Origin of the sequence: Saccharopolyspora phatthalungensis (assembly GCF_014203395.1) — a bacterium.
Classification (GTDB): domain Bacteria; phylum Actinomycetota; class Actinomycetes; order Mycobacteriales; family Pseudonocardiaceae; genus Saccharopolyspora; species Saccharopolyspora phatthalungensis.
Genome location: NZ_JACHIW010000001.1, coordinates 1,895,943 through 2,011,285, shown reverse-complemented (window position 1 = coordinate 2,011,285; position 115,343 = coordinate 1,895,943). Strand labels below are relative to the sequence as shown.

At 67.9% G+C, this 115,343-nt stretch carries 99 protein-coding genes, 2 tRNA genes and 2 pseudogenes (1 of these 103 only partly in view); 56 read left to right on the top strand and 47 right to left on the bottom strand.

Annotated features, from left to right (window positions below; translation table 11 throughout):
- The 7 genes in view from pknB to BJ970_RS08905 are tightly spaced (at most 46 nt apart) and all read right to left on the bottom strand, a layout consistent with a single transcriptional unit that may run on beyond the window.
- Positions 1–53, bottom strand: the beginning of a protein-coding gene (gene pknB / locus BJ970_RS08935; RefSeq protein WP_184725815.1) for a Stk1 family PASTA domain-containing Ser/Thr kinase. The gene continues 1,903 nt to the left of window position 1, outside the view; 53 of the gene's 1,956 nt are visible here — the first part of the coding sequence; the start codon lies at positions 51–53; the stop codon falls past the left edge of the window.
- 37 nt (positions 54–90) lie between these two features.
- Complete coding sequence (locus tag BJ970_RS08930; RefSeq protein ID WP_184725813.1) at positions 91–1,398, bottom strand: serine/threonine-protein kinase; 1,308 nt, start codon at positions 1,396–1,398, stop codon at positions 91–93.
- Between the two features lie 3 nt (positions 1,399–1,401).
- Entirely contained in the window at positions 1,402–2,856 is a 1,455-nt protein-coding gene (locus tag BJ970_RS08925) for a peptidoglycan D,D-transpeptidase FtsI family protein (RefSeq protein ID WP_184725811.1), read from the bottom strand.
- Positions 2,853–4,262: an FtsW/RodA/SpoVE family cell cycle protein gene (locus BJ970_RS08920; protein ID WP_184725808.1), complete on the bottom strand. Its 1,410-nt coding sequence runs from the start codon at positions 4,260–4,262 to the stop codon at positions 2,853–2,855. The genes BJ970_RS08925 and BJ970_RS08920 overlap by 4 nt, the downstream gene beginning before the upstream one ends.
- On the bottom strand, positions 4,262–5,644 hold the full coding sequence (locus BJ970_RS08915; protein ID WP_184725807.1) for a PP2C family protein-serine/threonine phosphatase: 1,383 nt from the start codon (positions 5,642–5,644) through the stop codon (positions 4,262–4,264). Before BJ970_RS08915 ends, BJ970_RS08920 begins: the two co-directional genes overlap by 1 nt.
- Positions 5,641–6,105 (bottom strand): FHA domain-containing protein FhaB/FipA, encoded by a 465-nt coding sequence (locus tag BJ970_RS08910; protein WP_184725805.1) that lies wholly within the window; start codon positions 6,103–6,105, stop codon positions 5,641–5,643. The genes BJ970_RS08915 and BJ970_RS08910 overlap by 4 nt, the downstream gene beginning before the upstream one ends.
- Positions 6,106–6,151: 46 nt before the next feature.
- Complete coding sequence (locus tag BJ970_RS08905) at positions 6,152–7,480, bottom strand: FhaA domain-containing protein (RefSeq protein WP_184725803.1); 1,329 nt, start codon at positions 7,478–7,480, stop codon at positions 6,152–6,154.
- A gap of 209 nt (positions 7,481–7,689) precedes the next feature.
- On the opposite strand from BJ970_RS08905, the gene BJ970_RS08900 reads away from it, so the two are divergent.
- Positions 7,690–7,772, top strand: a tRNA-Leu gene (locus BJ970_RS08900).
- A 794-nt stretch (positions 7,773–8,566) separates the two neighbouring features.
- On the opposite strand, the gene BJ970_RS39410 is transcribed toward BJ970_RS08900, so the two are convergent.
- Positions 8,567–8,746 carry an ATP-binding protein gene (locus BJ970_RS39410; RefSeq protein WP_221467093.1) on the bottom strand — a complete coding sequence of 60 codons (180 nt, stop codon included), beginning with the start codon at positions 8,744–8,746 and terminating at the stop codon, positions 8,567–8,569.
- A 46-nt stretch (positions 8,747–8,792) separates the two neighbouring features.
- Positions 8,793–10,184: an IS21 family transposase gene (istA, locus tag BJ970_RS08890; RefSeq protein WP_184725801.1), complete on the bottom strand. Its 1,392-nt coding sequence runs from the start codon at positions 10,182–10,184 to the stop codon at positions 8,793–8,795.
- 273 nt (positions 10,185–10,457) lie between these two features.
- Between istA and BJ970_RS08885 the strand changes: the two genes are divergently transcribed.
- From BJ970_RS08885 to BJ970_RS08860, 6 genes are all read left to right on the top strand, one after another.
- A complete protein-coding gene (locus tag BJ970_RS08885; RefSeq protein ID WP_184725800.1) occupies positions 10,458–11,297 on the top strand; it encodes a methyltransferase domain-containing protein in 840 nt (279 codons plus the stop codon).
- A 121-nt stretch (positions 11,298–11,418) separates the two neighbouring features.
- Positions 11,419–11,865, top strand: a complete 447-nt coding sequence (locus tag BJ970_RS08880) for an HD domain-containing protein (RefSeq protein ID WP_312864165.1) — start codon at positions 11,419–11,421, stop codon at positions 11,863–11,865.
- Positions 11,866–11,872: 7 nt separating this feature from the next.
- Positions 11,873–12,640, top strand: a complete 768-nt coding sequence (locus BJ970_RS08875; RefSeq protein ID WP_246470791.1) for an alpha/beta fold hydrolase — start codon at positions 11,873–11,875, stop codon at positions 12,638–12,640.
- A 168-nt stretch (positions 12,641–12,808) separates the two neighbouring features.
- Entirely contained in the window at positions 12,809–13,597 is a 789-nt protein-coding gene (locus tag BJ970_RS08870) for an IclR family transcriptional regulator (RefSeq protein ID WP_184725798.1), read from the top strand.
- Positions 13,598–13,814: 217 nt separating this feature from the next.
- Positions 13,815–14,447: a hypothetical protein gene (locus tag BJ970_RS08865; RefSeq protein ID WP_184728970.1), complete on the top strand. Its 633-nt coding sequence runs from the start codon at positions 13,815–13,817 to the stop codon at positions 14,445–14,447.
- A gap of 163 nt (positions 14,448–14,610) precedes the next feature.
- The gene (locus BJ970_RS08860) at positions 14,611–15,267 is read left to right on the top strand and encodes an SDR family oxidoreductase (protein ID WP_184725797.1); all 657 of its coding nucleotides are present in this window, start codon (positions 14,611–14,613) and stop codon (positions 15,265–15,267) included.
- Positions 15,268–15,289: 22 nt separating this feature from the next.
- Here the strand turns inward: BJ970_RS08860 and BJ970_RS08855 are convergent, their stop codons facing one another.
- A complete protein-coding gene (locus BJ970_RS08855) occupies positions 15,290–16,633 on the bottom strand; it encodes a D-arabinono-1,4-lactone oxidase (RefSeq protein WP_184725796.1) in 1,344 nt (447 codons plus the stop codon).
- A 78-nt stretch (positions 16,634–16,711) separates the two neighbouring features.
- Here BJ970_RS08855 and BJ970_RS08850 point away from each other — a divergent pair, with 78 nt between their 5' ends.
- On the top strand, positions 16,712–17,911 hold the full coding sequence (locus BJ970_RS08850; RefSeq protein WP_184725795.1) for an amino acid deaminase/aldolase: 1,200 nt from the start codon (positions 16,712–16,714) through the stop codon (positions 17,909–17,911).
- Here BJ970_RS08850 and BJ970_RS08845 read toward each other — a convergent pair.
- Entirely contained in the window at positions 17,881–18,558 is a 678-nt protein-coding gene (locus tag BJ970_RS08845; RefSeq protein ID WP_221467692.1) for a TetR/AcrR family transcriptional regulator, read from the bottom strand. The genes BJ970_RS08850 and BJ970_RS08845 overlap by 31 nt on opposite strands.
- A 525-nt stretch (positions 18,559–19,083) precedes the next feature.
- Between BJ970_RS08845 and BJ970_RS08840 the strand changes: the two genes are divergently transcribed.
- Entirely contained in the window at positions 19,084–22,467 is a 3,384-nt protein-coding gene (locus tag BJ970_RS08840) for an L-tyrosine/L-tryptophan isonitrile synthase family protein (RefSeq protein WP_184725794.1), read from the top strand.
- Between the two features lie 492 nt (positions 22,468–22,959).
- On the opposite strand, the gene BJ970_RS08835 is transcribed toward BJ970_RS08840, so the two are convergent.
- Positions 22,960–23,298 (bottom strand): hypothetical protein, encoded by a 339-nt coding sequence (locus tag BJ970_RS08835; protein ID WP_184725792.1) that lies wholly within the window; start codon positions 23,296–23,298, stop codon positions 22,960–22,962.
- Positions 23,299–23,311: 13 nt separating this feature from the next.
- Positions 23,312–23,557: a hypothetical protein gene (locus tag BJ970_RS08830; RefSeq protein ID WP_184725790.1), complete on the bottom strand. Its 246-nt coding sequence runs from the start codon at positions 23,555–23,557 to the stop codon at positions 23,312–23,314.
- Positions 23,558–23,780: 223 nt separating this feature from the next.
- On the opposite strand from BJ970_RS08830, the gene BJ970_RS08825 reads away from it, so the two are divergent.
- From BJ970_RS08825 to BJ970_RS08815, 3 genes are all read left to right on the top strand, one after another.
- The gene (locus BJ970_RS08825) at positions 23,781–25,151 is read left to right on the top strand and encodes a helix-turn-helix domain-containing protein (protein WP_184725789.1); all 1,371 of its coding nucleotides are present in this window, start codon (positions 23,781–23,783) and stop codon (positions 25,149–25,151) included.
- 43 nt (positions 25,152–25,194) lie between these two features.
- Complete coding sequence (locus tag BJ970_RS08820) at positions 25,195–26,106, top strand: phosphotransferase enzyme family protein (protein ID WP_246470787.1); 912 nt, start codon at positions 25,195–25,197, stop codon at positions 26,104–26,106.
- A gap of 210 nt (positions 26,107–26,316) precedes the next feature.
- Positions 26,317–26,625: a hypothetical protein gene (locus tag BJ970_RS08815; RefSeq protein ID WP_184725787.1), complete on the top strand. Its 309-nt coding sequence runs from the start codon at positions 26,317–26,319 to the stop codon at positions 26,623–26,625.
- A 43-nt stretch (positions 26,626–26,668) separates the two neighbouring features.
- Here BJ970_RS08815 and BJ970_RS08810 read toward each other — a convergent pair whose 3' ends face one another.
- Positions 26,669–26,866, bottom strand: a complete 198-nt coding sequence (locus tag BJ970_RS08810; RefSeq protein ID WP_184725786.1) for a hypothetical protein — start codon at positions 26,864–26,866, stop codon at positions 26,669–26,671.
- A 93-nt stretch (positions 26,867–26,959) separates the two neighbouring features.
- Between BJ970_RS08810 and BJ970_RS08805 the strand changes: the two genes are divergently transcribed.
- Positions 26,960–29,566, top strand: coding sequence for an L-tyrosine/L-tryptophan isonitrile synthase family protein (locus BJ970_RS08805; protein WP_184725785.1), 2,607 nt, complete (start codon positions 26,960–26,962; stop codon positions 29,564–29,566).
- 124 nt (positions 29,567–29,690) lie between these two features.
- Here BJ970_RS08805 and BJ970_RS08800 read toward each other — a convergent pair whose 3' ends face one another.
- The 3 genes from BJ970_RS08800 to BJ970_RS08790 form a co-directional block, all read right to left on the bottom strand.
- Complete coding sequence (locus BJ970_RS08800) at positions 29,691–30,227, bottom strand: copper resistance CopC family protein (RefSeq protein ID WP_184725784.1); 537 nt, start codon at positions 30,225–30,227, stop codon at positions 29,691–29,693.
- Positions 30,224–30,907: a YcnI family copper-binding membrane protein gene (locus BJ970_RS08795; RefSeq protein WP_246470786.1), complete on the bottom strand. Its 684-nt coding sequence runs from the start codon at positions 30,905–30,907 to the stop codon at positions 30,224–30,226. The genes BJ970_RS08800 and BJ970_RS08795 overlap by 4 nt, the downstream gene beginning before the upstream one ends.
- 135 nt (positions 30,908–31,042) lie before the next feature.
- The gene (locus tag BJ970_RS08790; protein WP_184725782.1) at positions 31,043–31,627 is read right to left on the bottom strand and encodes a hypothetical protein; all 585 of its coding nucleotides are present in this window, start codon (positions 31,625–31,627) and stop codon (positions 31,043–31,045) included.
- Between the two features lie 254 nt (positions 31,628–31,881).
- Here BJ970_RS08790 and BJ970_RS08785 point away from each other — a divergent pair, with 254 nt between their 5' ends.
- From BJ970_RS08785 to BJ970_RS08765, 5 genes are read left to right on the top strand one after another with little or no spacing between them, the layout of a single operon-like run.
- Positions 31,882–33,570, top strand: a complete 1,689-nt coding sequence (locus BJ970_RS08785) for a BCCT family transporter (RefSeq protein ID WP_184728966.1) — start codon at positions 31,882–31,884, stop codon at positions 33,568–33,570.
- A gap of 3 nt (positions 33,571–33,573) precedes the next feature.
- The gene (locus BJ970_RS08780; protein ID WP_184725780.1) at positions 33,574–34,221 is read left to right on the top strand and encodes an ABC transporter permease; all 648 of its coding nucleotides are present in this window, start codon (positions 33,574–33,576) and stop codon (positions 34,219–34,221) included.
- Positions 34,214–35,398 carry an ABC transporter ATP-binding protein gene (locus BJ970_RS08775; RefSeq protein ID WP_184725778.1) on the top strand — a complete coding sequence of 395 codons (1,185 nt, stop codon included), beginning with the start codon at positions 34,214–34,216 and terminating at the stop codon, positions 35,396–35,398. The genes BJ970_RS08780 and BJ970_RS08775 overlap by 8 nt, the downstream gene beginning before the upstream one ends.
- Positions 35,395–36,162 (top strand): ABC transporter permease, encoded by a 768-nt coding sequence (locus BJ970_RS08770; protein WP_184725776.1) that lies wholly within the window; start codon positions 35,395–35,397, stop codon positions 36,160–36,162. Before BJ970_RS08775 ends, BJ970_RS08770 begins: the two co-directional genes overlap by 4 nt.
- Entirely contained in the window at positions 36,159–37,169 is a 1,011-nt protein-coding gene (locus tag BJ970_RS08765; protein WP_246470782.1) for a glycine betaine ABC transporter substrate-binding protein, read from the top strand. The genes BJ970_RS08770 and BJ970_RS08765 overlap by 4 nt, the downstream gene beginning before the upstream one ends.
- 266 nt (positions 37,170–37,435) lie before the next feature.
- Here the strand turns inward: BJ970_RS08765 and BJ970_RS08760 are convergent, their stop codons facing one another.
- Positions 37,436–38,026 (bottom strand): DUF6474 family protein, encoded by a 591-nt coding sequence (locus BJ970_RS08760; protein ID WP_312864163.1) that lies wholly within the window; start codon positions 38,024–38,026, stop codon positions 37,436–37,438.
- A gap of 170 nt (positions 38,027–38,196) precedes the next feature.
- Here BJ970_RS08760 and BJ970_RS08755 point away from each other — a divergent pair, with 170 nt between their 5' ends.
- Both BJ970_RS08755 and BJ970_RS40345 read left to right on the top strand, forming a co-directional pair.
- Positions 38,197–39,828 (top strand): TM0106 family RecB-like putative nuclease, encoded by a 1,632-nt coding sequence (locus tag BJ970_RS08755; RefSeq protein ID WP_184725774.1) that lies wholly within the window; start codon positions 38,197–38,199, stop codon positions 39,826–39,828.
- 544 nt (positions 39,829–40,372) lie between these two features.
- Positions 40,373–40,531 (top strand): annotated as a pseudogene (locus tag BJ970_RS40345) (FDXHR family putative zinc-binding protein); the annotation flags it as partial.
- Positions 40,532–40,640: 109 nt separating this feature from the next.
- Here the strand turns inward: BJ970_RS40345 and BJ970_RS08750 are convergent.
- The 4 genes from BJ970_RS08750 to BJ970_RS08740 form a co-directional block, all read right to left on the bottom strand.
- A complete protein-coding gene (locus BJ970_RS08750; protein ID WP_376775112.1) occupies positions 40,641–41,111 on the bottom strand; it encodes a DUF6879 family protein in 471 nt (156 codons plus the stop codon).
- A 30-nt stretch (positions 41,112–41,141) separates the two neighbouring features.
- Positions 41,142–41,903 (bottom strand): SDR family NAD(P)-dependent oxidoreductase, encoded by a 762-nt coding sequence (locus BJ970_RS08745; RefSeq protein WP_184725770.1) that lies wholly within the window; start codon positions 41,901–41,903, stop codon positions 41,142–41,144.
- 104 nt (positions 41,904–42,007) lie between these two features.
- Positions 42,008–42,130 (bottom strand): hypothetical protein, encoded by a 123-nt coding sequence (locus BJ970_RS38810; protein ID WP_281399428.1) that lies wholly within the window; start codon positions 42,128–42,130, stop codon positions 42,008–42,010.
- A 149-nt stretch (positions 42,131–42,279) separates the two neighbouring features.
- A complete protein-coding gene (locus BJ970_RS08740) occupies positions 42,280–43,242 on the bottom strand; it encodes an aldo/keto reductase (protein WP_184725767.1) in 963 nt (320 codons plus the stop codon).
- Between the two features lie 156 nt (positions 43,243–43,398).
- Here BJ970_RS08740 and BJ970_RS08735 point away from each other — a divergent pair, with 156 nt between their 5' ends.
- Positions 43,399–44,763 (top strand): UDP-glucose dehydrogenase family protein, encoded by a 1,365-nt coding sequence (locus BJ970_RS08735; RefSeq protein ID WP_312864439.1) that lies wholly within the window; start codon positions 43,399–43,401, stop codon positions 44,761–44,763.
- Between the two features lie 184 nt (positions 44,764–44,947).
- Here the strand turns inward: BJ970_RS08735 and BJ970_RS08730 are convergent, their stop codons facing one another.
- Positions 44,948–45,838 (bottom strand): DMT family transporter, encoded by an 891-nt coding sequence (locus tag BJ970_RS08730; RefSeq protein ID WP_184725763.1) that lies wholly within the window; start codon positions 45,836–45,838, stop codon positions 44,948–44,950.
- 373 nt (positions 45,839–46,211) lie between these two features.
- Between BJ970_RS08730 and BJ970_RS08725 the strand changes: the two genes are divergently transcribed.
- Positions 46,212–49,454, top strand: a complete 3,243-nt coding sequence (locus BJ970_RS08725; protein WP_184728963.1) for a glycosyltransferase — start codon at positions 46,212–46,214, stop codon at positions 49,452–49,454.
- A 59-nt stretch (positions 49,455–49,513) separates the two neighbouring features.
- Here the strand turns inward: BJ970_RS08725 and BJ970_RS08720 are convergent, their stop codons facing one another.
- A complete protein-coding gene (locus tag BJ970_RS08720; RefSeq protein WP_184725761.1) occupies positions 49,514–50,821 on the bottom strand; it encodes an IS701 family transposase in 1,308 nt (435 codons plus the stop codon).
- A 157-nt stretch (positions 50,822–50,978) separates the two neighbouring features.
- A complete protein-coding gene (locus BJ970_RS08715; RefSeq protein WP_184725759.1) occupies positions 50,979–52,187 on the bottom strand; it encodes a hypothetical protein in 1,209 nt (402 codons plus the stop codon).
- A 226-nt stretch (positions 52,188–52,413) separates the two neighbouring features.
- Between BJ970_RS08715 and BJ970_RS08710 the strand changes: the two genes are divergently transcribed.
- Entirely contained in the window at positions 52,414–54,336 is a 1,923-nt protein-coding gene (locus tag BJ970_RS08710; protein WP_312864162.1) for an acyltransferase family protein, read from the top strand.
- A 21-nt stretch (positions 54,337–54,357) separates the two neighbouring features.
- On the top strand, positions 54,358–55,053 hold the full coding sequence (gene msrA / locus BJ970_RS08705; protein WP_246470779.1) for a peptide-methionine (S)-S-oxide reductase MsrA: 696 nt from the start codon (positions 54,358–54,360) through the stop codon (positions 55,051–55,053).
- A 37-nt stretch (positions 55,054–55,090) separates the two neighbouring features.
- Here the strand turns inward: msrA and BJ970_RS08700 are convergent, their stop codons facing one another.
- Together BJ970_RS08700 and BJ970_RS08695 are read right to left on the bottom strand one after the other, a co-directional pair.
- Complete coding sequence (locus tag BJ970_RS08700; protein WP_184725755.1) at positions 55,091–55,351, bottom strand: Txe/YoeB family addiction module toxin; 261 nt, start codon at positions 55,349–55,351, stop codon at positions 55,091–55,093.
- Entirely contained in the window at positions 55,348–55,590 is a 243-nt protein-coding gene (locus BJ970_RS08695) for a type II toxin-antitoxin system Phd/YefM family antitoxin (RefSeq protein ID WP_221467683.1), read from the bottom strand. Before BJ970_RS08695 ends, BJ970_RS08700 begins: the two co-directional genes overlap by 4 nt.
- A gap of 292 nt (positions 55,591–55,882) precedes the next feature.
- Between BJ970_RS08695 and BJ970_RS08690 the strand changes: the two genes are divergently transcribed.
- Entirely contained in the window at positions 55,883–56,092 is a 210-nt protein-coding gene (locus BJ970_RS08690; RefSeq protein WP_184725751.1) for a dodecin, read from the top strand.
- Positions 56,093–56,318: 226 nt separating this feature from the next.
- On the opposite strand, the gene BJ970_RS08685 is transcribed toward BJ970_RS08690, so the two are convergent.
- Together BJ970_RS08685 and BJ970_RS08680 are read right to left on the bottom strand one after the other, a co-directional pair.
- Positions 56,319–56,391 (bottom strand) — tRNA-Gly (locus tag BJ970_RS08685).
- 71 nt (positions 56,392–56,462) lie between these two features.
- Positions 56,463–56,873 (bottom strand): PPOX class F420-dependent oxidoreductase, encoded by a 411-nt coding sequence (locus tag BJ970_RS08680; RefSeq protein WP_184725749.1) that lies wholly within the window; start codon positions 56,871–56,873, stop codon positions 56,463–56,465.
- A 105-nt stretch (positions 56,874–56,978) separates the two neighbouring features.
- Between BJ970_RS08680 and BJ970_RS08675 the strand changes: the two genes are divergently transcribed.
- From BJ970_RS08675 to BJ970_RS08630, 10 genes and pseudogenes are all read left to right on the top strand, one after another.
- On the top strand, positions 56,979–57,572 hold the full coding sequence (locus tag BJ970_RS08675) for an RNA polymerase sigma factor (protein ID WP_184725747.1): 594 nt from the start codon (positions 56,979–56,981) through the stop codon (positions 57,570–57,572).
- Positions 57,573–57,760: 188 nt separating this feature from the next.
- Positions 57,761–58,198 carry a DUF983 domain-containing protein gene (locus tag BJ970_RS08670; protein WP_184725745.1) on the top strand — a complete coding sequence of 146 codons (438 nt, stop codon included), beginning with the start codon at positions 57,761–57,763 and terminating at the stop codon, positions 58,196–58,198.
- Between the two features lie 72 nt (positions 58,199–58,270).
- The gene (locus tag BJ970_RS08665; RefSeq protein WP_184725743.1) at positions 58,271–59,122 is read left to right on the top strand and encodes an Fpg/Nei family DNA glycosylase; all 852 of its coding nucleotides are present in this window, start codon (positions 58,271–58,273) and stop codon (positions 59,120–59,122) included.
- 176 nt (positions 59,123–59,298) lie between these two features.
- Positions 59,299–60,543 (top strand): GAF domain-containing sensor histidine kinase, encoded by a 1,245-nt coding sequence (locus BJ970_RS08660; protein ID WP_221467681.1) that lies wholly within the window; start codon positions 59,299–59,301, stop codon positions 60,541–60,543.
- Between the two features lie 9 nt (positions 60,544–60,552).
- Entirely contained in the window at positions 60,553–61,458 is a 906-nt protein-coding gene (locus BJ970_RS08655) for a S49 family peptidase (RefSeq protein WP_184725739.1), read from the top strand.
- Positions 61,459–61,818: 360 nt separating this feature from the next.
- Positions 61,819–62,649: a LytR/AlgR family response regulator transcription factor gene (locus tag BJ970_RS08650; RefSeq protein WP_184725737.1), complete on the top strand. Its 831-nt coding sequence runs from the start codon at positions 61,819–61,821 to the stop codon at positions 62,647–62,649.
- Positions 62,650–62,665: 16 nt separating this feature from the next.
- Complete coding sequence (locus BJ970_RS08645; protein WP_184725735.1) at positions 62,666–63,073, top strand: hypothetical protein; 408 nt, start codon at positions 62,666–62,668, stop codon at positions 63,071–63,073.
- Between the two features lie 43 nt (positions 63,074–63,116).
- Positions 63,117–64,859 (top strand): sodium/solute symporter, encoded by a 1,743-nt coding sequence (locus BJ970_RS08640; protein ID WP_184728962.1) that lies wholly within the window; start codon positions 63,117–63,119, stop codon positions 64,857–64,859.
- Positions 64,860–65,188: 329 nt separating this feature from the next.
- Positions 65,189–65,494: pseudogene (locus tag BJ970_RS37690) on the top strand (DUF485 domain-containing protein); the annotation flags it as partial.
- 239 nt (positions 65,495–65,733) lie between these two features.
- Positions 65,734–67,299, top strand: a complete 1,566-nt coding sequence (locus tag BJ970_RS08630; protein ID WP_221467678.1) for a monocarboxylic acid transporter — start codon at positions 65,734–65,736, stop codon at positions 67,297–67,299.
- A gap of 166 nt (positions 67,300–67,465) precedes the next feature.
- On the opposite strand, the gene BJ970_RS08625 is transcribed toward BJ970_RS08630, so the two are convergent.
- Positions 67,466–67,684 carry a hypothetical protein gene (locus BJ970_RS08625; protein ID WP_184725729.1) on the bottom strand — a complete coding sequence of 73 codons (219 nt, stop codon included), beginning with the start codon at positions 67,682–67,684 and terminating at the stop codon, positions 67,466–67,468.
- Between the two features lie 234 nt (positions 67,685–67,918).
- Between BJ970_RS08625 and BJ970_RS08620 the strand changes: the two genes are divergently transcribed.
- The 8 genes from BJ970_RS08620 (at position 67,919) to BJ970_RS08585 (ending at position 80,192) form a co-directional block, all read left to right on the top strand.
- Complete coding sequence (locus BJ970_RS08620) at positions 67,919–68,242, top strand: rhodanese-like domain-containing protein (protein ID WP_184728961.1); 324 nt, start codon at positions 67,919–67,921, stop codon at positions 68,240–68,242.
- Positions 68,243–68,271: 29 nt separating this feature from the next.
- A complete protein-coding gene (locus tag BJ970_RS08615) occupies positions 68,272–69,156 on the top strand; it encodes a DUF4328 domain-containing protein (RefSeq protein ID WP_184725727.1) in 885 nt (294 codons plus the stop codon).
- Positions 69,157–69,394: 238 nt separating this feature from the next.
- The gene (locus BJ970_RS08610) at positions 69,395–70,246 is read left to right on the top strand and encodes a glycerophosphodiester phosphodiesterase (protein ID WP_184728960.1); all 852 of its coding nucleotides are present in this window, start codon (positions 69,395–69,397) and stop codon (positions 70,244–70,246) included.
- Between the two features lie 21 nt (positions 70,247–70,267).
- Positions 70,268–71,218 carry a DUF5926 family protein gene (locus tag BJ970_RS08605; protein ID WP_184725725.1) on the top strand — a complete coding sequence of 317 codons (951 nt, stop codon included), beginning with the start codon at positions 70,268–70,270 and terminating at the stop codon, positions 71,216–71,218.
- 265 nt (positions 71,219–71,483) lie between these two features.
- Positions 71,484–72,062: a SigE family RNA polymerase sigma factor gene (locus BJ970_RS08600; protein WP_184725723.1), complete on the top strand. Its 579-nt coding sequence runs from the start codon at positions 71,484–71,486 to the stop codon at positions 72,060–72,062.
- Positions 72,062–72,565, top strand: a complete 504-nt coding sequence (locus BJ970_RS08595) for a hypothetical protein (RefSeq protein ID WP_184725721.1) — start codon at positions 72,062–72,064, stop codon at positions 72,563–72,565. Before BJ970_RS08600 ends, BJ970_RS08595 begins: the two co-directional genes overlap by 1 nt.
- 149 nt (positions 72,566–72,714) lie before the next feature.
- A complete protein-coding gene (locus BJ970_RS08590) occupies positions 72,715–75,582 on the top strand; it encodes an SNF2-related protein (RefSeq protein WP_246470774.1) in 2,868 nt (955 codons plus the stop codon).
- Positions 75,579–80,192: an Eco57I restriction-modification methylase domain-containing protein gene (locus tag BJ970_RS08585; RefSeq protein ID WP_184725717.1), complete on the top strand. Its 4,614-nt coding sequence runs from the start codon at positions 75,579–75,581 to the stop codon at positions 80,190–80,192. Before BJ970_RS08590 ends, BJ970_RS08585 begins: the two co-directional genes overlap by 4 nt.
- A gap of 56 nt (positions 80,193–80,248) precedes the next feature.
- On the opposite strand, the gene BJ970_RS08580 is transcribed toward BJ970_RS08585, so the two are convergent.
- Both BJ970_RS08580 and BJ970_RS08575 read right to left on the bottom strand, forming a co-directional pair.
- Positions 80,249–80,452, bottom strand: a complete 204-nt coding sequence (locus BJ970_RS08580; protein ID WP_184725715.1) for a DUF397 domain-containing protein — start codon at positions 80,450–80,452, stop codon at positions 80,249–80,251.
- A gap of 13 nt (positions 80,453–80,465) precedes the next feature.
- Complete coding sequence (locus BJ970_RS08575) at positions 80,466–81,332, bottom strand: helix-turn-helix domain-containing protein (RefSeq protein WP_184725713.1); 867 nt, start codon at positions 81,330–81,332, stop codon at positions 80,466–80,468.
- Between the two features lie 185 nt (positions 81,333–81,517).
- Between BJ970_RS08575 and BJ970_RS08570 the strand changes: the two genes are divergently transcribed.
- The gene (locus tag BJ970_RS08570; protein WP_184725711.1) at positions 81,518–81,808 is read left to right on the top strand and encodes an HC3 family zinc finger protein; all 291 of its coding nucleotides are present in this window, start codon (positions 81,518–81,520) and stop codon (positions 81,806–81,808) included.
- Positions 81,809–82,068: 260 nt separating this feature from the next.
- Here the strand turns inward: BJ970_RS08570 and BJ970_RS08565 are convergent, their stop codons facing one another.
- The 4 genes from BJ970_RS08565 to BJ970_RS39925 form a co-directional block, all read right to left on the bottom strand.
- The gene (locus BJ970_RS08565) at positions 82,069–82,437 is read right to left on the bottom strand and encodes a hypothetical protein (protein WP_184725709.1); all 369 of its coding nucleotides are present in this window, start codon (positions 82,435–82,437) and stop codon (positions 82,069–82,071) included.
- Positions 82,434–84,872, bottom strand: coding sequence for a hypothetical protein (locus BJ970_RS08560; RefSeq protein ID WP_184725706.1), 2,439 nt, complete (start codon positions 84,870–84,872; stop codon positions 82,434–82,436). Before BJ970_RS08560 ends, BJ970_RS08565 begins: the two co-directional genes overlap by 4 nt.
- Before the next feature lie 159 nt (positions 84,873–85,031).
- Positions 85,032–85,559 (bottom strand): Imm1 family immunity protein, encoded by a 528-nt coding sequence (locus tag BJ970_RS08555; protein WP_184725698.1) that lies wholly within the window; start codon positions 85,557–85,559, stop codon positions 85,032–85,034.
- The gene (locus tag BJ970_RS39925; RefSeq protein ID WP_376775111.1) at positions 85,556–85,882 is read right to left on the bottom strand and encodes a DddA-like double-stranded DNA deaminase toxin; all 327 of its coding nucleotides are present in this window, start codon (positions 85,880–85,882) and stop codon (positions 85,556–85,558) included. The genes BJ970_RS08555 and BJ970_RS39925 overlap by 4 nt, the downstream gene beginning before the upstream one ends.
- 228 nt (positions 85,883–86,110) lie before the next feature.
- Between BJ970_RS39925 and BJ970_RS08545 the strand changes: the two genes are divergently transcribed.
- Complete coding sequence (locus BJ970_RS08545; RefSeq protein WP_184725696.1) at positions 86,111–86,299, top strand: hypothetical protein; 189 nt, start codon at positions 86,111–86,113, stop codon at positions 86,297–86,299.
- 17 nt (positions 86,300–86,316) lie between these two features.
- Here BJ970_RS08545 and BJ970_RS08540 read toward each other — a convergent pair whose 3' ends face one another.
- Positions 86,317–86,514 (bottom strand): hypothetical protein, encoded by a 198-nt coding sequence (locus tag BJ970_RS08540; protein ID WP_184725694.1) that lies wholly within the window; start codon positions 86,512–86,514, stop codon positions 86,317–86,319.
- 218 nt (positions 86,515–86,732) lie between these two features.
- Between BJ970_RS08540 and BJ970_RS08535 the strand changes: the two genes are divergently transcribed.
- Together BJ970_RS08535 and BJ970_RS08530 are read left to right on the top strand one after the other, a co-directional pair.
- Positions 86,733–92,972 (top strand): DEAD/DEAH box helicase, encoded by a 6,240-nt coding sequence (locus tag BJ970_RS08535; protein ID WP_184725692.1) that lies wholly within the window; start codon positions 86,733–86,735, stop codon positions 92,970–92,972.
- Positions 92,972–95,146: a UvrD-helicase domain-containing protein gene (locus tag BJ970_RS08530; RefSeq protein ID WP_184725691.1), complete on the top strand. Its 2,175-nt coding sequence runs from the start codon at positions 92,972–92,974 to the stop codon at positions 95,144–95,146. Before BJ970_RS08535 ends, BJ970_RS08530 begins: the two co-directional genes overlap by 1 nt.
- A 3-nt stretch (positions 95,147–95,149) precedes the next feature.
- On the opposite strand, the gene BJ970_RS08525 is transcribed toward BJ970_RS08530, so the two are convergent.
- The 4 genes from BJ970_RS08525 to BJ970_RS08510 form a co-directional block, all read right to left on the bottom strand.
- Positions 95,150–95,710: a ferritin gene (locus tag BJ970_RS08525; protein WP_184725690.1), complete on the bottom strand. Its 561-nt coding sequence runs from the start codon at positions 95,708–95,710 to the stop codon at positions 95,150–95,152.
- A 373-nt stretch (positions 95,711–96,083) separates the two neighbouring features.
- Positions 96,084–97,271 carry an arginine deiminase gene (locus BJ970_RS08520; protein WP_184728958.1) on the bottom strand — a complete coding sequence of 396 codons (1,188 nt, stop codon included), beginning with the start codon at positions 97,269–97,271 and terminating at the stop codon, positions 96,084–96,086.
- A 118-nt stretch (positions 97,272–97,389) separates the two neighbouring features.
- Positions 97,390–98,199, bottom strand: a complete 810-nt coding sequence (locus BJ970_RS08515) for a CPBP family intramembrane glutamic endopeptidase (RefSeq protein WP_312864161.1) — start codon at positions 98,197–98,199, stop codon at positions 97,390–97,392.
- 109 nt (positions 98,200–98,308) lie between these two features.
- Positions 98,309–99,088 (bottom strand): DUF2470 domain-containing protein, encoded by a 780-nt coding sequence (locus BJ970_RS08510; protein WP_184725688.1) that lies wholly within the window; start codon positions 99,086–99,088, stop codon positions 98,309–98,311.
- Between the two features lie 313 nt (positions 99,089–99,401).
- Between BJ970_RS08510 and BJ970_RS08505 the strand changes: the two genes are divergently transcribed.
- The 7 genes from BJ970_RS08505 (at position 99,402) to BJ970_RS08475 (ending at position 109,860) form a co-directional block, all read left to right on the top strand.
- Positions 99,402–100,268, top strand: a complete 867-nt coding sequence (locus BJ970_RS08505; protein ID WP_312864160.1) for a hypothetical protein — start codon at positions 99,402–99,404, stop codon at positions 100,266–100,268.
- Positions 100,265–101,470: a fumarylacetoacetate hydrolase family protein gene (locus BJ970_RS08500; RefSeq protein WP_184725687.1), complete on the top strand. Its 1,206-nt coding sequence runs from the start codon at positions 100,265–100,267 to the stop codon at positions 101,468–101,470. The genes BJ970_RS08505 and BJ970_RS08500 overlap by 4 nt, the downstream gene beginning before the upstream one ends.
- A gap of 40 nt (positions 101,471–101,510) precedes the next feature.
- Complete coding sequence (locus BJ970_RS08495) at positions 101,511–102,170, top strand: IclR family transcriptional regulator (protein ID WP_221467672.1); 660 nt, start codon at positions 101,511–101,513, stop codon at positions 102,168–102,170.
- Between the two features lie 214 nt (positions 102,171–102,384).
- A complete protein-coding gene (locus BJ970_RS08490) occupies positions 102,385–103,887 on the top strand; it encodes a cytochrome ubiquinol oxidase subunit I (protein ID WP_184725685.1) in 1,503 nt (500 codons plus the stop codon).
- A gap of 15 nt (positions 103,888–103,902) precedes the next feature.
- Entirely contained in the window at positions 103,903–104,922 is a 1,020-nt protein-coding gene (gene cydB / locus BJ970_RS08485; protein WP_184725683.1) for a cytochrome d ubiquinol oxidase subunit II, read from the top strand.
- Between the two features lie 76 nt (positions 104,923–104,998).
- Positions 104,999–108,343 carry a thiol reductant ABC exporter subunit CydD gene (cydD, locus tag BJ970_RS08480; protein WP_184725681.1) on the top strand — a complete coding sequence of 1,115 codons (3,345 nt, stop codon included), beginning with the start codon at positions 104,999–105,001 and terminating at the stop codon, positions 108,341–108,343.
- 356 nt (positions 108,344–108,699) lie between these two features.
- On the top strand, positions 108,700–109,860 hold the full coding sequence (locus BJ970_RS08475; RefSeq protein ID WP_184725679.1) for a GAF domain-containing sensor histidine kinase: 1,161 nt from the start codon (positions 108,700–108,702) through the stop codon (positions 109,858–109,860).
- 95 nt (positions 109,861–109,955) lie between these two features.
- Here BJ970_RS08475 and BJ970_RS08470 read toward each other — a convergent pair whose 3' ends face one another.
- From BJ970_RS08470 to BJ970_RS08455, 4 genes are all read right to left on the bottom strand, one after another.
- Positions 109,956–110,597, bottom strand: a complete 642-nt coding sequence (locus BJ970_RS08470) for a response regulator (RefSeq protein ID WP_184725677.1) — start codon at positions 110,595–110,597, stop codon at positions 109,956–109,958.
- A gap of 68 nt (positions 110,598–110,665) precedes the next feature.
- The gene (locus tag BJ970_RS08465) at positions 110,666–111,178 is read right to left on the bottom strand and encodes a DoxX family protein (protein ID WP_184725675.1); all 513 of its coding nucleotides are present in this window, start codon (positions 111,176–111,178) and stop codon (positions 110,666–110,668) included.
- Between the two features lie 65 nt (positions 111,179–111,243).
- A complete protein-coding gene (locus tag BJ970_RS08460; protein ID WP_184725673.1) occupies positions 111,244–111,384 on the bottom strand; it encodes a hypothetical protein in 141 nt (46 codons plus the stop codon).
- A gap of 37 nt (positions 111,385–111,421) precedes the next feature.
- Positions 111,422–112,033 carry a macro domain-containing protein gene (locus BJ970_RS08455; RefSeq protein WP_184725670.1) on the bottom strand — a complete coding sequence of 204 codons (612 nt, stop codon included), beginning with the start codon at positions 112,031–112,033 and terminating at the stop codon, positions 111,422–111,424.
- Positions 112,034–112,309: 276 nt separating this feature from the next.
- On the opposite strand from BJ970_RS08455, the gene pheA reads away from it, so the two are divergent.
- Together pheA and BJ970_RS08445 are read left to right on the top strand one after the other, a co-directional pair.
- Positions 112,310–113,233, top strand: a complete 924-nt coding sequence (pheA, locus tag BJ970_RS08450) for a prephenate dehydratase (protein WP_184725668.1) — start codon at positions 112,310–112,312, stop codon at positions 113,231–113,233.
- Positions 113,230–113,877: a histidine phosphatase family protein gene (locus tag BJ970_RS08445; RefSeq protein WP_312864159.1), complete on the top strand. Its 648-nt coding sequence runs from the start codon at positions 113,230–113,232 to the stop codon at positions 113,875–113,877. Before pheA ends, BJ970_RS08445 begins: the two co-directional genes overlap by 4 nt.
- Before the next feature lie 39 nt (positions 113,878–113,916).
- Here the strand turns inward: BJ970_RS08445 and BJ970_RS08440 are convergent, their stop codons facing one another.
- Both BJ970_RS08440 and BJ970_RS08435 read right to left on the bottom strand, forming a co-directional pair.
- Positions 113,917–114,267, bottom strand: coding sequence for a metallopeptidase family protein (locus BJ970_RS08440; RefSeq protein WP_184725665.1), 351 nt, complete (start codon positions 114,265–114,267; stop codon positions 113,917–113,919).
- Positions 114,268–114,291: 24 nt separating this feature from the next.
- A complete protein-coding gene (locus tag BJ970_RS08435) occupies positions 114,292–115,233 on the bottom strand; it encodes a septum formation family protein (protein WP_246471335.1) in 942 nt (313 codons plus the stop codon).
- Positions 115,234–115,343 lie beyond the last annotated feature (110 nt).

The window sequence follows — 115,343 nt, the reverse complement described above, 5'->3', positions numbered from 1 at the left end:
CCGAGAGTCTCACCGAGCTCGTAGCGGTTGGACAGAAGTCGAGGTGAACTCATCGAAGCGCCGTTCCGATCCTTGTCAACGATCGTCCCATCATGCTGTTTCGCCCCTTTCGGTCGGCGCCAGCAGGGCGACGTGCGGTGTTCCCCCGACTACGGTGTCCGGCCAACCCGCCAAGTCCGCCCCGATCACGGGCGCGCGCCGAAGCGAAGTCCGGCCTAAGGCCGCCGCCGGATCCAGGTGGTGCGTTGTCACATGGCCGGATCCGACCGACCCCTGGCCCCAATTGACCACCGAGTAGGCGGCCAATCCGACAGCGATCAGCAAGGCTACCGCGAGCACCGCCACGAGCACCCAGACGACGATCTTGTTGGTACGGGGTGCGGGTGTCGCAGGTGGCGGCAGCTGAGGGGCCGGCGCCTGCGGCGGGATCAGCCCCGGTGGAAACGTGTTGCCCATCGGCGGCAGCTGCGCGGGCATCTGGTGCACGCCGGTATTCGGCACGCTGACGTTCAGCTGATGCCGATGCTGCGGCACGACCAGCGAAGAGGGGGCGGGCAGCGGCTTGCCCGCGCGCACCGCACCGACGGCGTTGGCGAACTCGCCGCCGTCGGCGTAGCGACGCCGCGGGTCCTTCACCAGCGTCGCCTCGACCAGCGCCCGCACGCCGGGCGGCACGTCGGGCGGCAGTGGCGGCGCGATCTCCCGGATGTGCATCATCGCGACCGTCACCGCGTTCTCGGACAGGAACGGGCGATGCCCCATCAAGCACTCGTAGCCGACCACGGCGAGCGAGTACACGTCGCTGGATGGCGTCGCGTCGTTGCCTAACGCCTGCTCCGGCGCGATGTAGTGGGCCGTGCCCATCACCATTCCCGAGCGGGTCACCGGCGCGGCATCGGCGGCCTTCGCGATACCGAAGTCGGTCAGCTTCACCTTGCCCTCGGGGGTGATCAGGATGTTGCCGGGCTTGACGTCGCGGTGCACCAGGCCCCGCTCGTGCGCGGCCTGCAAAGCGCGACCGGCCTGCTCCAGCATGTCGAGCGTGTGGTCGGTGTTGATCCGGCCCTCGCGGGCCAGGATCGCGGCCAACGGCTCACCTTCGACCAGTTCCATCACCAGGTACGCGGTATCCTCCGGCCCATCCGGGATGGAGGCGGTCTCACCGTAGTCGTGCACCGCGGCGATCCCCGGGTGGTTCAGCGACGCGGTGGTCCGGGCCTCCGTGCGAAACCGGTGCAGGAACTCCGCGTCACCGCACAGCTCCGCCTTGAGCACCTTGATGGCCACGGTCCGGTCCAGCCGGACGTCCACCGCCTGCCACACCTCGCCCATCCCACCGACGGCAATGCGGTGGCCAAGCCGGTACCGGTCGGCGAGTAACTGGCCGGAGGTCAGCACGGATCAGCCACCTCCCTGCAGACCGGCCCGGATGACCGCCCGACCGATCGGCGCGGCGATCGAGCCGCCGGTGGCCTCCGCGCCCTCGTCGCCGCCGTTCTCGACGATCACGGCGACCGCGATGGTCGGGTGCTCCGCCGGGGCGAACGCGACGTACCAACCGTGCGGCTGGTCTTTCACGTCGCCGTGCTGGGCGGTACCCGTCTTGGAGGCGATCTCGACGCCGGAGATCTTGCCCTCACCCTTGGTGTTCTTCTCCGACTGGATCATCATGTCGCGGATCATCTGCGCGATCTCCGGGGAAACGGCCTGGTTCATCTCCTCCGGCCGGAAGGTGTCCAGCTCCGCCATGTCCGGGGCGCGGGTCGCCTTGACCAGCTGCGGCTTCATCAGCTTGCCGCCGTTGGCGATCGCCGCGGCCATCATCGCGTTCTGCATCGGGGTGACCCGCACGTCGCGCTGCCCGATGCCGCTCTGGTACAGCGACGCGGCGTCGGACATGGCACCCAGGTCCGACTTGGCGACGGTCATCGGGATCTGCAGATCCTGGCCGAAGCCGAACGCGGCGGCGGTCTGCCGCATCTTGTCCACGCCGAGCTTCCCGGCGATCTCGGCGAACGCCGTGTTGCACGAATGCGCCAGCGCATCGGTCAGGGTGTTGCCCGCGCACTGCTTGCCGCCGTAGTTCGGCAGCGGGGTTCTGCTGTTGGGCAACGTGATGAACGGGGCGTCCTGCACCTTGCTGCTCGGCGTGTAGCCGCTCTCCAGCGCTGCGGCTGCAGTGATCAACTTGAACGTCGAACCCGGTGGGTAGATCTCCGAAACCGCCCGGTTGGCCATGGGCTGGTGCGGGTCGTTGTTCAGCTTGTTCCACTGCTCGGCCACCGCGTTGTTATCGACGGCGGCCAGCGGGTTCGGGTCGTACGACGGCGCGTTGACCATGGACAGGATTTCGCCGGTCGACGGGTTCAGCGCCACCACCGAACCCTGGAACCCCTTGCTGGTCAGCTGGTCGTAGGCGACCTGCTGCATCGCCGGGTTGATGGTCAGCTCCACGCTGCCACCGCGCGGCGCCTTGCCGGTGATCATGTCGGACAGCCGGTCAAAGGCCATGCTGTCGTCGGTGCCGTTGAGGATCTTGTCCTGGGCGCGTTCGATCCCGTTGGAGCCGTAGAAGAACGAGTAGAACCCGGTCACCGGCGCGTACAACGGACCGTTCGGGTACGTGCGCAGATACTTGTACCGGTCGTGGTTGTTGGGGACCGAACTCGCCAGCGACTGCCCGCCCGCGATGATCTGCCCGCGCTCCCGGGCGAACTCCTCGTACATCGTCCGCTTGTTGAGCGGGTGCTCCCGGAGCTCGTCGGCCTGGATCACCTGGACGTAGGTCGCGTTGCCCATCAGCAGCACGACCATCACCATCATCGCCAGCGCCACCCGGCGCAGCGGCTTGTTCATCGGGGACGCTCCACCAACTCGGTATGTGCTTCCGCGATCGGAGCCTGCTTCGGCTTCGGCTTCGCGGGTGCCTGCGGACGACGTGCGGCATCCGAGATCCGCAGCAGCAGCGCGACCAGCACGTAGTTGGCCAGCATCGAGGAACCACCGGCGGCCAGGAACGGGGCCGTCAGACCGGTCATCGGGATCAACCCGGTGACACCGCCGGCGACCACGAACAACTGCAGCGCGATCGTGAACGACAAACCGCCCGCGAACAGCTTGCCGAACGAGTCGCGCACCGCCAGAGCGCTGCGCAGGCCGCGCATCATCAACAGCAGGTACACCATCAGCAGGGCCATCAGCCCGACCAGGCCGATTTCCTCACCGATCGCGGAGATGATGAAGTCGCTGACCGCCCACGAGGTCAGGTTCGGCATGCCCGAACCCAGCCCGGAGCCGCCGATCCCGCCGTTGGCCATGCCGAACAGGCCGGTGCGGAGCTGGTCGTTCTGCGCTCCCTCGGCCAACGGATCCAACCACGTGTTCACCCGCGCCTGGACGTGCGCGAACAGGTTGAACGCCACGACACAGCCGAGCCCGAACATGGCCATGCCCAGAAACACCCACACCGCCCGCTCGGTGGCGATGTAGATCATCACCAGCACGATGCCGAAGAACAGCAGCGAGGTGCCCAGGTCCTTCTCCAGCACGACGATGCCGATCGACAGGAACCAGGCGACGATCACCGGCATCAGGTCCCTCGGGCGCGGCCAGTCCACCCCGAGGAACCGCTTGCCCGCCGTGGTGAACAGCTCACGCTTGGACACCAGGAAGGAGGCGAAGAAGACCAGCAGCAAGATCTTGGCGAACTCGCCGGGCTGGATGGACAGGAAGCCCAGGTTGATCCACAGCTTCGCGCCGTTGGCCTCGGAGATGCTGGAGGGCAGCAGACCGGGCAGCGCCAGCAGCGCCAGCCCGACGAAGCCGCAGGTGTAGCCGTACTGCGCCAGCGTCCGGTGATCCTTGACTAACACCAGCACCAGGATGAACAGCACGACACCGGCCGTGGTGAAGATGATCTGCTTGCCGGTGAACGGGGCGCCGACCACCGGCGCCAAGTCGAGCCGGTGCAGCATCACCAGGCCCATCCCGTTGATCAGCGATACCAGCGGCAGGATCAACGGGTCGGCGTAAGGCGCCCACCGGCGCACGCCGAAGTGCGCCGCGCCGTAGAGCGCGAGGAACGCGAACCCGTAGTAGAAGAGCTCCCGGGTGACCGTCTGCTCCTGCGCGAGCTCCACCAAGACGAGCGCGAATGTGACGATGAACGCGGAACAGACCAGCATGAACAGTTCGGTGCCCCGCCGAGTGGCGACTCGGGGGGCCCCGCTGGTAGCTCCGGACGTAGCGACCGGCTGTGCCATCAACTCACCATCCGGCAGGTCACGCCCGGCTTCTGCTCCTCCGTCTGCAGCGGCGTGGCATCCGACGGCGACTCCGGCGGCGGCTGCTGCCCCGCGGACGGGGAAGGAGTCGGCGTGGTCACCGGCGGCAGCTGCGTCGGCTGGGGCTTCTGGCATTCCGGCAGCAGCGCAGTCATCCGGAGCCGCCGCATCGCATCGCGGGCATCCTGCAGCCCATTGACCTCGGTGATGCCGTTGCGGACGTCCGGCCGCTGCGCTTCCTGCAGATCGGACAACTTGATCGGGGTGCAGTCCGTAGCCGAATCCATCGGGCAGGACGTCTCGACCTGCCAGTTCAACGAGACACCCAGCACACTGCCCTGCACGCCCTGGAAGATCACCACCTCATCGGCGCTGTTCGCGCCGATGTAGTACTGGTTGAGCACCCACCAACGCCCAACCAGCGCAACTCCGGCCAACACGATGAGCACGCCGCACGTCACCAACAGCGAACGCAGCCAGCGGCGCTTGCGCGGCCTGTCCGGGGGAGGTGAGGTGGGCTCGAAACGCTGCGGCTGCGGCCGCGGCATGGTCACCGCGGAAGCGCGCGCCGCCGACGAATCAGGTTGCGGATGCTCATCGCCATTTCCCGCCGCGCCCCCGACAATCGGGGCGTCGTCGCCGAACTCGACGTCGACGACGTCGGCGATGATCACAGTCACATTGTCCGGACCGCCGCCCTTGAGAGCGAGCTCGATCATCCGGTCCGCGCACTGCTGCGGGTCCGGGATCCGCAACGCCTCGGCCATCGTCTCGGTGCTAACCGGTCCGGTCAGACCGTCCGAGCACAGCAGGTACCGGTCGCCGGCGCGGGCCTCGCGGATCGCCAGGCTCGGTTCCACCTCGTGGCCGGTCAACGCGTGCAGCAGCAGCGAGCGCTGCGGGTGGTTGGCGGCCTCCTCCTCGGTGATCCGGCCTTCGTCGATCAGCGACTGCACGAAGGTGTCGTCGTGGGTTATCTGGGTCAGCTCGCCGTCGCGGACCAGATAGGCCCGGGAGTCGCCGATGTGCACCAAGCCCAGCCTGCTGCCCGCGAACAGCACAGCGGTGAGCGTGGTGCCCATCCCCTCCAGGTCCGGATCGTTGGCCACCAGCTCGGCGATCGCACCGTTGCCGGTCAACACCGCGGCGCGGAGCTGACCCAGCAGGTCGTCGCTGGGCTCGTCGTCGTCCAGCGGCGCCAACGCCGCGATGACGACCTTGCTGGCGACCTCCCCGGCGGCATGGCCACCCATGCCGTCCGCGAGGGCGAGTAGTCGTGGGCCGGCATAGACCGAGTCCTGGTTGTTGGAGCGCACCAGGCCGCGGTCGCTGCGGGCTGCGTAATGAAGGACGAGGGTCATGAGCGCAGCTCGATCACCGTCTTGCCGATTCTGATCGGAACTCCGAGCGGGACCTTGGTCGGTCCCGTGACCTTCGCCCGATCGAGGTATGTGCCGTTAGTGGAGCCTAGATCCTCCACGTACCAATCGGAGCCTCGCAGCGACAATCTCGCGTGTCGTGTCGACGCGTAGTCGTCGTCGAGGACCAACGTGGAGTCGTCGGCACGGCCGATCATGATCGGCCGGCCGTCCAGGGAGATGCGCGTGCCGGCGAGAGCGCCATGCGTCACCACCATCTGGCGGGGCACCTTGCTCTTGCCCCGGGCCTTCTTGCCCGGGAGCCGACTCGCACCTGGCATCGGGACCCGCATCCCGGACGCCGAATAAAGATCCGAGCGAACCACGCGAAGCGCAGCCAGCACGAACAACCAGAGCAGGGCGAGAAACCCTGCTCTGGTCAGCTGAATCACCAGCTCTGGCACTTGTTGTGAACGCTCCTACTCTGTCCGGACGCGGTTTCCCGCCAGCTCAGGCCTGCTGAGCGCGGAAGATCAGCGAGGAGTGGCCCACCCTGATCACGTCGCCGTCTGCCAACTGCCAAGTCTGCACCGGCGTGCCATTCACCGTGGTGCCATTCGTCGAACCGAGATCGGCCAGCATCGCGCTCTGGCCATCCCACGTGATCTCGATGTGCTTGCGAGACACCCCGGTGTCGGGCAGCCGGAACTGCCCTTCCTGGCCGCGGCCGATGATGTTCGAGCCGTGCTGCAGCGTGTACGAGCGGTTCGAACCGTCGTCGAGGTGCAGCGTCGCGGTGAGTTGCGCACGCGGGCCGCCCGCCGGGTAACCGCCGGGCGCGCTCTGCGGGTAGGCGCCACCGGGCTGCTGGGGATAGCCCTGGTCCGGGAACCCACCGGACTGCGGGTAGGCCCCACCTGGCTGGCCGTAACCCTGGTCGTAGCCGGGCTGCGCATAGCCCTGGTCGTAGCCGGCGGGCTGGCCGTAACCCTGGTCGTAACCCTGCTGGGGCTGCCCGTAGCCGCCCTGGTCGTAACCGGGCTGCTGCGGCTGGCCGTAACCCTGGTCGTAACCCTGCTGGGGCTGGCCGTAACCCTGGTCGTAACCCTGCTGGGGCTGGCCGTAACCCTGGTCGTAACCGGCGGGCTGGCCATAGCCCTGGTCGTAGCCCTGCTGCGGCTGGCCATAGCCCTGCTGCTGCGGCTGGCCGTAACCCTGGTCGTAACCCTGCTGCTGCGGCGGCTGGCCATAACCCTGGTCGTAACCGGGTTGCGGCTGGCCGTAGCCGCCCTGGTCATAGCCGGGCTGCTGACCGTAGCCATAGTTGGGGTCTTGGCCTTGGCCGTAACCCTGGTCGTAGCCGTACTGCCCCTGCTGGTTGTACGGATCTCCCTGGGGGTAGTGGCCTGGTGGCTGGCTCATGGGTCGGTCTCCTGCGGTACGCGGTTGTGCCGGCCGTCGAGTCACGTCGGGGTCGACGGTCGAGCTGATTCGAAACTGTCCCGTGTGCAGCGTCTCAGAGCGCTCCAGGGAGACTACGACGTCACCATATGTGTCCCACCCCTGCTCGGTGAGATGCTCCTGAACGCAGTCGGCGAGGAGGTCGGTCACCCGGGCCTCATCTCCGGTAAGCCGATCGTGATCGGACGGGCTCAGTTGCACAATGTAATGGTTACAAGCGAGCAGCCGTCCCCCCGCAAGCTCCCGGACCTGCAGCTCGGCTTCCCGCTGCAGAGCCTGGGCCACCTCCTGGGGAATGACCTTTCCGCCGAAAACGCGCGCAAAGCCGTTACCGACGATGCCTTCGAGTCGGCGCTCAAAGCGCTGCACGAGGCCCACGGCAAAATCCCTCCACGCGTACGACTCCTGGCGCCCATCGTATCTGGGCCAACGGGTCAAGACACCGCCCAGTTCCGAACTAGCCCAACCCCCCCACGGAACCCCCTCGTCAGCCCGTGCTAATCTGCTTCCGCCAACAGGGCAGCGGACGCGAAAGCGCCCCGGTGCCGAGGGCCGGAAGTGAGCAGGATAGGCTTCCAGCCAGCCACGGGCGAGTGGCGGAATGGCAGACGCGCACGGTTCAGGTCCGTGTGTCCGAAAGGACGTGAGGGTTCAACTCCCTCCTCGCCCACTCGACGGTCCCCCGGCTCATGCTTCGCCGGGGGACCTTTCTCGTATTTCCTTTGCGGGGGCCGAGCCCCCGCAGGCCCCCACGGTGCGGTGGTTGCTTCTGGCGGAGCTCCTTGCTTTCTGGGGTGTTCCCGGCCTGGTCTTCGACCAGCCACCTCCTTCGGAGGGGGACCTTTCTCGTGTTTGCCTTGCGGCGACCCCCGCAGGTCCCAGGGTGCGGTGGTTGCTTCTGGCGGAGCTCCTTACTTTCTGGGGTGTTCCCGGCCTGGTCTTCGACCAGCCACCTCCTTCGTCTCGTGCGCGCTTCCCGGCTTTCCTTGTTCTTCGGGCCGACGAGCCGTGTCGGAGCGTGGCGTTTCTCGCGTTCTCCCACTTTTTCCGATCGTTCTTGGATTTGTGAGTTATCTCCTTGGTTCCGGTGGGCTTGATCGTTAGGGCTGCTGGCCGTGTGGGTGGTTCGGGTGTGGTGAAGGTCGCCTTCGGCGTGTGGTTTGGGGTTGGTCTGAGGGTTGGCGCCTTCGGCGTGTGGTTTGGGGTTGGTCTGGGGATTGGCGCCTTCGGCGTGTGGTTTGGGGTTGGTCTGGGGATTGGCGCCTTCGGCGTGTGGTTGTCGGTTCGCGGGTTTGTGGCCCTTGGGTTGTTGGGTCGTTGAGTTTGGGTTGTTGTTGCGTTTACTTCTGCGGATAGCGAACAGGTTGTTGCGGTTTGGGTGGTTCGCGCGGTTGTTCAGCGGTGATGCCGCTTATTGATCTTGGCCAGAGTTGCTCACTGAAATTCCCCACTTGGGGGTGGTGGTTAGCGTAGCGGTTGGCGGGTGCCGGTGGTGGTTTGTCGGAGTGTGTCGGCGCGGGCGTGGTGGTCGCGAAGCCGGTAGGAGTCGCCCTCGAGGCTGAGGACGACCGAGCGGTGTAGGAGCCGGTCGAGTAGGGCGGCGGCGACGGTGGTATCGCCGAGGACCTCGCCCCACGAGCCCACGCCCCTGTTGCTGTTGTTGTCACTGGGTTTCCTCTCCGGTTGGGTGTCACTGCTGGAGGGCCGGGCCGGCCGGGGGCAGGGTGCGGCGGGCGGCGGCTGCTTGGGCATAGCGGGCGAGGTCGATGACCACCTCACCGCCGGTGGTGGTACCGCTGGGCTGCTGTCCGCGCAGGGCCTGTGCGGCCGCTCGCGCGTGCGGGCCGGGTGGGATGCGTTGTTTGCCGCGGTGTGGCCGAGCGGTGGTGGCGGTTATCGCGGCGTGTTCGAGCGCGGTCACGTGGCCGTGGTCGCGGACCATCGCCCCGGCGCCCTCGGGTGCCAGGGTGTGGCGGGCGATCACCGTCGCGGACTCGGTAGCGATATCGAGGTGGCTGGTGCCCAGCCGATGGGAGACGGTGACGGTGGCGCCGGCGAGTTCAGGGGCCACGCTGTAGCGGTTGCCACGGAAGGACACCAGCGCCTGCGCCGAGGCGACCCGGGACACCGTCAGGGTGGCGGGGAACGGGGCCGCTGGAGGTGGTCGCAGCGGCTCGTCGTGCGCGAGGGCGGCCACTGTGGCTTTGCCGTCGGTGGTGGCGCGTAGCCGGGTGTCGCCCCGCGTGGCGCACCAGGCATCGAGCCGCTGCTGGGCCTGCTCGGGTGTGACATCGTCGGGCAGGGTGCGCCAGAACCGTTGCGCCGCAACGTGATTGGCCTTCTCCACCACACCCTTACGGTTCCCCCGCCGGGGCGGGCAGGCCCGGACCGCGACACCGTAGTGCTTGGCCACCGCCGCGAACGAGGCCTGTACCCGACCCGACTCGGGGTTGATCACGGTGGCCATCCGGTCGAACCGCCACGCGTGGGTGCACCCGCCCAGTGCCCGGGTGATGCGGTCCAGGCCGTCGATCAGGTGCGGCTGATCGGTGCTCGCGCACAACACCCCACGCCACCGGCCCGAGTGCGACAGCGCCCCGACCAGCAGATGCGCTGTCTTACCCCAGCCCCAGTGCGCGGGCGGGTCGGGCAGGTCGAGCCAGTCCCACTGGGTCTCATCCCCGGGCGGGTGCTCGATCACCGCCACCGCCCGGTCCTTGGCCGGTCGGCACGGCTCGCACGGCGGGCGCAGGCCACGCTCGCGCAACTGGCGTGTCAGCGTCGGATACGACGAGCCGTAGCCCAGTTCGAGCAGCTCGTCGTACAGGGTGGTGGCCCACAGATGAGGGGCCTCGGTCAGCCGCGCCGCACAGTAGGCGGCGAACGGCTCGAACAGATCAGGCGTGCTGCGGGCACGAGCGCCTGCCTGGCGAACGCCGGAGAGAGCGCCTGCCTGGCGAACGCCGGAGAGATAGGCGCGGATGGTCTTACGGTCCCTGCCCAGGTGGCGGGCGATCGCCGAGATCGTCCAACCCCGGGCGAACAGGGCGTGTGCGTCGATGTCTTCCTCCCGTGTGAGCATGGAGACGTGGGGTCCCTTCGAACTGGCGAGTGGTCAGAGACCGCCAGCGTCGAAGGGGCCCCGCCCGTCTCGGCGGAGCCACGCCGGGTGGGGAATTTCAATGAGCAGGTCTGGGGAGATTCACCTGAGCGCCATCAGCGGATCAGCTTGGCGGCCGGGCGGCCTATCGGCCTGGGCTCATCGGCCGTTCGACACACGTTTGCTTGCCCCTGTCGGGGGCGCTGTGATGATCTTTTGGCCGTGAGCCATTCCCGGGCGAGAGGCGATGTTGGCATGGGAAGTGTTGAGCAGCAGGTTCGGCGGTTCTACGACGTGGCGGGCCCGGCTTACGCCAGCTTGATGGAAGACGTCTGGCACCACGGGAAGAGTGACGCCGAGGAGCGGGGGCTCTCGCCGGTCGAGGCCGGGCTCGAGCTGGCCGAGGAGTTGGTTCGGGCCAGCGGGATCCAGCCCGGTGGCCGGGCGCTTGACTTCGGGTCCGGCGTTGGCGGGTCCACCATTCACATGGCCGCCGTTTCCCAGGCCACGTTCATTGGCATCTCCAACAACGAATGGCTATCGGGGCGCGCCCGGGCGCACGCGCACGAGCGCGGAATGGCCGACCAGGTGTTCTTCCACACCATTGGCGACGAGGAGTACCAGACCCTGGGGGCTTGGCCCGACGGGTCGTTCGACCTGGTCACCTTCTACGAGTCCGTCGTGCACCTCCCCGACAAGCAGCGGTTCTTCGACTCCGCGTACCGGCTGGTGAAGCCGGGTGGCCATCTGATCGGGATCGACTGGCTGCAGCGGCCTTTCGGAGAGAACCAGACCGACGAGCAGATCAAGCGGTGGATGGAGCCCGTGGAAAGGTTCATCTCGATCCCGTGGCACGGCACCGTCGAGAGCTACCGGAAGATGATCGAGAAGGCCGGATTCGAAGTGAAGGTCGCCGAAGACATGTGGGCCGGGGTCGAGTGCTGGGGCAGCACGCCCTCAAACGACGCCCAGGGCTGGCTGACCTACGAAGGCGAGGAGGGCGATCTGTTCCACGACGGCAAACGCGCCCTGGACGCCGCCCGCGGCGCGGGCGTCTTCACCGTCGGCCAGTTCGTGGCCGTTAAACCGAGCTGATCGCACCCAGCGACGGCCGTGAGCACTTCGGGCACCGCCCCGAAGTGCTCACGGGTGGTGGCGGCGGTTCGCGGACCTTTTCCCGGGACGGACTGTGGTGTTGGGTTGTTACGGTTCGGTCGTGACGGTGCGAGTGCTGGGGCTCGACGAGGTTGCGGCCGTTGCCGCTCGGGTCCACGGTGGGCAAGTCGACAAGGCTGGGCGACCTTACGTCGAGCACTTGGCCGCTGTTGCCGCTGGGGTAGTGGCTCGCGGCGGCAGCGAAGCTCAGGTCGCAGCTGCGTGGTTGCACGATGCCGTTGAGGACGGGGCGGTTTCGGAGGAGTGGCTGCAGACCGCGCCGCTGGCAGCCGAAACCAAAGACATCGTGCTGGCCGTGACCAAGCGGGCCGGCGAGACTCCGGCGGATTACGCGACTCGGATCCTGCGGACGCCCGGGGCTTTGCTGGTGAAAGAGGCAGACCTGGCGCACAATGCCGACCCGGCGCGGTTGGCCGTGCTGGACGAAGCGACGAGGGAGCGGCTCACTCGGAAGTACGCGCACCTGCGGGCGCTTCTCGGGCTGTGAGGGGCATTTGACTCGGTGGGAACAACTCGGTCTGGAGTGGCGGGAGTCCGGGCATCCCGACGCTCCGGTCTTGGTGCTGGGCAACGCGCTCGGATGCACCTGGGGGATGTGGGATCCGCAGCTCGACGTGCTCAACAGTGCGTATCGCGTGATCCGGTACAACCAGCGCGGACACGGCGAGTCGCCGGTTGAGCCCGGTCCCTACACCTTGGCAGGGCTCGCTGAGGACGTGCTCGCGCTGCTGGACCACCTGGAGGTTCCGCGGGCTTCGTTCATGGGTTCCTCGCTCGGCGGGATGATCGGGCTGTGGTTGGGTGCGCACGCGGGTGCGCGCATCGACGGACTCACGGTTTGCGGCACCTCCGCCTGGCTGGGGCAGGAGCAGCGGGAACTCGCCCGGGCCGCCATCGCCCGGGAGCACGGGACCAACGAGCTGGTTTCGCCGACCATCGAACGCTGGTTCACGCCCTATTTCCGCGAGTGGCACGCCGAAACGGCGGTTTACGCCGCCATGATCGCCAGCACCGATGACGAAGCGTACGCATGGTGCGAAGAGCTGATCGGGAGCGTTGATCTGCGAGCCGACCTGTCCGCCATCGCTGCCCCGACGCTGGTCGTTGCCGGTGCCGAGGATCCCGCGACGCCCCCGGAACACTCGGAAGCGATCGTTTCCGGCATCGGCGACAACGCCCGGTTGGTGGTGCTGCCGCACGCTGCCCACCTGGCCAACGTCGAGCAGGCCGAGGCGTTCAATGAGCTGCTCGGACTCGACTGACCCCCGATTCCGGCGTTTGGTGCCTTGGTCTTGGCGGCAGCCGCCGACTGTGCTGGGCTTGGACGTCGTTCGGGTGAACACTGGAGGCGGCATGGACGGATTCCAGCTCCCGTTCCTGCCGGGCGATCGGGATCCCGCGGTCTCGGGCCGCGTGCACGGGAGGAAACGATGGCGGGTAACAGCCGGGATCCTGGTCGGTCGGTCACGGCTCGGGCGCTCAGCGTCCTCACCGCCTTCGACATCGACCACGTCCGGCTCACCCTGACCGCCATCGCCCGCCGCGCCGAGATCCCGCTGGCCACCGCGCACCGGCTGGTCCGCGAGTTGGAGATGTGGGGCGCTCTCGAACGCGACGGCGAAGGCCGTTACGCGATCGGTTTGCGGTTGTGGGAGATCGGGCTGCTGGCCCCGGTGAACAGCCGGCTTCGCGAGATCGCTCTGCCGTTCATGCAGGAGTTGTGCTGCAGCACCCACGACAACGTCCACCTCGCGGTGCGTGACGGAATGTCCGTGGTGTACGTCGAGAAGCTCACCACGCCGCGCGCCGTGCCGGTCATCTCGCGCAGCGGCGGACGGCTGCCGCTGCACTCGACCGGCGTCGGGAAGGTGCTCTTAGCGCACGCGCCGACTGTGGTCGTGCACCAGTACTGCGAGCGCGGGCTCTGCCGGTACACGCCCTACACCATCACCGAACCCGGTCGGCTCGGCCGCGAACTGCAGGGCGTGCGCAACCGCGGCTTCGCTCAGGCCAATGAGGAGATGACGCTCGGGAACTGCTCGGTTGCGGTCCCGGTGCAAGACGCCAACGGCGTAGCCGTCGCGGCACTCGGAGTAGTGGCGCACAGTGTTCGCGACGAAGTTTCGAAGCTCGTCAAGCCGCTGCTGCCGGCCGCGGAGGGGATCCGCCAGCGGCTCGTCGAGCAAGATCGCATCAACCTCGACCTGTTATCCCGCTGAGTGCCGCACCGGCGTCACCTGAATGGCCGCATCGCTGGACTGAAGTCCTGATGTCATTCGTCGACCAGTCACCGACCGAAGCCCGCCGCCGGTCGCACCGACCCCTGTTGAGCAGCACAAAACCCACTCCGAGCTGTTTTAGTCGACAGTGGCCCCACTGTCGGTGGCCGCGGAGTGCAAGCGCAGCGCATGAGGGAGGCGGAACGCCGTGACCGGAATGCCGGGACGTGCCTGGACCGAAGAGGAGCTCCGAGCCTGCTCGACCACGCAGCTTCGGGCCCCGCTGGGGCTCGCCGCCTCCATGGGCCGGCTCGCCCAGCAGGCGGTGGACACGTTGAATTGGTCGGGCAGCGTGCTGCCGCCCGTGAAATTGCTCGGGCGGCAGATCATCGCGACCGCCGAGCTGCTCTCCGAGGCGCACGCCGAACGGTTGTGCTTCGGCAGCGGACCGGTGCTGGACCGGGCCGAGATCGCCACCTGGGTGTGGCCCGAGATGGACGGGCGGGTCCCGCCGCCCGCGGCCCGGGTCACCGGCGTGCTCGCCCCGGCTCGCCACTGGCGCAGCGCGCTGACCGCCGCGGTGCCGTTCTCCCGGTTCGCCAGCGCCGCGATCGTGGTGCCGCGCAACGTCGCGGTGGCCCCCGACTTCACCTCGACCTGCCTGATCCGCGCCCGCCAGTTCGGCATCGCGGTGCTCAGCGCGGACGGCGACGACGTGCAGGTGGAGCTGAGCGGGCGGTGTTTCGACGACGCCCCGCCGGTGGAGCACACCGCCGTGTCCCGCTGGGTGAACGAGGTCATCTACCAGCAGCTGCTCGCGACCGAGGCCCCCGCCCCGTCCCGCAGTTGATCACGAGCCGGCCCCTGGGGAACAGGTCGTGAGTGCGTGACCGGGCGCACCTGCCGGCTGCGCACTCACGACCATTGGGCGGGGTTATCCACAGGAAGCGGGCAGTTGTCCACAGGTTCTGCGCGACCGGCCGGGCGTCGCCGGGTGTCCTACGTTGGAGGGCATGCGAATCGTGATTGCGGGTGCCCACGGCAAGATCGCGCGACACCTGGGGAGGATGCTCGTCGAGCGCGGCGATACCGTGCTCGGCCTGATCCGCAAACCGGAACACGCCGCGGACCTCCGTGCCGACGGGGTCGAGCCGCAACTGGCCGACCTGGAGCAGATCGATGCCGACTCGCTCGCCCTCCAGCTGTCCGATGTGGATGCCGCGGTGTTCGCCGCCGGGGCCGGGCCCGGCAGCGGCGCGTCGCGGAAGGACACTGTGGACCGAGGTGCCTCGGTGTTGTTGGCGGATGCGTGCGAGCGGGCCGGAATTCGTCGGATCCTGCAGGTGAGTTCGATGGGGACGACGCGGCCGAATCCGCCCGATGTGGACCCGGTGTTCGGCGCGTACCTCAATGCCAAGCGGGAGGCGGAGCAAGACCTGCGGCGGCGTGCGATGGACTGGACGATCCTGCGCCCCGGGCTGCTGACCGACGACCCACCCACCGGTCGCGTCAAGCTCGCCGAGTCGGTTCCCCGGGCAGAGGTCACCCGCGCCGACGTCGCGGCGGTGCTGCTGGCCCTGCTGCCGGAGCTCGGTGCCGCCCGGCGTGCCTTGGAGGTCGTCAACGGCGAGACCCCGCTCCCCGAAGCCGTCCGCACGGCGCTCCGTTGACCGGCGTCGATTTCAAGGGAATTCAGCGCGTCGATTTCCACTTGAAATCGACCGAGTTATCCACAGGGCCGAGGACGCGGTCGAGGTACGGGTTGCGGAAGACCCCGCCGGGGTCGACCTCGGCGCGCACCCGGCGGAAGTCGTCGAAGCGCGGGTAGAGCTCGTGCAGGGCTGAGGCGTCGAGCCGGTGCACTTTGCCCCAGTGCGGTCGCCCGCCGACCGCGCCGACGATGTCCTCGAAGGTGTCGAACCAGCGCCGGTACGGCATCCGCTGGAACTGGTGAACCGCGATGTAGGCCGACGGGCGGCGGTAGGCGGTGGACAGCCACACATCGTCGGCCGCCGCCACCCGCACCTCCACCGGGAACATCACCGGGTCGGCGAGGCGTCCGACCGCGATCCGCAGCTCGTCGAGCACGTCGCGCAGCGCTTCCCGCGGCACGGCGTACTCGCATTCGACGAACCGGACGTCGCGCCGCGTCGTGAAGACCCGGTAAGAGCGGTCGCTGTAGGAACGCGTTGACCAGGTCGAGGCGCAGAACCGGTTAAGCGGTCGCACCGACGCCGGGACCGCGCGTCCGAGTCGGCATACCGCGCCGAACAGCCGGTTCTCCAGCACCGTGTACTCGAGGAAGTGCCGGAGCGGGTGCAGCGGGCGCGGTGATTCCCCGGCCGGGAGCCGGTTGTTCCGCTTGACCAGCGTTTTCGAGGCATGCGGAAACCAGTAGAACTCGATGTGGTCGTTGTCGGCGGCGAGCTCGTCGAAGCCGTCCAGCACGTCATCAAGCCGGGCTGGCCGCTCGTCGGCGGCCAAGGCGAACGCCGGAACGCAACGCAGCGTCACGGTCGTGATCACCCCGAGCGCGCCGAGGCCGACCCGGGCGGCAGCGAACAGCTCCGGATTCTCCGTGGCGGAGCAGCGCTTCTCGGTGCCGTCCGCGAGCAGCAGTTCCAGCTCCTCGATCTGGGTCGCGAGGCCGCCGAGCCCGGCTCCGGTGCCGTGAGTGCCGGTGGCGATCGCCCCGGCGATGGTCTGCCGGTCGATGTCACCCAGGTTCGCCAACGCCAGGCCGAGGCCGTCGAGTTCGGCGTTGAGCTGGTGCAGGGGCGTGCCGGCGCGCACCTTGACCAGGCCATCGTCCGGGGTGGCCTGCACGATCCCGGACCAGTGCGAGAGGTCCAGCGCGCAGCCGGTGTTCGGCGAGCCGATGCCAGAAAACGAGTGTCCGGCGCCCAGCGGCCGGACGGTACCGCCACGGCGTGCTGCGGCGCGGATCGCCTCCGCCGCTTCTGTGGTGTCGCGCGGTGCCACCACGGAGCCGGGGGCAGCGGTAACGGTGCGTGCCCAGTTGGTCCAACGCTGCATCGTTGGCACTCCTTCGGGTGTCACGAGGAGAACCTATTAAGTGAATCTTATTCACATAATAAGGGTCTTCGGCCTACGGTGAACGGCGTGCGCAGGTACGACGAGATCACCAGCGAGCTCGACCCGCCGTTCGCGGTGGTCGATCTCGACGCGTTCGACCACAACGCGGCCGATCTCGCGCGTCGGGCCGGCGGGCGACCGATTCGAGTCGCCACCAAATCGGTGCGTTGCCGCTACCTGCTGGAACGGGTGCTGCGCACCCCCGGTTTCGCCGGGCTGATGTGCTACAGCCTGGCCGAAGCGCTCTGGCTGCACCGTGCGGGCCTGAGCGACGACGTCCTGGTCGCCTACCCCACCGCCGATCGCGCGGCGCTGCGCGAACTCGCGGCCAACCCGGCCGCGGCGGCATCGATCGCGGTGATGGTCGACTCCGTCGAACACCTCGATCTGATCGACGCCGCACTCGGCGCCACCGCCGGCTCCGCCCGGCACGACATCCGGCTTTGCATCGAGGTCGACGCGTCCTGGCGGCCGCTGCCCGGCCTGCACGTCGGCCCCCGCCGGTCGCCGGTGCACACCGTCACGCAGGCGCGTCGGCTGACCCAATTGGTGCTGCGCCGCAAGGGCTTTCACCTCGTCGGGCTGATGGCCTACGAAGGCCAGATCGCCGGGCTGGGCGACGCGCCGGGCGGACAGCCGCTGAAGGCCGCCGCGCTGCGTTGGATGCAGCAGCGGTCGGCAGCGGAACTGGCCGAGCGCCGGGCCGCCGTGGTGCGGGCGGTGCGGGCGCTGGCTCCGCTGGAGTACGTCAACGGCGGAGGCACCGGCAGCCTGGAGCGCACCGCCGCTGAACCAGCCGTCACCGAGGTCGCCGCCGGTTCCGGGCTGATCGGCCCGACGCTGTTCGACTGCTACCAAGCCTTTCGGCCACGACCGGCAGTTCTGTTCGCACTACCGGTCGTGCACCGCCCCGCCGCGCGCATCGCGACGGTGTTCAGCGGTGGGTACCCCGCCTCCGGGCCGATCGGCGCCGACCGGGTGCCCGCGCCTTGCTCGCCGAGCGGAATCCGGCTGCTCGCGACCGAGGGTGCCGGCGAGGTTCAGACACCCGTCGTCGGGGAGGCGGCCCGGCGGCTCCGGCTCGGCGACCGGGTTTGGTTCCGGCACGCCAAGGCTGGCGAGCTGGCCGAGCGGTTCGCCCACTACCACCTGGTGGCGGCCGATCGGCTGGCCGCCACCGTGCCCACCTACCGGGGTGAGGGCAGATCCTTCGGCTGACCGCCGGGCATCCGGTTGGACAGGTAGCCGCGCACCAGTTCCTTGGCTTCCGCGACGAGCGTCGGCTCGCCGGCGGGGTCGCGTCGGAACGCCAAGTGCAGCACCGCGTCCGCCGCCTCGACCGCGACCGCCAGCGGCAGCAGCAGTTCCGTCGGGTCGAGCTCGAACTCCTCGGCGATCAGGCCGGTGAGCTTCTCCGCGATCACCGCATTGTTGTCCTTGCTCGGATCCAGCAGCCGCAGGTCGACCACGTCGCCGAAGTGCAGTCGGCTGAATGCCGGGACTTCCCGGTGCATCGTCAGGTAGACGTCGAAGACGGCGTCCACCGCATCCCACCAGTGCTCCAGCTCCAGCTGGTCGAACCGGACGGACACGGTGCGCACGAAGCGGTCCAGGTTGCGCAGCGTTAGTTCCTGCACCACGGCGCGCTTGTCCGGAAAGAACTGGTACAGCGAACCGACCGCGACACCGGCTCGTTCGGCGATGAGGGTGGTTGTTAAACCGTCATAGCCCACCTCGTCGATCAGCTCGGCGCAGGCCGAGAGCATCTTCTCCACACGTTGTGCGCTGCGCTGCTGGACCGGCTTTCGCCGCAGCGGGGCTACTTCGGCAGGCAAGGCGACTCCTTGATCATGTTCGCTGACCATCTTGCCGACCACGACCGTGATCCTCTTTCAGGGGAGCCCTGGGGGAGATGGTGCCGAGCGTTCGACTCGGCGGTCTGGTTCACCGGCGGGTTGTGAGGATTGCCCTCGATTTCGGTGATGTCCATAGTTTCCCGGCCCGTGGGCGGTCGTGCGCTACGGACATGCCGTGGACGGTATCAGTCGATCGGGTGAATTACGGGGGCACGGCTTGACCGCGCGGGGATGTCCGCCCATCGACCCGTTCGGCGCGGTGGCTTTGACCTGCGGATCCACCCGCCGTTACACGCTGGTATATGCAGTGAGTCATGTTGTCAGCGCACAGGTCGCTATCTAGTGTGAGTTCGTTGTCATTCTCCGTGACAGAAGGGTCATCGTGGGTCACTGCCCGGCTGCACCTCGTTTTCCCGCCACGCCGCGTGCGGTGTTTTCCCGGCGGACACCGACCGGGCGCAGCGCCAGGTGCCGCGGTACCAGTGCCGCCGGTACCCATGTCTTTTCGGCTTCGCGCGCGACGCGCACCGCCGCGTGACCGCGCGGCTGACCTCGGCGCTCCCCGCCCCGTCGGGCCCGCTCCGCGAGGCCGCGGCGGATGAACCGGGCCCCGCGCCCGGGTGGTGGCAGCCGTTGACCATTCCGGCAGCGAACGCACTGCTCTCCGACGGCGGCTACGGGCTATGGGTGGAGCGGTCCGCGCACGGCACGCTGCGGCTCAGCGGCGCCGGTGCCGGTGCCGGACTACCGCTGGGCGGCGAGCCGAACTGGTCCGATCTCTACCGAGCCCTGATCCGGTTGCGGCGCACGCGCCGGGTGTTCGATCCTGCCTGGCTGCACCGCCTGACCCGGTCCCTGACCGCCGACCGCGGCGCCGGCGGATCGGTGCCGCTGCCCGCCGATCGTCTCGACCTGCTGACCTCGGCCCAGCGGCAACTTGCCGAGGACTGCCTCGCCGCAGTGACCGGCCCGAACCGAAGCGTGCCGTTCCCCGCGGAGCAGATCACCGTCAGCGGACCGGAGCGCACCGTACAGTTGCAGGCCACCGGTCCCCGCGAGCGCGCGCTGCGCCAGCTCCGCGGCTGGGAACGGCTGTCGTCCATTGTGGAGTCTGATCCGGACCTGCGGATGCACTGCGCAACCCTGCCGGTGCCGGCCGCCGTGGTCGACACCGCCACCGGTTCGGCCGCCCTGACCCGAATCACCGAGCCCGCGCCGGCGCACCCGACGCACCCCGGCGGCACCATCGCCGCCGACCTGTCCACGCTGCTGCACCCGGGCAACGATGGTGCACCAGGACTGCTGCGGGTGGTGCTCGACAACCGCTTCGAGCGGCGGGAGGATCAGCTCGAGTATTTCCTGGAGCGCTTCGTCCGCCCGCTGCTGCGGGCCTTCCGGCTGGCCCTCGACGCGCACCGGATCGGGCTGTTCGCCCTGGACGAGACCGGTGTCGCCTTCGAGCTCTCGCCGGAACTGCAGGCCACCGGCCGGATCGTGCTCACCGACTACCTGCGGGTGAGCCACGAGCCGACCCGCGCCGAGGTCGCGACCGGCGTGCGCGCCCTGGTCGCGACTCTCGACGAACTGAGCGCCGCCTTCAGCCAGCTCGATGCCGGGCAGCGGGAAAGCCGGGTGCGGCGAGCCGTCGACCGGGTGATTGCCGAGGAACTGCGCTACCTGGCGCCGCACACCGCCGAACTGCTCTCCGGTGAACAACCGCTGCGGTACTACGCCCACACCGTGCCGGAATCCCAGGACGCGGTGTTGAAATCGGTGCTGGACCGGGTGCAGCAACGAACCCGTCGGCGCCGCTGGGACGGCCGACTGCCACAGCCGGCCGTCATCATCGATCTCGGCCTGTGCGGACTCGTGCCGCTGCAACGGGTTTTAGACGCCGCGCGCGCGGTCTCGGGGCCGCGACCGGGTGCGCCGGAGGGCATCCTCGAACTGGCCGGGCCCGGCGCCCTGCCGGTGCTGCCGACCCACTCCACCGGTGCCTGGCGCAACTTCGTCGAGCTCAGCGGCCTCGGCAAGCGCTACCCCACGGTGGACTGGAACGAGGTGCACGCCGACTTCGTACGCGCTTTCCTGGCCCGCCCGAGGGAGAAACTTCGCACCGACAGCGTGAACGCCGGGCTGGCCCGGTTCGTCTGGGACGTGCGCGACGCCGGCGGGCGGGTGGTGTTTTGCAGCGGACACCGTGAGCGGTTCCGGGAGCCCACCGAGGAGGTACTCGCCGCCGCCGGGGTGCCGGACGCGACGCTGGTGTGCCTACCCGAAGACGGTGGCCGCCCGCGCTCCGAGCTGAAGGTGGCGAAACTCCGCGAGCTCGGCGAGCTCGACGTCGTCGCGGTCTTCGACGACGAGCCGGCCAACCGGATCGCGATGACCAAGGAGTTCGGCGAGGCGCTTGCGATCGCCGTCGAGGTCCCCGGCCTGGCCACCGAACGCCCCCCGGACCAACCAGTCGTCGATGCCGAGGCCGTGATCGCCACCTTCGAAACCACGCCGCGACCCGCGGCGCGCATCGGCCCGCGGCTGTCCAACACGCATTCGCTGGAGGAACTGCAGATCGGCGCGCTGCGCAAGAACCGCTTGGCACAGCACTGGGCCGTGCACCTGACCGAGCAGGAGTCGCGCGCCATCCTGCACTCCGTGCTGGCCGACGTGGACCGGGCGGCGGCCCGGACCGGGCGCGGCGCGGCCGCGAAGTTCGGTATCGACGACCGCAGCGCTCCGGAGCAGGTCTTGGCGGCAATGCACCACGTGTTCACCCGCAAGCAGTTCATCAAGGGTTCGCGGTCCCACTATCAACCGGCCGACCTGCGGCGGGACGCCGGACCTTTCGTGCGCCGGGGCGAGCCCGTCGAGGTGGTGTTGCTCGGCTTCCCGGTCAAGCAGTGTCTGAACCGGTTGAAGGCGGCCGGGCCGCTACCCGACTTCGCCGAATTCGGCGGGATGGCGCGACTGCGGGAACTCCAGCGGGCCGTCAGCGCGGTGTATCCGCCCGGCCTGCACTTCAACATCCTCACCGACGGCCGGCACTTCCGCAGTCGGCCGCACGCGATCACCGAGGCCTACCAGAAGAAGCTGCGCGAGTACGTCGACCTGGTCGGCATCGGCGACCGGACCACCGTGGCGGACATCGACACCGTCGCCGAGCAGCGGCTGGGGCCGGGCCTACCGAAGGAGCGCATCGCTCTGATCGGCCGCTATCGCCAAATGCTCGCCGAGTCGCTGTCGCGCTTCGACATCACCGACAACCCGCTGCGGACCTTGGAACGCGTGCACCTGCACACTGCCACCATGACCGGGTTCCGGCCCCAGATCATCGGGCTGTTCCGGGAAATCCTGATGTCGTTGGTGTATTCGGTGCCGGTCGTGGTGCCGCCCGGCACGGACCGGCTGGAATGGTCCACTGTGGTCTATGCCGACATCTACAACCTGGCCGACCGGAGCGTGTCGGCCAAGGTGCGGCAGGCGCGCTGCGCGGTGCTGCGTCGCGCCTGGCACGCGGTGGTCCGCTACCTGGCGACTATGCAGGTCGACGAGGAGTTCGGCTACGAGCGGATGTTCCCGAACCGGGTGCGGCTGACCCTCAGCGCGGTCCGCGAGGGCTGCCTCGGGTTCACCTACCTCGGCGGCTCCGGCCTGCTGCCCTGGCAGGGCACCGGGGTGCTCGACGCCCGCGGCAACGTGGCGGTGGATTTCGCCATCTCGCTGCTCGACCAGGGTTTCGTGCCGGTGTATTCGCCGCTGCTCGGCCCCCGCCAGCCGTGGTTGATGGTGCCCGCGCAACGCACCCACCTCACCGGACCGGCCGGCGCCGCCGTGCCGGCCCAGCGGGTTGCGAGCACTCCGCCGGGTATCCGGCTGGACCCGGACTTCGCCGCCCGGGCCCGCCTCCGCCGCAAGTAGCTCCAACCAGCGATTCGGAAAGCCTTGCCGCACAAGGCAGGAGTCGATACCAGCCGACGCTGGGCTTCGGCAAGCGACGCTTTCTCATTCCACCGCCCGGGAATTGGCGCGGCCGAGAAGGCAGCCGAGGGGCCGCTGCGCGGGAAATCATTGAGGAGCAAGTAAGAAAGGCCCTGGGCTCGGTCGAGGAAGCGAGCTCCAGGGCCTTTCCAGACTCCGGGGCCGTCCGGGGAAACGGCTGTACCGGAGTGGTTGGAGTCCGCGGACCGGTACCGGTCGGGGGAGGGGAGTGCGTCGGCACCGGCCCGCGGAAATCTGGTTGCCGCGCCGGAAGAACCGGGCGGTCCGCTGTGCAGTTCTGGGGCGGCGGCCGATGACCGTTGGTCGAGGTCGGGGAGTCACGACTGGTCGCTCATCGGCCGCCACCAGGCGGCTGCTCGGGAACCCGGGTCGGGGAGGAGGTCGTGCTGTCCGGGTCCGAGTCCGCCGGCTTTACGGCACCGGCGCGGCCGGGCGCAGTGCGTGCGCCGGGCGCAGGTGCCGTGCGGGACGGGGTGCCAGGGCCCCTGCCACCAGATGCTCATAGGCCGAGCGCCACACCGAGCACGGTGCTTTCTGCGGGCGCCAACGGCCGGAGCACTCCGGGCAGTTGCCCTTTTCGTCGGCGTCGTGCGCGGTGAGCAGCGTCCGCCACCCCTCGGTGAGTCGGGGGAGTTCGGAACGCGCCACGGAGAGCAGGGAAGGGGCGTCGGCGCGGTTCGCGAGCTCGCTCAACAAGTCGAGCCGCTCCCGTACCGCCTTGCGCAGCACCTGCCCCAGGATCTCATCCACCGAAACGTCACCGTCACTTTCTCGCCTGCACAGCGGCATCCCGCAGCGCGGCCGACAACTGGCCGAGGCCGTGGGCCGATAGCGCTGCGGAGTGGCCGGGCGGTCCGACGAGCACCACCCTGTCCCGGTTGACCAGCACGTCCAGGAAGCGTCGCGAGTTCGCTACGTCTCGGCAGTCCACTCGCCACCACCGGCGACGGTCCGCGGGTACGGGGGCGAATTCGGCCGAACGGCCGTCGCCATCCTGTGCTGCCCGCATCTCGCGTCACCGTTCCCGTTCGTGCTCGGTTTGCCTGTGCTGACTAGATTGGAACGAGTCGGGCCACTTCGCCTAGAGGTAGGCGATAACCGGGCCGACGGCAACGACGAGCGGTCGGCGGACTTCACCCCCGCCGATCACCTCTACCGATACGCACTTCACCGGGTTGCCGCAGTGCCCTTACTCTGCGACCAACGCCCGTGCAGAGCGTCAGGGGGTCTAGATGAACATCATCGGTTCTGGCGGCTCTCCCGTTACACCCGACGTTTGGAACGATCGGGAAATGCGGGATGCGCTGGCCCGACGGGACGTCAGCGAGATCTACCGGCAACTGCGCCGGCACGGCGTCTCGCAGCGCCAGATAGCGGCCTCGACGGGGCAGTCGCAGTCCGAGGTGTCCGAGATTCTCAAGGGGCGGCAGGTCATGGCCTATGACGTGCTGGCCCGGATCGCCGACGGGCTGGGAATTCCGCGGGGCTACATGGGCCTCGCATACGACGGGGCTACCGCCATGCGGGTCGCCAAGGCGGCCAACGCCCCCAATGCTGAGGAGGACGAGTCGGTGAAGCGTCGGAAGTTCTTGTCCCATGCCGCGGCCGTGACCATGGGTGCGGCCGTGTTCGGCGAGGGGGACAACAACTGGGTGCCGACCAGCGCCCAGACACCCGCCCCGGCGCGCATCGGCATGACCGATGTGCAGCAGATTCAGGCCGCCACCAAGGCGCTGCGCGACCTCGACTACCGCTACGGGGGCGGGACCTGCCGCGACGCCGTGGTCGCCCAGCTGTCCTGGGCGCAGCAACTGCTCGAGTCCAGCGCGGCGGATCCCGTGCGCAAGCAACTGTTCGTCGCCTTGGCGGACATGCACAGCCTGGCCGGTTGGACCTCCTTCGACATCGGTTTGCTCGACCCGGCGCGCGGTCACTTCGGCAAGGCGCTGGAGTTCGCCAAGCAGGCCAACGACGACGGCCTGGTGGCCAGCGTGCTCTACCGGATGGGCCGGGTCTACCTGCACTACCAGGAGCCCAACGAGGCGCTGAAGCTGTTCCAGCTGGGCCAGATCGCCGCGCAGGAGTCGGGTTCGGCGCTGACCGTCGCGGTGCTGTGCGCCAACGAAGCGTGGGCCTACGGCATGCTGAACAAGCCCGACCAGGTGCAGAAGATGGTGGGCCGGACCAAGGACGAGTTCGCCCGAGCCAAGGCCGACGAGGCGCCGGACTGGGTGCGGTTTTTCAACGAGAACGACCTGCACGGGATGATCGGTTCGGCACATGACGCGCTGGCCAACTTCGATCCGAAGCGGCACGCCTCGATCGCGGTCGCCGAGACCATCAAGTGCAACGAGGCATACGGCGCGGACATGCAGCGGACCCACGTGTTCGGGCTGAGTCTGCAGGCGACCAACCACTTCCGGGCCGGTGACCTGCAGGAAGGCATCAAGGTCGGCCGGCGGGCGCTGCAGTTCGGCGACCTGGTCAAATCCGCGCGAGTCGCCGACCGGCTCAAGCCGTTGGAAATCGAGGCGGGCAAACACCGGATGAATTCCGATGTTCGCGACCTGTTCGAGGAAGTCCGGCGGTTCCGCCAGGGCTGAGGCTCGCCAACCGGTTCGTCCGGTTCGCCCGCCGTTTGAGAACATGAGCATGAAGACATACCAGGTGGCAGAGGGCCCGTGCATCCCGCCGGAGCTGGAGTCCGCACTGACCGAAATCTGCGTGGCCGTCGGCCTGGATCCGCGAGGCGCGCGCCTGATCCGATTCGTCAACAACGGGGTTTTCTTGCTGCAAGAGCACCCTGTCGTGGTCCGCATCGTGCTTTCCCCGTCTTTCACCTACCGCGCTTTCAACGCCGTCGAAGCCGCGCGCTGGCTGGCCTGCCACGGCGTGCCCGCCGTGCGCCTGCTGCCCGGCCTGGAACAGCCGGTTCAGGTCGGTGAACACTTCGCGACGCTGTGGCAGCACGTGCCGGAGATCGGCCCCGTGCCCAGCGGCTGCGACCTCGGCGAACTGCTGCGCCGGATGCATTCCATGCCGGTGTCCCCGACGTTCCTGGACTGGCAGCCGATGGCCGACATCCGGCGCCGACTGGCCGACGCGGTGGACATCGATCCGGCCGACCACGACTTCCTTGAGCAGCGGTGCGACTACCTCGAAGAACGGCTGAAATCGCTGCGATTCCCGCTGCCGCAGAGCATCATCCACGCCGACGCGCACCTGGGCAACGTGATCGGCGGCGCCGATGGGCCGCTGCTGTGCGACCTCGATTCGCTGTGCATCGGCCCGCCGGAATGGGACCTGACGCCGATCGCGGTGGGGCGCCTGCGGATGGGGCACCCACCTGATTGGCACGACGATCTGGCCCGCGCTTACGGCTTCGACATCACCGCGTGGGAAGGCTTTCCGGTGCTGCGCCAGCTACGCGAACTCAAGATCACCACCGGTGTGCTGCCCATCCTGCGGAGCAATCCGGGGGTTCGCGACCAGCTGCATCGCCGGCTGCGAACGATCCGCGACGGAGATCTGGTGACCCAATGGGCCCCGTACAGCTGACGCCGTTGGCCAGCGGCGGCGCGGCGGGCCGCAATGATCGCGCCGTCGCGAAGATGAGAACCTGAATCGGCCAAGAGGGTGCGTCCATTCGGGCGGACTTGCGCCGGACACGACTTTTTTCGATTATGCCCAGTGACGGCCGCGGTCCGTCCGGGTAAACCAGATGTGCGCATTGGTGCATCGGTTGCATGGCTACTGGATGGGCTATCGATGAGGATCGCGAAGTGGACGCCGACGAAGCTGATCCCGGGCTGGCGGCGCGCGCGGGCGCTGCGTTGCGCGCAGGTGCTCGACGAGGTGGTGAATTCCCAGGTCGGTTTGCTGCCGCAGCTGCCGGTCGAACTGCGACGGCGCTGCGCCGATCAGCTGGCCGAGCTGGTGCTGCTCGCGCAGTCCTACCGTCATTTCGCTGCGGGCTGGATTTCTCGGCAGGAGTTGGAACTTCGCGGCGCAGTGACTTTGGGCCGGTTGGCGGACGCCGAATACGTCTCATCGGTGCAACTCGGCGACGGCGAATGACCTTTCGGCGACGGGACGGGTTTTTTCGCGTCACGGTAGCGATTCACTCGCGTTGCGGCTGATCGAGCCGGGACTTCGGGTGCCGGTGGCCGATGAGTTCGGCCCAGGTGAATTCATCGGCTCGCGCGACGATCGTCCACCACGGTGTTACCGGGCGGAGGGGCGCGTGCCGCGCTGGCACGTCGCCCACGTAGACGCCGGAAGCGATCGCCGCGGACCAGCAACTAAGCTCCGCTGTCAACGAAAAGCACTTCTCGGAGGACCGTTTCGCCGGTGGTGCGAGCAGGGACCGGTCGCGTCGGCAGGAGCGTCGATTTCCAGCAACGTACGAGGTTTGATCGCGCGGGACGATCTGCTTGCGCTGTACTGCGGAGCACCCGGGGACTCGCCGGGAAACCAGCGTTTGGCCGTGCCGTTGGGGGAGTTCACCGGCGGCAGGTTGCGGCGGCTGCTCGACGGTCGCCCGTCCGGCTGGCCGGAACTGGACTACCTGGTCGAATTCGTGGTCCGGCCGATCGTGGTCACCACGCGCGGGCTGCTCGTCGAAGGCTTCCGGCCGACCGATGGGTTCGCCGTCGAAGTGGCCCCCGAGTTCGCCGCGACCGGCAGGGTCGTGCCGACGGGGGTGGTGGCCGCGGACGCGGCGGGCGGCTCGGTGGCCGAGTCGATTTCCCGGCTGCACCGCCAGTTGGCGGTGTTGGCGGCGGCATTCGCGCAGGTTTCGGCGCTCGATCGGGTCAACGTGCTGACCGCGATCGAGAGGGTCGCCGCGCACGAACTCCGATACCTCGCGGCCGACACCGCTGCGCTGCTCGCCGGCGATCACCCGTGGCGGCACCACGTGCACAGCGTTCCGGCCGGCCAGCACGAAATCATCAGCGAGGTGTTGCGGCAAGTAAAGGAGCTGAGCGCGCGCCGTCGCCGTGATCGGAGCCTGCCGCGACCGGTGGTCGCGCTGGACCTGGACTACTGCGCACTGCTGCCCCGGCGACGGGTGCGCGCGGCGCTGGCCGAACTCGGCCGGGCGCACGGTATCGGGACGCTGATCGCGGCGGATCGGTTGGCCGTGCTCCCCGGCCTGTATCCGGCGGGATGGCCGCATTTCCTCGCCCGCAACCGATTGCGCGACGAGCATCCGGATCTGGACTGGGATGGTTTGCACGCGGAATTCCGCAAAACCCTGTCCTGGAGCCACGATGCGCTGCTGACTGATGAGCCGGCACCGGGCCTGGTCCGCTTCGTCCGCGCCATCGAGCATGCCGGCGGCAGCGTGGTCTGGGTGACCGGTCGCCGTCCGCGGATGCGGCAGGCCACCCGCGAGCTCCTCGTCCGGCACGGGCTCGGCCACCTGGACCTGCATGCCGCACCCGAGCATGCCGACGTGGGCAGACACAAGGTCACGGTGCTGTGCCGGGCAGACTGGCAGGTGGTCGCGGCCTTCGACGACCTGCGAAGCAATCGGGCCGCGCTGCGGGCGGCGTTCCCGGACGCGGCGGTGGTCGCGGTTCGGCCGACCGGCTTCAGCACCGAACCCCGCATCGGCCCCGGCATCGCCACGTTCGAGTTCCTGCCACATCCGACGCCGCTGGGGCGCGGCCACGCCACCCGGCAGCAACGGGCGAAACCCCGGCTCTCGCATGCGACGTCGATCGCGGAACTTCCGGTCGGAGAGTTCAGCACGCGACCGACGATCTGGGATCTCGGCGTGCAGCTGACCGCCGAGCAGCAGACCCGGATCATCGAAGCCCTGTGCACGGCGGCGGTTCAGGCCGGCCGGAGCTTGGGAAGCGGGGTGCGGGAACGGCTGTCTTGCCCGGCAGAACCGGTGGTTCTCGCGCGAGCGGTGTGGAAAGTGCTGATGGCCAAGCAGTTCGGCGCGGCGAGATCGGCTTATCCGCCGGAAGCCGCGGAAGCGGACATGGTCGCCGCGATCGCCGCCGGCGCGCGCATTCAGTTCGTGCTGTTGGGGCCGCCGGTGAAGCAGAACGGTTCGCGGCTCAAAGCGCTGGGCGGCGCGCCGGACCTCGCGGAGGTCGCGGTGCTGGCCCGGATCCGGCAGCTGGCGGCGGCCGTGGAACAGGTCTACCCGCCTGGGATCCAGGTGCTCGCGCTCGCCGATCCCGCCCACTTCCGGGTCCGGGATGAGCGCCGCTGCGCGGACTACCACCGGTTGTTCGGGCAGCTGCTGGAGCGGACCGGGGCGCATCGGGTGGTGACAGTCGTCGACATCGATGCCGCCGCCGATGCGCATCCGGACTGCGGTGATCGGGCGCAGCGGCCGGAGCTGCTGGCCAAGCATCGGGACCGGTACGCCGCCGCGTTCGCCGGGTTGGACGTGCGCCGCGATCCGTTGGCGGTCCTCGCGGAGGCGGCCGAGCGCGACCCGAGGGAGCCCGGCCAGCCGCGATTCGTCGAGATGTTCCGATCGGTTCTGCACTCGGTCGACGTGCCATACCAGGGCGGCGATCCGTTCGCCTGGTCACAGCAGCTGTACGCGGATCCGTACGAGCTCACCGACACCGCCGTGCCCGCCCCGGTCCGTACCGCCCGCGCCGACCTGCTCGCCGCGGCCTGGCGGGAAACGATCACCTACCTGGCCAACAAGCACGTCGACCACGAGCTGAACTACCAGGCCCTGTGGCAGCGGGACCGGGTGCGGATGAGCCTGTCGATCCGACCCGAGCACGGCCGCCTCCGCTTCATCCCGATCGGCGGCTCGGGGGTACTGCCCTGGCACGGCACGGCCGCGCTGAACGACCAGCACGAAGTCTCGGTCGACTACGCGATTTCCCTGGTCCACCAGGGTTTCCTGCCTGTCTACGCCCCGGACCTCCCGGCGCCCAACGGCGTACGACAACCCTGGTTCATGCTCCCCGCCGCGACCGCACGCGACGACCTCGACCGGTCCGTTCTGGATCGCATCCGAGTCCGGAACAAGTAATGGGGCGATTTCGCGCGAGAAATTGACGGTCCCCGCGGAGCTGGTGGCGTTTTCGCGCGAAATCGGCACCAACCCCGCGGGCAGTGGTGGTGGTCGGCACCGCGACCACCACCACTGCCGGACCTCAGCTCTTCGGCTTGCCCAGCCGGAGGGCCAGGACCAGACCTAGAACGACCAGGACCACCGCGCCCGCGATCCACGGCCAGACCGGCATGCCGCCCGGCTCCTCGGACTCGGCCTGCTGTCCCGCCTGGTCGGTGGTCTGCGGGGCCGGGGCCGGCGTGCCGTTGCCCGCCGTGGTCAGCGTGAAGGTGACCTTGCCCGGCACCGGGTGGCCGTCGTTGGACAGCACCCGGTAGCCGATCGTGTAGACCCCGGCCGGACCGAGTTCGCGGACCGGCGCGACGACCGAGTTGCCCTCGATCCGCACCTGCCCATCGGTCCAGTACGTCCCGCCCGGGCCCACCACGTTGACCGTGTTGTACCCCTCGCCGGACCGAACCGGCTGGTCGAAGGTCAACCTGACCTCACGGGGCCCGGCGGCCAGCTGCGCGCCGTCCGCGGGATCGCTGCCGACGAGCACGTTGTGCGCCAGCGCGGTGCCCGCGCCGCCGAACAACGCGGCCAGCGCCAGCAGTGAGATCGCCATCAGACGCTTCACGAGTCGCCCTTCCTGGCCCCGGATTGCGCCTTCCGGCTGCGCGCCAGGGCACCCGCTCCGACACCGAGGCCGAGCGCGCCGACCACGAGTCCGGCGCCACCCAGCCAGCGGGCCGTGTCGTCACCGGTCGCCGACGATGCGGCCTGCTCTTCGTGCTGCTGACCTTGCATGGCACCGCCATGCGAGTGCTCGCCCTCGGCCTCGTCGACCAGCTTCAACGATGGCGCGGGGTGTTCGGGCTCCGCCGCGCCCTCGGCCGGTGGCGGCGCGTCCCAGGACACGACCTCGCCGTTGTCATAGGTCTGCGTGGTGGGCATCACCAGCTGGTCGGTGTTGGTCGGCAGGGCACCGATGGTGGCCTCGAACTCGTTGAACTCGTTCGGGCCGAGCCGGGTGCCCGGTTGCGCGCTCCAGGTGATGCTGCGGACGGCCTCGGTGACCTGCGCACCGGCCACCTCGACCGGGGCGATCTGGACCTTCTCCACCTGGGCGGTCCAGCCGGGCATCGGCTTGGTGCGAACCGAGCTCAGCGGGTACTGCTCCGGGAAGGTCACCTTGATCTGGACGGTCCCGGCGTTGGGGCGCTCGTTCGGCACCCGGAAGGCGACCTTGGCGTAACCGCCCTTGGCGGCCTCACCGGGCTGTGCGGTTACGTGCGCCGAGGCCGTCGCCGTGCTCAACAACGCGACGATCCCGCAGGCGGCCGTGAGTGCCGCGGATCGAACCGCGAATCGTTTTGTTGACATGTTTACTCGAAATCTCCCGTGTTCTATTCTCGCGCGCGCGCATGCGCCGAAGGTACGAAAAGGCAACGTTCAGGTGGCGTAGTCCACTTGATCGGAGTTGGCGAGAAGAGATTTCGGCGGCCCGCGGCGGGCATGAATCCGTTGATAGATCAGTTGCGCGAGACTGCGCACCGTGACCGTGAGAATCCATACCGTCCGCGGCGTTGTTACTACGGGTAACGGCCTCGACCTGCGAGGAAGGAGCAACCCGAGCAGACGGGCGACTACGAAGAGTGCTCGCTCTGCGCGGCTCATTACCAGCCCGGTCAGCAGCACCACCGCTGCGTGCCCGAGGGTCATCGCCGACGAGGAGAACGGCATCCCGGGGTGCCCGGCCCCGTCCTGGTGAGAGGCAACAAGCTGGAGAAATACGTGAAGTGCCAGCTGGCTGATCGCCAGTGCCCCTAGAATGCTCCATGACCCGCGCTTGCGATCGGCGAGGGCCACGCCGGCACCGGACAGCAAGACGGTGATCACGACGGTCGTGCCCAGATCGGGTAACGACCCGCCCGCAGCCGCGTGCGCTGCTACGGACAGTGACGCCGACGTGGTGGCCAGACCGGCACCGCGCAGGACGCGTAGTGCGCCCTGCGTAGGTGCGAGTCTGGCCGTCATGGCAGCCAAGTCTAGGTGTCGGTTCGGCCACGCTGACTGCAGGTGAGCTTGCCTTGTTCACCCGATTGGGACACGGTTTACGGGTTGCAGACGGTCCGGAGCTGTCACCTGCACGCAAGCCGGGCTCTATTAGTTCCAGATCGTCGTAACTGACGACGGAGAGGAGGGGGCGTCGCCGAAAGTCGACGCCGAAACCTGTGTCGACCGAAACAGAACGAAGTGGTGACCCCATTGAGGGCCACCATTCAACAGAACTGCCAGGCAGTCCCGAGTTCCTCGGAAAGCCGCGAACGGATTGGGTAGTCTTTGGTGTCACCGCGGCCATCATGTTCGCCGTGGTGGTCTGGGGCGGACTGGCCACCGACTCGCTCAGCTCTGCCTCGTCGGCGGCGCTGACCTGGCTGCTCACGAACACTGGGTGGGGCTTCGTACTAGCGGCCACTGGTTTCGTCATCTTCGCCCTGTACCTGGCCTTCAGCAAGTACGGCCGGATCCCGCTCGGCAAGGACGGCGAGCAGCCGGAGTTCCGGACGGTGTCCTGGATCGCCATGATGTTCAGCGCCGGTATGGGCATCGGGCTGATGTTCTTCGGCGTCAGCGAGCCGCTGAGCCACTTCGTCTCGCCGCCGCCGGGCACCGTCCCCGGTGAGAGCGAAGAGGCCATCAAGACGGCGATGGCGACCTCGCTGTTCCACTGGACGCTGCACCCGTGGGCGATCTACGCCGTGGCGGGTCTGGCGATCGCCTACAGCAGCTTCCGCCGCGGCCGCCGCCAGACGATCAGCGGCGTATTCCTGCCGCTGATCGGCAAGCGCAATGCGGAGGGGCCGATCGGCAAGCTGATCGACATCCTCGCGCTGTTCGCGACGCTGTTCGGGTCCGCCGCCTCGCTGGGGATCGGCACCCTGCAGATCCGCAGCGGCATGCAGGCCGCCGGCTGGATCGGCGAGGCCGGCAGCACCATCCTGGTGGCGATCATCGCGGTGCTGACGGTGTGCTTCATCCTTTCCGCGGTGTCGGGAGTGGCCAAGGGCATCCAGTGGCTGTCCAACATCAACATGGTGCTGGCGGCCGTCCTGGCGGTCTTCGTGTTCGTCGTGGGCCCGACGGTGTTCATCCTCGACCTGCTGCCCACCGCGGTGGGGTCCTACCTCAGCGAGTTCGGCGAGATGTCCTCGCGCGCCGGAGCCACCGGCGGCCAGGAGATGCAGGACTGGCTGGCGAGCTGGACGGTTTTCTACTGGGCGTGGTGGATCTCGTGGACGCCGTTCGTCGGCATGTTCATCGCCCGCATCAGCCGCGGCCGCACGATCCGGCAGTTCGTGGCCGGCGTGCTGCTGGTGCCCAGCGTGGTCAGCCTGGTCTGGTTCGCGATCTTCGGCGGAGCCTCGATCGACAGCCAGAAGGCGGGCAACAACGTCTATGGCGACGGTTCCGCGGAGGCGCAGACCTTCTCGGTGCTGGAGCACATGCCGTTGACGCTGATCACCTCGGTGCTGGTGATGATCCTGGTGGCGATCTTCTTCGTCTCCGGGGCCGACGCCGCGTCCGTGGTGATGGGCACGCTGTCCCAGCGCGGTTCCATCGAACCGAGCAAGTGGGTGGTGATCTTCTGGGGTGCCGCGACCGGTGCGGTGGCCGCGATCATGCTGGTGATCGGCAGCGGTGGCGGCGATGAGGAGAAGGCGCTGGAGGGCATCCAGAACCTGACCTTCATCGGGGCGCTCCCGTTCGCCATCGTCATGGTGCTCATGTGCGTGGCCATGCTCAAGGACCTGCGCAGCGATCCGATGACGCTGCGCGACGCCAAGGGCGCCGAAGTCCTGGAGCAGGCCGTCATCCTCGGCACCGAGGAGCATGACGGCGACTTCCAGCTGGTGACCACGCCCGCGGAGGGCACCGAGGAAGTCACCGCCACCACAGCGGCCGGTGGAAGAGAGTAACGAGTGGGTTTCCTGGAATACGTCGCATCCAGGTGGCAATCGCTGCTGGTGAACTCCTTCCAGCACGTCAGCATGGTGGTGCAGTGCATCGTGCTGGCAACGATCGTCGGCGTCCTCGTCGGGGTTGCGGTCTACCGCAGCCCCGCCGGGGCGGCGATCGCCACGGCACTCTCCAGCGCAATCCTGACGGTCCCCTCGTTCGCCCTGTTTGGCCTGCTCATCCCGGTGCTGGGGCTTGGTGTGGCGCCGTCGGTGGTGACCCTGGTGCTCTATGCGCTGCTGCCGATCATCCGCAACACCATCGTCGGGCTGTCCACGGTCGACCAACCGATCTTGGACGCGGCCCGGGGCATCGGCATGAGCCGGTTCGGCGTGCTGACCCGCGTCGAGCTGCGGCTGGCCTGGCCCGCGATCCTCGCGGGCATGCGGGTGAGCACTCAGATGCTGATGGGCATCGCCGCCATCGCCGCTTACGCCAAGGGCCCCGGCCTGGGCAACCTGATCTTCAGCGGCCTGGGCCAGCTGGGCGGCGCCAACGCGCTGAACATGGCCGTCGCCGGCACCGTCGGCGTGATCATCCTGGCGCTGTTGCTGGACGCCGTCTTCGTGCTGTTCGGGCGGTTGACGACTTCGAGAGGTATTCGTGGCTGACGACAAGAACACCCCGACGGGCGGGCACGGCGTCGAGATCTGCCTGACGGAGGTCTCCAAGCGCTACCCCGGTCAGAAGCTGCCCGCAGTGGAATCGGTGTCCATGACCATTCCGGCCGGTGAGACGGTGGTGCTGGTCGGGCCCTCCGGCAGCGGCAAGACCACCACCATGCGGATGATCAACCGGTTGATCGAGCCCACCGCCGGCAAGATCACCATTGGCGGGCAGGACGTGCTCGGCCTCGACCCGGACAAGCTGCGGCGCGAGATCGGCTATTCGATCCAGCAGGCGGGCCTGTTCCCGCACATGACCGTCGGCGAGAACGTCGGCATGGTGCCCGGCCTGGTCGGCTGGGACAAGAAGCGGATCGGCGAACGGGTCGACGAAATGCTCGACCTGGTCAACCTGGACCCGGCCGAGTACCGCGACCGCTACCCGCGGCAGCTCTCCGGTGGTCAGCAGCAGCGCGTCGGCGTGGCGCGGGCGCTGGCCGCCAACCCGCCGGTGCTGCTGATGGACGAGCCTTTCGGCGCCGTGGACCCGATCACCCGCGGTGTGCTGCAGGACGAACTGATGCGCCTGCAAGCAGACCTGGGCAAAACGATCGTGTTCGTGACGCACGACTTCGACGAGGCGGTCAAGCTCGGCGACCGGATCGCGGTGCTCGGTGAGCGCTCCAAGATTCTGCAGTACGACACGCCGGAGGCCATCCTGGCCAACCCGGCCGACGACACCGTGGCCGGCTTCGTCGGCGCCGGTGCCGCGCTCAAGCAGCTCAACCTGCGGCGGGTCCGCGAGATCGAGGTGGGCCAGGTGCCCACCGCGACCGTTGACGAGTCGCCGACGGTGCTGAAGGAACGGTTGGGCTCCCGCCGGGGCGCGATCGGCTTGGTGCTCGACCGGCGAAACCGCCCGCTGCGCTGGGCGACCGCCCGCGAAGCCGGCGCGGTGTCCACATTGGAGCGGGCCGGGCGGCCGGTGGAGGACAGCGTCTCGCTGGCGTCAACGCTGCAGGACGCGCTGGAAGCGATCCTCACCGACGACGACGGCGTCGCGGCGGTCACCGGGTCGCGCGGCGAGTATGTCGGCGTGGTCGACATCGACACGGTGATGAACACCATCAAGGCGCTGCGCGAGGAGCACGCCGACGACGAGCCGACCGGGGACCGGTCATGAGCAGCCAGTTCGCATCGGACTCCGGGTCGCGCACGGCGGAGCGGCTGCGGTTGTTGGCGCAGCCGATCGCGGTCGTGGTGCTGGTCGCCGGGGTGCTGGGCTGGGCGTTCATCCAGGACACCGACGAGGTGACCGCGCGCAGCATCAACTCGACCAACATCCTGAGCCTGACCTGGACGCACTTCCTGCTCAGCTTCGCGGTGGCAGTGATCGTGATCGCGATAGCGGTGCCGCTGGGCGTGCTGCTCAGCCGCGGCTGGGCGCGCAAGGTCGTTCCGGTGGTCGTCGGCATCGCCAACGTCGGCCAGGCCGCGCCCTCGGTGGGACTGCTGGTGTTGTTCTTCCTGCTCACCGGGGGTTCGACCGGGTTCTGGATCGCGGTGCTGCCGATTGCCTTCTACGCGCTGCTCCCGGTGCTGCGCAACACCATCGTCGGGCTGCAACAGGTCGATCCGTCACTGATCGACGCGGGGCGCGGGATCGGCATGTCGGCGACAGGCGTGCTGGCGCGCATCGAGCTGCCGCTGGCGGTGCCCTACATCCTGGCCGGGTTGCGTACCGCCCTGGTGCTGGCCGTCGGAACCGCGACGCTGGCGCTGTTCGTCGGCGCGGGCGGGCTCGGCGAGATGATCGACACCGGATACAAGCTCAACGACTGGACCGTCATGATCGTCGGCGCGGTGCTGGCGATGGCGCTCGCTCTGCTGGTCGACTGGCTTGGCGCGCTGGCTGAGACGTACTTGTCGCCGAGGGGGTTGCGATGACTCTGCGAATGTCGCGCCGTGGCGCGTTCAAGCTGACCGCCCTGACGATGACCGGTGTGCTGCTGTCCGGGTGCGGGCTGAGCTCCGGCGGGTCGGTGCCGCTGGCCGTGGCGTCCGGCACCATCCAGCGGGTTCCCGAGCTGGAGGGCGTCACGATCACGGTCGGGTCCAAGGCCTTCACCGAGCAGCTGGTGCTGGGCTACATCGCCGAGTTCGCGCTGTCCGCGGCCGGGGCCAACGTCCGGGACCTCAGCAGCATCGTTGGTTCCTCCACCGCACGTCACGCGCTGAAGAGCGACCAGATCGACATCCTGTGGGACTACACCGGGACGTCCTGGATCAGCTACAACGGCAACACCGATCCGATCCCGAACGCCCAAGCGCAGTTCGAGGCCGTCCGGAAGCTGGACCTCGAACGCAACGGGATCGCCTGGACGGCGATCGACTACCACGTGGACAACACCTACGCGTTCGCGGTCAACCAGGACGCGGCGCGGCGGTTGGGCGTGCAGAAGCTCTCCGACATCCCGCGGATCGTCGCCGAGCACCCGGAGGACGCCAGCTTCTGCGTGGACACCGAATTCGCCAACCGCAACGACGGCCTGCCCGGGGTGGAGAAGGAATACGGCTTCACCGCGGACAAGTCGAAGGTGAAGACGCTGACCGAGGGCAGCATCTACCAGGCGACCGCGAGCGGCACCTGTACCTTCGGCGAGGTGTTCACCACCGACGGGCGGATCCAGGCGTTGAACCTGAAGCTGCTGGCCGATGACCACCAGTTCTTCCCGCGGTACAACATCGGCATCACCACCCGCGCCGAGCTGCTCAAGCGGTACCCGCAGATCACCAGCGTCTTCGAGCCGGTGTCGGCGAAGCTGACGAACGAGGAGCTGGTGAAGCTCAACGCCCAGGTGGACGTCGACGGTCGCGACCCGGCCGACGTGGCCCGCGACTGGATGGTCCGACAGGGCCTGGTAAAGCTCCCCGGGGGCCAAGCCGCCCGCTGACCTAGCCGGAGCAGCATAGGGGCACCCGTGACCCATGGCGTCACGGGTGCCCTCGAATCCCGTGCGAGTTGCGGCGGTGCATGGGCAGTGCTTTTTCGTCTGCCCGGATGAACCCAGCGCATAGGAAGTCGTTGCGGTATATGCCGCGGTTCTGGAGAAGAGTTGAACTAGCTTGGCGAAGCCGAGCTATGAATGGGGCGCCAGCGCTGATCTTGGCCAAGGCGCGATCTGGCGGACCTGCGCGAACGCCGCCGCTTGCTGGGCGATCACGGCTTGCGCTTGTGGGTCAGCCTGCCGGTCTTGGTAACGCCGAAGTGGGTGAGCAGGTCGTCTTCGATCTGGCCGAGTTCCGCGTTGACCGCTCGGTGCGTCGACTTTCGCCGCTGCGTTGGCATCCGCTCCGCGGCCCGTACCGCGCTGGTCAGCTGCTCAAGCCGGGCCCCGGTCCGCTCCGCGTACTGCTCCGCGGCGAGGCTCGACTCCTCGCTGGTCGCCGACTGCGCCCGCAGATCGTGCAAGGCGTCGGTGTCACCGGCGATCCGGGCGTGCAGCGCCGCGCCCCTGCCGGTGAACTTGCCCAGATCGTCCACGGGCACCCCGAGCCGCCGCGCGCGCATCCGCTCGTAGCGCTCGCGCGCGGCCGACGCCGCCCGCAGCGCGAAGGGCAGGAGCACCGGCCCGACGACCTTGGCCACCCCGATGATTTTCTTGGCGTTGCCGGGTGTGATGCGCCCGTGCTCGCCCTTCTCGATGGCCTTGGCGACCTTCTTGTCCGCCTTCTTTGCCCGCTTGACCGCCTTGCGGAAGTCCGCGGTGCCCTTCTCCGGGATCCTGCGCCCGGTAGTGCGTTTTTTCACCGAGGCCCACACCTCCGCTGTCCGGCGGTTTCGCTGCGATCACCTTAAGTCCGGATGCGGTGCGGCACGACATCGAGCGCGGCCCGGTCGTGCACGGTGCGTAGTCGGATCCGACGCGCGTCACCGGGGTGATGGGCGCGTCTGTCGGAGCGACGGCATACGCTTCACACGTGACGGAAAAGGTGCTACTCGACGCCGGCGTCGTGACTCGTTGTCGTCGACGCGTGCATCTTGAGCACGACCCTTCGATGCGAGATCAACCGCAGGCACCGCTGGACCTGGGTATCGAACAACGGATCGCCGACGCCGCGGAGCACCGCAGAACCGTCGCGAAGTGGCTGAACAGGGTGCTCGGCGAGGACTGGACGGAGATCCCGCGCGTCGCCGTGGACAGCCGCGAGGAGCTGACGCTGGCGGCGATGCGTGCCGGCACGCGCTACATCTCGTACGCTCAGCTGCCCGCCGACGAACCCGGCGGCCGGCGTGGCTCGGTCGACCTGCTGGTGCGAAGCGGGGACGGTTACGTACCGGTCCTGGTGGTGCGGCACAAGATCACTGATCCGGGTAGCGGCGCCCGCGTGTCGCCGATGGACCGGCCCGTGCCGGAGGCGGCCCGGAACGACCAGACCCGCAAGGTGCGGGCGCAACCACGCGACCAGCTCCGCCTGGCGCACGCGGTGCGGCAGCTGCAGGCGTGCGGGATGGGTGCGGCGACAAACGTCGGCGGCGTGATCGGCGTCGAGGCGGACGCGGTGCTCTGGCACGACCTGGACGTGCCGAACTGGCCCGGCGGCCGGACCGCGCTCGCCGAGTACGAGGCCCGGTTCGCCGACCGGTTGGCAGTGGCCTCGGCGGCGGCCGAGGGGGCCGAGCCGCTGGCGCTGCCTTCCCGGATCACCGAGTGCAAGGGCTGCCCGTGGTGGCCGACCTGCGAACTTCAGCTGCGGGAGAACCGCGACGTCAGCCTGGTGGTGCGCGGTGAGGACGCCGTGGCGCTACGCGGTATCGAAGTGTCGACAGTGGATGACTTGGCCGCAGTGCCGCTGGCGGAGGCGGAGTCACTGCCGCTGACCGGGGTCGGCAACACCGACGCGATCCTGCTCGCCAAGGCGTGGCTGCGGAACCTGCCCCTGGTGCGGCGGGTCCGCGACCTGGCGGTGCCGCGCGCGGACGTCGAAGTCGACGTGGACATGGAGAGCTACGCCGACGCCGGGGCCTACCTGTGGGGGTGCTGGCTCTCCGATGCCGACATCGACGAGGAGCCCGGTTACCGGGCGTTCGTGAGCTGGGAGCCGCTGCCGTCCGACGACGAGGCGCGGTCCTTCGCGGAGTTCTGGACGTGGTTCGGCTCGGTGCGCCGCCGCGCGTACGAGCGCGGTCTGAGCTTCCGCGCCTACTGCTACAACGAGCTCGCGGAGAACCGCTGGATGCTCGCTTCGGCCGAGCGGTTCGCCGGCAAGCCCGGGGTGCCTTCGGTGGCAGAGGTACGCGAGTTCATCAGGTCGGCGGAGTGGGTCGACCTGTTCGCCTCGGTGCGGGAGCAGTTCCTGTGCCCGAACGGCAAGGGCCTGAAGGTGATCGCGCCGAGCGCCGGGTTCGCCTGGCGGGATGCCGAGGCCAGCGGTGAGAACTCGATGCGCTGGTACCGCGACGCGGTGGGCCTGGGCGGCGGCGTGCCGGTGCTGTCCCAGCGCGACCGGATCCTGCGCTACAACGAGGACGACGTGCGCGCGACCTGGACGATTCGCCGCTGGATGACCTCCGGAGAGGCCAACGAGATTCCCTACGCCGCCGACCTTTGATGCCCGGGGGACGTTCCGCGTCGCCCGTGCCGGGACGGTGAGCCGGACAGGGGTGCTCGCCAGCGGTGGTAGCCGCGTGGACCCCGACCTCCTGCCGGACTCGAGTGGCGTCCGGGACTCCAAGGAGCGCGATGTCGGGTGGTTAACCGTCCTTCCCGCGCAAGGGCGTTATTTTCCGCTCGCGAACCATCGGGTCGATGGATGCCGGAAGGCCGCCAACCAGGCGCGGGCACCCGTCCGAATAACCGGGTTACGGGTGCCCCCACCCGGAAGTTCCTGTAGAACCACGGTTTCCGGGTTACCGCGGCGCCATTCGCAGGGCGCCATCCATCCGGAGGTTTTACCCTCGTAAACTGCCTGATCAGGGAGGGTGTAGCGGTGAGGGTGTTAGGACGTATCCGGCTCAGCCGGTTTCGGGGGCTTGAGGATGTCACGTCGTCGCCGGAGCGTCAGAAGCTCAACATCGAACGTTGGGCGGACGCCAACGGACACGAGATCATCGGGTGGGCCACTGATCTTGATCTAGGCCGATGGTTGCTCATCCCGTTGGACTGGCGTTAGCCGATGCCACTGCTCCGGGTGTCACCGAACGTTCGTAGGAGTGACCGCGTTCGACAAATACCGCAATCGGTCAAGGTGTAGCGAACCGAGCAAGCTTGGTTTCGTCATGGTCAACGGAATTTGGAACTTTCCCGAGAGCTAAATGCGTTGGGTTGCGGCCGGCAAACATCGAGTAATTTCCTGAATCTCGTAATGGAAAGGGCCGTCGAGTGAGCGGCTGGGAAAATTTCTCCCGGTCCAAACGCTCGCTGTCAGGTTCGAGCATTGAACTCATTGAATGGCACTGCGTGAGCAAGTGCCGTGTCTCGCCACTTTCGGTACATCAACAGATCAGGGTTCTCCCGCTGGTCTAGGTTGATCAGCGTACCGTCCGGGCTGAAGTTGAGATCAACTACGATTTCGTCATCGAAGAGCCAGAAGTCATGAGATGGTAGATCAAGCTCAAGCTCTGTCAGGTCGAGAATCCGGATGTCTTCCCCGGCTTCGATGTTGCCAGGAATTGACCAGGCGAACTGATGCCGCTGGTACTCGGTGAAGGGTCGCTGAACCACCCGGACACGACCGATCGACGTACCGCCCGCGATGTAGCCCCTGACAGGCTCATGCCAAGCAGAGTTGTACCCCTCCGGCATCGGTTTCCCGGCACGCCAGAGTTCTAGCTCTTCTTGCTCTTGCGGTGTGAAAAGCCTTGCTGCACAAGAAAAACCCCGGACCGATGCTATCCGGGGCTTTGCTCGTTCAGGGGTACTACTCTAGCGGGGGTAATTCATCCGCAGCGCGCCATCCATCCGGATGACCTCGCCGTTGAGGTAGTCGTGCTCGACGATGTTCAACGCCAGCTGCGCGAAGTCCTCCGGGGTGCCGAGCCGCTTCGGGAACGGCACGCCCTCGGCCAGGCCGGCGCGGAACTCCTCGCTGACCGTCGCCAGCATCGGGGTGTCCACGATGCCCGGCGCGATGGTCATCACCCGGATGCCGGTGGAGGATAGGTCGCGTGCGGCGGGCAGCGTCAGGCTGGCCACGCCACCCTTGGACGCCGCATACGCGGCTTGGCCGATCTGCCCGTCGAAGGCGGCGACGGAGGCGGTGTTGATCACCACGCCGCGCTGGCCCTGCTGGTCCGGCTCGGTCTGGCCGATCGCCGCCGCGGCCAGCCGGAGCACGTTGAAGGTGCCGATCAGGTTGATCTCGATGACCTTGCGGAACAGGTCGAAGTCGTGCGGACCCTGTCGCCCGACGATCCGCGCGGACGGGCCGATGCCCGCACAGTTCACCACGATCCGCAGCGGGGTGCCGGCGCCGGCGGCCTGCTCGACCGCGGTCTGCACTTGGTCGGCGTCGGTGACGTCGGCGGCGGTGAAAGTGACCCCGTCAACGATCGGTGCATTGGCCACCGCGTCCGATAGGTCTACCGCGAACACCTGCGCGCCGCGCGAGGCGAGTGCTCGCGCCGTGGCCGCGCCAAGGCCGGAAGCCCCGCCGGTGACGATCGCCGCGGTGTCGGTGATCAGCATCTGCTCTTTCCTTTGCGTCTGTTGCTGGTGTCACGGCATGTCTAACACCTGGCAACGGCCTTGCCCAGCATCGGACGCGGAAAGGACAGGTGGCGAACCGGCGGTCATTGATGGCGGTGCACCCGTCGTTGGGAGGCAATCTCAACGAGCGCCAGCAGCACCACCAGCGGCAGCGCGGCCAGCAGCGCGAGGCCGGCGAACAGTGCGGCGATCCCGATCAGCTCCATGCGAAAAGCGTGGTCCGCGCAACCGGTCTCGCGCTTCGGCCACCGGTGCCAATCTGTTGTGCGTCCGAGCGAAAGCGCCATCACCGACCGTGGTCACCCCCGGGCGGCCCTCAGCGGAAGTGCGATTTCGCGCGGAATCGCGCCAACGGCTAGCGCTGGAGGGGCGGGCAGATCGCGTCGATGGCGTCCAGGTTGGCCTGCGTCGGGCGCCATTCACCCGCCAAGGCGTTCGCCCGGACCTGCTCCGGCGTGGTGGCTCCGGTGATCACCGAGCCGACGACCTCCTGCGCCGCCAGCCAGCCGACAGCCACCGACGTCATCGGGATGCCGCCCTGCTCGGCGAAGGTGCGCAGTTGCTCGATGCGTTCCCACGGGGCGTCGGCCAGCATCTGGTTCCGGTTCGCCAATCGGCTGCCCGCGGGCGGTTCCTGGTCCTGCCGGTACTTGCCGGTGAGCAGTCCGTTGGCCAGCGGGAAGTACGGGATGATCCCGACGCCGAACCGCTTGCAGGCCGGGACGACCTCGCGTTCGGCCTCCCGTGCCAGCAGCGAATAGTGGTTCTGTGCGGACACGGGCGTGGTCAGCCCGGACGATGCCGCCGTCCAGGACGCGTCGGCGAGTTCCCAGCCCGCGAGGTTGCAGTGCCCGAGGTAGCGGATCTTGCCCTCGCGCACCAGGTCGTCGAGCACCGAGAGGGTTTCCTCCATCGGCGTCAACCGGTCCGGGCGGTGCAGCTGGTACAGGTCGATCCAGTCGGTGCCCAGCCGGCGCAGCGATGACTCGACGGCCCGCCGCACATAGCGGCGGGAGCCGCGCGCGGTGAAGTCCGGGCCGTTGTTGCCCTGCATGTCCATGCCGAATTTGGTGGCGATGATCGCGTGGTCGCGGCGGCCGGAAAGCGCCTGCCCTAGCAGTTCTTCGCTGCGCCCGCGCGGCGAGCCGTACACGTCGGCCACGTCGAAGAAGGTAATTCCGGCGTCGAGCGCGGCGTCCACCACTGCTTGCGCGCCGGACAGGGACTCGGTGGCCGTCCCGGGGCGGCCGAGGTTGTTGCAACCGAGGCCGACCGCGCTTACCACCAAACCAGATTCGCCTAGGCGTCGCTGTTCCACGTCTGGTGAGCCTAAACGGCAGGTCGCGGGCGCGTCACGCAGGACATACGGCACATGAACGTTTGGCGAAGCAGGTTCCACTGTGCGGGCGATGTGTCACGATGCCGGATGGGGGATGCGGCCGAGCGGTCGTGCGAATGAAGGGGTGTGGGGACTGTGTTCGCCCGTCGGATCGTCGTAGTTGGCACCGGATACGTTGGATTGACGACCGGGGCGTGCCTGGCGTCGTTGGGGCACCGGGTGGTGTGCAGCGACGTCAATGCCGCGAAGGTCGAGCAACTTTCCCAGGGTGAGGTGCGGATTCACGAACCCGGCCTAGGTGAGCTGGTGCAGGAGGGCATTGCGGCCGGTCGGCTGGAGTTCGTGGTCGGCTCGGCCGGCGCGGTCGCCGATGCCGAGGTCGTCTTCCTGTGCGTGCCGACGCCGATGGGCTCCGGTGGGAAGGCCGATCTGGCCGCGGTGGAGGCGGTGGCGCACGAGGTGCGCGAGCTGCTGCCCGCGGGGTGCGTGCTGGTCACGAAATCGACGGTGCCTGTGGGCACGTCGGCGCGATTACACGAGTTGGTCGGACGCGACGACGTCGCGGTGGTAAGCAACCCGGAGTTCCTGCGCGAGGGATCCGCGGTGCACGACTTCCTGAACCCGGACCGGATCGTGGTCGGCTCGGACAGCCAGGACGCCGCCGAGCGGGTGGCCGCCCTGTACGCGCGACTCGGTGCACCGACCGTGCTCACCGACGCGGCGAGCGCCGAGATGGTGAAGTACGCGGCGAACTGCTTCCTGGCGACCAAGCTTTCTTACGTCAACGCGATCGCCGAGCTCTGCGAGCGGCTGGGCGCGGACATCACCGACGTCACCGAGGGGATGGGCTACGACCGCCGGATCGGGCAGTCGTTCCTGCAGCCGGGGCCGGGCTGGGGCGGTTCGTGCCTGCCGAAGGATACTGCGGCGTTGCTGCAGGTCGCGGGGGCCGTAGAGTTCGACTTCCCGCTGTTGCAGGCCGCGATTTCGTCCAACGCGCGGCAGCGCGAGCGGATGGTGGCCAAGGTCGTCGAGGCATGCGGCGGTTCGCTCGACGGGGTGCGGCTCGGGCTACTGGGCCTGACGTTCAAGGCAGGCACCGATGACCTGCGCGATTCGCCCGCGCTGGAGGTGGCGCGGCTGCTGGCGGCGCGCGGCGCGGAACTGGTCGCCTACGACCCGGGCCTGCGCGGCGACGAGCCGGAGCTGCCGCCGGAGGTCGCCCTGGTGGACGACCCGTACCAAGCGGCGAAGGAAGCCGCGGCGCTGGTGCTGCTGACGGAATGGCAGGAGTTCCGGACGCTGGACTGGAACCGGCTGGCCGACGCGCTGCGCGGCCCGGTGGTCGTCGACACCCGCAACCACCTCGACCCGGACGTGTTGCGTCGCGCGGGCCTGTCCTGGCGTGGCGTCGGCCGAACCCCGGTTACCGGCAGCCTTTCCGCTGACAGGCGGCGTCCAGGCTGCGCCGCCGCTGAGGCGCCACCGGCAAATATTTGAAATCCGGACGAGCCGGTTTTGCCTGAAATCGGGAGCCCGCCACGGGGCGGCGCAGCCCCGCCTCCAGTTGTCCACACGCCTGTGTATAACTCCATCAACAGGCTTACGAACTGCTGAAACGTCTGTTGATAGACGTCGTTGTGCACAGCTGTGGAGAAAGTTATCCACAGCTGTGCACAAGTTGTCAGCGGCGGATGCTGACCAGCACCAATCCGACACCGATCAGCCCGACGCCACACCAAGCGACCACGCCCAGTCGTTCCCCGACGACGAGGACGCTCAGCAGTGCCGCCACCACCGGTTCCAGCAGGCTCAGCGTTGTCGCCACGCTGGCGGACGTCCGGCGCAGGCCGGCGCCGAACAACACATACGCCAGGCCCATCGGGATCACCGCCAGGTAGCCGGCGATCAGCAGCCCGGACAACGAGCCCAGCAGCGGGCCACCGGTGAACGCGAGCACCGGCAGCAACGCGAGCGCTCCAGCGCCGAACATCGCGCCCATCACCGATCGGGATCCGTGACCGCCACGCATCATCCGCCCGGCGGCCCACGAGTAGACGACGTACGCGGCTCCGCCGAGCAAGCCGAGCAACGCGCCCAACACGGCCTGGGAGCCGACTCCGGTGTCACCGCCGCCGGTGATCAGCAGGAGGCCGATCACCGACACTGCCGCTGCCACCGCCCACCGGCGGTCCAGCCGAACGCCGTCGACGACGCGTTCCAAGATCGCGGCGAACACCGGCGCCGAGCCGAGCGTGACAACGGTGCCGATGGCGACCCCGGCCAACGCCATCGACGAGTAGAACGCCAGCGGATACACCGCCACCGCCGCGGCACCCACGAGCAGCAGTTCGGTCCGGCCGGACCGCCACACGTCCAACGCGGAGCGGCCGGCCATGGCGACCAGCAGCAGGCCGCCGATGCCCATCGTGGCGGCCCCGATCGACAGCGGACCGGCCTCGGCCGGGGCGAAGCTGGCGGCGGTTCCGGTGGTGCCCCACAAGACCGCCGCGAGCAGTACGGGTAGCGGCCCGGTGGCGAACCGGGCGGGCTTGGTTAGCAATTGATCAGACAAGGTGAACTCTTCCGTCCGCGGACCGTCAGGACTCGGCGAACGGGCGCGCGCACGTCACCCCGGTACCACCGGCAGTTGCAACTGAAACCGCAGGTCAAGGGGCGCGGGCGGCGGTTTCACCGGAAACCGGCCGCCGTCGGGGTGTTCGGAGGTTCGCCGCCCGTCAGCGGGACGGGGGCGGCAGAACGCGGTGCCAATGCGAGTTCACGCGAACCACCTTAACGGGCGATTCCGGACCGCGTCCCGCTGACCGGCGGCCTGCCCTTCGCCATCACCACCTGACTGGCCGCGCATGATTTCGACGGCTCCCCACAATCACCCGTACGTGGACGCTAGCCTGCTGTGGGATTTTCCGTACGCGGTGAGGAACCGGATGGACAAGCGGCTGATCGACTGGACCGGCGAGCGCTGCGTGCCGTGGACCGATGACGTGCAGGTCATCTACGAGCACTACCACCGCTACGCCCTGGCGGCCCGTTTCGTGCGCGGCAAGCGGGTGCTCGACCTCGCCTGCGGCGAGGGCTACGGCGCGGCGCTGCTGGCCGCCGAGGGTGCCGAAGTGGTCGGGGTGGATATCGACCCCGCGACGGTCGAGCACGCCCAGCACAACTACGGCAGCCGTGACGTCAGCTTCCACATCGGGTCGATCATCGACGCCGAACTGCTCGCCGACGCCAAGCCCTTCGACGTGATCGTCTGCTTTGAGGCGATCGAACACGTCGAGGACCACGACGCCGTGCTGCGCCTGGTCAAGTCCCGGCTCGTCCAAGGTGGACTGTTCCTGAGCAGCACCCCGGACACGGCGGTCTATTCGCATGAGCACGGCAACGACAACCCGTACCACGTCAAGGAACTCACGGCGAAGCAGTACGAAACGTTGCTGGAGGGCGCGTTCCGGCACGTGGCCGTGCTGAAGCAGAACGTCACCGTCGGTTCGCTGCTCACCCCCGCCGACCCCGGCGACCCGGACACCGCGATCGAGGGCGTCCGCCTGCAAACCATCGAAGAGCGCGACGGCGAATGGTCGGTCCGGCAGGGCGTGCCGCACACGTACCTGCTGGGCGTCGCCTCGGACAAGCACCTGCCGAAACTTCCCGCCGCCGCGGTGCTGACCGACGCGAATCTCACCCTCGCCTGCCGCGGGAGCGATGTCACGCCGATCATCGAGCAACGCGACGCAGCGGTCGCCGACGTCGCGAAGCTCAACGAGCTCTACCAGCGCAGCCGAGCCGAATCCGAAGAACTCAAGAACGTGATCACGCGGCTGGAGGAGCTGCGCAAGCAGGAAGAGAAGCACGCCCAACAGGGCGTTCGCGAGCAGGCGAAGCTGAGAGCAGAGCTCGACCGCATCGGCGGCGAGCTGCGCGAACACGAGCAGAGCGGCGAGCGCGACGCGGCACGCATCGAGTGGTTGCGCGACACCGTCGCGAGGCTCGAAGGACGCGTAGCGGACGCCGAGCGGCAGGCGGCCGAGCTCGGCGCGGCGAACGCGGAGCTGTCCGCGCAGAACTCCGCGCTGGTGCAGCGCGCGGTGACGAAGTACCGCAAGGTCGTCGAGCGCGTAGCGCCGCGCGGGACTGCGCGCCGCGATGCCTACGAGATCATGCTCGGGCGTAAGCCCGGCGTGCCGGAGATCGGCGAGGTGGTCGAGACCGGGCCGCTGCCGGTGCCGTACAGCGACAAGCCGCTGGTCAGCGTGATCGTGCCGGTGCACGGCAAGTGGCCCTACACCCGCCAGTGCCTGCGGTTCCTCGGCGGACATGTGGTGTCCGTGCCGTTCGAGGTGATCGTCGTCGACGACGCCTCTCCGGACGACAGCGCCGAGAAGCTCGCCGCCTGCGAGGGCGTCCGGCTGGTGCGCGCCGAACGAAACCTCGGGTTTATCGGCGCCTGCAACCTGGGTGCCGAGAACGCGCGCGGTGAGTACCTCTTCTTCCTGAACAACGACGCCGAGGTCACCGAGTCCTGGCTGGACATCCTGATGGACACGATCCGCGCCGACGAACGCATCGGGCTGGTCGGGGCCAAGCTGGTCTACCCGGACGGTCGGCTGCAAGAGTGCGGCGGCATCGTGTGGTCCGACGGCCACGGCTGGAATTACGGCCGCAACACCGAGCCGGCCGGCTCCGAGTTCAACGTCGTGCGCGATGTCGACTACTGCTCCGGCGCGGCGATCCTGGTGCGTACGAACGTGTTCCGGCAGGTCGGCGGCTTCGACACCCGCTACGCACCCGCCTACTACGAAGACACCGACCTGGCGTTCGCGGTGCGCGCGGCCGGTTACCGGACCGTGGTGCAGCCGAAGGCGGTCGTCGTGCACCACGAAGGCGTGTCCAACGGCACCGACCTAAGCACCGGCGTGAAGAAGCACCAGGAGCTCAACCGCCAGGTGTTTGTGGCGAAGTGGGCCGAGACGCTGGCCGCCGAACACCTGCCGGAAGCCTCGCCGCGCAACCTCTGGCTAGCCCGGCAACGCGGCACCCGCGGCCACCACGGACCGATCGTGCTGGTCAAGGACTACCAGGTGCCGCGTCCGGACTTCGACTCCGGGTCGGTGCGGATTCGCCGGGTGCTGGAGCAATTCGTCCAGCTCGGCTGCCGGGTGGTGTTCTTCCCCGGCAACCACGCGCGCCTGGAGCCCTACACCACCGAACTGCAACAGCGCGGCGTCACGGTCCTGCCCGAACCCGAACTGCAACAGGCGTTCCTGCACGAGGCGGGCTCGGAGATCTCGCTGGCCCTGTTATCCCGACCGCAGGTCGCCTGGAGCCTGGTCGAGGAGCTGCGCACCTGCGCGCCGCAGGCCGTGATCGCCTACGACACCGTTGACGTGCACTTCCTCCGGCTGGAGCGGCAGGCCGAGCTCGCCGCGGAACAGGGCGAGGCGGCGCGAGCGGAAGCGCTGCGGCGCAAGGCTTTCGCGTCGCGGCAGATGGAGCTCGGGCTGACCCGCTCCTGCGACGTGACGCTGGTGGTGTCCGAGACCGAACAGGCGTTGCTTCGCGAGCTGGTCCCGGACGCCGACGTGCGGGTGCTGTCCAATGTGCACGAGGTCGACTGGAGCCCGGCGAAGCCGGACGGACGGCAGGACGCGTTGTTCGTCGGCAGCTTTGACCACCCGCCGAACGTCGACGCCGCGCGTTGGGCGGCGCGCGAGATTATGCCGCTGGTGCGGGAGAAATGCCCGGACGCGGTGCTGCACATCGTCGGCAGCAACCCGACCGACGAGGTGCGGGCGCTGGCCGGGCCCGGCGTGCAGGTGCACGGCTGGGTCGCGGACCTGGGGCCGAGATATGCCATGAGCCGCGTCACGCTCGCGCCGTTGCGCTTCGGTGCCGGGGTCAAGGGCAAGGTCGGCGAAAGCCTCAGCCTGGGGGTGCCGGTGGTCGGCACGGCGGTGGCGATCGAGGGCATGCACCTGACGGACGGCCAAGAGGTGCTGGTCGCCGATGACGCGGCGGGGCTTGCCGAGGCGACTGTCCGGCTGCTCACCGATGACGACGACTGGCGGCGGCTGTCCGAGGCGGGCAAGGCGGGCATCGCCGCCCAGTTCGGCCCGGACGTCTCCCGGGCGGCCCTCGGCGAACTCCTCGCCACTACCGACTACGAGGCCTGACGCGCGAGTTCACTGCTGCGCGATTTCAATGGAAACCGGCGCTCCCTGGGGTTTCGGGGTTATGCGGTGGCTGTTGCCCAGGCGTGGTGGACTTGGAGGGTTTCTTGTGGGGTTGGTGGTCGGGGTGGTGTGGGTCGAAATTGTTCGGCGATGAGGACTCGTCGGAGTTTGATGAGCATGTCTTGGTAGGAGGGTTCGGTTTTGGTGGTGTACCAGGGTGCGGTGCGGCGCCGGTCGGTGACGTCGGTGGGGTCGTGTCCTGCTAGGGCGTACCAGAGGTAGACCAGGCTGTAGCAGACGAGTCCGAAGGGCACGGTGCGTTCCACGGCGTGGGGGGTGCGGTTGCGGGCCTGACCGGCACCGAGGTCGTGTTTGGCTTGGTGGAAGGTGACTTCGATGGCCCAGCGGGCTGCGTAGCGTTCGATGATCTGCTCGGCGGGGGTGTCGAGGTCGGTGGTGATCAATGCCAGGTCCCAGGCGCGTCCGTCGCGGCGGGGCCGGCCGTCGTGGACGAGGATGACGCGCGCGTGCTGGCGCAGCAGGATGTGCGGCCACAGGCAGCGGTGTTCCAGCAGGCGGGTGGTCTCGGTGCGGCCGTAGCGGGTCACCGTGACCGTGCGCCAGTGCTGGTGTTCGGCGATCTCGGCGAGGGTGGTCTTGGGGCCTTTGTAGCGGGGCCGGCCGACCACACCCGGGAGGGGTTCGTGGATCTCGTGCAGGGCCGCGTTCGATCTCGGCCGGGTGGTCAAGCTCAGGTGTGCGGGCAGCCCGCGCCAGTGGCGGGTGCCGTAGAAAGCGTCAGCGACGACATGAAACCGGCGCCCGGGTAACCGGGCGGCGAGTAGCTCGATCAACTCACGAGCCTGCTGCGGTTTCGGCGTCCCGCCCGGGCGCCACAGCCGCGCCAGCACGGGCAGGCACACCGGCCTGCGGCTCCATGAGGGGTGCAGGACAAGGCCGGCCACGACCCAGCAATGCCCCCAGCCGGTGGTCTTGACCGGGCTGGGACTGGTGGGGTCGTGATGCCAGGCGGCAGCGTGGATCTTGCGGCCCGACCGGCGAAACAGCGTGTCGTCCACCGCTATCTCGATCACCGCATCGGTATCCAGCAGCCGGTCGACGAGCAGGGCGGCCAGCGTCAGCCCCAGCCGGTCGGCCGACCAGCGGGCCTCGGCGAAAAACCGGTGCGCCCAGTCATGGTGACGCCGCCCGGCCATCCCGGCCGCGGTGAGCATCCCGCACACCGTGCCACGCCCGGTCTGCGTGATCAACCCCGCCACCAGCATGGTGAAGGTCTGAAACGACGGAGCGGTGAAACAGCCCCGGAACGCCTCCACCACAACGGCCAGCGAGGCAGGTAAGGTCACGGGCTGGAGCATCGGCGGCACTCTCTTCTCGGAGACGTGGTAGGAACCGCCGATGCTCCTTTCATGATCACCTCAAGTCACGCCGCCACACCGACCACCACCCCAAAAAACCCGAAACCCTAGGCGCTCCGGTTTCCATTGAAATCGCAGGGATGGATCAGTCGCGGACCGTCGGCGGCGTGTGGTTGAGCTGCTGGTCAAGCACCGACTTGAACGCCTGCCGGGCCGCCTCCTTCTGGTCCGACGCGCCGCTGACGTCGATGATGACCGCCCAGTTGTGCGCCACATAGGCGGTGCGGAACGTGCCGCCGGTGTTGACAACCTTGACTCCCTGGTACGACAGCCCATCCACAGTGGACAGGCCCTGCTGGGCGGCCAGGTACTGGTCCACCACGCTCTTGGCGGCGTTCGGATTGGGCAGTTGCAGCGTTAGCAGCGTCGTCTTCGGGGTGGCGCCCTCGGTGCCGTTGAACCAGCCGTCGATCAGCCCGCTCTGGACCGCGGTGTCGAGCACCGCCTTCGGCTGCAGCAGACCGGCCTTGGCGCCTTGCAGGCTCGCCAGGTCCAGCGCGCCGGTCCAGGGGTGGGCCGGGCCGGAAACGGGGACCAGCACTTCCTGCGAGCTGGCCGGGGGATTCGGGTGCGCCGGCGGCGGCGCGGGCAGCTGCTTGGTCCGCACCGGGGGCGGCGGCGCGGGCGCTGCGGTCTGCTCGGCGGGCGTGCTACCGCCGGAGGTGAAGTAGAAGATCCCGGCGATGATCAAGCCGATCAGCAGCACGCCGCCGATGGACAGTCCCGCGATCAGCTTGCCCTTGCCCGGTTTGCCCGCCGTCTCGAACACCTCGGGGCCCTGCCGCATCCACGACGCGTCGCCGTGCTCCGGTGTACCCGGCAGGTCGTCGCCCCACGGCGTGCCGCTGCTTTCGACAGCGCCCCAACCCTGCTGCGGTCCCCACTGCGACTGTTGTGGTCCCCACTGCGGCGGCTGGTTGAGGTTGACCACCTGGGTGCTCTCCGAGTCACCCCGCTGCTGCGCGCCGGCGAGCGGGTTCGGCACGACCTGCGTGGCTTCCTCCGGCACACCGCCTTGCTGTGATTGCTGCTGCGCGCCTTGGGCGGCGGCATCTCCCCAGCTGAACGCCGGCGGGAACGGGTTGGCCTGTTGCTGTGGTTGCTGCTGCGGGAAACCGCCTGATGGCGTGCCTGCGTGCGGCTGCTGCTGCGGGAAACCGCCGGACGAAGGCCCATTCTGCCCGTCCTGGGCCCGGCCGAGCACGGCGTCTCGCCGCTGGCGGTACTCCTCGGCGGAAATTCGCCCTGCCGCGAGTTCGGCGTCGAGATTCTGCAACTCGTCTTGCCAGGTCACCGATGCGCCCTTTCCGGATTTTTCCTCGAACGCCCCCACTTGCGATCGACCGCCATTCTGGCACCCGCAACCGGGTCCGGGGTGCACCGGCCGGATAACGATCCGACTCGCGGTCTGGTCGGACTGGGCCACCAGAAGGTAAAAGGACCACAACCATCGAGACCCGAGTTAGGCTACGCAGCGTTGACTTCTCCGGTCGGGGACATGACTTGATGGGGTGATCTGGGTGGATGACGCGCGGGTCGTCCACACCCGCCCGGAGTGGTTCGCCGAGCCACATCACGGGTTCGCCTGGATCCGCATGATCGGCGCCGTGCTGGTCATCTACGGGCACAGTTCGCCGTTGGTCGGCACGGGCGAACTGTTTCCGCCGGAGTGGCCGCTGCAGCCCGACGAGGGCGTCCTCATGGGTTTCTTCGCGATGAGCGGCTTCCAGATCACGGAAAGTTGGGTTCGAGACCCGCATCCGGTGCGGTTCGCGGCCAAACGCGTCTTGCGGTTGTGGCCGCCCATGCTCACGGTCTCGTTCGTCATGGCGCTGGTCGTCGGTCCGATGATCACGACCCTGTCCGTCGGCGACTACTTCGCCGCCCACGGCACCTGGGGCTACATCGTCAACAACGCCGGGATGCTCACCCTCAAACACGAACTGCCCGGTGTGTTCGTGCACAACCCCTGGCCGAATGCGGTGAATGGATCGCTGTGGACGCTGCCGATGGAGCTGCTTGCCTACGGCGGTCTCTATGTGCTGCTGTTGCTCGGCGGCGGGAAGCACCGTTACCGCTGGCTGATGGTCGTCGCCCTGATCGGGCTCATCGCGTGGGATCGGCACCTGGAGCAACTGCCCGGTCCGGAGTCGGCGGGTTCGTTCCTCAGCGTGCCGATCGAGTCGCTGGTGGCGTTCCTGGTCGCCTTCGCCTTCGGTGTTGTGCTGAACCTGTACCGGATCCCGCTGTCGCCGCTGGCGGCCGGTGCCGGGCTCGTGGTGCTGGCGCTGATGCCCAACAGCATCACCGCGTCGTTCTGGATGGCCTTCGCGGTCAGCTACGCCGTGGTGGTGGCCGGGCATTTCTGGCCGTCCCGGCTGACGGTGCCGGGCGTGTGGGTCAACGGCAGTTACGGCGTGTACGTGTGGGGCTTCCCGATCCAGCAGTTGCTGGCGATGGCCGGGATCGCCAACCAATGGCTGATGCTGATCTGCGCGGCTCCGCTGGCCTACGTCTTCGGCACGCTGTCGTGGACGTTCATCGAAGAGCCGACGATGAGACTGCGGCACTACGTCAGCCCGGAACCGAGGAAGAGGGAACGGGAACCGGCCGACGACTTCAACGAAATCGACGATTCCGAGACACCGGACGATTTTGACGACCTGGATCCGACCGACGAGGACGAGCCGAACGAGCTTGATTGGCCGGAAGAGCGTCTTGATGAGCCGGACGAGTTCGACGGGGCAGCGGTCGGCGTACCGTCGCCGCCTCGCGCGCTGCCGAGGTCCCTTCCCAGCCGGAACGGAAAAGTCCCGCCGGAACCGTCGACCAAGCTGACACCGGCCCACCCGAATCCGAGCCCGGCCGAACAGACCCGCCCCGCACAACCCCGCCCCGCACAACCCCGCCCGCCGGTGCGTGCCGACATCCCAGCAGGCCCCACGCCTCGCACGGGCACTCCGCCCCGTGGCATCGGTGCTTCACGCAGCGGTGCGCGACGCTCCTGGATTGCACCGGACGGCACACCGGTGCACAACGCCCCGCGCACAGGTGCTTCGCCGAACGGCCCCCCGCCGGACGGCGGCAACCGATCCAACCGCGCCGACGTGGACGGCGGGCCCAGACCGAACGGGCAAGACGGCCACAACGGCACCCGGCTCGACGGGCTTCCGATGAACGGCACCCAGCAGCCGCTCGGTCGGGAGTACGGGCGAACCCGTTCCCCGGCCGACCCGCCGCCGGTCCGTCCGCCAGCTCCGCCGCCGGAGGAGTCGGTGCTGGCCAAGCGGTTGTCCGGCGACTTGGACGGCGGGCGGGCTCCGTCGTCCCGACCTCCCGGCCGCCTCTCCCCTGGTCGGCACGCCCGCCCCGAGCCACCGCCGACGCCGGCGGAGGAGACCCGTCCGGTCCCGCCGTATCCGGAAGCGCCGGACCATCCGTGACCGCCGCGTACCCTCGGGTGCATGGCGCTTTTCGGTGACAAGACCAGCCTGATCGACCCGGCCGAGGCACTGCCGGGCCGTGCCACCCCGCTTCCGGTGGCGGAGTGGCACGCGGTGTTCCCGGACCGCCGGATCGTGCCGCCGTTCCCGGCGGGCTACGCCACTGCGGTGGTCGGCATGGGCTGCTTTTGGGGAGCGGAGCGGACCTTCTGGCGCACCGGCGGCGTGTGGTCGACGGCGGTGGGCTACGCGGGCGGCTTCACCCCGAACCCGACATACGAAGAGGTGTGCTCCGGCCTGACCGGCCACACCGAGGCGGTCCTCGTGGTCTTCGACCCGGCCGCGATCAGCTACCAGCAGGTCCTAAAGGTCTTCTGGGAAAACCACGACCCGACCCAGGGCATGCGCCAGGGCAACGACATCGGCACCCAGTACCGCTCGGCGATCTACTACGCGGACGACGAACAACGAGCCGAAGCCGAAGCCAGCGCGGAAGCGTTCCAAAAGGCCCTGACGGCAGCGGGCCTGGGCACGATCACCACGGAAATAGCTCCCCTCCAGAACTTCTACTACGCGGAGACCTACCACCAGCAATACCTGTCCGAAGCCAAGAACCCGAACGGCTACTGCGGCCTAGGTGGCACCGGTGTCCAGCTCAGTGACCAGTCCGGTGGTGCTTGCCCTACCGGTTTGGGACCGCTTGGGGACGAGGTCTGATCTCTTCGACTCGGGTGGGTGCGTGACGCCGGGCCTACTATTTCTCGTAGTGGTAGCGGCAGGTTGCAATTCTTATTTCGTCACCCGCGATCTTGTAGACCAAGCGGTGTTCGTCGGTGATTCGACGTGACCAGTAGCCCTGAAACCCGTGCTTCAGGGCCTCTGGCTTGCCGATGCCTTCGTTGCCGTTGCGGGCGATGTCCTCGATGAGCGTGTTGACGCGCTTGAGGACTTTGCGGTCTTCGGTTTGCCACCAGACGTAGTCGGCCCAGGCGAGCTCATCCCAGATCAGTTTCATTCGGCGAGCTCGTGGTGCGTGCCACCACCGGATTCCAGCCGCTCGATGGCGGTGATCAGACGCCGTGCGTTCTCGGGGCTGCGCAGCAGGTAGGCGGTCTCCTTGAGGGACTGGTAGTCGTCAAGGGACACCATGACGACAGGCTCGTGCCCTGCGCGGGTGATCACGATCTCTTCGCGATCGTTGACCACCGAGTCCAGGGTCTCGGCGTACTTCGCCCGCGATTCCGAGTAGCTCATTGTCTTCACCGGACACCTCCTTGCGTACAGATTATTGTACGTCTGGCAGCCAAGCGAGCGCAAACGGCCGAAGGCCGACCAACACCCCACCTCTCCTCACCTCACGGCCGAAGGCCGACCAACACCCCACCTCTCCTCACCTCACGGCCGAAGGCCGACCAACACCCCACCTCTCCTCACCTCACGGCCGAAGGCCGACCACTAACACCATCACCGCAGGACGGCCGCCAGGCCGCCGACCCACCACAACATCGTCTTGCGATCACCCCCCAGCCCCCCAACCATCAACTTCATGGCAGACCACGTATACCGCGTAACCGAAGTAGTGGGATCCTCGAAAGTAGGAGTGGACGACGCGATAAGAAGAGCGGTGAACCGAGCGTCCCAAACCCTGCGGAACGTGGACTGGTTCGAGGTGACGAACGTAAGGGGCCACGTAGAAGACAATGAACTGGCCCATTACCAGGTAACGCTGAAAATAGGCTTCCGCCTGGAAACCTAACGCCACGGTGTCGAGGCCCTGATATCAGCTGTGGTGATGGGGCTGTGATGGTGATGGGGCTGTGGTGTGGGTTGCTGGTCGCTGAGCAGGCCGGGAACGTTCCCCATCGTAAGGAGCCAACGAAAGGCAACCACCGCACCGTAGGGGGGTTTGGGGGGATTCGATCCCCCCAATGAAATGGCAAGGGGACCAGGTCTGCGAAGCAGACACAGGTCCCCTGTCCCCGAGCGGATGACGGGACTCGAACCCGCGACCCTCACCTTGGCAAGGTGATGCGCTACCAGCTGCGCTACATCCGCATCTTCAGTGCCCTGCTGGGCTGTTGGGGACTACTTTAACGCATCGTTTCAACTCCGTTCGGCGGGGGTCTCTATCGGGTTGGGGCGTCGACCGCGCGGGTCGGCGTGAGGCGCAGGAGGACGCGGTGTTCTTCCTGCATGGACTTGCGGTAGGCGGCCCAGTCTTCGTGTTCGCCGGAGATGCTGCGGTAGTACTCCTCGAGGAGGGGTAGGGCGGCGGGGAGTTCGACGATTTCGACGGTGCCTTCGACTTGGATCCAGCGGCCGAAGAATTGGTCGGGTAGGACACAGAGCCAGGCGCGCGGGTCGCGGCGCAGGTTGCGCACTTTGGCGGAGCCAGCAACAGTGCTGACAGTGACGTGTCCGGAGCTGTCCGTGGTGGTCAGCACCGGTGTCATCTGGGGGGTGCCGTCGGCGCGGAGCGTGCTGAGCACGGCACGGTGTTGGCTGCCGATCACTTCGCGGGCTTCGTCGAGATCCACTGCGACCTCCGGGTTGTGTCTGGTGACACCGTGGTCCGGGGGTCCACGGTAGCGATTGCGCCGGTCGTGCGGTATTCGCCGCGGTCGGCGTTGGGGGGAGTCCACATGGGGACGGGTCGGGACGTCGTTGCGGATGATCAGGTGCTGCTGGAGCGGTTGCGGGCCGGTGATGATCTCGCTTATGGCGATCTGTACCGGCGGCATGCGCCCGCGGTGCGGCGGTTCGCGTTGAGCATGCCGCGGCAGGGGATTGACGTCGATGATGTGGTCGCCGAGGTGTTCTTGCGCACATTGCGCGCGGTCCGGGCCGGTCACGGGCCTCGGGATGTGATTCGCACCTACCTGTTGACGGTGGTGCGTCGGGTGTTGGGGGAGTGGTCGGCGGCGCGCCGGGACGAGTTGATGAATGCCGATGAGCTGGGGGAGTACGCGCCTCGGCAGCGCGATCACCAGTTCGTGCAGGCCGAGCGGGAGTTGTTGGCCCGCGCGTTTCACCGGTTGCCTGCGCGTTGGCGTGAGGTTTTGTGGCGGACCGAGGTGGAGGGGCATCGGCCGGCCAGCCTCGCCGGTCAGCTGGGTCTCACCCCGAACGCGACGGCGGTGTTGGCGCACCGTGCGCGTCGCGGGTTGCGGGAGGCATACCGGCAGGCGGCCGATCTGCCGGTGCGGCGGGCTGCGGGGTGTTTGCGCCGCGCTTGACGGGTCGCCCGTTCGGGGTTGGCCGGAACGCCGCTTGTGATCGACAATGGGCCCGGTTTTGGGGACGACTATCACCCGTCGGGCCCATGACGCACGCGGTACCGTTGCTTCACGCTCGGTGACCGACGGCATTCGAGTGGCGAGACGATGTTCCGGAGCGACCAGCCCGGGTGGGCGGGGAGGCGACGATGAACCGGGTGGTGCGGGGTTCCGACGGCCGGGAGTGGACCATCAAGGCGAGTCTGGAGTGGTCCAACCCGATCGCTGCGGACGAGTTCGAACACGACGTGAACGGGGGCTCGGCGCCGGCCGTCCTGATGGGGGCGGTGTTCTTGTTCCTGGTCGTGATGTTCGTAGTGTGGACGCCGCCCGAGGTGATCGTGCCGGGCTGGTTGATCTTGCTGCTGGTTGTGGCCGTGTTGTTCTTCCCGGTCCGCTGGGTGTTGCGGCGGCCGTGGACGATCACGGCCGCGACGCCGGGGGATCACGATGAGAACCCGCCGGAGACCTGGGTGGGCGTGGTTCGCGGTTTCGTTGACGTGCGCCAGGAGATGTCCTTGGTGTCGCGGCACATCGAGCTGTACGCGGAGCCGGACATGAACGGCGGCTTGCAGCCCGTGGAGTAGTCGTGCGGCTTTCGGGTTGCGCTGGTCACTCGGAAGGCACACAGGTCGTTCGCGGTGCGGCACACTGGACCGGTGCCGGAACTTCCCGAGGTGGAGGCGTTGGCCCAGCACCTCCGCGACAACGCCGTGGGCCGGTCCGTCGCGCGCATTGATGTCGCGTCGATGAGCGTGTTGAAGACAGCCAGTCCGCCGTGGACGGAGCTGCATGGTCGTGCGGTCACCGGTGCGGTGCGGCACGGCAAGTACCTCGATCTGGTTTGCGATGGGCTGCACCTGGTCTTCCATTTGGCGCGGGCTGGTTGGTTGCGCTGGTCGGACAACTTGTCGCCGACGCCGCCGAAGCCCGGCAGGGGGCCGATCGCGCTGCGGGTGCATCTGGGCGGCGCGGGTTTCGATCTGACCGAGGCAGGCACCCAGAAGAAGCTGGCGGCCTGGGTCGTCGCCGCGCCCGAGGAGGTGCCGGGGATCGCGAAGTTGGGACCGGATGCGTTGAGCTTGGACGTCGACGGGTTGACCGCGGTCTTGGCGGGGCGCACCGAGCGGATCAAGACGCTGCTCACCGAGCAGTCCGCGCTGGCCGGGATCGGCAACGCTTATTCCGATGAGATCTTGCACGCCGCGAAGCTGTCGCCCTTCGCGACCGCGGGCAAACTCGACGCCGCCGCGATCGAGCGGTTGCGGGGCAGCATGCAGGAGATCTTGCGTGATGCCGTGCAGCGCTCGCTCAAGCAGGACGCGGCGCGGCTGAAGGCGGAGAAACGCTCGGGGATGCGGGTGCACGGACGCGCCGGATTGCCGTGCCCGGTGTGCGGTGACGCCGTGCGGGAGGTCTCGTTCGCGGACCGGTCGATGCAGTATTGCCCGACCTGCCAGACCGGCGGCAAAGTGTTGGCGGACCGCCGGATGTCGCGGCTGCTGAAGTAGTTGTCCACAGGCTGTGGACATCTTGGGCGGTTGTGCACAGGCCATAGCCGCTGGTTGAACCACTTGTTCCCGCTGAATGGAAGAGCAAGGTACCGCTTATCGACGGAACCAGCGCACTGAGCGTAGCCGTCTTGATTCCATCCGTGGTGGCCGTGAAGATTGATGTTGTGCCCGAGATGTTGACTGAGCGGACGGTCCTGACCACGCTCGCCGCACTCGCCGTGCTCGGTATGTTCGTGCTGCTGTGCCGGGCGCGCCGGGTGAGCGCCTCAGTGGAGGACGCCACGTTGGCGGCGTTGCACCGGGTGACCAGCGCGGCCCCCTACCTGCGGGCGGGGATGACCCAGGAATCCGCGGACAAGACCGCACCGCACTTGCGGGAGCTGCTGGCCTGCGTCGCCGTCGGGATCGTCGACGCCGACGGCACCCTGTTGAGCTGGGATGGCGAGGCCAACCACCACTACGCGGACCTGCGGATCAAGATCGAGCAGGTGCTGCGCACCGGCAAGCGCGAGTTCCTCGACCACGGCGACGTGACCTGCGATCAGCGGCCCTGTCCGATGCGGCACGCCGTGGTGGTGCCGCTGGAGGTCGAGGGCGAGAACCGCGGCGCGTTAGCCGTCATCGCCGGCGGCGACCGCAAGCGGCTGCTGCGCGGGGCTGCCGAGGTGGCCAATCATGTGTCGACCCAGCTGGAACTGGCCGAACTGCAGGAGTCCAAGGAGCGGCTGGCCAAGGCCGAGGTGCGCGCGCTGCGGGCGCAGATCTCGCCGCATTTCATCTACAACGCGCTGAACACCATCGGGTCGCTGATCCGCACCGATCCGGAGCACGCGCGGGACCTGCTGCAGGAGTTCGCCGACTTCACTCGCTACTCGTTCCGCACCACCGGCCTCTACACGACGCTGGCCGACGAGATCCGCAACATCGACCGCTACCTCACGCTGGAGAGCGCCCGCTTCGGTCCCGACCGGCTGAACGTGCAGCTCAGGATCGCCCCGGAGGTGCTGCCGGTGGTGGTGCCGTTCCTGGCGCTGCAACCACTCGTGGAAAACGCCGTCCGGCACGGGCTGGCGAACAAGCCCGGCGGCGGCACCGTGTCGGTGATCGCCAAGGACAACGGCACCGAGGCGTTGATCAGCGTGGACGACGACGGCATCGGGATGGATCCGGAGTTGCTCGACGCGGAACTGACCAACGCGCACCTGACCGGCGCGCACGTCGGGCTCGGCAACATCAACAACCGGATGCGGGCCACCTTCGGCAACGACTACGGCCTGGTCGTGGAGACCGAGAAGGGCGCGGGCATGAAGGTCATCATGCGGGTGCCGAAGTTCGCGCCGGGCGTGCGACCGGTTCCGCCGCAGTCGATCGACGAGTCGAACGTCGGGTTGGCGGCCGGGCCTCACTTGAGCCGGTAACGTCGAGGTATGGACGAAAAGGCGCCGCAGAAGTTCACCGACATGTTGACCGGGAAGTTGTCCTCGAAGCTGCCGGGCAAGCTCGCCGAGCGCGCCGAGCGTGGACCGGTTGTCGCGGTGGTGAAGCTGCACGGCGTCATCACGCCGACGCCGTCGCCGATGAGCCGGCCGACGATTTCGCTGCAGACCGTGGAATCCGCGCTGACCCGCGCGTTCGGGCATGACCGGCTCAGCGCCGTGGTGCTGTCGATCAACTCGCCGGGCGGGGCGGCGACCCAGTCGGCGCTGGTGGCCGACCGGATCCGGGGCTTGGCCGAGGAGAAGAAGGTGCCGGTGCTGGCGTTCTGCGAGGACGTCGCGGCTTCCGGCGGCTACTGGTTGGCCTGCGCGGCCGACGAGGTCTACGCGCATCCGACGTCGATGGTCGGCTCCGTCGGCGTGGTCAGCGCGAGCTTCGGGCTGACCGGGTTGTTGGAGAAGCTCGGCGTGGAGCGCCGGGTGCACGCCGCCGGTACGCACAAGGTCCGGCTCGATCCGTTCCGCCCGGAGAAGGATGAGGACGTGCAGTGGCTGCGCGGCCTGCAGGACGAGCTGCACGAGCAGTTCCGGGACTGGGTGCGCAAGCGCCGTGGTGGCAAGCTGAGCGATTCGGGCGAGGACCTGTTCTCCGGCGAGGTGTGGACCGGGGCGAAGGCGGCGGAGCTTGGGCTGGTCGACGGTTTGGGCACGCTGCGGGACATCGTCAAGGAGAGGTTCCCGGACGCGCACCTGCTGACAGTGGAGCCGCGCAAGCCGCTGCTGGCCCGCCTGGGCATGGCGTCGTCGGTCCGGTTCGGCCGCGGTGGTGCGGACACCGTGCTGTCCGCTGTTGAGGCCCTGGAACACCGCGCCATGTGGAACCGCTTCGGTCTCTGACCGCCGCAGGGCGATTTTCCGCGGTTTCAATTGAAACCGCGGAAGACCCGTGGTGCGCGGCTGGATCCGGTAGCGAACGTAGGGTAATCGTCATGATCACAATGCGTTAAAATGGCCACTGAAAGACATCACTCATTCGGCCGCAACTGATCGTCTGTTCGGGCGAAAACCGGTGTCGCTGAGCCAAAATCCAGGGCGCATACCCCCTGGGTTCCTTCGCGCTCCGTGAACAACTAGTTTGGTTGGCAGGCGTGACTGACCTCACTTGTCGGTTTGGGGCGGTGCAAGTCCGCGCCAGTGTGTGAGCCGACACTCGATCATGGACAGTGCGCCGTGGGCGCGGCAGGATATGGCGTTGCAGTGAGTACACGAGTGAATTCAACGGGTCTTGTCGTTCTGGCCGTCGACGACGAGATGGCCGGGCTGGACGAGATGAAATACCTGCTCGGCAATAACCCGCGGGTCGGGCGGGTGCTGACGGCGTTCGACGCGGCCGAGGCGTTGCGCCTGCTGCGCAGTGACGATCCCGAGCTGATCGGCAACCGCGACCAGGAAGAGTCCATTGTGGATGCCGTTTTCGCGGATGTGTCGATGCCCGGACTCAGCGGGATGGAGTTGGCCCGGGTGCTCACCGCGTTTCGCAATCCACCGGCCCTGGTGTTCATCACCGGGCACGAGGAGAACGCGCTGGAAGCCTTCGAGGTCGGCGCGCTGGACTACATCATGAAGCCCGCCAACTCCGAACGCGTCGATCGCGCGCTGCGCACCATCGAGAAGAACAAGGCCCAGGCGGCCAAGGGACCTCGCGCGCTGGAGGCCCCGGCGGCCGACGACGACGAGGTCATCCCCGTCGAACTCGCCGGCACCACCAGGATGATTCCGCGCAAGGACGTGCGCTGGGTGGAGGCACAGGGCGACTACGCGAGGCTGCACACGGCCGACGATTCGCACCTGGTGCGGATTCCGCTGGCCCAGCTGGAAGAGCGCTGGGCCGAGGCCGGTTTCTTGCGGATCCACCGGTCTTTCCTGGTGTCGCTGCCGCTGGTCACCGAGCTGCGCATGTCGTCGTCCGGCTACTCGGTGGTGCTCGGCGGCGGGCCGCCCAAGGAACTGCCGGTCAGCCGACGGCACACCCGCGAGCTGAAGGACCGGCTGGTCCGGGCGCCGCGGCAGAGCTGGGGGCAGCAGTGAACCGCGGTTCGCCGGGATGAGCCCGGACCACGGCTTCGACATCCGCGCGCGGTCGGGAGATGGCACACCCCGGCGGCGGCGCAAGCGCGTGGTGCTCGCCGACCGCCGCACCCGCCAGATCGCCCGCACCATCATGGAGTTGGAGGAGCAGACCAGCGTCGGTGAAGTGCTGGTCCGCCACCTGATGAAGGTGCAGCTGCGCAGCGCGCTGGTGCTGACCGGGGTCGTGGCGGTCGTGCTGCTGGGGCTGCCGGTGCTTTTCTGGGCCGTGCCTTGGACCGGCGCCGTGGAGGTGCTGGGCCTCCGGTTGCCGTGGGTGCTGCTTGGCGGGCTGGCCTACCCGTTCCTGGTGCTGATCGGATATCTGTGCACTCGGAGCGCGGAGCGGCACGAGCGGGATTTCATCCACATGGTGGAGCAGTGATGATCGACTACGAATGTCCACACACCTGGGGCGGCGCGGTGCGATGGTTTCGAGTTCTTGGTCCCTGTTAGGCATAGTGCTGATCGTCGCGGCGACCCTCGGCATCGGAATCTGGGGTTCCCGGTCGGCGCGCACCACTTCAGACCTCTCCGCCGCGCGGCAGCTGGTGCCCGAAGAGCGCAATGCCGTGGCGATCTCCGGTGAGTACCTGTCGGCCGCGTCGTTCCTGGGCGTCGCGGGCCTGGTGCTCAAGGACGGCGCCGACGCGCTGTGGTACCCGATCGGCTTCACCGCCGGATACCTGGCGTTGATGCTGTTCGTCGCCGCGCCGATGCGCCGCTCCGGCGCATACACGTTGCCGGATTTCGCCGAGGCGCGGCTGGATTCGCTGCACTTGCGGGCGCTATGCACCGTGCTGGTGGTGGTGATCGGCTGGCTCTACCTGGTGCCGCAGTTGCAGGCCGCCGGGCTGGCCCTGGCGGCGATCGTCGGAGTTCCTTACTGGGTGGGGGTTTGCGCCGTCGCGATGATCGTGCTGACCAGCGTGTTGACCGGCGCGTTGCGGGCCGTAACGCTGGTGCAGGGTTTCCAGTACTGGGCGAAGCTGTTCGCGATCACGTTGCCCGCGTTCGTGCTGTTCTTGGTGTTCCTGACCGAGCCGCAGCATCAGGCGCTCGATGAACCGCTACCGCCGGTCTTCCAGCGGGACACGACCGTGCACCTCGACACCGACGTGCGGCTGCAGGTGCGCGAGCCGGTGTGGCTGGCCGACGGCGCCGACACCCTCTACCTGCAGCCCGGCGAGTATTCGATGGCGGCGGGCACCGAGTTGCGGTTCCCGGCGGGCGCGGCGACTCCGGTCGTCTCGGGGGCAGACCCGAACAACGCCGATTGGTTGCGGCCGCAGAACGAGGGGTTTCGCGGCCTGTTCGAAACGTATTCGGTGTTCATCGCGACCTTCCTGGGCACGATGGGGCTGCCGCACGTGCTGGCTCGCTTTTACACCAACCCGAGCGGGACCGGCGCGCGCCGCACCACGCTCTACGTGCTCGTGATGCTCGGCGCCTTCTACCTTTTCCCGACGATCTTCGGGCTGCTGTCCCGGCTGTACGTGCCGCAGCTGCTGGTCACCGGCGAGGCCGATGCGGCGGTTTTGCTGCTACCGCAAGCGATGCTGGGTAATTGGGCGGGCGGGCTGCTCGCGGCGATCACCGCGGCGGGGGCGTTCTCGGCGTTCTTGTCGGCCTCGTCGGGCCTGGTGATGAGCCTGGCCTCGGTGCTGTCGTCGCGGGTCGCGTGGCGCGGCCTGAAGCTCGATTTCCGGCTGGTCGCCGCGCTGGCCTGCCTTGCTCCGACGTTGTTGGCGCTGCCTGAGGACAACCACGACATCGCGCGCAGCGTCGGGTTGGCGTTCGCGATGGCCGCTTCGACGTTCTGCCCGATGCTGGTGCTCGGGATCTGGTGGCGTGGGCTGACCGCGGCCGGGGCCGCCTGCGGCATGGTGGCCGGCGGGAGCCTGGTGCTGATCGCGGTGGCGCTGACTCAGTTCGCGGGGGATTCGGTCGGCTGGTGGACGACGCTGGCCAGGCAACCGGCGCTGGTCACGGTGCCGATCGCGTTCGCGGTCACCTATCTGGTCAGCCGGGCGACCCGGGCGCGGGTCCCGGACGGGGTCGGCCGGGTGATGTTGCGTCTGCACGCGCCGGACCGGCTCGGTTTCTTCGACGGTCGGCTCGGCGCGGGTGCCGCGGAGCAGGCGCCGACCAAGGGGCGCCATCACCGCTGACAGTGATCACGATCACGACTTTGCGCTCTTCGGGTGGATTTTCATCCGCATTTTGACTACTTTTAGTGTTCAAATTTTCGGCTCAATCGCGAACTAATACGTCGAAAGAGCGAAGAATTTTGGCTAGTTGCTCCGTTGGACTGGGTCAGCTTCACTCGATCGTTAGCTGGTGTACTCCCAACGGGTCTTCACAGCCGTGGTCGAACTACGTAGCGTTCCCGCGTCGAACTGATCAGCAGGCTCCCGCACCGGCGGCACCCGGGACGGAGCCTTTCTTCGTCGGGAGGGCCATCGTGAGCGCCACGGACCAACTCGGGTCCGGGTCCGGTATTGACGCCGAAACCTGGGCCGCTGCCCAAAGCAGCCCCGAATTCACCGTCCTGCGACGCAAGCTGCGCAACTTCGTCTTCCCGGTCTCGGCGTTATTCCTGGCCTGGTACCTCGTCTACGTGCTGCTCGCCGACTACGCGCACGGTTTCATGAGCATCAAACTGGTCGGCAACATCAACATCGGCCTCGTGTTAGGCCTGCTGCAGTTCGTGTCCACGTTCGCCATCACAACCTGGTACGTGCGGTACGCCAACCGGAACCTCGACCAGGTCGCCGAGGAGATCAGGTGCACCGTCGAGAAGGGTGCGACCGCGACGGGCGTGACCGAGAAGGCACCCGCCGCCGACGACCGCGCGGACGAGGTTGCCGAGAAGAGCCCGGTCGACAAGGACGCAGAAGTCAAGGACGACGCCGCCAAGGGCACGGGCGTCAAGGACGGTGCCGCCGAGACCGCTGAGCAGGACACGCAGGACGAGGTCGCGGGAGGCCAGAAGTGATCGCTGCACTGTCCCCACTGGCCCAGAGCGACACCTCCGACAACGCGATGCTGAACATCGGCATCTTCGCGCTGTTCGTCGTGGTCACCCTGATCATCGTCTTCCGGGCCAGCCGCAACACCAAGACCGCTTCCGACTACTACGCGGCCGGCCACGCGTTCACCGGCCCGCAGAACGGCGTCGCGATCGCCGGTGACTACCTGTCGGCGGCCTCGTTCCTCGGCATCGCGGGGGCCATCGCGGTCTACGGCTACGACGGTTTCCTGTACTCCATCGGCTTCTTGGTCGCCTGGCTGGTGGCGCTGCTGCTGGTCGCCGAGCTGTTGCGGAACACCGGCAGGTACACGATGGGCGACGTGCTGAGCTTCCGGATGAAGGAACGTCCGGTGCGCACCGCCGCGTCGCTGTCCACCCTGGCCGTGACGTTCTTCTACCTGCTCGCGCAGATGGCCGGCGCCGGTGGCCTGGTCGCACTGCTGCTGGGCATCACCAGCAAGGCCGGGCAGGCCGCGGTGATCGCCGTCGTCGGCGCGCTGATGATCCTGTACGTGCTGGTCGGTGGCATGCGCGGCACCACCTGGGTGCAGATCATCAAGGCGGCGCTGCTGATCGCCGGTGCCTTCGTGATGACGGTGTGGGTGCTCGGCCTCTACGGCTTCAACCTCTCCGGGCTGCTCGGCGCGGCCGCCGACGTCGGTGGCGAGAAGCTGCTCAATCCCGGCGCCCAGTACGGCAAGACCGGGACCAGCCAGCTGGACTTCGTTTCGCTCGGCATCGCGCTGGTGCTCGGTACCGCGGGTCTGCCGCACGTGTTGATGCGCTTCTACACCGTGCCCACCGCCAAGGAGGCCCGCCGCTCGGTGGTCTGGGCGATCTGGCTGATCGGCCTGTTCTACCTGTTCACGCTGGTGCTGGGCTACGGTGCCGGTTCGCTGGTCGGGTCCGAGGTGATCAAGAAGGCGCCGGGCGGGGTGAACTCGGCCGCGCCGCTGCTGGCGCTGGAACTCGGCGGCCCGCTGCTGCTCGGCTTCATCTCCGCGGTGGCGTTCGCGACGATCCTGGCGGTCGTCGCCGGGCTGACCATCACCGCGTCCGCCTCGTTCGCGCACGACATTTACGCCAACGTGCTCAAGAAAGGCTCGGTCGACGACAAGGCGCAGGAGGTCCGGGTCGCCCGGATCACCGCGGTGGTCATTGGTGTCGTGTCGATCCTGGGCGGCATCGCGGCCAACGGCCAGAACGTGGCGTTCCTGGTGGCGCTGGCCTTCGCGGTGGCCGCCTCGGCGAACCTGCCGACGCTGCTGTACTCGTTGTTCTGGAAGCGGTTCAACACCAACGGCGCGCTGTGGAGCATCTACGGCGGTCTGGCGGTCACCATCGTGCTGATCGTGTTCTCGCCCGCCGTTTCCGGTGGCGAGGAATCGATGTTCCCGTCGCTGGACTTCGCGCTGTTCCCGCTGAAAAACCCGGGCCTGGTGTCGATCCCGGTGTCCTTCCTGCTCGGCTACCTCGGGACCGTGCTGAGCAAGGAGCCGCTCAACGCCCAGAAGTACGCCGAGATGGAGGTCCGGTCGCTGACCGGTGCCGGTTCGGAGAAGGCGATCACGCACTGAATTGCTCCTTCCCGAAGGCGGGTGCCCCGTCCGGCCACCAGCCGGGCGGGGCACCTTGCTGTTCACGGCCTGCGATGCGCCGGATCCCCGACTCATGCGAGTCCGGCACGCGGTGTCGGGACCGTCCAGGCGAGAATGCGTGGCTGCGCCGCTTGGCAACCGGCTCTCACGCGGCGATCAGCTCGCACTCGGCGAACGTGAAGTGAATTTCCCACATGTCGCCGTCGGCAGGGCGGGCCGTGGTGCGGGCCAGCAGGTGTTGCACGCGCTGATCGGTCATCCGCACGAACCCCGCGAACCGCGGCAGCCCGCCGTCGTCGGGGACGGTCGCGAGATGCCCCCAGTCGCTGCCGTTAGGCCAGCGGAGAATGGCTCGACGAGACACGGCTTCCTTTCGGTCGGGTGGATTTTCCGCGAACGGAACTGGATCGAACAAGTGCATTCTGTCACGTGGTGGTCTCGAAACGTTGATCTCCCACCGAAAGCATGAGCAACCAACGGCCGATCTCGCGTAATCCCTGGTCGGCGTCTAGGTCGTTCGGGTCTCACGCCGACACCACGCGAGGCGTGGCAGCATCGGGGTGTGACTACCCCAGTCCCCGGTCATCAGGTGCCCGGCGTGCAGCCGGAGGAACTGCCCGCGCAGCTGCCCGAGGGCAGCGTGTTGCTCGACGTGCGCGAGGCTAACGAGTGGCAGGCCGGGCACGCGCCCGAGGCCGTGCACATCCCGATGAGCGAGCTCGTGCAGCGGCTCGACGAGATCCCGGAGGCCGATCAGGTCTACGTCGTCTGCCGGTCCGGTGGTCGGTCGGCGAAGGTCACCGCGTACCTCAACGCCAACGGCTGGGATGCGGTCAACGTCGAACGCGGCATGAACGGCTGGTCGTCCATCGGCCGACCGCTGGTCTCCGAAGACGCCGACGGCGAGCCGTACGTGCTGTGACCGCCCGACCTCCCGGCCCCGGGTCGCCCATGGAGTGGATCGCCACTCCACCGGGCGGCCCGCGACGGATCCGCCCGCCGCGCCGACCGCGCCGCTACACCGGCCCGCCGGCCTATCCGGCCGTGCCGCGCTGGGGGTTCCCGCTGCTTGCATGGCGGTGGCCGCTGGCGCTGCCGCTGCGGGCGCACGCGGATCCGATGGCGCGGGCGGAATCCACCGCGGGAACCGCGGTGGCGACGCTGTGGATCACTGCGGTGGTGGCGGCCCTGGCAACCTTCGCGGAGGGCTGGCGCTACGTCCTGCTGCTGATCAGCCGCAGTCACGCATTGCCGCGCACGCCGCTAGCCATCTCCGATGCCCTGGTCAGCACGACCGGCATGATCCTCTGGGTGCTGGGCGTGCTCTGTGGCGTCTTGGTCGTGGTGTGGGGGCTGCGGGCGCGCGCTGCGGCTGCTGCGCGCATCGGCGTGCGTAACGCCCGGCCGGACTGGCAGGTCGTCGTCGGCGTCCTGGTTCCTGGGCTGAACCTGTTCGTACCGGGCTCGGTGCTGGCCGAACTGGAGCATTCCGTGCTCGTCGCGGAGGGGGCGCGGAAGCGGGGGGTACGACCGTTCCCGACCCTGCGCGTCCGACTGTGGTGGGCGGTGTGGGGGGCGACCCTGCTGCTCGGGTGGCTCGTCTTCGGCTGGGGATTACGCGGCAGCGTCCAAGCCCTGGCCGACGGCGTCGTGCTGCACGCGCTCAACAATGCCCTGGTCACCGTCCTCGCGGTGCAGACGGTCATGGTGATCAAGTACCTGATGCGGCTGCTCGCCCCGCTGGATCCGACCGAGCTCAAACACCTCAGGGTCCGCGCCGTCCATGCCGCTCCGCCACCGCCGCGGGCCGCTCGACCGACCACCGCCCCCCGCTAACGGCGCCCAGGCCGGCCATCCGATGCCCTCGCCCGGACGACCATTCGCGCGGCCGGTCCTTCCCGGGGCTGTTGGATTTTGCCGCGTGCCGGACCACGAACGAGCTCGTGACCTGGTGAAACCGGGTGCCGATGGCTTCAGTGGCCGCGGCGGACGCGGGGCGGTGTTGACCGCTCACCAGCACGGCGTGGTTGCGGTGTGTCACAAACGCCGGAAGTGGATCGAGGTCGCCTCCATAATGGGCGCCGTGCGGCAACCGACCCCCGACGTTGTTGCGCACCGAGGCGCCTCGGCACACCACGCCGAGCACACCCGCGGTGCTTACGAACTGGCCCTCGAACAGGGCGCCGATGCCCTCGAATGCGATATCCGGGTCAGCCGGGACGGCCACCTGGTGTGCGTGCACGACCGGCGCATCGACCGGACTTCCAACGCTCGCGGCGTGGTCAGCGAGCTCACCGTCGCGGCGATGGCGGAGGTGGATTTCACCGGCTGGCGACACGAACTGCCAGGGTCCGCGGACGAGTTGGTTCGCGGCCCGGCGGGCGCGCGCGAGCGCGGCGTGCTGACGCTTGACGAACTGCTCGGCATGGTCCGGGACCACTCGCGGCCGGTTCGGCTATTCGTCGAGACCAAGCACCCGGTCCGCTACGGCGGGCTGGTGGAGCACAAACTGGTCGCGCTGCTGGCCCGGTACGGCATGGCGGGGCCCGCCGATCCGGAGAGCTCACCGGTGCTGATGATGTCTTTCTCCCAGTCGGCGGTGCGCCGGTTCCGCGAGGCAGCGCCCGGGGTGCCGACGGTCCAGCTGTTCAAGCGCTTCCGCGGTTCGTGGCGGACCGGGGTGCTGCCGCCGTGGGCGGACCTCGCCGGGCCGGACATCCGCTTGCTGCGCGAGGACCCGGGATTCGTTGAGCGCGCCGCGGCACTCGGGCGCGACACTTACTGCTGGACCGTCGACGAGGTCGCCGACGTCGAGCTGTGCCGCCGAGCCGGAGTGCGCTTCATGGCCACCAACGCACCCGCATCCACCCGCTTCCACCTGGCTCAATCGAGACCCGCGCAGTTCGGTAGCGTCACGACGAAGTGACCGAAAGCGAGGGGATCTGCAGTGTCGAAGCGAACCGCACCCAAGCCTCAGGCGGACATCGGGATCAAACCGCGCCAGCCCTGCCCGTGCGGTTCCGGGAAGCGCTACAAGGCCTGCCACGGTGCCGCCGGAGGTGCCGCCAACGTGATCGTGACCAGGCCCTTCGAGGGTTTGGCCGCGGAGTGCGAGCTGGTGGCGCTGCGCGAGTTCGTTCCGTCGGCGACGGCCAAGCTGCCGTTGCGCGACGGCGGCGAGGTCACGCTCGCGACCGTGCTGCCGATGGCCGCCGCCGCATTGCGGCGCAACGACGACAAGGCCTTCATCGGGCTCCAGGTGCAGACTCATTCCGGTGATATCAGCCGAGATCTGGCGCGTGCCGTGGATTGGGTGCGCTCCGCCGAGCTCGGTGAAACGCTGTCGGTGGTGGGCCCGGAGACGGCCGAGGTCGGCGCCGTCCCGCCCCGCTTGCAGGACCTCCTCGACCCGGTCGCGCCGCTGGATGTCGAGCTGCACAAGGACTTTTCCTGGTGGCTGCCCGAAGACGTGGAGCCGACCGGAGAGGTGGCGTTGTCCCTGGAGCGGGCCAACGCGGCGATCATGCCGACTGAACGGCTGACCGCCGAAGGTGTGGAATCCGCCTACTGGGTCGACGCCGGGGAGAAGGCCCACCTGCGGTGGGTGCGCCCGGAGCCGGAGGAACAGCTGCTCGCAGCGCTCGCGCGGCTGTCGGCCCGGGGCGAGCTCGCGCTCGGCGAGGACAGCAGGTACGCGGGGTCGTTCCGCGCGCACGGCCTGTTGGTGCCGGTGTGGGACCTCGACCGCGAGAAGCACGCGCGCGAGTGGGACGAACCCGCCGCGGAGCTCGGGCGTCGGCTGGCCGAGGCCCTCGGCTCGCTGGACACCGAGCCGCTGAACGCCGCGGAGCGGCGGGCCCGTGATGGCCTCCGCGGTCGCCAGATCACCATCCGCTGACAACACCACTTCCGATCCGTCGCGGCAGGCCTCGCCATCGTGTCCATAGTGGACATTAGGTGTCGGCGAACAGCCGCTTGGGAATGCCGCTCGGGAAACGGCTTCGGCGGGGTGCATTAGCGGTGCACCGGGCCGCACGACGCCGTTTCCCGAACCCGACGGGTTCATTGCGCCGAACGAGTGATCAATGTCCTAGTTAGGCAACCGATCAATGCGTAGCGGCGTGTACCTCCACGGCGATATTTGACGTTGAGGAGGTGGAGGGGTGACCGCGCACCTGCCCGCAGTGCCGACCGCCGCCGAGGCGTCCGGCGTCTACCACGGGCGGGCGCGTCGGGGGGACATGGCGGCGACAGAAGATGACTTCGCGGAGTTCGTCCGGGTAGCGCTACCCGGGCTGATCCGCTACGGCCATGCCCTGACCGGCAATCCACACGACGCTGCGGACCTGGTGCAGACCGTGCTGGAGAAGGTCGGCGCGCGCTGGGCGAAGATCAGCCGGAACTGCGATGACCCCAGCGCCTACGTGCGCAAGGCGATGGCGAACACGCACGTGAGCCGTTGGCGGCGGGCGCGCCGGGAAACGCTGCTCGCCGACTTCCCGGACGTCCCCGCCGCCGTCCAGAAGGATCGCCTGGAACACGAGCCGGTGTGGGTCGCGCTGAAATCGCTCCCGCCAAGGCAACGCGCGGTGGTCGTGCTGCGTTACTACGAGGGACTTTCCGAACTCGAGATCGCCGACACCCTGGGGGTCAGCTGCGGAACGGTGAAGAGCCAGGCCAGCAAGGCGTTGGCGACGTTGCGCAAGCGACTCGGGCCCCTAGCGGAGGGAGGTGACGTGTGATGGACCTGGAGGACGAGCTACAGCGGATCCTCCGAGACGACCGCCTGGACATCCCGGTGCGCACCGGGGCGGAGTGGGCGCTGGTCGCCAGCGCGCGTCGCCGCCGGCAGCGCATCGGCATGCTCGCGGCGACCGGCGGAGCACTCGCAGCGTCCTTGCTGGTGGGTGGCGGGGTGGTGCTGGTCAGCCACGAGTCGGATCCGCCGGTGCAACCCGCCGTGCCACCCGTGGTGCAACAGGTTCCGAACCCGGCCTCGACTTCGCCGCCGCAACCCACGCAGAACCCTCCGGCTCCCCCGCCGGGGCAGCAGCCGCCGGGTCAGGCGCCGGTGCAGCCGAACACGACGGACCTGCCGACCCGCACGAGCCCCCCGCCGTCGATCCTGCTGAGAACGAGCACGTCCAAGCCGGCCCCAACGACCTCGGCGCCGCAGACGTCCGAGCCGGACCCGACCTCGTCCCAGACCCCGGCGGCCACCGAACCCAACGCCCCCGGCCCGTGATCAGGTATCAGGCAGCCGCACTTCACGCACCGCTCGCTTTCTTTGAAAGCCGTGAAAGTGACCGTGAAACGAAGCCTTATCCGGCACGATGCACCATGTGATCGAATGCCTATGTGATCGGCGGAATGCAGCGGGCTAGGGGGCATGGTTTGGCCGACGAACAGGTGGATGGCTTTGCGCCGGGAACGATCGTGGAAGTCCGTGACGAGGCGTGGATCGTCCGGTCGGCGGAACGATTGAAGAATAGCGCGTGGGCGGTGTCCTGCACCGGAGTGTCGGAGCTGGTGCGAGACACCGATGCGACGTTTCTGACCGACTTGGATCAGCTCCGCCCACTGGTGCCGGAGAAAGCCGAGGTGGTGCCGGATGACTCGCCGCAATTTCGGCGCACGCGACTGTGGCTGGAAGCGGTGCTGCGGAAGACGGCGGTACCGTTGCACGACGAGCGTTTGATCGTTTCCCACCGGATGTTGCTGGATGAGCTCGGATACCAGCGCCGTGCCGTGGCCCAGGCGTTGTCCCGGACGAATCTGCGGACCCGGATCCTGATAGCGGACGCCGTCGGGCTCGGAAAAACGCTTGAAATCGGCATGTTGCTGGCCGAGCTCGCGCGGCGAGGCCGCGCGGAACGGATCCTGGTCGTGACGCCACGCCACGTCCTGGAGCAGATGCAGCACGAGCTGTGGACCAGGTTCGCGATTCCACTGGTGCGGCTGGATTCGGATGGAATCAAACGCGTCCGGCAGGAATTGCCGGCCAGCCGCAATCCGTTCACCTACTACCGCAAGGTGATCGTCTCGGTCGACACGCTGAAATCCGGGCAGTACCGGGCGCATCTGGAGAAGCACCACTGGGATGCGGTGGTGATCGACGAATCGCATAACCTGACCAACACCGGCACCCTGAATAATGAGCTGGCGCGGGTGCTGGCACCGCGGACCGATGCACTTGTGCTCGCCTCGGCCACGCCGCACAACGGCAAACCGGAATCGTTCGCCGAGCTGGTGAGCTTGCTGGATGCCACCGCGATCAGCGATCGAAGCGATTATCAGGTCGAAGACATCGCGCACCTGTTCGTACGGCGGCATCGGCACTCCGCCGATGTGGCTGACGAAGTCGGCAAGGACTGGGCGGAGCGTCCGGAGCCGAAGGTGCTGGCCATTCCGGCCAACTCCGCGGAGGAAAAGATCATTAACGAGCTGACGGACAGCTGGCTGTATCCCGAGCCGGGGCGTTCTCCGCTGGAGGGGACCAACAACACGTTGTTCCCCTGGACGTTGGCGAAAGCCGCGCTTTCTTCGACCGCAGCGTTGCGTGAGACTATCGCGAATCGCAGGCAAAGCAAGAAACGAACCGAAGCCGAACTGTCCTCTTTGGACACCTTGGGCAAGCTCGCGGCGGAGGCGCAGGCGACGGGCGAGTCGAAATTGACCGAGTTGGTCGGCTACCTCGGCAAGATCGGTGTCGGCTCGAAGTCGGAAACCAGGGTCGTGCTGTTCAGCGAGCGGTTGGCGACGCTGCGCTGGCTGTTGCAGGAACTGCCGAATGCCTTGCGCATGCCGGTCGAGGCCTTTGCCATGTTGCACGGCGGTTTGCCGGACGACAAGCAGCAAGCGGTTGTGGAGCAGTTCAAGCTCGCGGACTCTCCGGTGCGGGTCCTGGTCGCGGGCGATGTCGCGAGTGAGGGCGTCAACCTGCACGCCCACTGCCACAACCTCGTACACGTGGACATTCCGTGGAGCCTGATCCGCATCGAGCAGCGCAACGGCCGGATCGACCGGTACGGCCAGAAGTACCCGCCACAGATCACCGCGCTCGCCCTGACTTCGACCAATGATCGCTTTACCGGTGATGTGCGGGTGTTGACCAAGCTCCTAGACAAAGAGCATGCCGCGCACCAGGCGTTGGGCGATGCCGCCACCTTGCTGAACCTGCACAGCGTCACCAAGGAAGAGCAGGCGGTCGCGGAGGCTCTGGCGAAGGGGCGTGACATCGAGGAGGTGGTGCCGGACCTCTCCGACGACGTCGATGAATGGGATTTCTTCCACCAGCTGATGGCGCAGGGAGATCAGCGAGCCCCGGACGATGTAGAGGTCGACGACGGGCACAACCTGTTCCGCACCGATCTCGACTTTCTCCGGGAAGCTCTCCGGGAGGTGTATCCCAACCCGGCCGAGCCGGTCGGCAGGGGCGGCGTGGCTTGGGAGGAGAGCGATGACGGCAGCTGGGTTCGGCTGACCCCACCACCGGACCTGAAGCGACGTTTCCGGGCATTGCCGCAGTCTTACCGGACCGAACGCAAGGTTACTGAGCGCCTGGTGTTGGCGACTGACAAGCCGAGCGCCGAGGATTCGCTGAAGCGGGCGAGGGATCACAAGGAGTCCGGCACGCTGTGGCCGGAAGCGCATTTCCTCGGCCCGCTGCATCCGGTGCTTGATTGGGCATGCGACCGGGCTCTCGCCCGATTCGAGCGCAACCAGGTGCCGCTGGTCGTCGGGGATGTCGAGCTGCCGACAGTTCTCGTGCAGGGCACTTTGACCAATGCCCGCGGCCAGGTGGTGAGCTGCACGAACTGGGCGTTCGGGTTCGTCGATGACGACCCGCGATCCGGGCCTATCGGCAGTTCGGATGCGCTGGAGATCCTGGAAGATGCCGGCATTCGGGATGGCGGCATCAACGCAGGTTACGACCTCGATCCGAGCGACTGGCAGTGGTTGGTACCCAAGGGCGTCGCCGCGATGCGCGCCCACCTGCAACGGATTCTGGTGGAACAGGGCAGGCAACTCGCCGCTCCGGTGTGGGAGGCCGAAGCACGTCTGGAGCGGTGGGAGGCCGACAGCAGGCGGATCGCGGAAGGCCGAGACGCGGGGCCGCGAACGCGGATGTTGAAGCAGATCGATGCGGTCGTGCGGGGCGCGAAGACGTCGTTGGAGTCGCTGCGCGCCGTGGGCAAACCGGGGGTGCGCGTGCTTGCGGTCATCGCGCCCCGGCAGGACGTGCAGGAGGGCGTTCGGTGAGCGCGTTCGATTCGGTGGTGGTGACCGGGGATTTCGTCTCCGAGCATTACCTGTCGGAGCAGTTCCCGACGCGGGTCAAGGCGTTGCGCAAGTATTGGGCGGAACGTGAGGAAGCCAAGGTCGCAACGCCTCGCAGCGGGCTGACCGGGTTCGCCGGAACCGCGGCGAGGCTGTTGGCGTCGGCTCGGGAACGGCCCGACGAGAAAGTCTTGCGTGAGTTCTACCTCCAGGCCAGGCAGGCGCTGCTGCTGGATGCGGAGCCCGAGCAGATCAAGGTGGTCCGGCTCGGGGCGGCGGTCGAGGTCGACGGGATCGCGCACCGTACCGCGTCGGGCCTGCACCTGGCCATCCTGCAGGCGATGGATGCACGGACCGTGGAGGACATTCTCGACTGGAACCTGGAGACGGTCGAGGGCCTGGGGCGGTTGCTGGTCCCGGCGACTATCGACGGCAAGCCGGAGCCGGGCCTGAGCAAGGTGATTTCCGCGCTGTTCCTGGCGGAGGAGCCGCCGAGACTGGTGTTGGTGCAGGCCGGCGGCTGGTTGTTGCTGACCGACCGGGAGCGCTGGCCGGAGGGGCGGTGGCTGGCGGTTGACCTGGCCACGGCGGCCGAACGCAAGGACACCCGGTCGGCCGGTGAGCTGGAGACGATTGCCGCGCTGGTCGGTTCCGATGGCTTGCTTCCGCGCGAGGACGGGTCTTGCGGCCTGGACGCGGTGCTGGAGGATTCGGTCAAGCACGCCGTTGGGGTGTCGAAGGATCTGCGCGAGGGCGTGCGCGAGTCGGTCGAGCTGGTGGCCAACGAGATCGTGGTGCGTCGCCGCCGCGCCGGGCTGCCGGTCGACGGCCTAAGCGATCTGCCGCTGATGCTGCAGAAGCAGGCGTTGCGGTTCCTGTACCGGATCTTGTTCCTGCTGTATGCCGAGGCACGGCCGGAGTTGGAGATCGTGCCGGCGAAGGCACCGGAGTACGCCGAGGGCTACGGCCTGGACCGGCTGCGCGATCTGGCCCTGGTCGAGCTGACCGAGCGGCGTTCGCTGGACGGCACCCACCTCTACGAGTCGCTGCACAAGCTGTTCCAGCTGGTCGACCAGGGGCACGAGGCCGAGGACGACGGGTTGCCGTTCGAGGCGCTGCGGGCGGACCTGTTCGCCGAAGGCGCCATTTCGCTGATCGACGCTCCCTCCAATGTGGACGACAACTGGGATTCCGAGCGCAGTGAGCTACGGGTCAGCGGTGTTGGCCTGGGCAACCAATGCCTGCAAACGGTGCTGCGGAAGTTGCTTTTGTCCAAGCCGACGAAGGGCCGGGACGCCGGGTTCGTTTCGTACGCGCAGCTGGGCATCAACCAGCTTGGTGCGGTGTACGAGGGCCTGATGTCCTACACCGGTTTCCTGGCGGAGGAGGACCTCTACGAGGTAGCCAAGGGCGGCGACCCGAGCAAGGGCACCTGGGTGGTGAACGCCAAGCAAGCGCAGGAACTCCCGGGTGAGGTGTTCGTCAGGGACGAAGATCCGGAGACCGGAGAGCCGCGTCGGCGGCTGCACCGGAAGGGAACGTTCGTCTACCGGTTGTCCGGGCGAGAGCGGCAGCGCAGCGCCTCGTACTACACGCCGGAGGTGCTGACGCGCTGCGTGGTGAAACATTCGCTCGCCGAGCTGCTGGATCAGGACGGCCAGCGCACTCCGGCCCAGCGAATCCTGGAATACACGGTGTGCGAGCCCGCGCTGGGCTCGGGAGCGTTCCTGATCGAGGCGGTGAATCAGCTCGCCGAGGAGTACCTCAAGCGCCGTCAAGAAGAGCTCGACAAGGTGATCGAGCCGGAGCGGTATGCGCTGGAACTGCAGCGAGTCAAGGCGTATTTGAGCCTGCACCAGTGCTATGGCGTGGACCTCAACGGCACCGCAGTCGAGCTGGCGGAGGTGTCGTTGTGGCTTAACGCCATGCACGCCGGGTTGAAGGCGCCGTGGTTCGGTCTGCACTTGCGGCGGGGCAACTCGCTGATCGGCGGTCGGCGCGCGGTGTACGACGTGCCGCCGAAGAAGTCGTTCAAGTGGCTCGACGTGGTGCCGACAGACCTGCCGATCAACGGTGACGTGCCGCTGGGTGCGCTCGGCAACGGCAAGGTGCACCACTTCCTGCTCCCGGCCAAGGGCTGGGGCGCGGTCGCCGACACCAAGGAAGCCAAGGAGTTGGTGCCAGATCAGACGGCGACGCTCAAGAACTGGCGCAGCGCGGTCCGCAAGGCGCCGAACGCGAAGCAGCGCATGAGATTACACGCGTTAGCCCGCCGGGTGGAGGCGCTGTGGTCGCTGGCCGCACAACGGCTGGAGATCGCCGAGAAGAAGATCAGCCGCCAGGCGGATGTGTGGGAAGCACCGGAGCTCGCGCGGCGGTCGAACGGAGTGACCCGCGAGCAGGTCGAAGAGTTCCTGGCGGACGAGAACAACTCCTACCGCCGATTACGCCGCGCAATGGACGCTTGGTGCGCCTTGTGGTTCTGGCCGACGACAGCCGACTGCGAACCCCCGGACTGGGAAGACTGGCTTGACGGCCTGGAAGCATTGCTGGGCCAAGCGGGCCGCGTCACTGTCGCCGAAAAGCACGGTCAGCAAACCTTCTTCGACGGGGCCGACTGGGCGGGCCTCGACGAGGCGGAAGCCGAGCAGCGCGACTGGCACAACATGCGCGACGTCCACGAAGCCCTCGCCTGGCAGCCCTGGCTGAGAGAATGCGAACGGATCGCGGACAAGGAAGGCTTCTTCCACTGGGAACTAGACTTCGCCCCGGTGTTTGCGGCTGGCGGCTTCGATCTCCAGGTGGGGAACCCGCCCTGGGTGCGGCCCGACTGGGAAGACGACACGATTCTGGCGGAAAAGGATCCCTGGTTCACATTCAACGAGAAAGCCGATGTGACGATTAAAGACGATCGCCGAGGTGATTTGTTGGATTCGAGCCATGCTGGCGATTATCTAGTTGAACGTTCTTCGAATGCCGGCATTCTAGAGCACCTTGGAAGTGGTGTTGACCGTTCGGTTTTGATGGGGCTGCGTCCAGATCTGTATCGGTGTTTCATGGAAAGAGCGTGGAGGTCGATGCGCTCTTCGGGTATTGTTGGCCTCATTCATCCCGAAAGTCATTTCACCGAGGCTCGAGCTGGCGAATTTAGGCGGGTTGTCTATCGCCGATTGCGGCGGCATTGGCAATTTCGAAACGAGAGGCGCCTTTTTGAGATTCTTAACACGCGCGAATTTGGTGTCCATGTATATGGCGCGGAGCGTCCGGTTGCGTTTAAGAGTATGTTTTCGCTCTATTATCCCGACACGATCGATAGGTCGCTAGAACACGATGGGTCCGGTCCGGAGCCTGGAATTAAAGACGAAGATGATGAATGGGATGTGCGTCCGCATCGAGGTCGAATAGTGGAGGTGGACCGGACTGTTCTCGCCGGTTGGTCTGCGTTGATCGACGAGCCGGGGACGCCTGCAGATGAAGCTCGGATGGTGCGGCCGGTTAACACGGAGAGCCAAGCTGTGCTGTTGAAACTGGCTGCTGCTTCTCGTTTCGGTAGCACGAAGTTTTATTGGACGCCTGGATGGAATGAGACAACGCAGCGGAAGGACGGTTACTTTGTTCGGCGGTCCGATGTTGTGGAGCGACCTGAAGATGTCATTCTCCAAGGGCCGCATTTTTCCGTTGCTAATCCGTTGGCGAGGCAGCCGCGACCATCGATGCGGAATGCTAAAGATTACGAGGAATGGGATCTGGAAGCGGCCGGGGAGTGGGCGTTGCCGCGCACGAGCTACCAGCGCGCGAAGCCACTGAATGAGTACCTGGTGGGCTATCCGCATTGGGATGGGAAGCCGTCGAATGAATCCTGGCGTATTGTATGGCGGCGTATGGCGGACTCGTCTACAGTAAGGACTCTTCACGCTGCGTTGGTTCCGCCTGGGCCTACGCATGTGAACACAGTGTTGGCGATGACGGCGGGAAAGATAGATCTCGCATGCGCGGCCGCTTTTTGGGCGTCCCTAGCGGGGGATTTTTTAATTAAAGTTTCCGGGGCGACGGAGCTCAAGAATTCAATTATACGCAGGCTCCCGCACGTGCGGAACCACCCGCTTGAGCCAGAGCTGATCCTGCGTGCCCTCCGGCTGAACTGCCTTACTCGGTACTACGAGCCGTTTTGGCAGGAGTTGTTCGACGACCGGTGGCGGGAGGACTTCTGGACGCACGATCGGGACGATCGGCCGACACTGGGGGATGTGCGGCGGGAGTGGGAGATGGGTACGCCGTTGCGGGTGGATTTTGACCGGCGGCAGGCGTTGGTTGAGATCGATGCTTTGGCGGCGATCATGTTGGACATCACAGCCGAGGAGTTGTGCACGATCTACCGGACTCAGTTCGGGGTGCTGCGCAAGTACGAGCGGGAGATGCGGTTCGATGCCAACGGCCGCCAGGTGCCCAAGGACGTCGTCAAGGAATACGCCAAGCACGGCGCCAAAGCCGACCTCGGCCGCTACGTCCTCCCCTTCACCGGCGTCGACCGCGAGAAAGACATGACCCGCGCCCACGAGGCCTTCACCGAACGCCTCCGCACCCGGACGTGACAAGGTGGTTGTGCGTGGTTGTGGTCGTTATGGCAACCACAACCATGCACGACCCCTCAGCGCTGCTTCAGGCTCGCGGTAAACGACGTCCACTGCGTGGGCGTGAACACGAGGGTGCCGCCGTCGCGGTCCTTCGTGTCCCGGATGCCGACCGCTCCCGTCGTTACCGCGACCTCAACGCAGTGGGTGTTGCTGGCGCTACGACGGGACTTTCGCCAGCTCGCTTTACTCAAGTGCGTCGAGGCATGGAAAGTGCTCATGTTCCAACTGTAGTTATCGCGGCAGCTCTGTCGAGACCTTCTTGATGAGTGTGCGGGACTCTTCGCGGTTGAGCGCTGCTTGGGTAGCGGCGGTGTGGGCGATGGCGTACTCCCGGACCATGATGGGATCGATGATCAGGTGGGTTGACGTCACGGTCTCTTGCCAGAGCACGGTGGGGAGCCTGCCGTTCGGGAAAGTCATGAGGTAGAAGGCGGAACCGCCCATCGCCTCGTGTCCGCTGGCCGAGAACGGAACGATGCGCACGTCCAGGGTGTCGGGATGCTTGTCGATGAGAGCGAGGATGTGCTCAAGTTGAGCCTTGAGTACATCCGGCCCGCCGATTTCTTGGCGCAGCACGGCTTCCGACATAACGACGTTGAATCGGAGTGGGTCTTCGCCGGTAAGCCTCAGCTGTCTGGTCATCCGGCAGGAGACCCTGCGATCAACTTCGGCCAACCGGAGATTTCCGGTGCTTGCCTCGCTGATCGCTTGGGCGTAGTCCTCGGTCTGTAGGAGGCCATTGATGACGCCGCTGTCGTAGGCGTGCACTGCTTCCGCACCGTGCTCGAAGCCAAAGAAGCGCAGCAGGTCATTGCTGAAGATGCCGGAGTACTTGGCCCACCAGCCACGCTGGACCGCTTGCTCCCGCAGCGCGCGAAGTTCCTGAGCCTCAGCATCCTCGATGCCGTATTCCGCCATGAGCGTGTCCAGCTTCTCCAAGGCGAGTGTCTTCTTGCCGTGTTCTGCCTCGGACAGGTATGCCGAGGTCACGCCGATGAGTTTGGATGCCGCGCCGCTGGCCAGCCCGGCTTCCTCGCGTATTTCCCGAAGACGGCGTCCCAGCGCCCAGTTGGCAACTGTCGGGGAGTTTGGCGGCATGTTCGGACTCCTTCTGATCACACCTTTGGGTTTACAGGCTGGCTATATAGCTGCGAAAGTCGCTAGCGTGATGTCTGTCGGTAACGGTAGCAATACAGTCCGTTGCCGTCTGTGGTGGCTCCGGTGCTTCTTCCCTCCCCGACTCGCCGGAGCCACCGCTTTCCTTTCGGCAACAAGGAGAAGTGATGATGTACGACATCTTCCGGTCAACAAGCGTGGTCGCGTACTGGCGCCCGGTTGACGGTGTGCGGCATGGGTTGTCGCCGGTTGAACCGCCGTATCCCGGGCAGGAGCGGGAGACCCTGTGCGGCACGGCGGTGGCCATCGTCAAAACGTCTGCGGTGGACTGGTTCGCACCGACCTGCATGGCCTGTTGGGACGAGGCCCGAGCCCGCCGCGACGCAGCAGCACGAGAGGCAGCAGCACGAAAGGCAGCAGCACGAGAGGCCGCTGCGGGGAAGGCGGGTGCGCAGTGATGACACCGGTTCTCGCCGTGGTTCAGACGCCGGGCAACGTGCTGGCTTTCCTTGGCGCTGTTGCGGTCGTATTCGCGATCACCGCACTACTGCCGTTGCGCGGAGGGCATGGCCAGCATGCCAACGCCGGTCCGGGAGCGGTGCTGGTGTGGCAGCTCGTCGACGGGAATGCCGCCGAAACCCGGCATCCCGAGCCACCCGCTCGCCAACCGCCTGAACCCATCGACTGGCCGACAGAGGAATACGTCGGCCGTCACCGGCTAGCTTCGAGCCAAGACCGCCAGGCGTTCGAGTTCTTCGACGGTGCCACGCCAGCTTTCGAGCTCGGATTCGGTAGGGACCGCAGCTCGCCGGGCATGTAGGTAGTCGCTGGTGGCCGTGTAGATGTGCCGGGCACGGCGGACCGTGACAAGCGCTGCGGGCTGCTCGTCCGGTGGCGCGGCCGTCGCGAGCGCCCACAGGCGCGTCTGGATGTGGCCGGTGCCGGGATTCGTCCGGCCCGGCACATCCCTAGCCGCGGCTTCGATTCGGATGCGCAGCAGCAAGACCAGGGCGTGCTTGGTCAGGATCGGATTCAGCGAACTGGACGACAGCTCCGCCCACATGGTCGCCAACGCTCCATCGCTCATCCGAGCACCGCCTCGACAAGATCGGCGCAGAACTGTTCGGTGTACTTGACCTTGTGTCGCACTTCGTTGGTTGAAAGCTCGTGCAGGTCTTCGACATTTCCGTGCCCGGCAGCATTGAAATGCGCCAGTTCGCCGCCGTCCAGCAGGCTCTGGATCACCTTGCTGCCGGGATGGTCCCGGCCGATCAACTCCTGCAAGCTTCGCAGCGTGGTCCGGGTGGGGCCGGAGCGACGAATCCTTTCGAGAACCGGGTGGGGGCCGGGGTGCCGTCGAGCCCACTCACGTGCCACCTCGACGGCCACTGCGTCCAGTGCCTGACGGCAGAAGCCAAGCGACAACGTCGCCACCGTCAGCTCCGTGAGAACCTGCCCAGACGTGAGATCCCGGGCTTGGTCGAGCAACGCCTGCCACGGGTGGGTCACGTCGTTGAGCACATGTTGATCGTTGCCGTCCCGGGCGAGCGCCATCTTCGTCGCGGTCGGAATCGTGTCCGCCAGCTCACTGATCAACCGCTCGCTGTGGGTGAAGACCACGACCTGCCGATCCTGCTCGGCCAGCCTCGTCAAATGACGGCACAACACCTGGATCCTGGTCTCGTCCAGCGCGTGCACCGGGTCGTCCAAGACGAGAAAGCGAAACGGGCCGGCGGCGTTGCTGCCCAAAAGCACCGACAGCATCAACGCGTTGAACTGCCCGGCCGACAGCGCCCCGGCCGAGAGCACCCGATGACCGAACCGAAGCGACAACTCCGCCCGTTCCGGATCGCCCAGCGCGCCCGTGATCGACACCTGCAAACCGGTGAAACCGGTGCCGTCCAGGAAATCCCGCAGAACCGCCTCGATTTCCGCCTCCAATGAGCGCACCCGGTCATCCCGAACCTGCTCGTAGACATCGGTCAGCCTGGCCAATGCCGCCCGCCAGGATCCGGCGCTGTTCGCGACATCGCCCTGGTCGGAGCGGAAGTCCGCCAACTGCCGGCAGATGCGAGCCCGGCTCCGGTGCCAGTAGTGCGGCACGTCCGCAGCACTGATCAGCACATCGAGCACCCGCCGCACACGGCCCTCGAAGGAACCACTGGCAAGCAGCTTGAGCAGCAGCGGCCACGCCTCGTCTTGCTCGCCGCGCAATTCGTGCCGTCCCCGCAACGGGCGCACGAGATGCGCGAGTTCGGTTGCCTCTGCGCCGATTTCCGGAAGCTGCTGCGCCGCCTCCAAGGCCAGCCGCACTTCTCCGCCGAGAAGCCGGGCGAGCTCGGTCATCCGGTGGCTGACCAGGGCGAATTCCTCGTCGACCGCCTGCAGGTCCCGTGCCTTTCGGTGGGAGCCACCGGACCAACCGGCCGCCGTGGCGCATACCGGGCAACAGTCCTGCCCGCCTTCGGTGGTGGCCAGCAGCTGACGGATCCCGGCGATCGTTTCACCTGGTGCTTCGCTGAGCGGACTGGCGTTTCGCACCCGGCGATAGCTGGCCACGGCATCGGTCGTGTCGGCGAACGCCTCGTTAAGCCTGGACCGGAGGTCGGGGCGCACTGGGGCGAGAACGTCGTTGGTGACCGCGTTACCGAAGACACGCGCGAACCAGCTTCCAGCGTCTGTCTCCAAGTCGGGTAGCGCTACCGGCTTGGGTGGCTCCACGAGCGGATGCTGCTCGGTCAGTTCGGCATCCAGCGCGGCGAGCTCGGCGGCGACGTTGCGACGCAGTTCGGCCCAACGCTCTGCGGCGTGCGATGCGATTTCCAACCGCTTGGAGATGTATTCGTGCAAGCTTGACCAGTTGGGCCCCAACGCAAGCGCTTCGGTGCAGAACCTGCTCAGCCGCGCCGCGTCGCGCAAATGGTAGTTCAGCTCGTCGTAGCTGATCACCGGCCGGTGCGCGGCAACCGTCTCGGCCCAGCGCGAACCGAGGACGTGCAGTTCGGATTCGGTTGTCCCCGGCATGCTCCAGCTGGCGGTGCATCGCTCCACCGGCGGCGTGTCCGTGTCCGATGCGGGCCGCAGTCGCCAGTTGAGCCACAACCGATGCGCGCGGTCGCCGAGCAGTTCTACGTCCACTGCGGCGCTCGTGACACCGTGATTCAGCGGTTCCTGCTTGCGGAGATCGTCATGCACGAATGACGGGCAGTGCTCGATACCGCCGTGCAACGCCACTCGAAGCGCATCGGACAGACTCGATTTCCCGGCCCCGTTCTCGGCATGCACCAGCACGACATTGCCCGGTCCCGGAACGTGCCAGACGAACGGCTTGACCACCCCGCGAAACCCGGTCACGCGAAGCGTGCTCAGCTGCCAGCGATCCAGCACCAGAGCGTCGTTGATCTCGCTGTCGCCCAGTTGCTGGCCGTTCCGGCATTGCTGGACGGCTACCCGCAGCAACTCGCCGACGCGGTCCATTCGACCAGCGGAAAACAGCCGCTCACCGATCTTGGTGAAACTCATGGCATGCCGCAAAACGGAACCTTCCCCCATTACTCTTGATCGCCAGTAAGGTACGGAGAGAGACCACAGCACACTAACGAGTTGCCAAGATCCGCTCGATCGAACGAGTGGCCGGGGACTGCACCGTATCCGGGGCGCTCAGGTCGCCCGCAACGCCTCTCACGGACAGCGGGGCTGCGCACATCCTCGGATCAGCGCTCGGTACCGGTCTGTCATCAAGCCCACATGGCTCGGATTATCGATGCGGACCCACTCGACGCACGTCGGCTGTGCTCCCTCGTTGTCAATGAACTCGCGCAGTGCTTGCTCCACGAGGTCGAGCGTCAGCACGTGTTCCGGCCGGACCCAGGTCGGCACGTAGGGGTCGAACACCACGCGTGGGTCGGCGGGCAGGCTCGGGTTGATCAGATGGTTCCAGTGATTCCACCGCAATGCGCCGTAGCCTGTGTTCCGGTTCGCCATCACCATCATCGTGGCGGTGATGCCTGCGTCGAACGGTGGCTCGTCGAACATGTCGTCGGTGATCGGATGCGGCGCGAAGTGAAAGGAAGCCACCTCTCCGCAGTCCATGTCGACCCACGGATTTCCCGGGGCCAGTTCATTCAACGCCCTGCTGATGAAGAGTTCGACATCCTCGGTCGTGTGCGCATGTTCGAAGCGGTTGGGCAGTTGCGCGGTCAAGATCATGGCTTCCGAACCCCCTTCAACGACCACTTTAGTCCGGTGACCGTCGAGATGATGGTCATCGAGTATCCCTGCGGCAGGATGCAGCGCACTGAGACCTCGCAGCCGTTTGGTTTAGGGCACACCTTGTCCTTGTTGATCAGGACGGTGACGTGCTCGATCCCGTTTTGGCACATCCATAGCGCCAGCTTCGGCTCGGCATGCGTCGCGGTATCGAATCCGCTGCCCGGTCGCCAGCCCGGAGGTTTTGGGAACTGACTGTTGTCGTCCAGCTCGCGTTGAACCTGATCGCGTTCGGCGTCATAGCCGCTTTCGCAGCGCGTCAGCTCTTTGCCGTCGGCGTCATAGGCGATGCCGGTGGTGACGTGCAGGTTGGTCGAGTCGATCTTCTTCCCTTCCTGCTCGACTCATTCGGGTGTGCCGACGGCGGGCCGAGTCGGAGGCAGCGGTGCGGCTGATTCAGACTTGGATGGTGGTGGTGCAGGACCAGGCGAATCGCCGGCGACAGATCGCCGGTAGCCGGTGATCAGGTCGTTGATCTGGTTGAGCGTCTGATGGGCACGGACGATTTCGTTCGCGGTGTGATCAGTGTTGGCTATGGCTTGCTGGGCTTCTTCGTCGCGGGATTCCAGGAGTTGACCGAGGCCATGAGGCCGTCCGGCTTCGTCGAGGCAGTCTCCGGCAGCGGCGAGGTGTTCTCGCCCTGCGATGATCTTGTCGCGTGCGAGGTCGAGGCTTGCTAGGACGTCTTTCATTGACATCAGGTTTTCCCTTTGATGTCAATGGTTTCGGTACAAGTGGGCGCTGACAGCCGGTCTAGCGGACGGCTCATCGCGGGGGCGGCCGTGTCCAGTCGCTGGCGGTGCCGGCATTGCTGGACGGCTACCCGCAGCAAGCCGTCGGTGTGGTCCACCCGACCAGCGGAAAACGGCCGGTCTTCGATCTTGGTGAAGCTCATGGCATGCCGCAAAACGGAACCTACCCCCGTTACTCTTGATCATCAGTAAAGTACGGAGAGAGACGACAGCGCACTAACGAGTTGTCAAGATTCGCTCGATCGTGCAAGGGGCCGATCGAAGGATGGGGGAGGTTTACACGGTGCTCGACGAATCCGGCAGGACAGCACGAGGAAAGCGCCCGCAACACCCCGAAGCTGCCTGAAACCGGGGCTCGCGCATGCTGCCCTCCTTCCTGGCCGAGGAACTCCAGGAGCGACTGATCTCCTACCTCGCCACCACCTTCGAACTCGCCGATGACGACGCCCGCAAGAGCCTGGAGCGATTCCTCAACAACCCGGAAACCAGCATCTTCTCCGGCCCGTTCCTGCGGTTGCGACTGCCGTTCCGGTTGGCGGGCGAGGGCTGGCAGGACCATCTCGACTTCGTCCCGGACGGCTTCCAGCCCTATCGGCACCAGGCGGCGGCGTTCGCGCGGCTGACCAGCAAAGACCATCAGCCCGAGCCGACGATCGTCACCACCGGCACCGGCTCGGGTAAGACGGAGTCGTTCCTGTTCCCGGTGCTCGATCACTGCCGTCGGCAGCGCGCGGCGGGCCAATCGGGAATCAAGGCGCTGATCCTCTACCCGATGAACGCGCTGGCCAACGACCAGGCCGCCCGCATCGCCCGCATGGCGGCGCAGCACCCCGAGCACTACGGCGAGATCACTGCTGGCCTGTTCACCGGCGACTCCGGTCAGCACCGCTTCATGGGGCCGGACCACATCATCGAAAACCGGGGCTCACTGCGGTCCAACCCGCCGGACATCCTGCTGACCAACTACAAGATGCTGGACCGGTTGCTGCTGCGCCAGGACGACATCGGACTGTGGGACGGTGCTGCGGAAAGCTTGCAGTACCTGGTGCTCGACGAGTTCCACACCTACGACGGGGCGCAGGGCACCGATGTGGCTCTGCTGCTGCGACGGCTCGGCATGGCGCTCGGCATCAGGCGAGACGGCCGGCCGCTCGGATCGGTGGCACCGGTAGCGACTTCGGCGACACTTGGCGACGGCTCGCGCGCCGCGGAACTGTTGAACTTCGCCGAGACCATCTTCGGCTGTTCATTTACCGAGTCGGCGCTTGTTCGCGAGAACCGGTTGACCGCCGCGGAATGGATCGGCACGGTTCCTGAATCGGAAACCGTGCCGACTGGTCGCATCCCGCTGCTCTCAGAGATCGACGAGCTGATCCCGGACAACCGGGAGGTCGGGTACGAACAACTGGTCCAAGCGGCGACCGCGGCGTTCTTCGAACTCGGCACGGAAGACGAACTTGATCCCATCGAGCTGAGCGCCGCACTCAAACACCACCCGCTGACCGCAGACGTGGTGGCGGTCGCCGCTGAAACGACGGCGTTGGACGATGCGACCCGCAGCTTGAGTGCGGTCGCACCGACCTGGGTGAGCGCACTCGACAGCGGCGAGGCCGACAGCGCACGGAAGGCCTTGTCAGCCTTCGTTGCGCTGCTCTCGCATGCCCGGACCGGGAACGGTGACCAGGCCTTGCTGCAGGTTGAAACGCAGCTGTGGGTCCGTGAGGTGACACACCTGATCCGCTTAGTCGATAACGTTGCGGCCTTTCGGTGGTACGACGACAACCCCGGTGCCGACATAGACCGGTTTCTGGCGGCGGTGTTCTGCCGGCACTGCGGCCGGGGCGGTTGGGGAGCAGCGCTTGCCGGCGCAGCCAGCAACCAGTTGGACGACCGGGTGAAGAAGGCGTGGAAGCTATCCCTGGCGAATAGCGACCGCTTCCGGGCGTTCTTGCACGCCGCAGGCGAGGCGGACGCAACGCCGGAGAAGGTCGCCTGGCTCGACCCGGTGACCTTGGAAGTGCTGTGGAAACGGCCGGACCACCACGAGGAATGCGTGCCGGTCCTCACCACCGACCCAACCGACCTGAAAGCGGCAGCGGACGGCAGATGCCCGTCGTGCCAGAAGACCGACGGCATCCGGTTTCTCGGTTCCCGAGTGTCGACCTTGGCGTCGGTTGCGCTGAGCCACCTGTTCGGGCACGCCGGCATTCCCGAGCAGGAGAAGAAAACGCTGCTCTTCACCGACAGCGTGCAGGATGCGGCACATCGCGCCGGATTCATCGAGGCTCGTGCCTACGCCTTCAACCTGAGGTCCGCGCTACACCGCGCGATCCGCAACGATGGGGTGCGGCTGGACCAAGTCGTCACGAATCTGATGAGCGATGCCGCCGGGCCCGGTAATCGGGCCGCCCGCTACGCGCTGCTGCCCCCCAGCACCACGGAGTTGCAGGGATTCAAGAGTTTCTGGACCGAGAAGCGAGTACGCAACACCGCCCGGGTCGAAGCTCGGATGGACTTCGCGGCACACTTGGAGTTCGGCCTCAATTCCCGAACCGGCCGCACGATGGAACTCACCGGCACGATTAGCGTTCTCGTCGACACCGACAACAAAAAGAGGTTCAAGACCCGGGTGAGTCAGGTGGTCGCGGAGCACCGACCGGCCGGCCTTGAACTGGAAACGGACTTCGCCGCGCAAGAGTTGGCGTGGGCGCGCGGCATCCTCGAACGGATCCGCACCCAGGGCGCCATCGGGCACAAGTTCCTGGAGCGCTACATCCATGCAGACGGCAATCGGTGGCAGATCTGGGGTGGCCGGGACCGGCGGACCGGTATGCCGGCATTCCACAAGGGCCGTCCGGCACCGGCGTTTCCCACCGACGCGGCGCGGTCGGAGCAGTTCGACAGCATCATCGCACCGCGCACCTGGTTCACCTGGTGGACCCACCGGTGCCTGGGCGTGCCCGAAGCGGATGCGCCCAGCCTCGTCCACGCCCTGTTCCGGATGCTCGCGGACGAAGGAATCCTGCAACAAAGAACGACCAAGAACGGTGCCGCCGTATACCTGATTCCGCCGGACCGGATCTGGCTGGACCGCACCGGCCTGGCCGATCTCGCCGCCGGGCGCAGCATGCTGCGCTGTCACGTGTGCCAGACGCGAACGCCAGTCCACCCCGACATCGCCGACGACTTCGCCGATGCCCCGTGTCTGCGCAAAGGGTGCGGTGGGCGGCTGCACCGGCATGCCGAGACCGCCAACTATTACCGCGCGCTCTACAACTCCGAACGGGTCCGGCGAATTGTCTCCCGCGAGCACACAGCCCTGCTGAGCAGAGACGAGCGAACCGAGGTCGAGCGCGAATTCAAGGACAGCACTGAACCGAACGCGCCGAACGTGCTGGTCTGCACTCCGACCCTGGAACTGGGAATCGACATCGGTGACCTCGGCGCCGTCGGGCTTACGTCCTTGCCTCGCACCACGGCCGGCTACCTGCAGCGAGTCGGGCGGGCCGGGCGGCGCAGCGGCAACGCTTTCGTCGTGGCTATCCTGCCCGCTCGCCAGGCGGAGCTGCGCCACTTCGGGAAACCGCTGGACATGATCGCCGGCGAAGTCGTCCCACCGGCCTGCTACCTCGATGCCGAGGAGATCCTGCGTCGCCAGTACCTCGCCTCCCTGATCGACCGCTCCGCGGCACGTTCCCGCACGAAGTGGGCACAGCCGAAAAACGTGCCGGACCTGCTCAAAGACGGCCTGGCCCAAGGCCGATGGCTGCGCCGGTTGCTCGATGACGCGCGGGTCAACGCCGAGACCTACGTGACAGAGTTCCTCGAAACACTCGGTGACCGCGTCACGGACGGGACCGCTGCCGCGCTGCGTGACTGGGCAGGTGCGGCCGAGTCCGGCGAGGTGCCCGGCATCGATCGCATGGTGCAAACCGGCGTAATGCGCTGGGCGCGTGAGCTGAACGAGCTCAACAGCCGGATCGCGGACCTCAACGCAGTTGCCGAGAAACTGCAGGCCAAGCGTGATTTGCTGGATGACGAAGCGCAAACCGACTTCCAACGGGTCACCGGCGAACGCAAGGCCGCGCAGCGGCTGCGTCGGGACGTCTACGAAGGCAATGACTGGGTTGGCGCGCTGGAGTCATTGGGCCTGCTGCCGAACTACACGCTGCTTGACGACCGAACCCGGCTTGATGTGAGCCTATGGTGGGTCGACGAGGAAACCACGAAGGCAGAGATCGAGGACTGCCGGTACGAGCGCGGTAGTCGGACCGCGCTGGGGGAACTTGCTCCTGGTGCGACTTTCTACGCCAGCAGGCGAGCGGTGCGCATCGACGCGGTCGATGTGGGCAGCGTGCACAACAGCTTGATCCAGCGGTGGCGTTGCTGCCCCGCCTGCGGCTGGTCCGATCCGGATGACGCCCCGCGGGCATGCCTCCGGTGTCACAGTGATCACGCAGCGGACTCCGGGCAGCGGCTCGATGTGGTCGCGTTCCGCCGCGTTTCGGCCTTCGCGGCCCTCGATGAATCGCGTTTCGGCGACGAGGACGAGGAACGCAAGCGGACCGCGTTCGAGATCGCCACCAGCGCCGATGTCGCTCCGGAGGACATCCGCGATGCGTGGCAGTTGCGTGAGTACCCCTTCGGCGCCGAGTTCTGCCGCAAGATCAGGATCAGATGGTTCAACCTCGGGCTGCTCGACCGGGGCGGTGCGGGAATGCGCATCGCCGGTGCGGAGTATTCGGCTCCGAGGTTCCAGGTGTGCACCGGCTGCGGCGTTGTTCCGCCGGCGCAGGGCAAAGACCAGAACGACGTCCGCCACCGTGGCTGGTGTCCGCAGCGCCGGAAACCGGACCCGGCGATGTGGGCGAACGTCGCGCTGATGCACGAGCTGCAGACCGAAGCGTTGCGGATACTCGTCCCGCCGATCGTCTTTGCCGATGACGCGCAGCTGGTGTCCTTCACCGCCGCGCTCAAGCTGGGCTTGCGCGGCGTGCTTGGTGGAACCCCGGATCACCTGGACGCCTTCTGCAGCGTCGAGTCCGGTAGCCAAGGGCGTCGGCAGATGGTGGTGTTGCACGACCAGGTTCCAGGTGGCACTGGCTATCTGACCCAGTTCACCGACCCGGCGAAGCTGTTGGAGCTGCTGGAAAAGGCTAAGGAGACCCTGGAGAACTGCACTTGTGTCGACACCCCCCACTTGGCCTGCCACCGCTGCCTGTTGTCCGTGGGCCATGTCGACGATGTGGAACTGCTTTCCCGCGACCGGGCGCTCGGCATCATCAACGATGTGCTTGAGCACTGGGATCCGGTCGAAGGCACCGGCGTGCACCAGATCAGCACGACGATCGACGAAACCCACATTGAACGGCGTTTCCGGGCTCAGCTGCACCGGTGGGCCCGGCAGCACAAGCTGCGCCCGCAGCTCAGCGCGGGCACCAATGGGGACAGCCTCAGGTTCGCGGTGGACGCGCGGGACGGCCGCCGGAACTGGATTGCCGAGCCCCAGGTGAACATCGATAACGTGGTCAAGCCGGATTTTGTTATCTCCCCGGTGGACTTCTCCGCGCCGCGCATCGCCGTGTTCTGCGACAGCGTTAGGTTCCACGCCAGCGCGGAGCACAGCGTGACGACCGCCGACGCACGAAAGCGTGCCATCCTCCGGGAACGTGGATATGTCGTCTGGGGGGTCACCCACCAGGACATGGAGGATTTCGAGCGGGTTCTGGCCGGGGCCAAGCCGAACCCGCTGCCGTTCCTCACCACCGGCCAACGGGAACAGGTCGTGGCCAGCGCGAATCGCACTTCGGGCCTGGGGAGCATCGCCGCGCGCAACATCGTCGGCGACGCGATGACCTTGCTCACCGCATACCTCGTCAACTCGGACCGGGGCCATTGGCGCAATGTCGCGCAGGCAGTCGCCGGTGGCTTGGCGGCGAGTGCTGGCAAGGCAGGTATGACAACCGCAGACAGGGCGGACCTGCCGCGGATCGTCGTCGAGCATGGTCGGGGTGCGCCAGCTCCGCCGCCGAGCGGGACGCAGCCGGTTGTGCTGACCGAAACTGCGAACGGCGCCGGAGTGGTCGTCCTCCCGGTAGCGAAGACAAAAGAGCTCGCGATCCTGCTGGTGCTCAACGACGCGGCGGACAAGGCCGGCTCGTCCGCGCATGCCGCTTCCTGGCGAGATTGGCTCGCCGTCGGCAACGTCCTGCAGTTCCTCGGACTGGGACTGGAGCTACCGCGATTCGCCACCGCGACGACCAGCAAGCAGCTCGAACCGGACGAAATTCCAGGCACGGCAGCAGCCGAGCCGCGCTTCAACGCGGAGTGGCGGCTCGTCATCGAGGTTGCGGAAGCCGAGCTGCAGGAACTCCTGGTCGCGTTGGCGACCCGGGACGTCGCCCCACCGCTGCCGGGTGACGAAAGCCCGGACGGGGCGTGGCAGATCGACCTGTCCTGGCCGCAGGAGAAAGTCGCCGTGCTCGTCGAGGAATCCGCCGATCGGATAGCACAGCTCCGCGAAGACGGTTGGCGGGTGGTTCCAGCCGACGTCGAGAAGATCATCCAGGAACTCCAACAGGTATCGGGAGGCGCGCGTTAATGGCGACGGTCGTCATGCACAAGGACTTCCAGGCGGACCTCAAGTTGGATGGCTCGTTAAAAAAGAACGCCTGGGATCTGCTGCGCAAGCTCAGTTCAAGTGCGGACAGCAGCGGACTGAACCTGAAGATCCCGCAAGGCGCGATCGACCGGCGAGTACGTGTGGCCCGCGTAAACGACAACTTCCGTGCCGTGTTGTTCGCCGCAGGCACCCTTGATGAGGCCACCTATGTGCTCGTGGCGATCAAACCGCACGATCTCGCCTACCAGTACGCGTCCACGCTGAAGATGCAGGTCAACCCCATGAACGGGGTTTTCGAGGTGCTCAAGAGCGCCGATGCCGCACCGGTCGCCGAACCGCCAGCCGCCGCGCCGTCCACTGTTGAGTCCGAACCGCTGCGGTTGCCATTCCAACCGGGGGAGCTCATCGCGCTCGGCATCACCGAGCGGATCGCCCACCGCGCGGTCGAGGTGCGTGACGACGACGAGTTGCAGCGAATCTGCGTTGATGCGCCGTCATGGCAGGGCAGCGCGCTGCTAGACCTGGCCTTCGGCGCGTCCCTGGAGGATGTGCGGCGGACCTACACCGCCCTCGGCTCCGAGACCGACCGCGGGACGGCGCACGAATTCGGACGCGGTGAGCCCGATGCCGAGCAACTGCGTGAATCACTGCGGCGGCCCGGCTCCCAAATGGACTTCGTGGTCTTCTCCGACGACGAACACATGCGCCGCATCCTGGAAGGCGACTTCGAGGCATGGCGGGTGTTCCTGCACCCCGAGCAGCGGTCGGTCGCTTATCACCCTGGCTGGAAAGGATCTTTCCGCATCACCGGCGGTGCGGGCACCGGCAAGACTATCGTCGGCATGCACCGGGCGGTGTTTCTTGCGAGGCGGTCGGACGTGCGGGTGCTGGTGACGACCTTTACCCGCAATCTGGCGGAAGAGCTGAAGCGGCAACTTGCCCAGTTGGCCGAGCCAGAGGTGCTCGCCCGAATCGACGTGCGTGGTGTCGACCAACTTGCCAGCGAGGTTCTGTTGCGCGCCAAAGATCGCCGTACGACGCTGCGCGGCAACGACGAGCGCCACTATTGGCAGCGGGTTCTCGACCGGGTGGATCTGAACGAGGCGGATCGGCAGCTGCTGACCCCGGATTTCCTCAGCCGTGAATACGTCCAGGTCATCCTGGGACATGGTGTTCGAAACCGCGACGAGTACCTCAAGGTTTCCCGACCCGGACGCCGGGTCCGGCTGAACCGGTTGCAGCGCGCTCGCATCTGGTCGGCGGTGGAGGAATTCGAACGCCAGCTGTCATTGGACGACAAGACGACCTTCGGCAAGACCGTTGTCGAAGCCGCCGAGATCGTGGCCGATCAGCGGACGCTGGACACCCACCGCTACGACCACGTGGTGGTCGACGAGGCGCAGGACCTCAGTCCGGCGCATTGGCGGCTGTTGCGAGGCGTGGTTCCGGTGGGTCCGGATGACCTTTTCATCTGCGAGGACGCGCACCAGCGGATTTACGGCGACCGGGTCGTGCTGAGCCGTTACGGGATCGAAACCCGAGGCCGGTCGCGGAAGCTGACCTTGAATTACCGGACCACCAGCGAGGTGCTGAAGTTCGCCACGGGGATCCTGGGAGACGAGAAATTCCTGGACCTCGACGAGGAACCCGACTCGGTTGAACGGTACCGATCGTTGCTGAGGGGGTGGTTTCCGGTCCGTCGCGGCTTCCGCAACGACACCGAGGAGCAGCGTTTCATCGTGCAGCAGATCGCTGAGTGGCGGGCAGAGCCCGGTGAGCCGGGAGAAATCGCCGTACTGGCCCGGACCCGAACAGTCCGGGACAGGTTCGCGCGAGCGTTGCGGGAATCCGACATCCCCGCTGTGATCGTCGAGGACGGTGATGCTTCGACTCGACGCGACGCCGTGCAGGTGGCCACCATGAATCGCGCCAAGGGAGTCGAGTACCGCCGGGTAGCGGTTGTCGCCGTTGACGAGCGCACCGTGCCCAACGACTTCGTGCTTGGCCAGAGCGCGCCGGAGGAGCAGGACGACGTCAGGCAGCGCGAGCGCTGCCTGTTCTACGTCGCCTGCACCCGGCCTCGCGACCAGCTCCTGGTCACCTGGGTCGGAACTCCTTCGCCGTTCCTGCCGGAAGCTCGGGCCGAGGAGTGACGCTCAGAGCGCGCCGCCGGCGGTCCTGGGGGCCGTTGCGTCGACGTTGTCGTCGTCGATCGACTCGCGGGCCAGGTAGTTCTCCACGTCGAATAGGTTGCCCTTGGACCGGTCGACCACGTTCAGCAGCGTCGACATCGAGGCGACCTCCTCGACCTGTTCCCTCAGGAACCACTGCATGAACTGCTCGCCGAGGTAGTCGCCCTCTTCGCGGGCGGTCTTCGCCAGCGTCTCGATCTCGCGGGTGACCTCGCGCTCCTGCTCCAGGGCGAGCGCCACGAGCTCGCGGGTCTCGGTGAAGTCGTTGCGTACCTGCTCAATGGCCGGGATGACCGGCTTGATGTTGTTGTCCATCAGGTACTGGACGATCATCATCGCGTGGTTGCGCTCCTCCAGCGCCTGGCGGTAGAAATACGCGGCCAATCGCGGCAGGTCCTCGTTGTCGAACCAGACCGCGACCGCGACGTACTGTTGCGAGGCAGTGAATTCATTTCGCACCTGCTCCTGCAGCAGGTGCTCGAACTTGGATTCCTTGTGATGAAGTTTCTTCGCGGTGACAGCCATGCCCTCAATATACTCTGGAATCAGTCCAGATACATTTCAGGCAAGCCTAAGAATGGTATGCTTCCCCTCAGGTTTGACGGTTTTAGATGAGGCAATCCTCAATTAATTAAGCCAAGCCAAACCTATGCCATTTTGCCTGGTGGTGGCCTTTGTGGTAGCCGAGGGGGTGGGCGTTCCTCACGGCGTCACCATTTCGTACCCCCCTTTCCGGGTGACGGACCGATTCGGGTGGCTCGCCCGCCCGGACAGGCGTCCGCATATTTCCGCCTGCCCGCGTGGTTGGAAACCGTTCGCCGGGAAATCGCAGGAAGTAGCTTCGTCATCCGGAACGGCGTTGTCCCACGAGTTGCGGCGGCTTAGCGGTATCGGGTTTTCACGGCCGCAGCGGGGCTCGGGTGATGGGGCAGGACATGCAGCGGGGGCCGCCTCGTCCGGACCCGAGTTCGGAGCCGCTGATCCGAAGCACCTCGATCCCGGCGTCCTCCAGCCGGGCGTTGGTCTCCGCATTGCGCTCGTAGGCGACCACGACGCCGGGCGCCACCGCGAGCGTGTTGTTGCCGTCCTCCCACTGCTCGCGTTCCGCGGTCACCGGGTCCAGGCCGGTGTCGATCACGCGCAGGTGGTCGATGTCCATCGCCTCCGCCGCGGCGGTCAGGAACGGCGCCGGGCCGGACACCTTCAGCTCGCCGTCCAGCGGGCGCAGGGCGTATGCCTGCAGCGAATGCTGGATCGCCGGGTACATCACCACCGCGTCGCGGTCGACCATCGTGCACACCGTGTCCAGGTGCATCGATGCCCGGGCCTGCTCGATCGGCACGGCCAGCACGGTGTGCGCCAGGTCGTCGGCGAACATCGAGCGGGCGAACGACTCCGCGCCCGCCGGGGTGGTGCGTTCGCCGACGCCGATGGCCACCACGCCGGGCGCGAGTAGCAGCACGTCGCCTCCTTCGACGGGCGCGGAGTGCGCGCCGTAGGCACGAGAGGAGTGCGAGAACCGCGGGTGGTAGGCGTAGACGAGGTCGGTCAGGGCGGATTCGCGGCGGCGTGCGGGCATCGCGAGGGCCGCGATCGCGACCCGGTCGCGGACCCACACCGACGAGTCGCGGGTGAACAGCAGGTTCGGCAACGGGTCGATGGCGAAGTCGTGCGGGGGGTGCATCTGGCGCACCAGGGACTGGCCCTCCGCGGCGGGCAGTTCCTCGAACGTCATGCCCGCGATCAGGATCTCGGCCAGCGCGACATTGTCCACACTGGACAGATGGGAGCGTAGCGTGTCGGCGATGTCCGTGCCCAGCTTGCGGTCATCGACGCCCGCGAGCACCGCCGCCGCCCGAGCACGCGCGTCGTGCAGGGCCGCGGTGAGCAGGTCGCGGAGCAGCAACACCTCGACGCCCCGGTTGCGGAGCACTTCGGCGAACGCGTCGTGCTCCTCCTTCGCGCGATCGACCCAGGGGATCGCGTCGAACAGAAGCTGGTCGCTGTTGCGCGGCGTGAGCCGCTTCAGCTCCGTGCCCGGTCGATGCAGCAGCACCGCGTGCAACGGGCCGACCTCGCTCTGCACGTGTGGTTCGGTCACGACGTGTAGCCTAGTCGCGACGAATTGAAGCGTCGTTCGTCAGCGATGATTTAGCTCGACTGTTAAACGGATCCGCGTCTTTTTGGGTGCGAATCCTTGCGTCTCATGGCAGCCAGCCGACGCGACCGCGAAGCGCGGCGTAGCCGACGAAGGCCACCACGTCGATCAGCGCGTGACCGATAATCAGCGGCCACAGCCGGTTGGTGCGCTGCCAGGCGCGCCCGTAGACCAGGCCCATCACGACGTTGCCGACGAACCCGCCGAAGCCCTGATACAGGTGGTAGCTGCCGCGTAGCACCGCCGACAGCCACAGCGCCCGGTTCTCCGACCAGCCCAGCTGCCGCAGCCGGGTCAGCAGGTAGGCCACGACGAGGACCTCTTCCGCGAACGAGTTGCCGAACGCGGCCAGCGTCAGTACCGGTGCCCGCCACCATGTGGAGTCCAGTGTGGACGGTTGGACGGTCAGGCTCAGCCCCAGGGCGTGCGCGATGAGGTACAGGCCCAGGCCGGGGATGCCGATCAGGGCGGCGAGCCCCAGCCCGTCGACGAAGTCCCGGCCGGGGCGGGAGCAGTCCAGGCCGACCCGCCACAGTGCGATCCCGCCGCGCCACAGCAGGAACGCCCCCAAACCGCCCCAGGCGCACAGCCGCAGCACGTTCGTCAGCTGCGCCAGCATGTCCAGCAGCCCCAGCTGGGCCTGCGGGGCGTTGATCGCGACGTGCTGATCGGCCAGCGGTTCCGGGCGCATCAGGGAGTCCAGCAGGGCCAGCAGGCTCTGCAACCCGGACAGGCCGAGCGTCACGGTGAGCACGATGATCAACTCGATGGTGATCGCCCGGCGTTCCGTTGGGTCCGTGATCTTCACGGGGTCGCCGGGCCGGGCCGGGGTCAGCCATGCGCGCAGGGTGCTCACGCGACGAACCGTACCCGGATCGGTGAGCCCGGCGGTCGGCCGTTCGCGGTCTGGCGATGCCGGGAACGGCAACCTCCCGGCACCGCTAGGCAAATTGAACACTCTCTAGCTAGGCGGAGCGTTGCTGGGCGAGGAAGGGGCAGCCCACGAGGCGGCGAAGCTCCGCGCCGAGGTGTTCGGTGGTGCTGGCCGGGCGGGAGAACGCCAGCCGCACGTCGTGATCACCGTCGGCGGACTCGACCCGCAGCCGCAGGCCGTACTTGTCCAGCCCAAGCGGGCGGATGTGCCCGCCGCGCAGCTGCTCCGGCAGGTGCCGGGCCAGCAGTCCGACGACGTCGCGGTGCGACAGCTCCAGGTGGCGCAGCCAGGCGTCCTCCTGCATGCAGAACGGATCCGGCGCGGCGGCCTGGAATTCCGCCGGATCCACCGAACCGGTGCCCTCCGCGTCGGCCAGCACCAGCGACGCCGACTCCAACCGCAGCACGCTCGCGCCGTGCCCGGCGTCCAGCAGGCGGGGGTCCGGCTTCTCCTTGGCGACCGAGAGCACCTCGGCGCGGGCCGCCGCGCCGTCGAGCAGCCGCACCCAACCGGTCAGCCACAGCAGCCCGCGCACGGGCTCGCGCAGCCGGACCGGCGTCGGGTCCGCGAGCTCCAGCACGGCGGCGAGTTCGGTGCGCGGAGCCTGCCAGGCGGCGGCGATCAGCGGGTGTTCATCGGCGAGCAGCAGGGTGGCGGTGCCATCGGAGTGCACGTGGTGCAGCAACGGCGCGATGCGCGCCGAAGCCTCGCTGGACGGCAGGAGCGCCGCGCGGCCACCGCGCTTGGCGATGCTCCTGGCTCGTTCCGCGGGGCTCGGCGTCGCGGGCCGGCGGGTGGTCGTCTCGCCCACTGCTCACCTCCAACTTAGGCAAGCCTAACTTAGATGCGCGGTCCGGGAAAGTCATCTTCCGGGTGGATCGCGGCTAGGGGGTTTCCGGGCGGCGAGCTGCCCGTCGGCCGATTTGCGTACCTCCTTTAGTACCAGTTGGAACGGCGTCACGGGGAGCCAACCGGAATAGTGCGCGAAGGGGCAGTGCGAGCCCCTCCGGAGTCAGGTGGATGATGATGCCCAAACCTGGCGAGGGAGGCGCTGATGACCCGGGCCACCGTCCGTTTATCGGGCACCTTTGTTCACTGGTCGATACGGCATTAGCGTGTCAGCCGTGTCAAGCGCTGTTGAGCTTCGCGCGCCCGGTCCGCGCGGCATTCCGCCCCTGTTCGCCCGACTGGTTGACGACGCCGCGCTGTTCCCGCCGGGGCCAGCGGCCGTCCCGCAGGCGGTGGCCGACCACCTCGACGCGCGCGGCGGCGCGTACCCGGGGCTGCTGGGGCCGATGCTGTGCCAGGCGTCCCGGTTGGCCGAACTGATCACCGAACTGGCGAAGGTCAAGCCGGCCACGCCGGTGCCGCTCTCGCTGGTGTGCGACACCGGACTGGGGGGCGTGCCCAAGGCCCTGTCGATCATCGAGGGGCGGCAGGAGCTGCTGGCGCTGCGGATGGTCGAGATGCCCGCGCCATCGGACGTCGACGACATCTGGCTGGAGCGAGTGTCCGAGTTCGTGCCGGAGGACATCATCCGGGTGGTCGAGCCGCGTCGCGGCGGCAACGGCTGGCTGGACGGCATCCGGCGGGTCGCCGAGCACGGTTGCTGGCCGAAGCTGCGCTGCGGCGGGCAGACCGCCGAATCGGTGCCGTCCATCGATGTGGTCACCGACTTCCTCGCGGTGGCCGGAACCCTCGACGTCCCGTTCAAGGCCACCACCGGGCTGCACACGGCGGTGCGCGGCGCCGACCCGGAGACCGGGTTCACCCATCACGGTTTCCTCAACCTCCTTGTCGCGACCGCGCGCTCGCTGTCCGGCAAGGATGTGCGGGCGGCGCTGGCCAGCACCGACGGCGCCGAGTTGGCTCGGGAGGCGCGCTCCCTGTCCGACGACGCGGCCAAGGCGGTGCGTGATGTCTTCGCCTCCTACGGCTCGCGCTCGGTGCAGGACCCGGCCGCCGAACTTGAGGGATTGGGGCTGCTTTGACCTGGATCGAGGATCCCGAGTTCGCCCCGGACAAGCCGTTCGGCCCGCAGACGCTGCCCTACGGGGTGCTGGTGACCGGCGGTGGCCCGGTCGTCGCGGTGCGGGTCGGGCGGCATGCGCTGCCGTTGCGCGGTATCGCCGGGGCGCTCGGTCCTCGACTCGCCGGGCTGGTCGCCGGTGATTCCCTCGACCCGCTGCTGGCGGCGGGCCGAACCCGCTGGCACGAACTGCGGGAGCGGCTCACCGAACTCGTCGCGGCCGACCAGGCGCCCGTCGGTGCGCAGCTGGTGCGCACCGACTGGCACACCCTGGTGCTGCCGTTCACCGTCGCGGACTACGTCGACTTCTTCTCGTCGCGGCACCACGCGGAGAACGTCGCGCGCATCTTCCGCCGCGCGGCCGCGCCGCTGCCGGAGAACTGGGCGCACCTGCCGATCGCCTACCACGGCCGGGCTGGCACCGTTTACGTCTCCGGCACCGATATCCACCGCCCGAGCGGGCAGCGCAAGGCCGCCGGTGACCTGCGGCCCGCGTTCGGCCCGACCCGGCGGCTGGACTTCGAGGCGGAGGTCGGTTTCGTCTGCGGGGGCGAACCGGCCGCCCAGGTGCCCACTTCCGACTTCGCTGAGCACGTGTTCGGGGTGGCGCTGGTCAACGACTGGTCGGCGCGCGACATCCAGGTCTGGGAGTCCAAGCCGCTGGGTCCGTTCCTGGCCAAGTCGTTCGCCACCTCGGTTGCCGGATGGATCACCCCGCTGGCGGCGTTCGAACAGGCCCGGGTCCGGCCGCCGGAGCCGGAGCACGCGTTGCAGCCCTACCTCGTCGAGAACGAGCCGTGGGGGCTGGACCTGCGGCTGGAGGTGCGCTGCAACGAGACAGTGCTGTCCCGGCCGCAGTTCGCGCAGATGACCTGGTCGCCCGCGCAGCAGTTGGCGCACATGACCGTGAACGGGGCACCGGTGCGCTCCGGGGACCTGTTCGCCTCCGGCACCGTGTCCGGCCCGGATCGCGACCAGCGCGGCTGCCTGCTCGAACTGACCTGGGGCGGAGCGGAACCGATCACGTTGGAAGACGGCGAGCAGCGAACCTTCCTCCAGGACGGCGACCGGGTGACACTGGGTGGCAGGGCGCCGGGACCCGACGGCTCGGTGATCGGACTCGGCGAGGTGACCGGCACGGTGCTGGCTGCGGCTCGGAGGTGACGCGATGGCTCAACCCAGCCCCGAGCCGATTCGCGCTCCGATGGGCCTGCCGCGAGACGTCGTCCAACCGGCCACCAAGGAGAGCTCGCTGACGCTGGAACGCGGGCTCAACCTGCTGCAGGCCGTGGCGGACGCGGAAGGCGAGGCGCCCTCCATCAGCGAACTGGCGGCGACCGTCGGGGTCAGTCGGGCGGCGGTGTACCGGCTGCTCGGGCCGTTGCAAAGCCGTGGCCTGGTCCGTCGGGAGGGGTCGAAGGTGCGGCTCGGTCTCGGCGTGCTTTGGCTGGCCGGACGAGTATTGCCGCAGCTGCGCGTCGCATCGCTGCCCGCATTGCGGGCGTTGGCGGAGAAGGTCGGTGCGACGGTGCACCTGACCGTGGCCGATGGCAGCGAGGCGCAGGCCGTGGCGGTCGTCGAGCCGTCGTGGACCAGCTACCACGTGTCGTACCGGGTCGGCACCCGGCATCCGGTCCAACGCGGCGCGGCCGGTCGCGCCGTGGATCTCCCGCCGGGTGGGCCGCCTTGGATCGCCAGCAGCGGCGACCTGCAGTCGGGTGCGTTCGGGGTCGCCGCGCCGGTGCGCGGGGTCCCGGGGTTGCGCGCCAGCGTCGGCGTGGTGGCGCTCCAGCCGCTGGTGCCGGACGAGATCGGGCCGCAGGTGTTGGAGGCGGCGGAGGCGGTCGCCGAAGCCCTGCGCTGATCGCCGGCGTCCGAGGCGGTGCCCGAGTCGGCGGGGTTTCTTCGCGTTGAAGTCTTTCGCTTCACCGGATCGCTTGGTACAAGTAATCGATGCGGCGGCAACGCTTGCTCTGAGTGACCAGGACCAAGGTCCCGCCCGGGTCTAGGACCCTCGACCGGGTGAGATAGGGCCCTTGCCTCTGCGCATTCTGACACGAGAACGGCAATGTGGAGCCGTGGATCTGCTCGACATCGCCCGCTGGCAGTTCGGCATTACCACCGTCTACCACTTCCTGATGGTTCCGTTGACCATCGGGCTGGCGGTGCTGGTCGCCGGAATGCAGACCGCTTGGTATCGCACCGGCAAACAGCGGTACCTGAAGATGACCAAGTTCTGGGGCAAACTGCTGCTGATCAACTTCGCCATGGGCGTGGTCACCGGCCTCGTGCAGGAATTCCAGTTCGGGATGGCCTGGAGTTCCTATTCGCGGTTCGTCGGCGACGTCTTCGGCGCGCCCCTGGCGATGGAGGGCCTTCTCGCGTTCTTCGTCGAGTCCACCTTCCTCGGCCTGTGGATTTTTGGTTGGGACCGACTGTCCAAGGGCGTGCACCTGGCCTGCGCCTGGGCCTTCTCGCTGGCGACCGTGCTGTCCGCGTACTTCATCCTGGCCGCCAACTCGTGGATGCAGCACCCCGTCGGTATCGAGCTCGTCGCAGGCCGGCCCAGGCTGACCTCGATCTGGGCGGTGCTGAGCAACAACACCGTGCTCGCCGCGTTCCCGCACACCGTGTTCGGCTGCTTCGCTGTCGCGGGTTCGTTCCTGATCGGCATCGCCGCGTGGCAGATCGCCCGGCACCACCGCAAGTCCGACCCGGACGACGAGGACCGCCGTGCTTGGCACGCTTCGATTCGGTTGGGCGCGTGGGTCGCGGTGATCGCGTTTGCCGGGCTGGCGGTCTCCGGTGACGTGCAGGGCAAGCTGATGTTCCAGCAGCAGCCGATGAAGATGGCCTCCGCGGAGGCGCTGTGCCACAGCGAGGCGCCCGCCAGCTTCTCGATCTTCGCGATCGGCGACGTCCGCCGACCCGATTGCGAGAGCGTCAAGAGCTTCACGGTGCCCTACATCCTGTCCTACCTCGCCGAAGGCGACTTCCACAGCGAGGTCAGGGGCGTGACGGCGCTGATCCCGGAGTATCAGGCCAAGTACGGCACGAACTACCCAGACGACCCGCGGTTGGGCGTGTTCGCGGGCCAGCCGATCAACTACGTGCCGAACCTGCCGGTGACCTACTGGGGCTTCCGGTTCATGATCGGCTTCGGCGCGCTGGCCGCGCTCGGCGCCGTGGTCGTGTTGTGGCTGACTCGCAAGCGGAAGTTCCCGGAGGGGCGCGCCTGGGTGCCGCTGGCGGTGCTGAGCATCGCGCTGCCGTTCCTCGGCAACGTCGCCGGTTGGGTGTTCACCGAGATGGGCCGCCAGCCGTTCGTGGTCGTGCCCAACCCCACTCCGTCCGGTGTCGACGGCGTGTGGATGTACACCGCGTCGGCGGTGTCGGCGGGGGTGCACCCCGGCGAGATGTTGACCTCGGTGATCGCCCTGACCGCGCTGTACGGGGTGCTCGCGGTCGTGGAGGTCTTCCTGATCGTCCGCTACGTGCGCGGTGGTTTCGCCGGGGTGATGCCGCCGACGCCGCCCGAGGGCGAGCAGGAATCCGACGAAGCCCTGTCCTTCGCATACTGAGAGGCTGCACCTGCGATGGATCTGCCCACCTTCTGGTTTTGCGTGATCGCCCTGCTGTGGCTGGGTTACCTGTTCCTGGAGGGCTTCGACTTCGGCGTCGGCATGCTGCTGCCGGTGCTGGGCCGCCGCAACGAGGAGCGGCGGGTGTTGATCAACACGATCGGCCCGGTCTGGGACGGCAACGAGGTTTGGTTGATCGTCGCGGGCGGCGCCACCTTCGCCGCCTTCCCGGGCTGGTACGCCTCCCTGTTCAGCACGGCCTACCTGCCGTTCCTGGTGTTGTTGCTGGCGCTGATCGGGCGCGGCGTGGCGTTCGAGTACCGCGGCAAGGTGGACACCGCCCGCTGGCGGCGCACCTGGGACACGGTGATCGTGCTCGCCTCGTGGATCTCCCCGCTGATCGTCGGACTCGTGCTGTCCGCGAGCGTCTTCGGGCTGCCGCTGGACGCCCACGGGGACCGGGTCGGCGGTTGGTGGACGATCTTCACGCTGCCGAACGTGATCGGCGCGCTCGCGGTGTGCGGGTTCTCGCTGCTGCACGGCGCGGTGTTCCTGGCGCTCAAGACCGAAGGCGAGATCCGGGACGGGGCGCGGCGGTTCGCGCTGCGCGCGGGGGTGCCGCTGCTGCTGCCGGTGATCGCGTTGGTGTTCATCGCGCAGTTCCGGGAGGGCGAGACCTGGACCTGGGTGCCGCTGATGATCGCGCTGGTCGCGGCGTTGGCCGGACTCGCTCGGCTGTACCGGTGGCGGGACGGCCAGGCATTTGCGCTGCAAGGTGTGGCGTTGGCGGGCGTGGCGGTGACCCTGTTCGGCGCGCTGTGGCCAAACGTCATTCCGTCCACTTTGGACCCCGCGTGGTCGCTGTCGATCGCCAACACGGCGTCCAGCCCGTACACGCTGACGGTGATGACCTGGGTCGCCGCCTTCGGCACCCCGGCGGTGCTGATCTACCAGGGCTGGACCTACTGGGTGTTCCGCAAACGCATCGGCACCAAGCACATCCCCCCGGCCCACGTGCCCAGCACGCTGTCGTGAGCACGTTGAGGTGCGCCCCGACGCGTTCACGGGCCGCCACCGGGCGAAACAACTGCGGTTTGACAAGGAGTGAGTGATGGGTCCGCTGGGGGCGCTGCCCCGCCTATCCGGGGCGGCCCGGCGTGCGCTCATCGTGGCCGGGCTGCTTTCCCTCGGCACCGCGATCGCGCTGATCGTGCAGGCATGGGCGTTGGGCAACGCGCTCGCGGCGGTGGTGACCCGAGGCGCGGCGCCGGTGGAGATCGGCCACTACCTCGTCGTGCTAGCGGGTGCGGTGGTGGCGCGGGCGGTGCTGGGCTGGGCGACCGAAACGGTGTCCGCGCGGGCGGCGGCGGGCGCGAAGGAGGAGCTGCGCGGCCTGCTGCTGGATTCGGCGATGCGGCAGGGCCCGGAGTGGATCCACCGTCGCGGACCGGCGGAGCTGACCGCGCTGGCCACCAAGGGACTCGATTCGCTCGACGCCTACTTCACCAAATACCTGCCCGCGCTGGTGACCGCCGCGGTCGTGCCGCCGCTGGTCGGTGCCTGGATTCTGTTCTCCGACTGGGTTTCCGCGCTGGTCATCGTGATCACGGTGCCGCTGATCCCGCTGTTCGCGTGGCTGGTCGGCAAATACACCGAGCAGCGCACCTCGCGCGCAGCCGACGCGGTGCAGCGCCTATCCGGTCGGCTGCTGGAGCTGATCCGGGCGCTTCCGGTGTTGACGGCCTTCGGGCGGGCACGGGCGCAGGGCGAGGTCGTCCGCCGGGTCAGCGACGCGCACCGGCGCACCACGATCGCGACCCTGCGCGTCGCCTTCCTCTCCGCGCTGGTCCTGGAGCTGCTTTCGTCGCTGTCGGTGGCGATGGTGGCCGTCGGCATCGGCCTGCGACTGGTCTCCGGCGACCTCGATCTGGCCACCGGACTGCTGATTCTGGTGCTGGCCCCGGAGTGCTACCTGCCGCTGCGCGCGGCCGGAGCCGCCCACCACGCCAGCGAGGACGGCGTGGAAGCCGTCCGCCGAGTCGACGAGCTCGTGAGCGCTCCCGCCGGTGAGGGCGACGGCCCGTTTCCGCCGGACACTCAGAGGCGGCCCGTTGACCTCGCCTACCGGCGTGAACCGGCCGTTTCCCGCGACGGCGCGGCTACTTTGCGAGTGGCTGCGCTGCGGGTGCGGCGGCGGGACGGGTTCGCGCCGGACGGGTTGAGCTTCGTCGCGCGGCCCGGCGAGATCGTGCGGTTGGAGGGCTTCGACGGAATCGGTCCGAGCGGCAGCGGGAAGTCGACGACGATGTCGGTGCTCCTCGGCTTCGCCGCCCCGGAAAGCGGCGCGATCACCTGCGGCGACGTGGATGTCGCCGAGCTCGACCCGACCGAATGGCGGCGGCGCATCGCGTGGGTTCCGCAGCGTCCCACCTTCACCGGAGGCACGGTCGCCGACGAGCTCGAAGTGGCCACCGCCGACCAGCCGGATCTGACGGCTCACATCGACGAAGCGCTGTCCGAAGCGGCTGCCGCGCATCTGCGTGACCACCGCATCGATGGACTGTCCACAGGGGAGCGACAGCGGGTGGCGGTGGCCCGCGCACTGCTGCGGCTGCACGGCGACGCGACGATCCTGCTGCTCGACGAGCCCACCGCCCATCTGGACCCGGCGACGGCCCACCAGGTCAACGCGGCCATCCGCCGCGCCGCCGCCGGGGGCGCGACCGTCGTACTCGCCAGCCACCGGCCCGAAGCGGTCGCGGCCGAACCGGAGCCGGCGCTCGCGGCCGTCCCGGCCGCTGCGCCCGACTTACCCGCGATTCCCGGGCGCATTCGCGACCTGATCACGCCGCGAACGCTCCTCGGCGTCGGCCTCGGAGCGCTCTCGCTGCTCTCCGGCCTCGCGCTGACCGCGACCTCGGCCTGGCTGATCGCCCGGGCTTCGCAACAGCCGCTGATCCTCACGCTGTCGGTCGCCGTCGTGGGCGTGCGCACCTTCGCACTCTCGCGCGCGGCCCTCCGCTACGTCGAGCGGATCGTCACGCATGACGCCGCCTTCCGGCTCTCGGGCCGCCTCCGGCGCCAGCTATGGGATGCCCTCGTGCGACTCGGGCCGGTGCGCACGGCCGGGCTGCGCCGGGGCGAGGGGGTTGCTCGCCTCGTCGACGATGTCGACGCGGTCCGCGACCTGGAGCCGCGCGTGATCCTCCCGCCGCTGGTCGCGGCGATCGTCGTGCTCGGGGCCGTGGTGCTCCAAACGCTGGTGCTTCCCGAAGCGGGCGCGGTTCTGGCAGCCGCGCTGCTCGCCGCGTTCGTCGCCAGCCCGCTCGCGGCGCTCGCGGCGGAGCGCCGCGCGACCACTGCCGTGGCCGAGGGACGGCGCCTCATCGCGGCCCGCGTCCTCGCGCTGCTGGACGGCTCGGCGGAACTGCTTGCCTTCGGCGCGCACACCGAGCGCCGTGCCGAGCTCGCCGCTGCCGACGAACACCTGGCGGCCCGCGCACGCCGCGCCGCCTTTGGCGCGGGCGCTGCAACGGCAGTGAATACGCTGCTTGTCGGGGTCGCGGTGCTCGGCGGAGTTTGGTTCGGGGCGTCGGCGGTAGCCGAAGGCAGCTTGGCGCCGGAGCTGGCCCCGCTGCTCGGGCTGGTGCCGCTGGCGGCGGCGGAAGCCGTTGCGCTGCTGCCTCCAGCGGCGCAGCAATGGCGTTCGCTGCGCGCAGCGCAAGCGCGTCTGGCGCCGCTGCTGGCCGTCGGCGGCGGTGAACGTCGGCGGGCTGCGGCGCCGGAGGGCGGTGCGGCCGACGTTGAGGTTGGCAGGGACGTTGAGCTGGTCGGGGTTGACGTCAGGTGGCCCGGGGCGGCGGGATTGGCATTGCGGGGCGCGGATTTGCGGGTGCCGGTCGGGGCACATGTAGCGGTGGTCGGGCCGTCGGGTGGCGGGAAGTCGACGCTTTTGGCGCTGTTGCTCGGGTTCCTGCGTGCCGAGCGCGGCGAGGTGCGGATGCCGCAGCGGGTCGCTTGGTGCCCGCAGGAGCCGCAGTTGGTGTCGACGACCGTCCGGGAGAACCTGCGGCTGGCGGCTCCGAAGGCCACTGATCGGGAGCTGGTCGAGGCGCTCGCGCTGGCGGGTTTGCCGGATTGGGACGGGCGTCTGGACGCGGTGGTCGGGAGTGGCGGCACCGCGTTGTCAGGTGGTGAAGCGCAGCGCCTCGCGCTGGCGCGAGCGTTGCTGGCCGAGGACGCGGAGCTGGTGCTGCTCGACGAACCGACGGCGCACCTCGACGTGCCGACCGCGGAGGATCTGCTCGTCCGGCTCCGCCACGCGTTGCGAGACCGCACGGTCATCCACGTGACACACCGCTGGACGGAGACCGAGCACGCGGACATCGTCCTTCGCGTCGAGTGCGGCGAGATCACGGTCGTCCGCGACTCCCGACACGCCGGTGCCCACCGATGAACGCCGCGCAAGATCGCGGGTTTCCCGTTTTTCAAACACCGGACAAAAATCCCGGTTTCGGGCAAACCAGAACCCTGATGCTCCGGCCCGGGAGGTTGATGTGATCTATCGACGCGAGAATCCGACCGCGGCCCGCGAAGGCGCGCCAGATTCTGACCAGCGAGGCGTGCTGGTCGCTGGCGACGGCCGCCCAGCGCCGCCGAGCATGATCGGTTCAGGCAAGATCGGCGGCTTCATGGCGCGTGGTTTCCGGCAAGGCTTGCGGCGCTCGTTGCCGGAACGCCGTCGAGGGCGCTGTGACCTGCGTCGTCCGGACCCGACTTCACGTCCGCTGGAGCTATAGCCTCGTGTATGTCATGGATTCCACCCTCGCCAGGCGCATGCTCGCGGCGTCCACCGAGATAACCCGGTTGGCGCTGTCCGCTGAGGACCCGGAGGCCGTCCTCCCGCTGGTCGTCCGCCGCGCCGCCGAACTCGCCGAGGCCGACCTCGGCGTCGTCACTGTCCGAGCCGACGACGGCCGCCTCACCGTCGAGGCCGCCTACGGCGCGCCCACCGCGACCGGCCCGCTGGCCGACCCGGTCGGCACGGTCCTGTCCTCGCGTTCGGCTGCCGCGCGAGTCGCGCGCAGCGGCGTGCCCGTAGTCGTCGACGACCTGATCGACGACCCGCTGACGGCTCCGTACGTACCCGCTTCGCTGCGGGTGTACGGCCCGTTCGCGGTCGCGCCGTTCGGCACCCGGGAGCGCCGGCTCGGCGCGCTGGCCGTCTACCGGCGGCGAGGCGCCAGCATTTTCACCCGGGTCGCAGTGGACGTGCTGACGTCGTTCGCGGCGCAGGCCGGCCTCGCGCTGGTGCTCGCGGAGGGCTCCACGGCGCGCCAGCGCATCGCGGTCTATCAGGAGCGGGAGCGCATCGCACGCGACCTCCACGACGTGATCGTGCAGCGGCTCTATGCCACCGGTGTGCAGTTGGAGGTCTTGGAGCGGCGGCTGTCCGGTCGACTCGACACCGCCGACGCGGCCCGGCTGGCCGAGACGATGGAGCAGATCGACCAGGCGATCGCCGAGGTCCGCGCGACCGCCCGCACGCTTCGCTCCGCGGATCCGGAAACCCCGGCGCAGGCGCCCGCGCTCGACGACTCGATGCGCTCCGAGGTGCAGATCGCCGGGGAGCTGCTGGGACGGCCGCCGAGGCTGGAGATCGACGGCGACTTGAGCGACGTGCCGGTGGCGGTGGCCGATCACGCCCGCGCCGCGCTCCGCGAAGCACTGTCCAATGTGGTCCGGCACGCCGGGGCGCAGACCGTGTTGGTGCGGGTGCGGCGCTCGGCTTCCGGGCTGTTGCTACAGGTCGTGGACGACGGCTGCGGAATTCCCCGCGACGTGAGCAAACGCGGCCTGCGAAACCTCGAAGAACGCGCAGTCGCGGCGGGCGGCCGCTGCTCGATCACCTCGTCGCCGGACAGCGGCACCACGGTCGCCTGGGAAGTCCCGCTGTCCGCGAGCCCCGCCTGAGTCGTTCGCCCGCTGCCGCGTTTCGGGCCCTGCTGCCGTGGCAACCGGATCAGAACCGGCAGCCGCCCGGCGAACGCCCATGAATCGCGGCGAAGTCAGGCCTGGCTCTGGCGGCGGGCGACCCAGGCGGCGGCCTGGGTGCGCCGCTCCATGCCGAGCTTGGCCAGCACCGACGTCACGTAGTTCTTCACCGTCTTCTCCGCCAGGAACAGCCGCTCGGCGATCTGCCGGTTCGTCAGGCCCTCGCCGATCAGCTCCAGCACCTTGCGCTCCCGCTCGGTCAGGGCGGCGAGTTCGTCCGGCTCCGGGCAGGTGGACTGGCGCAGCCGCGCCAGCACCCGCCCGGTGGTGATCGGATCCAGCAGCGACCGCCCGGCGGCGACCTCGCGCACGGCGTTGACCAGGTCCTGCCCGCGCACCTGCTTCAACAGGTAGCCGGAGGCGCCGGCGTTGATCGCGCCGACCAGCGCGCTCTCGTCGTCGAAGGCCGTGAGCACCAGGCAGTACGGCGGCTGCGGCAGGGCGCGCAACTGGCGGCACAGCTCCAGGCCGTCGCCGTCGGGCAGCCGCATGTCGATGACCGCGACGTCGGGCCCGGTCGCCTGCGCACGCACCAGCGCCTCACCGACGCCACCGGCCTCCGCCACGATCACTACGTCTTCCTCGGTGTCCAACAGGTCGCGAAGACCGCGCCGGACCACCTCATGATCATCGACTAGCAGCACCCTCACTGGCACGACCACCACGCTACGTACATGCCCGGCGGCGGATGCGCTAGGGGTCGCCCGACGGCGGAGAATGCGGGTTATCTCTTGACCTTCGCCGCGCCCTTGACCACGCCGACGGTCTGCTGGGTCTGCGCGGCGACCTTGCGTGCGCGGCGCTTGGCCCGGTAACCGACGGACGGCTTGCCGGCGGTGTCGACCGCGGTGATCAGCAGCCCGCCGAGGAGGCTGATGTTCTTGATGAAGTGAGCCTGCTGGTTGGCACGTTCCTGGGGGTTGTCGATCGTCCAGAACGCGTGCGCGGCCAGCGTGGTGGGCACGATGCTCCCGGCGAGCAGGAGCGCGGCCAGCCGGGGGCACTTGCCGAGCGCGAGCAGCGTCCCGGCGCCGACCTTCACCGCGCCATCAATGCGCACCAGGGTTTCCGGGTCGGTCGGGAGCTGCTCCGGCAGCGAGTCCTTCACCGGTCCCGTCGCCTTCTCCAGCAGCGGGGCGGCGGCCTTGGCGTGGCTCGGCGTATCGCGCAATGCCCCGATGCCGCCGTAGATGAAGATCGCGGCGAGCATCGGCCGGGCCAAACGGCGAATAAGCATCAGGGGACCTCCTCGGTGGTGGCCGATGGGCCCGACGGTACTCACTTCGATCCCGCTCCGCTTGATCATCCCTTCTTGAGCCGGAAGGACTCAAACATTTCGGGAACGAGGGCGTCGCTGCCGACCAGGTCGAGGCCGACTACGACGGCGGCGTGCTTCGGGTTCGGCGTGCGCGAGGTCAACAAGACGACCAGCGGCCTGGCCAAGATCGAGACTGGCTAGTGCTGTGCGTGCAGATCCTGGTCAGAGCTGGTCGACCCGCGCGAACACCTCGTCCCAGGCCGCGGCGACCTGCCGCGCGCACAGCTTCGGCGACACGCCACCGACGCCGGTGCCCAGGCCGGGCATCGCGACGGACCGGACCACGTGGTGAACCGGCGCGCCGTTCTCCAAGATCCCGCTCGACCAGAGCCGCAGCACGGCCCGCGCCGCGAGGTAGGGGTGCACCGTGTCGGTCGGCAGCCGCTCACCCGGTTCCCGCATGGTGGGTGCGCTGATCAACCAGGTCGGGTTCGGGGAGCCGGTGGGCACCAGCAGCGCTTCGCCGACCGGCAGCTCGCCGCCGTGGTAGGCGAGCACCGCGCTGCGCACCTGCTCCTCCACCTCGGGGAAGGTGCGGGCGTACACGGCGTCGATGCCGCCGCGCATCCAGCCGTAGGAGTTCGCCGGGCTCACCACCGCGTCGACCGCCAAGTCCAGCACCGACCCCTGATGTACGGATAGGCCGGCTCGGCTGTCGGCGATCTCCTGCCAGGCGGCGGCCAGCGGCTCGTCCACTGCGCATAGGACGAGCTGCAGCTCCGGCTCCGCTCCATCCACTGAGCGCCCCGAATCTGCGGTCACACCCCACAGCATCGCAGGAATGTGCGGCGCGGTGGCATTGGGTAGGTCACACCTTCCTCTTATCGGCGGCATCCGCCGCGCCGAAACGCCCCGCCTTCGGACCCGGAAACCGCCCAATACGGGAGGCGCCACCCGCCTCATCCGGCGCATCCGTGCCAGCCGATGGCGCCAGCCGCTTGTCGCCGCAGTAGCCCGAACCCCGGGTTCGCAGGTTTCTCCGCGAGGCCGACTAGATGCGCCAGCGACACCACGACGCAAGCCGGCTGCGTCCCCTCTTAGTCTTATCGGGTGCCACAAATCGCGTATCTCGGCCCGCCGGGCACATTCACCGAGCAGGCCACCCGGCTGCTGACCGAGGATTTCGACGCCGACCTAGTGCCCTACGAGACCGTCCCGCTGGCCCTGGCCGCGGTGCGCGCCGGTGAAGTGCTGGCCGCTGGGGTGCCGGTGGAGAACTCCGTCGAAGGCTCGGTACCGGCCACGTTGGACGCGTTGACCACCGCTGAACCGCTGGTGGCGGTGCAGGAGGCCGTGCTGCCGGTGCAGTTCGACCTGCTGGCCCGGCCCGGTGTCGCGCTGTCCGAGATCGGCACCGTGGCGAGTCACCCGCACGCTCTTGCGCAGGTCCGTAGCTGGTTGTCCGAGAACATGCCGGGGGCCCGCACCCGCGCGACCAGTTCGACGGCGGCGGCCGCCGCCGAAGTCGCGGCCGGTGAGTTCGACGCGGCGATATCGGCTTCGGTGGCGCTCGACCACTACCCCTCGCTGGTGCGGCTCGTCGGCGGCATCGCCGACGTGCCCGATGCGGTCACCCGGTTCCTGCTGGTCCGCCGCCCCGGGGTGCTGCCGGAGCCGACCGGCGCGGACCGGACCTCGCTGTGCGCGGTGATCAGCGACGAGGTCGGCTCGCTGGTCGAGATGCTGGCCGAACTCGCGCTGCGCGGCATCAATCTCAGCCGCATCGAGTCCCGGCCCATCAAGGACCGGTTCGGCGAGTACCGGTTCTTCCTCGACTTCGACGGGCACGTCGCGGACGCCCGGATCGGCGACGCGTTGACCGCGTTGCGCCGCCGCTGCAGCAGCGTCCGGTTCCTCGGGTCCTACCCGAAGGCGGACCGGTCGCCGGCCAGCGTGCGCCCATCTGCCTCGGAGCAGGCGTTCCAGACCTCGGCGAATTGGCTCGAAGACCTCCGCGCGGGGCGGTTGGCGTGACCGAGTTCGCGCTGGCGGCGCCCACCGGAATGCGCCTGATCCTGGCCCGTCACGGGCAGACCTCGGCCAACGTGCGGCAGGTGCTCGACACCCTCCCGCCGGGCCCGGGTCTGACCGAGCTGGGCGAGTTGCAGGCGGCGCGGCTGGCCGAGCGGCTGGCCGGCGAGAAGATCGTCTCGGTGCACGCGAGCCGCGCACTGCGTGCGCAGCAGACGGCGCAGCCCTTGGCGCAGCGGCACCGGTTGCGAGTCGAGGTCGTCGAGGGCACACACGAGATCTACGTCGGGGAGCTGGAAGGCCGGGGTGACCCGGAGGCGCTGGAGACCTTCGATGACGTCTACGCGAACTGGCACGCCGGGCGGCTTGACGTTCCGATGCCCGGCGGTGAAACCGGCCACGAGGCGCTAACCCGCTTCCTCGCCGGGGCGAGCACCGCCATCGACGGGTCCGGCGGCGGCGCGGTTGCGCTGGTCAGCCACGGTGCGATGCTGCGGCTCGCGGCGAGTGCGTTGGCCACGAACATCGAGGGCGCCGAGGGCAACTCGACGTACCTGCCGAACACGGGCGTCATCGTCCTGGAAGCCGACCCCGACGCCCGGACCGGCTGGCGCTACCTGTCCTGGGACGGCCTCGACGCGGCCTGACCCGGCGCCCTGCGGCGATTTCCATTATTGAAATCGCTGTCAGCCCCAGCCCAGGGCGTGCAGCTTCTCGTCGTCGATGCCGAAGTGGTGGGCGATCTCGTGCACCACGGTCACGGCCACTTCGTCGACCACCTCGGCTTCGTCCGCGCACATGTCCAGCAGCGGCTCGCGGTAGATCGTGATGCGGTCGGGTAGCACCCCGCTGTAGGTGCTGTCCCGCTCGGTCAACGCGATTCCCTCGTACAACCCGAGCAGCGACGGGTCCTCCGGATTGGTGTCCTCGACCAGCACCACCACGTTGTTCATCGCGGCCGCGAACTCAGCGGGCAGCAGATCGAGGGCGTCGGCCACGAGCTCCTCGAACCGGGCACGGGACATCTCCACCGGCATAAACCCGTTCTACCGCACCCGGCGTCAGCGGGGTTCGGTCGCGGGCACGCCCGGCTCGATCGGGACGGTGTTCTGCGGCGCGGGCGCCCTGCCGATCTGCACCTCCCCCTTGACACTGCCCGTCACGGGCGCGAGCCCGCTGCCGTCCGGAAGCTGAGCGCTGACCTTGCAGTTGACCTGCAGCGAACCGGCGTCCCAGCTCTCCTGCGCCAGCGTGTCCCAGTAGGTGACCAGGCCCTTGTCCTTGGCGGTGGTCGGGCCACCGGCGTATGCCGCGGTCAGTTCGGCGCACCTGGTCGCCAGGAAACCATCCTGATCGCCTTCCGCCGGATAGCCGCCGGGGAACTGCTCGCCGAGGTTGACCAGGCCGGTGATCTCCACCGCGTGCGGCCGGGCGCAGTCCACCGGGTCCCACACCGCCGTGCCGTTGATGCCCAGGCAGCGGCCGACCGGGTAGACATTGGACTGGTCCATCCGGGCGGCGTTGCCGGTGATCGGGTAAAGCTTGCCGGACGGTCCCGGCTGCTGGAGCCCGCAGTGCAGCGTCCGGTCGCTGTTGGCCCAGCCCTCCTCGCTCGGGGTGAACGCGCCCACGCTGAACCGGCCGTGCGGATCGAACCGGCCGGACAGGAATTGCTTCGACACGTCGATGCAGCGTTGCTGCTTGACCTGCTGCCACTGCCCGGTGTTCGGGAACGGTGCCTTGTCGCCGAACTCGCCGCGCAGATCCGCGGTGCCGGTGACCTCGAAGAGGTGCGGTTCGGCACAGGTGACCTTGCTGATGTCGGCGGCGTCGGGTTCGGTCCAGTTCAGGCAGTCGCCCGCGGCGGCCTCGAACACCACCTTCGGCGCCGGGGCCGAACCGATCCGGCCGGGCCCGCCGACCCCGGACTCGCCGCCGGTCGGCCAGTTCAGCGCTGCGCTGATCACCAGGATCAGCAGGGCGCCGATGGCAGCCGAAATCATCACGAGCCGGGTGTTGGGCTTGCCCCGGCGTGGGCTGGGAGGTGGTAAGGGCGCTGCCATCGATCACATGATGCCTCGCCGGGAACGGCTTTGCGCGGTGCCCTCGACGG

Coding starts and splice junctions, on each gene's coding strand:
- BJ970_RS08925 (WP_184725811.1), bottom strand. CDS start 2,856: ATGAACAAGCCGCTGCGCCGGGTGGCGCTGGCGATGATGGTGATGGTC.
- BJ970_RS08920 (WP_184725808.1), bottom strand. CDS start 4,262: ATGGCACAGCCGGTCGCTACGTCCGGAGCTACCAGCGGGGCCCCCCGA.
- BJ970_RS08915 (WP_184725807.1), bottom strand. CDS start 5,644: ATGACCCTCGTCCTTCATTACGCAGCCCGCAGCGACCGCGGCCTGGTG.
- istA (WP_184725801.1), bottom strand. CDS start 10,184: ATGCTCACACGGGAGGAAGACATCGACGCACACGCCCTGTTCGCCCGG.
- BJ970_RS08885 (WP_184725800.1), top strand. CDS start 10,458: ATGGGAAGTGTTGAGCAGCAGGTTCGGCGGTTCTACGACGTGGCGGGC.
- BJ970_RS08870 (WP_184725798.1), top strand. CDS start 12,809: ATGGCGGGTAACAGCCGGGATCCTGGTCGGTCGGTCACGGCTCGGGCG.
- BJ970_RS08865 (WP_184728970.1), top strand. CDS start 13,815: ATGCCGGGACGTGCCTGGACCGAAGAGGAGCTCCGAGCCTGCTCGACC.
- BJ970_RS08860 (WP_184725797.1), top strand. CDS start 14,611: ATGCGAATCGTGATTGCGGGTGCCCACGGCAAGATCGCGCGACACCTG.
- BJ970_RS08855 (WP_184725796.1), bottom strand. CDS start 16,633: ATGCAGCGTTGGACCAACTGGGCACGCACCGTTACCGCTGCCCCCGGC.
- BJ970_RS08845 (WP_221467692.1), bottom strand. CDS start 18,558: ATGGTCAGCGAACATGATCAAGGAGTCGCCTTGCCTGCCGAAGTAGCC.
- BJ970_RS08830 (WP_184725790.1), bottom strand. CDS start 23,557: ATGCGGGCAGCACAGGATGGCGACGGCCGTTCGGCCGAATTCGCCCCC.
- BJ970_RS08825 (WP_184725789.1), top strand. CDS start 23,781: ATGAACATCATCGGTTCTGGCGGCTCTCCCGTTACACCCGACGTTTGG.
- BJ970_RS08820 (WP_246470787.1), top strand. CDS start 25,195: ATGAGCATGAAGACATACCAGGTGGCAGAGGGCCCGTGCATCCCGCCG.
- BJ970_RS08815 (WP_184725787.1), top strand. CDS start 26,317: ATGAGGATCGCGAAGTGGACGCCGACGAAGCTGATCCCGGGCTGGCGG.
- BJ970_RS08790 (WP_184725782.1), bottom strand. CDS start 31,627: ATGACGGCCAGACTCGCACCTACGCAGGGCGCACTACGCGTCCTGCGC.
- BJ970_RS08770 (WP_184725776.1), top strand. CDS start 35,395: ATGAGCAGCCAGTTCGCATCGGACTCCGGGTCGCGCACGGCGGAGCGG.
- BJ970_RS08765 (WP_246470782.1), top strand. CDS start 36,159: ATGACTCTGCGAATGTCGCGCCGTGGCGCGTTCAAGCTGACCGCCCTG.
- BJ970_RS08745 (WP_184725770.1), bottom strand. CDS start 41,903: ATGCTGATCACCGACACCGCGGCGATCGTCACCGGCGGGGCTTCCGGC.
- BJ970_RS38810 (WP_281399428.1), bottom strand. CDS start 42,130: ATGGAGCTGATCGGGATCGCCGCACTGTTCGCCGGCCTCGCGCTGCTG.
- BJ970_RS08725 (WP_184728963.1), top strand. CDS start 46,212: ATGGACAAGCGGCTGATCGACTGGACCGGCGAGCGCTGCGTGCCGTGG.
- msrA (WP_246470779.1), top strand. CDS start 54,358: ATGGCGCTTTTCGGTGACAAGACCAGCCTGATCGACCCGGCCGAGGCA.
- BJ970_RS08700 (WP_184725755.1), bottom strand. CDS start 55,351: ATGAAACTGATCTGGGATGAGCTCGCCTGGGCCGACTACGTCTGGTGG.
- BJ970_RS08695 (WP_221467683.1), bottom strand. CDS start 55,590: ATGAGCTACTCGGAATCGCGGGCGAAGTACGCCGAGACCCTGGACTCG.
- BJ970_RS08690 (WP_184725751.1), top strand. CDS start 55,883: ATGGCAGACCACGTATACCGCGTAACCGAAGTAGTGGGATCCTCGAAA.
- BJ970_RS08675 (WP_184725747.1), top strand. CDS start 56,979: ATGGGGACGGGTCGGGACGTCGTTGCGGATGATCAGGTGCTGCTGGAG.
- BJ970_RS08670 (WP_184725745.1), top strand. CDS start 57,761: ATGAACCGGGTGGTGCGGGGTTCCGACGGCCGGGAGTGGACCATCAAG.
- BJ970_RS08660 (WP_221467681.1), top strand. CDS start 59,299: ATGTTGACTGAGCGGACGGTCCTGACCACGCTCGCCGCACTCGCCGTG.
- BJ970_RS08655 (WP_184725739.1), top strand. CDS start 60,553: ATGGACGAAAAGGCGCCGCAGAAGTTCACCGACATGTTGACCGGGAAG.
- BJ970_RS08645 (WP_184725735.1), top strand. CDS start 62,666: ATGAGCCCGGACCACGGCTTCGACATCCGCGCGCGGTCGGGAGATGGC.
- BJ970_RS08640 (WP_184728962.1), top strand. CDS start 63,117: ATGGTTTCGAGTTCTTGGTCCCTGTTAGGCATAGTGCTGATCGTCGCG.
- BJ970_RS08630 (WP_221467678.1), top strand. CDS start 65,734: ATGCTGAACATCGGCATCTTCGCGCTGTTCGTCGTGGTCACCCTGATC.
- BJ970_RS08615 (WP_184725727.1), top strand. CDS start 68,272: ATGGAGTGGATCGCCACTCCACCGGGCGGCCCGCGACGGATCCGCCCG.
- BJ970_RS08610 (WP_184728960.1), top strand. CDS start 69,395: ATGGGCGCCGTGCGGCAACCGACCCCCGACGTTGTTGCGCACCGAGGC.
- BJ970_RS08595 (WP_184725721.1), top strand. CDS start 72,062: ATGGACCTGGAGGACGAGCTACAGCGGATCCTCCGAGACGACCGCCTG.
- BJ970_RS08580 (WP_184725715.1), bottom strand. CDS start 80,452: ATGAGCACTTTCCATGCCTCGACGCACTTGAGTAAAGCGAGCTGGCGA.
- BJ970_RS08575 (WP_184725713.1), bottom strand. CDS start 81,332: ATGCCGCCAAACTCCCCGACAGTTGCCAACTGGGCGCTGGGACGCCGT.
- BJ970_RS08570 (WP_184725711.1), top strand. CDS start 81,518: ATGATGTACGACATCTTCCGGTCAACAAGCGTGGTCGCGTACTGGCGC.
- BJ970_RS08565 (WP_184725709.1), bottom strand. CDS start 82,437: ATGAGCGATGGAGCGTTGGCGACCATGTGGGCGGAGCTGTCGTCCAGT.
- BJ970_RS08560 (WP_184725706.1), bottom strand. CDS start 84,872: ATGAGTTTCACCAAGATCGGTGAGCGGCTGTTTTCCGCTGGTCGAATG.
- BJ970_RS08555 (WP_184725698.1), bottom strand. CDS start 85,559: ATGATCTTGACCGCGCAACTGCCCAACCGCTTCGAACATGCGCACACG.
- BJ970_RS08545 (WP_184725696.1), top strand. CDS start 86,111: ATGGGCACGGACGATTTCGTTCGCGGTGTGATCAGTGTTGGCTATGGC.
- BJ970_RS08540 (WP_184725694.1), bottom strand. CDS start 86,514: ATGAGCTTCACCAAGATCGAAGACCGGCCGTTTTCCGCTGGTCGGGTG.
- BJ970_RS08535 (WP_184725692.1), top strand. CDS start 86,733: ATGCTGCCCTCCTTCCTGGCCGAGGAACTCCAGGAGCGACTGATCTCC.
- BJ970_RS08530 (WP_184725691.1), top strand. CDS start 92,972: ATGGCGACGGTCGTCATGCACAAGGACTTCCAGGCGGACCTCAAGTTG.
- BJ970_RS08525 (WP_184725690.1), bottom strand. CDS start 95,710: ATGGCTGTCACCGCGAAGAAACTTCATCACAAGGAATCCAAGTTCGAG.
- BJ970_RS08495 (WP_221467672.1), top strand. CDS start 101,511: ATGGGCCTGCCGCGAGACGTCGTCCAACCGGCCACCAAGGAGAGCTCG.
- cydB (WP_184725683.1), top strand. CDS start 103,903: ATGGATCTGCCCACCTTCTGGTTTTGCGTGATCGCCCTGCTGTGGCTG.
- cydD (WP_184725681.1), top strand. CDS start 104,999: ATGGGTCCGCTGGGGGCGCTGCCCCGCCTATCCGGGGCGGCCCGGCGT.
- BJ970_RS08475 (WP_184725679.1), top strand. CDS start 108,700: ATGGATTCCACCCTCGCCAGGCGCATGCTCGCGGCGTCCACCGAGATA.
- BJ970_RS08465 (WP_184725675.1), bottom strand. CDS start 111,178: ATGCTTATTCGCCGTTTGGCCCGGCCGATGCTCGCCGCGATCTTCATC.
- BJ970_RS08455 (WP_184725670.1), bottom strand. CDS start 112,033: ATGCTGTGGGGTGTGACCGCAGATTCGGGGCGCTCAGTGGATGGAGCG.
- BJ970_RS08440 (WP_184725665.1), bottom strand. CDS start 114,267: ATGCCGGTGGAGATGTCCCGTGCCCGGTTCGAGGAGCTCGTGGCCGAC.
- BJ970_RS08435 (WP_246471335.1), bottom strand. CDS start 115,233: ATGATTTCGGCTGCCATCGGCGCCCTGCTGATCCTGGTGATCAGCGCA.